A 99,330-nucleotide genomic window follows, 5' to 3' on the forward strand; every position below is an offset into this window, starting at 1 on the left:
GCTCCAGCAGACTATATTGAAGAAGCGATCAATGGGGTAACAGACAATATCATCACTGGTGCAGTTGTTGCTTTAGTCATTTTATTGCTATTTTTACGAAATATTAGAGCGACGATTATCATTGCTTTATCGATCCCGACGTCCGTATTGCTTACTTTTACATCGATGTGGCTGTTGGATTACAGCTTTAATATGCTAAGCTTGATTGCTCTTGGATTAGGCATAGGTATGATGGTGGATTCATCCATCGTTATTCTTGAATCGATTTACAGGAAAAAAGAAGAGGGATTGGCAAATGCAGAAGCTGTTTTAGAAGGAACAAGAGAGGTTGCGACAGCGGTATTTGCCTCGATGCTGACGACCATTATGGTGTTCTTACCAGTTGGCCTGATGGGTGGAGAAATCGGACAATTCATGATTACCTTATCTGTTGTCATAGCAGCCACACTCATCAGTTCGGTGATCATTGCTTTCACGCTCATTCCAACGCTGTCTGAGAACTTTTTACGCTTGAAAAAGAACAAAGCACATCGAAAAGAAAATCCGATGATCAAAAGGTATGGAAAAACGGTCTCATGGATGGCTAAGAAAAAACGAAATCGAGCTAGCATGATAGGATTATTCTTCGTCATTCTGGTGGGATCTGCTTTTCTCATCCCTAAAATACCGACGACGATCATGCCTGATATTTTTAATCGATATTCAGAGGTCATGATTAATCTCGAACCAGGTGTGACTTTAGATGATCGAAGAGAAATTGTTAATGAAATAAATGAACGATTGTTATCAATTGAAGATGTTGACAATCATTACGTCATGGATATTGGGGTCATAGGCAATGAGTACGTCTTAAATACGGCGATTAATATGACAAAAGAGGATGATATTACGCGTGAACAGGATGTTGTGAATGAGGATATCTTACGTTCCCTTCGTGAAATGACTGACACTCATCCGGTCAAAACGGTCATCAGTGCCATGTCCGTAGAAGCTGGTTCTGCAGTACAAATAAACGTCAAAGGGGAAGACTTTGAAGAACTGAGACTGATAACTGAAGATTTAACAAAAGAACTCAACAATGTGGATGGAATTGTTGGGGTCACGAGTACGAATGAACGGTACTCACAAGAACAACAAATCGTGTTGAAGGAAGATGCCCTTGAGGAAGATGGGGTAACACGTCAGCAAATAAAGCAGTCTGTTGAACAGTTATCGATGACTACACCTGTTGGAGAAATGAACAACGATAACGGTGATATGATTCCGATAAAATTAGTACTCGATGAAAAACTAACGACACAAGCTGATTTGTTTGATCTGGAAATTGTTACACCTGCTGGACTTGAAAAGCTGTCAAAATATATTGAGCTTGAGACAGCAGAAGTACCGAACCAAATCTCTCATGTAGATGGTGATCGGTTCATTACGATCCAGGCAGATATTGAAGGTCGTGATCTCGGATCCATCAACCGTGACGTGCAAAAAGTGATCGACTCGTTTGATGCACCGCAGGGATATACGATTTCTGTGGCGGGAGAGTTAGAAGCACAACAAGAATTAATGCAGGAAATGATCATGGTTCTCTTTCTTGCGATTTTCTTAGTGTATGTCGTCATGGCGATCCAGTTTAACAATCTGATCCATCCGCTTGTCATCATGTCGGTGATTCCAATGACAATTGTTGGCGTTATTCTTGGATTGTTCATCACGCAGAGTGAATTAAGTGCGTTGTCCGGTATGGGTGTCATCATGCTCATAGGAATTGTCCTTAACAATGCAATATTGCTAATCGATAGAACGAAACAACTGAGAAACGAGGGCCATACTGCCCAAGAAGCGCTTGTTGAAGCTGGTAAAAATCGTATGCGTCCGATTTTCATGACCACCTTAACGACTGCAGGAGCCATGTTGCCACTTGCTCTGTCATCTGGTGGTGCTTCAGGAAATTATCAATCGCCGCTTGCCATCGTCATCATCTCGGGATTACTGTTTGCGACGATGATCACCTTAGTGTTAATCCCAGCCGTCTACATGTTATTTAGTGATATCGGTCGAGGATTTAAACGAATCTTTACAAGGAAGAGAAAACATAAAAAGGTGTAAAAAAATAACAGAGCAAGTAGGAAAGTTTGAGCTTTAAATCCACATTGGGTAGAAATATCTGATGTGGATTTTCATTTAAATGGAAAAGGGGGCAAAGAGAGAGAGGAAGAAAATGAACGAGATTTCACAAAAAAATGATTGGTTGGAAGCATGCGGAGTAGAAGAGAATCAAATTCCTTTATCATTGATCACTCATGGAGAATGGAAAAACGAAGAAGATTTTAACTTATGGAAGACATCCTTCAAGAAGAGATGTGGTTACCTAAGTGGAGCACTGTAATTGAAAGGTGCAATGGAACAAATATTGGGTTTGCAAATGTATATGGAAGAGGTTGATTATAAACATTGTAATACATTATGGTGGGACAAAAATGGATAAGCGCATTAAATGGGCTTTTATACACTTCGGAATTTTTTTATTTTATTTCTCTGTACATACAGTGGGATTTTGTTAGGACATGTAAATCGAGTAATAATGCTTTGGCTGGTTTTATCTCCAATATTAGGAGCTGTGTCAGAGTTACAGGGTGAAGGGAAGAAACAAAAATGGATCATTTTTTTCTTAAACATCATTAATTGCACTAATTGGTATTATATATATAGATTCTAACGGAGAATATTGAAATATCCTCACGTGCCTTAGGAAGCTAAACACTTTAAACTAAATAAAGATTTTACTTCATTTTTTAAGTTACTAGTTTCGGAAGACCAAAGTTTTACTACTAAGCGGTTTCAAACAAAGCCTTTCCTATAAGTCAGATATCTGACTTACGGGAAAGGCTTTTACTCTACCTCATTTTGAAATTTGGAGTGAGGCGTCTAAGGGTGTTTTACCTTTGTCTCATATCACTAGAGAGGTTCAACGATCACCAAGTTTTCCTTTTTGTCAAAAACGATGATTTTTGGAAGAACTGTCTACCTCGACTCAGAAAGATGAAATTCAGACTTTTAGAAAAGGAGAAAAAGTGGACTCTAGCAGATGGGGACGATTGAACAAAAAACGAAAGATAGGACCCTTTAAAGAATATCATCTGCAAACGTTTCGAATGATTTGATGATAGGCACATTCTTCTGATTCCATGAATCTCCTAGTGGCAACGTCAGCATCTATGACGGTAAACCTCCATAACTACAAAATCTTCTACTGTATTAAAACCTAAGTACCCCAAGTAAAATGAGTAGGATTCCAGGCAGAAATGACAGGCGTTGCATCCATTTTAAATGAGAAAACACATTTCCTATTTTTAATCCACCATATAAAAATACAAAACACAGGACCAGTACTGACGCTGACAATAACAGTGGTGAATATCCTAAAAGTGCTGCACCAATACCAGCACCTAAACCATCTAGTGATAACGCGATACCTAACATAATTGCTTCAATTCCAGTAACCTTTCCAGAACGATCAAAGTCTGCCTCCAGGGGACGCTTCAGAATATTTATGACAAAACCAAGTGATTTGATTTCTAAATTTAATAACACCTTTTCATCATAAGGCACTTCTTCTTTTTCTGGTCGGAAAAATTGATACAGAATAAACCCGCCGAGTCCAACCAAAATGATTCCTCCTATACGCTCTGCCACAGTAGGGGATAAGAAGGATGCAATTGATTGACCAACCACCATGGCTATTAATACTGAACTTGCCGAAAGAATAGAAATAATAAAGATGGATTTGAATGGCATTCCCATTTTACGAAGACCATACGTAAGCCCTGCACAAAAACTGTCAAGGGTTAAAGCGAAAGCGAGTAGCAATACCAAAAGTGATGCAGACATTTTGAAGAACTCCTTCCAATAACTTGGTACGATAGTATATGGAAAGGGCCTATATAATGTTATTACACATTAAACTGTTAATGAATGGGTGCACCTACAAAAAAGGATTTCTGTATTTACACAAAATTATTGACGCTACCCTTGGATCATATAATGTATATATAGTTCTTAAAGTTAATATGATTGCTACTTCTTTACAAATTGAATCGAGTTTTTTTCTATTTCCTGATTGTCAGACCGATAATCCGATTTGAGAATCTTCACAGCATAAAACTGACTCTGTAGTGCAATTGTATAGGAAAACACTTCTTTCGATCCATTTCATCTTGACGAATGCCAACAGCGATGTAAATAAATTCTTTAGAAATGGTGTCTCGCCTAAGCAGGAAAAGTTTTAAATCCTTCTACTTGTTCTTTCATCGCTTTCCTCATGTTTGAAATTGTTTGTGGTGTGTAATGATGCCCATACAACTTTTTAAGTATAACGGAGATTTTCCTCATCGTTACACCTTGTTGAAACATGTGGGTGACAAAGGGCTCAAGATTATGGCGTTTATAAGTAAGCGGCAAATAGTATCAACCTTCTTTTGACTTTTATTTTATAAGAACTTCCTCAAGAATCAACTTAAGAAGGCTATACAATGAAATCAAAAAAATCGATGAAAACTTTAGGAACACTTTGATTACTTCTTTTCAAATAAGTAATCAAAGTGTTCCCAAATAGTGTGCTGCTCATGATGTGAAAGAGTATCAAATATACGATATTGGTTGAAAAAATTCAAAAATGAAAGACAAACTCCTAACGAGATTGCTTCTTCAAAGTGGATGGCTGTTCATTTGGAGAAGAGATTGTACAGAAAGATTAATCCATTCTCATCCATGTAGGAGGAGTCACCCTTGAAGTGAAACCAGAGTTCATTCGAACCCTCCTAGAGAAAGGATCCAAACATTGGGAACATGATGATCCATGCGACAAACTATTTTAAGTTTTTTCGATACTCACACGTCCTGAAAAGAAAGTTGCACCATCTCCCATATCAGACAATCGATCCGGAGTAAGTGCGTTTACCATTCTTTTCGTGCCTTCCGTATCCTCCCAGAGCCCTTGAGTAACGACGACTCCTTGAAGAACGTCTTCTCCCACGCTCACTTTTAGCTCACATTCTCCACGATGATTCCACACCCGAACTTTGTCCCCAGCTTCAATACCCGCAGGTAAAGCATCTTGACTATTCATGTGTAATCGCGGCTCTTTCTGTAGTGCGATATGCTTTTCATTATTTGAAAAAGTCGAGTTTAAGAAATGATGATTAGGACCAGGAATAAACAAAAATGGGAAATCTCCATCATTCACTAAAGGTGTATAGGTTGGTAGCGGTGAATACCCATCCTCCTCCATCTTCTTTGAATACAACTCGATTTTCCCACTAGGTGTCGGGAGTTTACCAGGGAACAACGGTTTAACATGTGCCTTCATATATCCCTGCTCTACTAGTGATTCATAGTTGATTCCTTCCATATAAGAATTATTCGGATTATCAAGTGATTGAGCAATCATTTCTTCTTCTGTCTCTTTAAAGAGTGGATCATCGAAGCCCATCCCTTTTGCCAGTAATTGAAAGACCTCGACATTTGATTTAGACTCTCCATATTGCTCGATCACAGGTTGTTGAAGGTGCACATAATGATGCCAGTATGATGTATAAAAGTCCATATTTTCAAAGGAAGAAGTAGCTGGTAAAACAATATCTGCGTATTTTGCCGATTCGGTCAAAAATAAATCATGAACGACGATAAATAAATCTTCCCTTTCAAGACCTTTTTTAACCTTATTACTCTCTGGAGCCACAACCGCAGGATTACTCCCATATACACATAATGACTTTATAGGAGGATCAGACTTAAGCAAAGCTTCCCCAAGTAAGTTCATGTTAATAACACGTGTATTTTGATCTTGTAATAAACCAGGCATTTGTAAGCGATCCGTGTTATAAGCTAAATAATCTGAATTTCCTTTAATCGCCCCTCCTCCTTTCACAAGCCATTGTCCCGTTAAGGCAGGAAGACAGGAAATCGTTCGAATGCACATGCCTCCATTATCGTGATGCTGAGGTCCGTTGCCAATCCGAATAAAGGAAGGCGTTGTCTTTCCATACATACGTGAAAGCTCATAAATATCTTTAACAGGTACACCCGTTATTCCAGAAACAGTTATAGGGTCATACTGACGTACATGTTCACGAAGTTCTTCATGTCCGACTGTATAGTTTTTCAAAAAAGATGAATCAACCATGTTTTCTGAAAATAATAGATGCATTATCCCAAGAGCTAGGGCGCTGTCGGTTCCTGGTAAGATTGGAATGAACCAGTCAGCCATCTTGCCTGTTTGGTTTTTGTGGACATCGATGACGACGATCTTCGCACCATTCTTACGCGCCTTTAGGGCAATAGCTGTTTGATGCATATTCGTACTGACGGCATTAATACCCCAAAAAATAATCAATTTTGAATGGGTCGTATCTTCCGGATCTATCCCCAAGCTACCTCCCATTGTATAGCGATATCCTACCGAGCCCGCTGATGAACAGATGGATCGATCAAGTTGTGAGGCACCCATATAATGAAAGAAACGTCGATCCATTCCTTCCGCGCTTAGATTTCCCATATTCCCATAAAAACTATATGGTAAAATGCTTTCTGGCCCGTCTGTTTGAATGAACGATTTCCAATGAGACGTGATCGTGTGAATGGCTTCCTTCCAACTTATTCGCTCAAATTCACCTTCTCCTTTTGCTCCTATACGTTTCATTGGGTAGGTCAAACGCTTTGTATCATACACTCTTTCCGGCATATTACGTACTTTGTTACAAATACTTCCCTTCGTTACCGGATGATCCGGATCTCCTTCGATTTTTATTATTTTTCCATCTTCTTTATGTAGAAGTAGTCCGCATTGATCCGGACAATCAAGAGAGCACACGGAAGGAAAAACACCATTTCGTTGATTTACAAAAGAGGGCATATATAAGCTCCTTTATTAAGCATTTACTATTGTAACCGTCTAGTTATTTGAACACTTTTCACTCGTTATAATAAACGATCTAAAATAGCTGTGGTAATGCCTCATCACCCATCAATTACGTCCATTGACCTGGACTTTTATTGTATGTAATTGTTAACATAATAACAGAAAATAGACAACAAATACTATAAACACACTAAATAATCCTTTTTTAAAAAGTAAGACTTTTAAACCTTGTCCTGCCATTTCCATAAGACCTCGCATCTAATAAAACGTAAGGTAATTGAGATCATTAAGGAAAACTTCTCTACAGGAACGCCCAAATTCGTCTAGACTGCGGATTCTTGGTTTCGGATCAAGTACCTAGAAGACACGATTACGGATTTTGTAATTCTTGAAACAAGTTGTTTGAAACAGATTCATGTGAAACGCCATCCTTTCTATTGATCAAAGAAAGGATGGCGTTTTTATGTATTTAGGCATTCGGTTTGATGAGCTTGAGGGTGATGTAGTATGACCGCTGGTTTTTCGTTGATTATTCATGTTGATCATGATCTATCTTCAAATTAATTTGTGATGACTCATCGATAAATACCGGCCCAATATTTTCGTACATGTAAAAAAAGCCAATAAGTAAAATAGCCGTAGCCATTGGACTTTGAATGATCTTCGTAAAATAAGTGGAGGCTTTATTGATTTCATTATGTAATAAATTTACTGTCAGTAACAAAACAATAACTGAAAAGGCAAAAATGATTTTGACGATCGACCCTTGATAATAAATGGGTACCATTACACCAAGCATTGCCCCCATCATTCCACCCATTAATCCAGCTAGCATTCCATCTAATACCGGCTTTAGGCCATGCGTTAGCCCAATAAGACTGCCAGTTAGAAACCCTATACACATTCCTAATACCGTAGATAAAAAGATATTGCCACTCACAACAATCCCTAGAATGACTCCACTTAACAAACCATTTAACATCCCGACTGCCATTGCAATCATCATGCTAGTCATACACATTATTTTTTTTCTATGAGTAACCATTTTTATAGATAGATAAAGGGTACCTAGGAAAGGGATTAACATAGTTACAAGTAAAGCTTTGGTAAAGACCACTTTATAACCTCCTAGTTTCAGCTTGTACATCATTATATGCACGCACTAAACCACTAGTACAGTGGTTTACGGGAGGCGGACACATCGCCATAAGTGAAGGAAAACAAATACCTCCAAAATAACAAAATGCTGATGTTATGTATGTGAACGGGTTCGAAACGGAGGGAGAAAACGAAAAATATTTATTCTCTGCAAACCATCAAGATTCTTTTTTTATTTGAAAATGTTGGTATAACCAATTCACTGCATCGTTTAGATTATCAGCCAAATAATCAATCTTAATATTTTTCAATCTGTCATAGTGCTCAGTAATGGCTGATTGACCAGCACCAGTTTTCACAAGTATTTTCATACTTTTTACTTTGTCTGCTGCTACTATGTCACTCCAGCGATCGCCGATCACTACACACTTCTTTAAATCTAATTCGTGTTTTTCAGCAGCTGCGATTAGCATCCCTGTATTTGGTTTTCTGCAATGGCAACGTTCATTGCGATCGTGAGGGCAAATAAAGGTATCATCAAAGCCAAACTCTTTTAATTCCTCTACAAACTCTTGTTTACTTGCTTTTCCCGCCGAGATTCCTGGTTGATTCGTAAAAGAAACGAAGGGATGATCTATCCCTTAACCCACTTATATATTACTGCCTTTAGAGATATTAGTTGTTCAGCCCACCTGATCTAGATTTTCTTCTTGCTAACAATCAGAGTTCATATTCAGTTCATATTCAACTGCTAGTATTAAGTGGTCAGGAAGAAAAATGGGAGGATCAAAAATGAAATTATTAGAAATAAAGCATGTTAATAAGTCATATAAACTTGCTGGAAAAGAAAAAATAACCGTACTCCGGGATATAAACGTAAGTTTTAAAAGTGGAGAGTTTGTTTCCATCTTGGGAGAGTCCGGTTCGGGAAAATCGACATTAATGAATATTATCGGCGGTATGGACTCTGATTATGAAGGTGACGTGATTGTGCAGGGGAAAGCGCTGAGATCGATGGAAGAAAATGAAATCGATTCCTATAGAAATGATAAAATCGGATTTATTTTTCAAAGCTTTAACTTAATCCCTCATTTAACAGTGCTTGAAAATGTTACGATTGCGATGCAAATGATGGATAGAGGTGAAAAAGAACGAATTAAGCGTGCGACGGAGATTTTGGAGGAAGTAGGCTTGCAGGAACATGTGAAGAAACGGCCTAATCAGCTTTCAGGTGGACAAAAACAGCGTGTAGCGATCGCACGTGCCTTAGCCAATGACCCTGATATTATTTTAGCGGATGAACCAACCGGGTCGCTTGATCAAGAAACAAGTGGACAAATTCTTGAAATTCTTGATTCGATTGCAAAAAATGGCGTTCTCATTATTACAGTGACCCATTCACAAAAAGTAGCGGATTTTGGAAGCCGGATTGTATCGGTAGAAGATGGGCGAATTAAAGAAGATCAATCATTAAAAGAGCGCTACACTTCTGTCAAGGAAACCGAACAAAAGAAAGGAAAAAGTTTAAGTTTGATGGCTTCTTTTAAGCTGGCAATAAAAAATATGCAATTAAAAGCGAAACGAAATATTCTTGTAGCTTTGGGAGGGTCCATCGGAATTTTCAGTGTCCTTCTTATGCTGTCTTTAGGAAATGGTGTAACAGGCTACATGAATGATGAAATAAATTCAACTATGAATCCGCTTCTTGTCGATGTGGTTAAACAGGTTGAAAAAGAGGAAGTACAGGATCAGCATGGACCGCCCAATCAACAAATGGGGGGAGAGCCATTTTCAGAAGAAGATATAACTAAAATCAGTGGATTGGAAAATGTTGAGAGAGTTGAAAAAGCCACTACAATCACAGGAAAAACCAATGTTGTGTACAGGGATAAGAATTATGAACTTTCGGCACTTGGGACTGTAACAGATACTATTAATGAGGATAATATTGAAAAAGGTACACTCCCATCAGAGAATGAAGTATTACTGACGACTTCTTATGCGCAAAGCTTAAGCAGTAATGAGGCATACGAGTCCCTTGTAGGAGAAACCATCAAACTTTTTGTTAATGAAATGGGTGAAAATAACCAGCCGCTCACTGTTGAAAGAGAACTTGTAGTATCGGGTATATATGTCCAGGAAAATATGGGACCAATGGAGGGTGCAGGTGTATACGTTTCGTATTCGACGCTTGAAGATGCATACAGCGAACAAAATTTAACCTTACAGCCTACACAGCTTAATGCGTACGCGGCCAATCAGGGTGATGTAGAAGGAATTAAAATGGATGTGGAAGAAGCTGGATTTGCAAGCTCCCCAATTGCCAGTATGATGGAACAAGTGACAACGTACTTGGATATGGCAACATTGCTGTTATCCGGTATAGCGGGAATCTCTCTGCTTGTATCGGGCATAATGATTTTAGTTGTTCTTTATATCAGCGTTGTGGAACGGACAAGAGAAATTGGTATTTTACGCGCGATAGGTGCAAGAAAGAAAGATATTCGCCGTATTTTCTTTTCAGAGTCTGCGCTTATGGGCCTAATGAGCGGTGTGATTGCTGTTGCTGGGGCATTTATCATTAGCATTATTCTGAACAACTTTTTATCTAATAGCTTTGGTGCCGAACTGATTCAGCTGACTCCGGAATACATGCTGTTCGGGATTGGGGTTAGCACTTTGATTAGTGTGATCGCAGGAATTCTCCCATCATCTAAAGCAGCCAAACTCGATCCAATGGAGTCGCTTCGATACGAATAATGAACAACGACAAAAGCCTTTAATTCCTAGTTTTATAATAAAGGGTATGGGTAGGTGATTGGAGGTTGCTGAATGAATACGATTTTAGTCGTGGATGATGATCCACATATTCGAAAATTAATAAAGCTGTATCTTGAGAATAGCCAATACACAGTTGTTGAGGCAAATGACGGACAGGAAGCACTTGAATATGTTGCACATACAAAAGTAGATTTAATGATCGTTGATGTGATGATGCCCCGTGTAAATGGTATTGAATTAACAGAAGATATTCGAGAATACTTGAATATCCCGATATTAATGGTAACAGCAAAAGGCGAATCAAACGATAAAGTAACAGGGTTTCAAGCTGGAACGGATGATTATTTGGTGAAGCCTTTTGATCCAGTGGAACTTGTTCTTCGGGTAAAGTCTCTTTTTAAGCGGTATAACCTTTCTATAACACATGCAATCCAATTGGGTGAGGTAAACATTAATCTTGAAACATTATCGGTTTCTTCTCATGAAGAAACCGTACTGTTAAAAAAGAAAGAATGTGAACTGCTGTTTATGCTGGCAAGTTCACCCGGTAGGATCTTTACCCGGGCACAATTAATTGAAAGCTTGTGGGGATTGGACTATGACGGTGACGAACGGACAGTGGATGTCCATATTAAACGCCTGCGCCAGCGGATTGAATCGTTCTCATCTTTATCAATCACGACTGTCCGTGGGTTAGGATACCGGTTGGAGGGCAAATAACGTGTTTAGAAAAAGCCTACGTGTTAAAATTGTCACTACTTTTATCATCATCGTGCACATCAGCCTCTTTTTATCATTCGGAATTAGCCTATTGATTACAGAGAGGGAAGTTACAATAGAAAAGCCCTTTTTGGCGATTGCGCAGGACGTTGCTTCTCTTCTTGCAATAACGGAGCCGGAGAGACGTGATCAGGTAATAGACATATTATCAGACTATAATATACATGGTGAAATGATACAGGAAGAAAACGAGCTGCCTTTTTCATTAACAGAAGAGGAGGCTGCACCGCTGTTTCAATCTGGAATATCGGAGCCGTTATTTTTAAATACAGAGGAAGGTCCTGTACGTTTCATAGGGGTGCCGAATATTGATAATACTGGAAACTCAATGATACTGAAGGTTGATTTTACCGGTTTTTTGAAAGTCATGCACCGCATTTTGCTTATTGTTCTTTTTAGCGTGTTAGTTATTGGCAGTCTGCTTATTTTGCTTGTATCGCATTACATTGTTGAACCGGTGAAAAAACTGACAAGCGCAGCAAAAGAAATGGCGAAGGGGAATTTATCCTTTCGACTTAAACATAGAAGGAAAGATGAGATCGGGGAATTGATGGACAGCTTTAATCATATGGCAAGTGAAATTCAGAAAGTTGATAAAATGCGTGAAGACTTTGTCAGTAATGTTTCCCATGAAATTCAGAGTCCCATTACGTCGATTCGTGGTTTTACACGTGCAATTAGGGATGGAGTCATTCCCGTGGAACATCAAAAGGAGCACCTTGATATTATTTATCAGGAAACATTAAGACTTTCAAAGCTCAGTGACCATTTGCTTCGGCTTGCTTCGCTTGATTCAGAAAATCATCCTTTTCATCCGGTTGAGTATCGGTTAGATGAACAGCTGCGTAGAATAATTCTCGTGACTGAACCGTTATGGATTAAAAAAAATCTTGACATTGAACTTGATCTGCTAGCTTGCCGTGTTATGGTCGATCGTGATTTATTTGAACATGTTTGGCAAAATTTGATTACGAATGCTATTAAATACTCAGGTGATAACAATCGGATTGTTGTTCAAATGGAAAACACTGGTCTAGCTGTTCTCGTTCATATAATGGATACCGGAAGAGGAATTCCCAAAGAAGATTTGCCGTATGTATTTGACCGATTTTATATGGTCGATAAAGCAAGAAGCCGTTCAGGTGGAGGAAATGGGCTTGGGCTGTCAATTGTAAAAAAGATTATCGAACTCCATGGCTGCAAAATAGACGTCAAAAGTGAGGAATGGAAAGGGACTTGTTTTACGGTTTCCATTCCTCTATAGATAGAGACTATCAAAAAGAGTAATAATCATTATGACAAAAGGTTACGGTACGGAAGTTTTATGGGGAGAGGTTGGTTAAGAGTGATGCGTCTAATTCGACGGTTAACCATATATTTTCCTGCCAATATTGGACAAAACATTTAATTCAACTTATATACAATATACTATTTGATGAAAAATTTGTTGATAAAAATAAATATAACAATATTTATTCTATATTGTGAATTCTGATTGCAACCAAAACCTATTGTTTCATGCTATTTAGACGAGAAGTTAAATTTTATGCATTTTACACAAGCCGTAAGTTAGAAGGATTTTGGGGGACTTGAAATTAGAAAGAGCCCTCTTGGTTTGATGAGGGTGTCAATACATGAACGAATTGACCCCTATTTTGATATCTAGGAGGACCCCATGATTCTAAATTGAAGGCAAGGCTACCAGTTATACGTCCACTTAATGAACTTGACGGTAAACGCCAATGACTTTACCTAGAATGCTAACGCTTTTTAAGATGATAGGTGCCATCGTTGAGTTCTCAGGCTGTAATCGAACATGGGTATGTTCTTTAAAGAATCGTTTGACTGTTGCTTCATTTTCTTCAGTCATGGCTACAACGATATCTCCATTGTTCGCCGATTGCTGTTGCTTCACAATGACATAATCGCCATTAAGAATTCCAGCTTCAATCATAGAATCACCCATGATCTCTAGCATAAAGACTGTGTCATCAGAAGAAGCTAGGCGTTCTGGAAGTGGAAAATACTCCTCCACATTTTCGATCGCGGTAATCGGTGAACCTGCAGTTACCTTACCAACAATAGGGACGTTTACAACACTTTGTGTAGGAATGCTATCTTCATCCAAGTTTAGAATTTCAATCGCTCTTGGTTTCGTTGGGTCACGGCGAATCAAGCCTTTGCTTTCCAGACGGGCTAGGTGACCATGAACGGTTGAGCTTGAAGCTAGTCCAACTGCCATTCCGATTTCACGAACTGAAGGTGGATAACCCTTATCGCGAACTTCGCGTTTAATGAATTCAAGAATATCAAGTTGCCTATTAGATAATTTTTTCATGGGAGCACCTCTCTTTTTGACTATCGAATTCTTATGTAATTATAGCATGAATTTTTTAAAAATACAAACATAAGTTCGAATTTTTAGCTTGATACAAAACGGATGTTCGGTATATAATATTAGCAATAATTGCGAACGTATATTCGTCATAGTCGTTTCAATATAGCTACTTTATGAAAAGATTCCTATGTTATTCTATTTATTGTTGTACATTTGCTTTTTGACTTTATCTAACTTTTTTTACGGATGATCGTGAGAACAGTTATCTACAAATAGTAGTGTAAGAATGGCACTTTCGATGAATTTATAAATGGATAATCTCTGAGAACAAGTTATTATCTATTCTATCAGTATAAGGAGAAAAGCTTATGTTGCCGACCTCTACTAAAGTTCAATTTATCTAGGATGGGATTCAGCGGGCTTCCGAAAAATAATAGTAGTAGTTTAGAGGTGTTAGAATGAACGTCGTAATCTATTGTCGCGTGAGTACAGATAAAAAATCCCAAGAAACGTCACTCGAACGTCAAGAAGAAGAACTGAGGGCATTAGCCCATCGAAATCAATTTAAGATAGTTGATACAATACGGGAGCAAGGAAGTGGATTTGATTTAGATCGTGATGGGGTTTTCGCATTACTTGAAACAGTACGAAGAGAAGAAGTGAATGGAATACTTATTCAAGATGAAACGCGTATTGGAAGAGGGAATGCTAAAATTGCGCTGATTCACACTTTAATGAAGGAAGATATCCGAATTTTCTCTGTTAGCCACGATGGTGAACTGGAGCTATCAGAATCAGATTCAATGATTCTACAGATTGTTAGTATGGTAGAAGAACACCAACGGAAAATTCATAATTTGAAAATCAAGAGAGGAATGAAACGTGCGGTTGAACGTGGATTTCGTCCCGAGAAAAACTTAAAAGATCGTGGGAACAAAGAAGGACGTGACAAAATCGTCGTGCCAATCGATGAAATTCTCCGATTGCGCAGAAATGGGTTAACCTTTCATGAAATTGCCGCTACGTTACGTGGTTTAGGTCATGATGTTTCCAAAGCAACAGTACATAGACGTTTTCGCGAATACATGGACAGGCAAATCGATACATAAAAAGCACATTTCTTGTCAGAGCAACACATTTTTAGTACGATACAATGTATTATAAACGTTGTAGTAGTTCTAGAAAGGGTGTTTTATATGTTATCAAATAAAAAAATGTCACGTATAAATGAATTATCGGCTAAAGCTAAAAGAGAAGGGTTATCAAAGGAAGAAACCGTTGAACAGCAAACCCTTCGCCAAGAATACTTGTCTGCCTTTCGTGGTTCAATGAAGCAAACTATTGAAAATGTTCGCGTCTTAGATCCAGAAGGTAAGGATGTCACACCAACGAAGCTTAAAGAAGTTCAAAAACGTAATCGCATGCATTAAACCTTTCGTACTTATATCGTGACAAAAATGCCATTCAACTGGCTTTTTTGTCGTGTATGGAAAAAAATTTTAGTTAATTATTTTGTAAGCGTTATCGTGTAGAGATGAATGCGGTTTTTTCCCAAGTGTGATTTATCCCAACAATGTCTAAGAAAAGGAATTTTATCGAGTTGTTTGTACATCTCTGCTTTTTTGCGTACAATAGATACGTATAATGATGATAGAGAGGATGTTTTGTATGTTTACATCAACGGATGATTTAGCGATTAGTACAGTACGCACACTTTCAATTGATGCGATTGACAAAGCCAATTCAGGCCACCCAGGTCTTCCAATGGGGGCTGCGCCATTTGCTTATACACTATGGACTCGTTTTATGAATCATAATCCGAAAAATCCAGATTGGTTTAACCGGGACCGCTTTGTCTTATCAGCTGGTCATGGATCAATGCTATTGTATAGCTTACTACACCTTTCAGGGTATGACTTACCAATGGAAGAAATTAAAAACTTTCGTCAATGGGGATCAAAAACCCCTGGACACCCTGAGTACAAACATACGGTTGGAGTAGAAGCGACAACTGGTCCACTTGGGCAAGGTCTTGGTATGGCTGTAGGGATGGCAATGGCAGAGCGTCATTTGTCAGCGAAATTCAATCGCGGAGAGCATAATGTGGTTGATCACTATACATATACACTATGTGGAGATGGCGACTTGATGGAAGGTGTTTCTTCTGAAGCAGCATCTTTGGCTGGTCACTTGAAATTGGACAAGCTTGTTGTGCTTTATGATTCTAACGACATTTCACTCGATGGTGATCTAGATCGTTCATTTTCAGAAAGTGTTCAAAAGCGTTTTGAGTCTTACAATTGGCAGTACATTCGTGTAAACGATGGCAATGATATTGGCGAAGTAGCTGATGCAATCAAACAGGCAAAAGCGGATTCAACACGTCCAACGATGATTGAAATTAAAACGGTGATTGGATATGGATCGCCAAACCGAGCGGGCACATCAAAGTCTCACGGTGCTCCACTTGGTACTGAAGAAACGACACTTGCCAAAAAAGAATATGAGTGGCTGTTTGAAGAAGCATTCCATGTACCGTCTGAAGTGTATGACCATTTCGAAGAACTTGTTCAACAAAACGGAGACAAGGAAGAAAAAGCGTGGAACGAACGTTTTGAAGCATACAAAAAAGCGTATCCTGAATTAGCAGAGGAGCTTTCAAACGCAATTTCTGGTACACTTCCTGCAGGATGGGAGATGTCACTTCCGTCATATAAAGAAGGAAAGAGTCTTGCAAGTCGTGCATCTTCTGGCGAAGCAGTTAATGCTCTAGCGAAATCTGTACCAACGTTATTCGGAGGGTCTGCTGACCTTGCTGGATCAAATAACACAATGATGAAAGAAGAAGATGATTTTACTCCTGAAACACCTGCTGGCCGTAACATTTGGTTTGGTGTTCGTGAATTTGCGATGGGTACTGCCTTAAACGGTATGGCGCTACATGGTGGAGTAAATGTGTATGGTGGAACGTTCTTTGTATTTAGCGATTACGTTCGTCCAGCTGTGCGTTTATCTGCATTGATGGGTGTGCCTGTCACGTACGTATTCACACATGACAGCATTGCTGTTGGTGAAGATGGTCCAACGCATGAGCCAGTTGAACAATTGACGTCACTACGTGCAATGCCGAATCTTTCTGTTGTACGTCCTGCTGATGGCAATGAAACCGCTGCAGCATGGAGACTTTCACTTGAAGCAACCGATCATCCGACTGCTCTTGTGTTAACACGTCAAAATTTAAACACATTACCTAATACAGACAAAACAGCTTATGAAGGCGTTAAAAAAGGTGCTTACGTCGTGTCACCAGCTAAAGGTGACAAGGCTGATGCTTTGATTTTAGCGACTGGTTCTGAAGTGAACCTTGCCTACGAAGCACAACAAGAGCTACGTAAAGAAAATATAGATGTAGCAGTTGTTTCAATGCCTTCATGGGATCGTTTTGAAAAGCAATCCAAAGAATATAAAGAGTCAGTTATTCCAAAAGATGTAAAGAAACGTCTTGGAATTGAAATGGCTTCTCCTTTAGGTTGGGAACGCTATACTGGCGATGAGGGCGATGTTCTCGGAATTACGACGTTTGGCGCATCTGCACCAGGTGGAACGGTTCTTGAAGAATACGGATTTAGCGTTAGTAATGTTGTTACTCGTGTGAAAGCATTGTTGTAACAAGATGAATAGAAAAGCTGAGGACACGTGTCTTCAGCTTTTTCTATGAAGAGGGGGCAAGAAAATGATTTCTTTGTCTGTAGTGGAAGATCGCTTGAGTCTTATCGATTTACTGTTACTAGCGGATGATGATCGTGTATCCGTTGAAAACTATTTGCAGCTGGGCACTCTTTATGCAATTGAGTGTCATGAAAAAGTGATTGGGGCTGTGTTACTGATTCATCACACAGATGCAATCACAGAGATCAAAAATATTGCTCTGCACCAAGAGCAACAAGGCAAGGGGATTGGCAGTCAAGTCATTGATGAAATTGTCAACATTGCACGTAAAACAGGATCAAAAATTTTAGAAGTGGGCACAGCCAATAGCAGTATCGGTAACTTAACTTTTTATCAAAAATGTGGTTTTCGTATGGTAGACATTAAACGTGATTATTTTGCTCATTACAAGCCAACTGTCGTTGAAAATGGTATTGTTGGGCTTGATCTTGTTCTTTTTCAAATGGATTTGAGACACGAGGACAAAGAATCTTCGTGAAACGCTTGCAATGGAAAGAAAACGTTGTATAATCTACTTTGTTCTTGTACACTTTTATAGAGAGAAATGATAGGAGGAAATGAAAGATGACTACTTGGCTTGCAATAGTGCTAATTGTTGTAGCATTGCTAGCGGGGGTTGCGCTTGGATTCTTCATCGCACGTAAATACATGATGACGTATCTGAAGAAAAACCCACCAATTAACGAGCAAATGCTTCGTATGATGATGATGCAAATGGGAATGAAACCATCCCAAAAGAAAATCAATCAAATGATGAGCGCGATGAATAAACAACAACCTAAATAAATGAGATCAGCACTTCCTTTGTGGAAGTGCTTTTTATTTTGCTTGGGTCATCTAGTTGTTGTATTAGCTGTTATTTTCTAAAATAAAAAATCTTCTCAATTTTCTTTAAAGTTGTTATGATATAGAGATTATCGAATGATTTTTTACATATTGTCAGTCTGATTAAGCAAAATTGTACAGAACGAAGGAAGGGGAGCCATGAGAGTTTTTGGTTATTTGATGTGGTTTTTTAAGCAAGAAAAGAAAGCGTATATCGTGGGGATTGGCTTATTGTTGATAGTTGCTATGTTGCAGCTTATTCCACCTTGGTTAATTGGTGTTGTGGTTGATTCCATTGATATGGGGTCACTCAATGGGCAGGATTTAGCTAAATGGATGGGAATATTGGCGCTATCAGCGCTTGCGATATATGTGCTGCAATATCTTTGGCGCGTGATGATTTTTGGCTCTGCTGTAAAGCTTAGCCGTCAAATGAGGGAGAGGTTGTACGCTCATTTTACACAAATGTCACCACAGTTTTATCAGAAAAGACGTGTGGGTGATTTGATGGCGCATGCTACAAATGATTTGTCGGCCATTCAACAAGCAGCGGGTGCTGGGGTTTTGACACTTGTTGATTCACTGGCAACGGGACTTTTTGTTATAGCAACAATAGCGATTATGATTGATGCAAAATTAACGTTCATCGCTCTTATACCGATGCCTCTTATGGCATTATTGACGAATTATTATGGGACGCTCCTTCATAAAAGATTTGGTGTCGCGCAAGCAGCTTTTTCTGATTTGAATGATAAAACGCAAGAAAGTATCTCAGGGATAAAAGTAATTAAAACGTTTGGTCAAGAAAAGGAAGACGTTGAGTCATTTAGGGAATTGTCGAGTGACGTTGTAGCGAAAAATGTGGCTGTGGCACGAATTGATTCACTTTTTGATCCAACGATATCATTTATTGTTGGGTCATCATTTTTCTTGTCGATTGTATTTGGTGGGCGAATGGTGATTGCAGAAGAGCTTTCAATTGGACAGTTGATTTCATTTACGACGTACCTTGGATTGTTAGTTTGGCCAATGTTAGCGTTTGGCTGGTTATTTAATATTGTCGAACGTGGACGTGCCTCATATGAGCGTGTTTCTCAATTGCTTAATCATCCTGTAGATATAAAGGAGAAAACGGGAGCAGTGGATGCGCAACCATCAGGTGATCTTGAAGTTGACATCATCGATTTTAAATTTCCTAATGATGAAGCCTCAGCTTTGCAAGACGTCTCATTTATATTAAAGCGTGGAGATACGCTTGGCATTGTTGGAAGAACGGGGGCAGGGAAAACAACGATCTTAAAATTATTGATGAGAGAATTTGATGGATATGATGGGCAAATCTTATTTGATCAACGTTCCATCAATGAGTATAAATTAAAAGCATTACGTGGATCTATTGGTTATGTGCCACAAGATCATTTCTTGTTTTCAGCTTCTATTCGCGAAAATGTGGCATTTACTGATCCGAGTGTATCGCAATCTGTCGTTGAATTATCGACAAAATCGGCGCATGTTCAAGAGGATATTTTAGGATTTAGAAATGGTTATGATACGGTCGTTGGAGAGCGTGGTGTATCTCTTTCAGGTGGACAAAAACAACGTATTTCGATTGCTCGAGCTTTATTAATGGACCCAGAAGTATTGTTGCTAGACGATTCGTTGTCTGCCGTTGATGCAAAAACAGAGGAAGCGATTCTTTCTTCATTAAAAGAAACACGAGAAGGCAAAACAACGATCATTACGTCGCACCGATTAAGTGCCGTACAGCATGCGGACTTGATTATTGTTTTAGACGAGGGAAAACTGGTTGAAAAAGGGACTCATGAAGAGTTGATGGAAAAGCAAGATTGGTACTATCGTATGTATGTGAGACAGCAGCTTGAGGTATTAGTGGAGCGAGGGGGGACACGTCATGATTGAAAAAAAACAGCCGTTATTGTCAGGACACGATCAGTGGAAAGCACTTACCCGGCTTTTAACCTATACTTCTCCCTTTAAAAAGCCAATCACCTTTGCCTTTGTCTTACTTCTTTTAATGACGATTGGGGATGTACTTGGACCAATCCTAATTAAAGTATTTATAGATGATTTCTTAACTCCACGATCTTTTCCTTTTGAACCACTTGTTGCTCTCGCTGCAACCTACATTGTCATTCAAGTTGGGAACGTTTTTATCATGTATTTTCAGCAGGTGAAATTTCAAGAAATTGCGCTGAAAATTATTCAACAACTTCGCGTGGATGCATTTTCACGTGTGCAGGCTCTTGGCATGCGTTATTTTGATCAAACGCCAGCTGGTTCCATTGTATCGCGTGTGACAAACGATACGGAAGCGATAAAGGAAATGTTTGTGAGTGTACTTGTTAGCTTTATTCAAAGTGCATTCTTGATTGTCGGGATTTTTATTGCGATGTTCATTTTAAATGCACGTCTAGCCCTCTTCTGTCTTGTTATTTTGCCAATCATTTTTATGATCATGAAAACATACCGTAAATATAGTTCGGTGTTTTATCAAGAGTTGCGCGAACGATTAAGTCAGCTCAATGCCAAGCTCGCTGAGTCCCTTTCGGGGATGGTGATGGTACAGGCATTTCGTCAGGAAAAACGCATGCAGGATGAATTTGGCGTAACGAATCAATATCATTACAATGCAGGCATGCGCAATATTAAAATCGATGGATTATTGTTACGACCTGCCATTAATTTGGTGTATATGTTGGCGTTATTGATTATTTTAAGTTTTTTTGGTATCACATCGTTTGATGCAGCTGGTGGTATTGAAATTGGTGTGCTGTATGCCTTTATCAACTATTTAGATCGATTTTTTGAGCCGATCAATCAAGTCATGCAGCGTTTATCTATTTTCCAACAAGCGATTGTTGCGGCATCGCGTGTGTTTAAATTGCTGGATGAAAAAGAGTTAGAGCCGCATCAACACCCCGAGTCGAGCCGTTCGCTTGAAGAAGGTGAAATTGAATTCCGAAATGTGACATTTTCGTATGATGGAAAGCAAGAGGTCTTGAAGAATATTTCATTTCGGGCAAAGCCTGGTGAAACGGTAGCGCTTGTTGGTCATACAGGGAGTGGGAAAAGTTCGATCATCAATTTGCTCATGCGTTTTTATGAATTTGAAAAGGGTGACATTTTGATTGATGGAGAGTCGATAAAGAAGTTTAAAAAAGAAGATCTTCGTGAAAAAATGGGGCTCGTGTTGCAGGATCCATTCTTGTTTTTTGGAACGGTTGCGAGTAACATTCGTTTGTATAATGAGGCATTAACGGATCAAGATGTACGTGAGGCAGCTGAATTTGTACAGGCTCATACATTTATTGGGAAATCACCTGATCAGTATGAGCAACGAGTCGTTGAACGAGGAGCGACATTGTCAAGCGGTCAACGTCAGCTTATTGCATTCGCGAGAACGATTGTAGCAAATCCTAAGGTGTTGATTTTGGACGAAGCGACAGCAAGTATTGATACCGAAACGGAAGAGGCCATTCAGGTTGCGTTAGAACGGATGCGAAAAGGGCGTACGACAATTGCGATCGCTCACCGTTTATCGACGATTCAAGATGCCGAACAAATATTAGTGCTGCATCACGGGGAAGTAGTCGAGCGTGGGACACACCAGGAGCTATTAACGCAACAAGGACTGTATCATAAAATGTATTTACTACAAAATGGTTTGCCACAAGGGTAAGAATTTGCGTAGGTCAGACTACAGGCACATAAAATAGAACATAATAGGACTTAAAGGACCACTCAAAAAAGACCCACTTTCATTTAGTCGGTCCAGCCACTTTAGCGCTATTCATAGATGTTTGTTGCCGCTTTGTTATTAGAAGGGGGTAAACGTTATGCTTTCATGTAGGTTGAACTTAAGTTTGGTAAGTCTTGTGTATACAAGCGGTCATATCGATTTAGTAAGTCATCAAGTTCTTGAGAATATTGTATAGCTAGTTGAGAGGCTAAACCTTCCTTGGCCACAACATAGATCAGGACTTGTCTTTTTTTTTCAATTTGATTAAGTAGTCCGCACTGGTCAGCCATATGGTTGTCCTTTCGATGAGAACATGATTGGCATCATAACTCATACAGTTTTTGTCATCCCTGTAACTTAGAGTCTAGTATACAAAAAAGTGTGGTAGATATCAAAGTATATATCACTTTTTTGAAATTTTTTTTACCCTAAAAATTTGTCTTTATGAGACATTCTGACATATGATTCCCGAGGCGTCGGGGTCTGTCACAAAAAGTTTGGATCTCATTTGGTGTATATTGCTAAAATGTTTGGTAGAATAATTAAGGCATACAATTGATTCGTACTATACTACGCACTACATAAGGGAGGCATAATAGTGGCCGATTTAAATTTATTTTTGGCATTTGGCGCTGGTTTTTTAAGTTTTATCTCGCCTTGTGTATTACCGCTGTATCCAGCATTTTTATCTTATATTACCGGGATGTCTGTGAAAGAGTTATCTCAAGACAATGCCATGCTTCAACGTAGAAGCTTGTTGCATACGCTCTTTTTCTTACTGGGATTTTCGTTAATCTTTATTGCTTTAGGCTTTTCAACGACATGGATGTATGATTTCTTTTATGGAAATCAAAATCTAATTCGACAAGTAGGAGCGATCCTGATTGTTGTCTTTGGTCTATTGATTGTAGGAATGTTCAAACCAGAATTTATGATGAGAGAACGTCGCTTTGAATTTAAAAACCGACCTTCAGGATATTTGGGATCATCGTTGATTGGACTAGCTTTTGCAGCGGGTTGGACGCCGTGTATGGGACCGATTTTAGCGGCAGTTGTGGCAATGGCAGCAACTAATCCTGGATCTGGTATGATCTACATGATCGCCTATTTCCTTGGATTTGCCCTTCCGTTTTTCGTTTTATCCTTTTTCCTGAGTCGAATGGGCTGGATCAAGCGTTACAGTGCTCAGATGACTAAAATTGGTGGTTGGATTATGATTGGAATGGGAGTATTGTTGTTTTTTGATGGAATGACGCTAATTATCCGTTGGCTTTCACCGATATTCGGAGATTTCCAAGGTTTTTGAGAAATCTACAATGAGTATTGCAGGTCTTTTGGATTAGGTGTATAGTAATTTTATACTCCAAGATAAGGATGAGAACAATGCCGAATTTACTAATTGTGGATGATGCGAAATTTATGAGAATGACATTGAAAAATATGCTGAACAACTCGATTTACAACATCGTTGGAGAAGCTGAAAATGGGGAAGAAGCGATCGAACAATATCGTAGCCTTCAACCAGACCTTGTCACAATGGACATTACTATGCCCGTTATGGACGGATTGAGTGCAGCGAAAGCTATTCTAGGTGAATTTCCAGATGCGAAAATCATTATGTGTTCGGCAATGGGGCAACAACAAATGGTCATTGAAGCTATTGAAGCCGGAGCAAAAGATTTTATCGTCAAACCTTTTGATGGAGGTCGAGTCATTGATTCGATAAATCGTGTTTGTAAAATGTAATAAAGCACGCTAGCCGATTCTTTTAAAGAATCGGTTTTTTAAATGCTCAAATTAATGGGTCAAATCATTCATCAACCTTTTTTACAAACGTGTCGAAGTCCTATATAATAGCTTTATTAAGTTAAAGAGGTGGAGTTCGCATGCCAGTCATTTTGTCCACAATTGCCGCCGTGATTATGGGATTAGTCGTCCTAATGATACGAATGAAAGCTGCAAAACGACCTGTATCAGCTAAAAAAATTATTTTGCCCCCATTGTTTATGAGTACGGGAGCATTAATGTTCATCTTTCCATATTTCCACGTTACTCCACTTGAAGTGGCAGAAGCACTTCTAGTTGGCATGATTTTTTCAGTTTTGTTAATTAAGACAACTAAATTTGAAGTGCGCGATGAAGGAATTTACATGAAAACATCAAAAGCATTTCCATTTATATTAATGGGATTGCTTGTGGTTCGCGTGATTATGAAGCTTATCTTAAGCTCAACGATTGATGTTGGGGCATTGAGCGGGATGTTTTGGATCTTAGCATTTGGCATGATTGTACCTTGGCGAATTGCGATGTATCTTCAATATCGCAAATTGAGCCTAAAAGAATCAAGCGAAAGATCACAGTTCGCATAAGAAAAAGCAATCTCCAAGGATGTGAGATTGCTTTTTCTTATGCGAATAAATCTTCGTAAGGGTTCAAATCAATATTTAAATCGTCCATTTTTTTACGCAAAAATTTATGATCTCGTTTTGGAGTTGCAGTAATGTAACCGCGTATGATAAGGTCTAAATCAATGGAATTCGCTTGTTCTTTCAATGCGAGTTCGCCAATTTTCCCGGCGATTTTTTGTCTAGCGATATCACGGAAAAGTTCTGGAACTGGACTCACTAAATCTTCTAAAAGCGAAAGCTCACGATCCTGCCACAGGTGCCTTGATTCTCTTACATAATGTTCTTCCCAATCCAAATCAGATTTGCCATCTTGCTTTGGCATTCGTTTGAGGAACTTTCGGAACATAAAAAACCCGCCGATCGCAAAAAGTGTGACGAGTACGACAATCCAAACTAAAATAAACCATAAAAACCAACCTTCAAGCATTTTATCCACCTCAAATTTTTGTCCATTATTGATGCTTTCATTATAAAGGACAAGGCGGATATCGGCAAGAAATGGTTAAGGATAAGATGTAAGGCTTTCTACATATAAAAGGGAGGACATAAAAATGTTACTTTTACCCTTAGGTTTAGTCTTTTAAGTTGGAGTCGTTTTGTTCATTATTACATTAATATTGAAGAAGAAAAGCCTTAATTCTTCATATAACAATCTACCAGGAATTACAGGATTAGTTATCGGAATAGCCTTGTTCTTAATCGGATTTTTGATTGTTAGAGGTTTTGAAGGTGCAGCATATGGATTGTTCACAGCTCCTATTTTGATTATTTCTATACAGGCAATTATTTTGGGGAACAGGTCGAGATCGTTATCATGGATATGAGACCGTCCTTCAAGTCAGCTGTTAAATAAGCTCTTAATAACCCGGTCTTTGTGGCTGACCGATTTCATTTCGTTCGTTATATCTATTGGGTATTAGTTCGTGTTCGTAGGCTTATTCAGTCTTCTTGGCATGATTATGATCGTAAGAAAGTTAGAAGAGGCGTTATGTATTCCACAAAGCATCCCACAAATTAACGGAAGAAGATCAGTGGTCTTTGCAGCGTTATCTAGGGTTTTCGGATGAGCTTAAGTAAGCGTATTAAAAGAAACCTTTTCAAACTGGTTTTATAAAGCCAAAGAAAAGGTACTTCACTTGTATTTGCTTTTGCACACTTAATAAGGTCGCAATCGTTCTGACCGAAAATGAGTTCTGCAACATAATATATACCCAAATGAAAAAATAAATAAGCTTGGAGAAATTTCTCCAAGCTTAATCTTGATGTGAAGTGTAAGCGAATTAATTTGTGCATATTTTGTGATTGAATGTGTTTTTTACTGTTATGCACCTAACAAAAGAAGCTGTTATTACTTTGTTAGGTCCCTTAATGGTGTCTTCACCGTGACGAATGTATTACTTGATTTGTTTGTAGCCGAGGGAAACGAGCTGATGTAAATTCTCGCGACGAATGTTATAGAAATGTTTGTCGTCCGCCGTCACCGTTACATAGTCCTCCATCTGCTTTTCCGCTTCGTCAACAAATACACCTTCAACTTCACGCATGCAGCGTCCCTCCTTTCATTGTATCTCTATATTATCAGAAAATTTTTAAAAATGAATCGGTCAAAAGTATGAATTTTCTATACTTTCTATTCTATAATAATTTTTTCTCCACAGGGTGACTATTCGTCCGACTTTTTGCGATATGGAAGTGAGAAATTATTTCTCAACTTTTCATATACAAAGGAGCGAATGAACCATGATGTGGTTAAACAAATTTCAATCATTTAAATCAAAGGAAGAATTAACCTTGCTGTGGAACAACAGTTAAAAGAAAAACACGTATCACAAACTATTCAAGCCAAGCCTCCTCACGCTACTTAATGATGCAGCCTCCATTTATGATTATTACGGGATTTTATTGCGAGCAAAAGTGTCGATTCAATAATCTATGCTAATAGAAAATCGTCCAGAACCATTTAATGAAGTTTGGCATTCAACGATTTTCCAAGCGAAGCAAGGGCAGTTGAAATCGTTAAAGAAGTATTTATACCGTGCGTTTCAACAAGCCACACTCACAGCTGTAAGGCAAGAAAAACCTATTTTTAATTGGCTTGAATCATAAGGGTGGACTTGCGATACAGGAGGTGAAGGGGGAGAATGACCATGTTCCAAAATTTAAGAGGGGTGCTGTGGCCAAATTTATCTCATTGGTATCACCACAACTTAAATGAGAGGCAGGATAGAGGCATTAATTGGCTAAATGTTTGTAATGAAGTAAGGGTTGTCTTTAAATTTGTACTTTCAAAATTAGAAAAGAACCAATGAGACAAATATGCATGCCTTTGTCTCGTTGGTTTTTGATAGGAAAAGGTCGTCACCTATCGATGCAATGTGTTGTGATAATGTAAGACATAATGAGTTAATATCCATCAAAACCATCTTCATCTATCGAGTAATTATTGATTTTTTTTACGTTTCTTATTGTTTTGTTTTTGTGCCTCAGTAAGTGGTTCATTGGCAATTTCTTCGTTATATCCAGCCCCTGTACCTTGAGCACTTGCTGCATTCATTCCAGGAATGATATGTTTTGCTTTTCTTTTTACCATAGGGAACCCTCCATATGTTTAGTGATATCCGTTCTGTCCATTTGCTGAGCTGGAAGTTTTATGTTGTGGTTTTTGTTTACTTTTTTGTTTTGTTCCACCGTCTTTTTTCTGTTTATTCGTGCTCACTACAATCACCTCCCAAGGTTATTTTTATTCTTTCCTTTTACAAAAAAAGCATCCTAGAAAATCTAGGATGCGAATAGTGCAAATGATTTTAATAAAAATTTAGCAAAAAGGATATTATATCTTTACATTCAAACTAAATTTGGACAAATAAATCTAAATTTTTACCTTCATAAGAAAGACAACGAAAAACCTTAAGTTAGAAATAGTTCATACTCATTGCCTCACGTATCTCTTGCATTGTTTCTTTTGCTACAAGTTGTGCTTTTTCTGTACCTGACATAAGAATTTCATAGACCATTTTTGGATTATTTTGATACACTATTCTTCGTTCCCTCATTGGTTCAAGGAAATCGTTGATACTTTGAGCGATTTTTAGCTTGCATTCCATACATCCGATTTGCCCCTTTTTACAGCTTTCATAAATTTCATCGGAGCCTTCTTTACGAAAGGTTTGATGATATGCATAGATTGGACAAATGTCAGGATGACCGATATCCATTTTGTGAACTCGAGCAGGATCAGTTGTCGCTTTTTTAATCTTCTCATTGACCTCTTCTTGGGTGGAATCCAAATGAATGGCATTTCCAAGGCTTTTACTCATTTTATTGTTTCCATCTAATCCGATAAGCCGTGGAACATCCCCGATGAGTGGTTTTGGTTCCAATAACACAGGTTTATAAAGTTGGTTAAATCGACGCACGATTTTCCTTGTTTGTTCAATATGAGGAAGTTGATCCTCACCTATAGGAACCAACGTCGCCTTACAAAAGGTAATATCTGCTGTCTGACTTACAGGATAGCCAAGGAATCCGTAATACATATCTTGAAAGCCACGTTCCTTAGCTTCCGATTTAATCGTGGGATTATGGCGTAATGAATTCACCGTCACAAACATGGAAAAATAAGTGGTTAACTCAGCAATCTCTGGAATCAAAGATTGAACAAAAATCGTTGCCTTATCAGGGTTAATTCCTGCGGATAAATAGTCTAAGGCCACATTGCGTAAGTTTTGCTCGATCAACTCTGGTTTTTCAAAGTGAGTAGTCAGTGCTTGAACGTCTGCTAGTAATAAGTATGTTTCATATTGATTTTGCAACTCCACTCGGTTTTTTAAGCTCCCAACGTAATGTCCAAGGTGAAGTTTTCCTGTAATCCGATCTCCTGTTAATATACGCTCTTTCATTTATGATCCTCCTAATAATTTTTCTTCTATGATTTAAACTTGAGATCCACCAGTCATCATCCATGGACATCACCCCCTTTAAGAAATACAAAAAACCTCGCCCAGTAAAGGACGAGGTTAACGTGGTACCACCTTTTTAAATCGCAACAAGCGATTCGCTCTAAAGTACAGTAAGAGTAGAAAATCCTTACGATACTCCTCTCTTGAAAACGGGAAGAGAATCCCGGCAACGCCTACTCATTGTTCAGCGAGCGATTCAGAAGCCCATTCGATATCAGGTGAGGATCGGTTCACAGCAACCACCGACTCTCTGAACCTCATAACTGATACGTACTTGTTCTTCTTCTACATCGTTAATCCGTTCATGTTTTAATTTATTTTATAATAAACGGAAATGGTCAAAAAATCAAATGACATAACTTGCAAAAGGAGGGAACAGTTTATGGTCCCTTATTATGGTCAAACTTGGATCTTATGCAAGGCAGGACAAGGTCTCAAACTTAAAGAAATCGGAAGCATAGAAAAAACTATATTTATATTGGATTACGTTTTAAATAAATCGCTGCGTCGTCGTGTACAACGAGGAATAAATAAAGGAGAGACCATGAATGTCTTAGAAGCATTCGTTTAATTAGAATCTTCTAATGATCGTGCCATTTCATCACCAAAGTTGTTTAAAACGAATTCCTGCTCTTCAGATTCACTCATTATTTCATAAGCTTCACCAATTGTTCCATCTTGGTAACCCCAGAAGTAGTTATGGTCTTCGACTACGGTGTCAAACTCTTCATTCTTCCATCCTGTAGCAATCTTTAATAAGTCATCTTTCAAGTCAAAATTGCTGTTAAAAATAATATCATAAACCTTTTCAATCGTATCTGGAATCAATGGAATTGCTCCCCATTTTTCTGTTGCTTTCACTTTTTGGTGTACCATTTTGTGCATCACATCAATAACATCCTCTTGGGTTGAATCATTATCAATCCCAATATCATATTGTATTACATCGATCTTCATTGTCTGCTCAGTTTCTTCGGATTCCGCACCTTTCACCACTTCAGATTGGACTTTTGCTTGTTCCTGTTTCTTACTATTCTCGCGAGAAAGGTCTAAGCCTACATACATTCCTATCCCAGCGGCAGCTATTACAGCGACAGTAATTAGAGTTATAATCATTTTTTTCATAAAAGTCCTCCAATTCTAATGTTTTTTATCAGACTGAAATTTCGTGATTGTAACGTTAAAAAAGTGTGTACCATCCTTATTGACTAATTGAATTTTTTAAATTACACTGTTTGCCTTTGTTGGTTTTGTTTTGGTTCTTACTTTCACTTCGACACTGTAGAGATGTATTCCTTTTTTTATGCCTAAAAAACCTTGTCACACAAGGGCTGAGGTGTATAAATTCATTCAATAAATAGATTGCAAAAAACGACCATAAGTTCCATAATGAGTCTGTCGAAAGTCTCATCCATCCATTCCCTCGGTTTACTATATTCTCTTACATTCGAGTTTCATCTTTCTTTTGATATAATAACTAACAATGATCGTAGAAAAGAGGAGTCGTTTCATGAAATTTATTCATACAGCCGATTGGCATTTAGGGAAACTTGTCCATGGTGTATATATGACAGAAGATCAAAAACAAGTCATTAAAGAACTAATTGATATTTTAATAGAAGAGCAACCGGATGCACTTGTTATAGCGGGTGACCTTTATGATCGTTCTGTGCCCCCAACAGATGCTGTTAATCTATTAAATGATACATTGCATACAATAAATGTCGACATGAATATCCCGATTGTAGCAATTTCAGGAAATCATGACAGCTCAGAGCGTCTATCTTTTGGTGCATCTTGGTATCGTAAATCTAATCTTTATATGACTGGTAAATGGTTGCCAAATCAACAACCGGTTGAAATAAAAGGTGTCAGGTTTCATCCTGTTCCATTTTCAGATCCAGGTCCAATTCGCGAGGTATTGCAACAGAAGGATCTTACTTCGCACCATGATGCAATGAAAGCAGTTGTTGAAAAGATCGTCGAAAAGATGGATTTGTCTGTGCCGAATGTGTTTGTAGGACATGCGTTTGTTTTAGGCGGTTCAACTAGTGATTCTGAGCGGACGTTATCAGTTGGAGGATCAGGATGTGTTGGAGGAGAGCTATTCTTACCCTTCACCTACACAGCTCTTGGTCACCTCCATAGTCCTGATGCAATCAAACACGACACCATTCACTATTCAGGGTCTCTGATGAAGTATTCATTTTCCGAAGCAAAGCAGCGAAAAATAGTGAAAGTCGTTGAGATCAATGAAGAGGGTGCTGTAACGGTCACAGAAAAACCATTAAAAGCTGAACGTGACATGCGTGAAATCAAAGGTTATCTACAGGAACTGATGGATGAAGAGTTTTATCGTACGCAAAAACGAGACGATTTTTTAAAAATTACGTTGCTTGATGATGGAGCGCTTATCGATCCAATGAATCAATTGAGACAAATTTATCCGAACGTATTGCATCTAGAGAGAAAATTAGCGCTTCGAGATCAATCTAAACGAACGACAGCCTCATTGGACGCACGTGAAGGAAAAACGGATATTGATCTATTTAAAGAATTTTATGATCAAGTCACGACAAGTGATTGGTCATTACAAAAAGAAAATAAGCTGACGACCGTTTTGCAGCATGTCAGAAATAAGGAGGATCAATCATGAAGCCGATTACGTTAACGATGCAAGCGTTTGGACCTTATGCAAACATTGAACATATTAACTTTCGTATGCTAGAAAACCGTACAATGTTCGTTATTTCTGGAAAAACAGGTTCAGGAAAAACGACCATTTTTGATGGCATTGCTTTTGCTATCTATGGTCGTACGAGCGGGGAAGAACGTACAGGTACAGACTTACGCAGCCAATTTGCGAACGCTTCCGTGTTGACGGAAGTAACACTTCAATTTAGTTTGAAAAATCGCCACTATAAAATCATTCGCTCGCCCCAACAAGAAAAACAAAAAACACGTGGAGATGGATTTACAACCATCAATACAAAAGCAGAACTATATCAACTCGATAATGGTGAAGAACGCCTGCTTGCGGGAAATGTGAGAGAGGTTGACGAAAAAATCCGCTCGTTAATGCAACTTGATTTCCATCAATTCAAGCAAATTCTCATGATTCCACAAGGTGAATTTCGCAAGCTATTAACATCTGATAGTAAAGATAAAGAACAAATTCTTCAAAAGCTTTTTCATACGGAACTATTTAAAAATGTTCAAGACCATTTGAAAGAAAAAGCAGGTCATCTTGAACGACAAGTGGGGCAATCGAGAATGGAACGTTTAAAGTGGATTGGATCGATCGACCCACTCGACCATGAAAAGTTAAAAAACCTTCTAACAGCTGACTCGATTCATGAAGAAATGGTTTTATCACTAGCGAAGAACTTAGTAGCAACTCAAAAAGAAGAAAAAAAACAGCTCAGCAAGGAATTAGCGACTGAACGAACAAAACGAGACCAATTAATGAAAGAAATGGAGAGAGCCATCTATATTGATGAAGCGTTTGTGCAGCTTGCACGATTGAAAGAAGAGGTTCAAGAACTGACACAACAGCAACAACAAATAAATGAACAAAAAGAACGCATTGTCGTTGCTAAGCAAGCAGAAAAACTCTGGCCGGTTAGAAATGAGCTTAACGAGAAAAAGCGAGTTTTAGAAGAGCGAGTTCGAGAGATCAAATCTTTTGAAAAAGCACTGGATAAAGCAACATCAGACCTTGTATCCGCAAATCAAGCGGATCAAAAGCTTGAACAACGAAGAGAAGAGAATGAATTACTTCAACAAGAACTTCATGATGTATTGGCTCTTGAAGACAAAATAACTGAGCGAAAATCATTCGAACAATCTTTAACAAAGATTACCCAACAAGGAATGGTTGAAAAAAAGTCACTCAATCATATGGAAGAACAGCTCAAAACCACGCAGCAAGAAATTTCTATGCTAGATAAAGAACTTTCACAATTAAATGATTCTAAACTGCAATCATATGAAGAAAAAGATCAATTACAGTCCAAACGCTATGTCCTTCAATTAATTGAGCGAGCTCTCCGGATAAACAGTCAACTTAGACAATGGACAGACCGGATTGTCTTACTGAAGGAAGAAAACATTCAAACAGAAAACCAAGTGAAAGAAGCGAATGAAGAGAAAAAAGAGATTGAACGCCAATTTTACTCTTCACAAGCTGTCATACTTTCGCGTCAATTACACCAAGATGAACCTTGCCCCGTTTGTGGATCAAGCCATCATCCAAATAAGGCCACGGGTGACGATCATCATGTGTCGGAACAGGAATTAGCTATCGCTGCTGAGAAGTGGCAACTAGCTTTATCTGACCGTGAAAAAGGACTTGTTGAATTAAACCAAGCAAGCGAGCGTTTGAAAGAAATCAATTTAGAAAAAAGTCAAATGACAGTAGAGCTTGAGTCAATTCTTGGTGAATTCGAATGGACGAGATTGGATCAAATTAAATTGTCAGTGGGCGAAGAAATCGTTCAAAAAGAACAAATCATACGTAAGATGGATCAAGATACAGCAAGAGCGAAGCAATCTCTTGCAAAAAAAGACTCGCTCGTAAAATCACTCGAACAGCTTACGGTCCAGTTTAATAATCAAACGATAAATGTACAACAAAAGCGTGACCAATTTGTCGAGGCACAAACGAATTTAAATCGACTAAGCGGAGAGATCCCTAATGAATATTTGGATGAGGTACATTACCAAAAGAAAATCCAAGAATTAAAAAACCTAATCTCAAGCTTTGAAGCACAAAAGAAACAAGCAGAAGAACAAGCATCTCATTTAAAAGAACACCATCAAACCATTTCAAACCGATTAGACCAAACACGAGAAGAGCGGGACAAGGAACAACACAGACTCGCTGAAATACAAACAAAATGGCATCAATCATTGGAAGAGTCGGCGTTTGAAGACGAACAACACTTAATAGAATCAAGAATTAGCGAACTCGAACTTGCCCAAAATGAACATCATGTTCAGCAATTTGAACAACAATTTTATTCGACGAAGCAACAGATGAACACCAAGGAAAAAGAACTCGAAAACATAGAGAAAGCTGATCGAACGTTGCTCAATGAACAACTGAAGAAAATAGATGAAATATTGCAGAACATAGAGACAAATCATCATAAAGTCACATCGTATATTGAACGCCATGAATCACTGTTAGATCGAATTGAAGAAAATGCTCGTGCAACGGCCACTCTTGAAGAAGAATATTCACTGGTGGGTCACTTAGCTGATATGGCAAACGGTAAAAACCATTTACGGTTAACGTTTGAACGATACGTCTTGGCATTTTATTTAGAAGATATCTTATTCATCGCAAACGACAGGTTAAGCAAAATGACCTCTGGACGTTATCAACTTTTAAGAAAAGAGGACAAGTCTAAAGGCAATGTTCAAGGTGGACTCGAATTACTTATATTTGATCAATACACGGGGCAACAGCGCCATGTCAAGACTTTGTCAGGAGGAGAGGCGTTTAAGGCATCTTTGTCTCTCGCTTTAGGACTTGCTGAGGTTGTTCAATCGCATGCAGGTGGAGTATCGCTTGAAACGATGTTTATCGATGAAGGATTTGGTACACTTGACCCTGAATCACTTGATCAAGCTATCGAGTCACTTATGGATATTCAAAGCAGTGGAAGACTGGTTGGAGTAATCTCACACGTACCTGAACTAAAGGAACGCATTGATGCGAGACTTGAAGTGGAATCCACACAACAAGGCAGTACGACAGCGTTTTATTTCACTTCATAGAGTCGATGTCACAAAATCTACATGTTCCTCCGCTTTGATCCGTTGTGATTATGTCGTCGTTTATGTACAATTAGGTGGCTAGATCAAGAACGAGTATTGAATGGAGGACATACATATGAAAAAACGCATAATTATTGCAATGATGGCAGTTATTACAATAATCTTAGCGGCTTGTTCGAGTGGGTTCGAAGGGAACATGAACCGTGAATTAGGAGACTTTTCTTATACTAATCAACAACATGAAACAGTGACACTAGATGATATCAAAGGAACACCGACGTTAGTTAATTTTATCTTTACAAATTGTGACACGGTTTGCCCACCAATGACCTATAATATGTCTCAAGTTCAAGCTGAAATTGAAAGCGCAGGAATTGAAGACTATCAGATCGTCTCTTTTAGTGTGGACCCTGAAAATGATACGCCAGAAGCATTACAAGAGTTTATGAGTGCCTATGAGATGAATGAAGACAAGTGGAATTTCTTAACAGGTTACAGCCAGAAAGAGATTATAGAAATTGCACTGGATTCATTTCAACAGATCGTTGCTGATGATCCTACAACAGATCAAGTCGTACATCAAACATTCTTTTATTTAATAAACAAAGATGGAACCGTTGTGAAAAGTTACGACGGGATTACTGATGTTCCAACAGATGAAATCGTGTCAGATTTAAAAACTGTGGCTAAAGAATAGTAAATAGTACAGAAATAAGAAGGTCCTACGCTATTGTAGAAATTTGTCGAGATGACAACGACTCCCACTACAAAGGTTTTATAACATTGTAGTGGGAGTCGTTGTGTCGTCAAAGTGAAAAAAGAGGCGAGGGTTGTTGTCTTCTTTCGCTTTATTTATTTTTCAATTGGAACTTATCACCAGTACAAGCCATTTTCAGAAGTTTTTCGTATGAAAGCCAAACGTATCAAGTTGATGATGTTGAATTTTTCAAAGCTCGGTCTTTTGAAGATGTTCATACACTGTCGTTTGGACAACGAGATATTGACGGCGTGCAGACGTTTTTAGGATTCACAACGAATTTCACGCAGAAAGCAATGGAAGGAAAGGTGACGAACACATGCGAAAAAAAGAATGGGTGTTATTATCAACCATGTCTTTTATTATGATGACGAGTGTCACGGTTATTGTAGTCGAGTTTGTATCACCACCTTCTCCTGACATTCAAGAAATTCAAGAAGAAATGGAACCGAGTGAATTTGATCAAGAAGTTCCTCAAGAAGCAGAGCAATCGAGTGAAGGAAATCAAGAAACAGAACAAAATCAGTTAAATGATGAGGAATCAGTTAACGATCATTCCTCTCAAAGTGAACAACCAAAACCTGATACACAAAATCAACAACTAGAAAACGTTGAGGAAGAAACAGAACTAAATGCTGAAACCCGTGTGAATGAAATGTATCAACATCAAGACCACGAAGAACGAGATCAATCAATTGAAGAATTGTACCCACCAAACCTTCCCCAGACTCCTGATAATCCTACAGTTGAGATTGATAAAGAAGAATAAGTAGGTTCACGTGAATGTATAATCAAGTCATTTATGAACACCATATAAAAAACGAAAAAATTTCTTCCTTCAATTGTTGTTTATCGTTGTCGTTCTTTTTCCTAGCAGTTTTTAAACGAGGTAAAGTTTCAATTATTGAATGATCACGTTTCAGTCATCAAGTAAGACTTTAGTCTCGTATTACCCTCATTCGTCTACACTGACTTGATGATTTTTCTTTTCAGGATACGCCCCTTGTTGTTTTCTCGATTGCCAAAATGTTTACGGGTTAATCTTGTATTTTTTGCTCATTTTTGTGTTCCAAAGAGATAATTTACTCACAACATAAGGAGAAAATAATGAAAAAGATTTCGAATGTATTTTGGATTACGATTACCATGTTGCTTGCAGCAACAGTGTATGCGGTTGTAGCACCTAGTAGTTTTGAACAAGTAACGGCAAACATACAAGCATTTATTACATCCTCTTTTGGGTGGTATTACTTAATATTAGTAACAGCTATGGTTATTTTCTGTATCGTTCTTGCTTTGACCCCAATTGGACAAATTCGTCTGGGTAAACCAGATGAACGTCCAGAATATTCAACAGCGTCATGGTTTGCGATGCTATTTAGTGCAGGAATGGGGATTGGACTTGTATTTTGGGGCGCGAGTGAGCCAGTGCTTCACTTTGCATCTAATCCACCGCTTGCCGAAGCAGGTAGTGATCAAGCACTTAGCGACTCGATGCAGTATTCGTTTTTCCATTGGGGCCTTCATGCATGGGCCATTTACGCAGTTGTTGCCTTAGCACTAGCCTATTTTAAATTCCGTAAGGGTGAGCCAGGACTAATCTCAGCTACGCTTGTACCGTTATTTGGTAAAAAAATGCGTGGCGGTTGGGGAGTCGCTGTGGATGTACTAGCTGTATTTGCTACCGTAATAGGGGTGGCAACTACGCTTGGCTTTGGTGCCATTCAAATCAATGGTGGATTGTCATACTTATTTGGTATTGACATTAGTTTTCCATGGCAACTTGGTATCATTGTGGTAGTGACGGTCCTATTTATGATTTCAGCTTGGTCTGGAATTAGTAAAGGGATTCGTTATTTATCAAACACAAATATGGTGCTAGCCCTTATTTTGATGGTGATCATGTTAATTATTGGACCAACCATGTTGATTTTGAATTTATTTACAAATTCTTTAGGTGCTTATGCGCAAAATTTAGTAGAAATGAGTTTCCGAATTGCGCCACTTGATGAAGAAAACCGTTCATGGATTGATGGGTGGACGATCTTCTATTGGGCTTGGTGGATTTCTTGGTCACCATTTGTAGGGATCTTTATTGCACGTGTTTCACGTGGACGAACCATTCGTGAATTTATGGCAGGGGTGCTGTTGCTACCGTCACTTTTAGGCTTTTTCTGGTTCTCTGTATTTGGTTCAAGTGCGATCGATGTGCAAAAATCGGGCATTGATTTAACAGGCCTTTTAACAGAGGAAGTACTATTCGCTGTCTTTAACGAATATCAATTTGGTGTGATTCTATCTGTCCTTGCGATTTTGTTAATCACTACGTTCTTTATCACATCTGCCGATTCGGCAACATATGTCTTAGGAATGCAGACAACGAATGGTTCATTGACACCATCTAATGCAGTGCAATTGACATGGGGGCTAGCATTATCAACGGTTGCTGTGATCTTGCTTTCTGCAAATGGTTTGCAGGCACTTCAAAATGCCTTAATTGTCGCCGCCTTCCCGTTCTCGTTTATCATCTTACTCATGATGATCTCGACCTATAAGTCGTTGAATCAAGAGCGAAAAGATCTCGATCTTTAAGCTAACGCCTAAACGCCGTGATATTTGATACGATATTAAACAAATATTAGAAAAGACTAAATAAGAAAACATCCCTTTCTACATTAGGAAGGGATGTTTCTTTTTTATGATATTTTTTAGGCTGTACGCCTATATTATGGACGTTAGCCTGGTTCTTGTGGTGGACATGGTGAATGAATATAGAGACATCAACAGGAGAAATCCTAAAAATGAATTCCGTTAACCGTGTGAATCTCTAGCCTGCACAATTCATCATCAGCTACAGATGCTTCTACGGTTGATTTAGTGACTTTTTTACCAACGAGTGTAATAGCTTGTTGTAGACCAGTTGTCGAATCGAATTTGATAGTTTCTGTAGTGTTCCCATTCTTAGATTCCAATGTGACTTCAGCCTCGCAAGTGTCAGAACCGGGGAGGAATTCCACATTTATAAAAACAGGTTGAGGTTCTATGTTCTCATAAATGATATTGGTTGAATCATTTGATGTTAGCGCTATCTCGTCAGTGGTGGCGTCGTTAGGTTGCGTTAGGTTCTTAAAACTAAAACCAAAAATTAACGCGGAGGCTATTCCAAGGAGTAACAGTCCTCCAAGCAAGATGACAACAATAACGTTACACCAACATGATTTTTGCTTATGGCATTGACTCAAAATTTACACCCCCAAACCAATCGAATACAGTTAGTGTATTCATAAATATATTAATCGGTCTTTGTTGTGGTTATTCTCTTTTTTTTATACTGTTTGGTTCCATAACTTAAGAGTTATGCAACTGCACACATACCCCGCTCATCTTTATTAAGAATGGTTTCGGTACAAGTGGTACAATCCAGGCTGCACTTACTTAATAACTTCAAATTATGGAAAGTCTAGTGATATTAAAAACATTTATGAACCTCCTAATATTTGTGGTGACATATATGTTTTCTTATTTCTTGACTAAATCACAAAAATTGATGATGAATTAATTTTCCTAATACACCTTATAACTATTTTGCACAAAATCTGTTTTAGGACTAATGGTACTTGACAATGATAATCATTATCAAGTACTATAAAACTCGATCCTGTATAGTGATAATCATTATCATTAAAGAATTGAGTATTGAAAATTCAAGAGTAAAGGATGGGTGGAATTGTGCGAGATACATACAAAAAGGACGAAGATGTTACAAAAATGATACAAGAAGTTTTCGATAATGAAGAATATAAAACTTTAGCATATATCCGTTATGAAAAACCTAAATTGGAAGAGGCATACGTTATGAATTTATATGCAGGAAGAAGAGGCATTTTTCAGCGTTTGTTTCAGTCACTTATACGAGAGAAGATAATCAATGAAGAGAGGGTATCATGGCTAGAAGGAGTTGAGATAAGTATTTGTGTCCAACTTTCTAATGGAAAATGGCTTCAGTCTGTAGTGAAGAAGCGGCATTCACTTGGACGATTTGATTTAGCGGGGGATATAGTGATTTATAGTAACGAGTCTTCTAAGATACTTACACATCCTGTTGAACTGCTAGAGTTGTTAAGACATGAAGGATTGTTAAAGGAAGTAACAGAAAAGCAGTACCATCGATTCAAAATAGAAATTCAAAATGGAGTGGCTAATCTAGCTTTGGCATTAACAGGTGCTGGACTAAGAAAGCATGAGTTAACTAGGCTAGCTCATATAGAGGGAATACAAACATCCTTGGAATGGGTAGTCAAACAGAGGAAGGAACGCAATAGCTTTAGTCCACTTGCATTTTATGAACAATGGGTCGTTGAAGGTCATTCCCTACATCCAGGTGCTAAGACAAAACTTGGTCTTAAGGTGGAAGATGTTGTGCAATATTCACCAGAATGGGGGGCAACACCGCAGGTAGCTATTGTAGCGGTTTCAAAAGACTATTGTCTTACGACTTCTGTTGATACCCACACTGTGACAAGTTGTTTGTTTAAAGAGTATGAAGGATTAAAATCAAAAGTTGAAAAAACCTTGCTAGATGAGGGCGTCAGACCTACTCAGTTCGAGTTGATTCCTGTTCATCCATGGCAGTTTGATCATACTATAGGTACTCTGTACAAAGAAGAAATCGAGCAGAAAAAAATTATACCCATCTCAGATTTTTGTATTCCAACACAGGCATTGGTATCTTTTCGTTCGTTAGCCCCGATTCAAAATTGGGGACAGAAAAAGCATCATATAAAGACAGCGGTAAATGTGCAGACAACTAGCGCTGTGCGTACCGTATCACCCAATTCCGTGGAAAATGGGCCAAGTCTTTCAAAAATATTAGCTCGCATCCAGGTGAAAGAAAATAATTTTGGTGGTCGTTTTGTTGTACTTCAAGAACGGGCAGGTACTTACTTTAACCCAGTAAATCAACAATTGACAGAAGATGAACGGTGGACACAGCAAGCCAATCTAGCTTGCATTTTACGGGAGAATCCGGAGAACTATGTAAATAATGAAAAGGAAATTCCTATGGTTGCTGCAGCACTTTTAGCAGAGTCACCGATTAGTGGGAAAATCATTGTTGTTGAATTAATAGAAGAGTTAGCTAGGCAATATCAAATATCAAATGTAAAAGAGGCTGCATCTTTATTTATTAATAAATATGCTCAAACTTCATTACCGGGATTTTTAACTTTAATGGTGCGGTATGGAATTAGTTTGGAAGGTCATATGCAAAATAGTGTTTCTGTATTCCGTAAGGGAGAGCTAGTAAGGATTATTTTAAGAGATTTCGGAGGTGTGCGCATTCTACCGGAAAGATTGGAGAAGCAAGGATTTCAAGCGGAGTTTTATCCTGGTTCATCTATCGTAACAGACAAAGTAGAACATATGCGAAATATTATCTCATATTCTGTTATGCAAAATCATTTTGCCGAATTAATTACATGCATCGTTCGTGAACTAGGAATTGATGAGAGGCTGCTTTGGAAGCAAGTCGTTTCAGTATGTACATCCGTTTTTGGTGAACTGAAGAAAGACCCTTACATTGCCCAGGTAGCTATTGCAGATGAGAAAGCTCTTTTTCAACCTATGATTAATTTGAAGGAACTCACAACGATGAGACTACGAGGAGATCTTACTTCCAATTCGTTTACGAAAGTTCCAAATCCAATGATGGAATGGAAGGGAGAAATTCATTCATGAGTAAAGGGAGAACACAAGTTTTTGAAAATGATGTTCTGAGTAAGGCGTTTAGGACCTTTAGAAAAGGATATTTACTACAGGATGAAATGGCGACCCTTACTTTTTTGCAAAGCCATTATCCTAATATGGTCCCTTCATATGTGGATTCCCTAACAAAAGGACGTCAAGGGATTTTGAGTCGGTTGGTGGGGTCTATGTTGCGTGAAGATATCATGGGACTTACTTCAAATTCGTACAATCTGTACGCCACAGGTTCTATTCATGCTTTAAATGTTCCTTCTATCAGTGAGGAATGGCAAAGGATCATTGAAATGCTATACACATATGGAATAGAGAGTAATAAAGCCTATAAATTATACCCGCTTTTTGGGAGTGATTATCTTGTTATTCCAGTAAGTCAAACATATGCCTTTAACCGAGTAGAATTAGATGGTAGTGTTTTACACATTTCCGGAGATAGAGTTCGAGTTATAGAACAGGCTGTGGAATTACTCCATTTGATGCGTTGTAAAGAAGAAACTCACTCTAGTAGGAAAAGCACTTGGGTGAAGCTAGCTGAGGAATTAACTAATGGAAGTGCGAATTTAGCACTTTCATATACTTATTGGGATCAGAAGAAAAAAGATATACAGCAAAACGCTGCTATACACGGAATGACAAATACGATCGACTGGGTGCTTTTTCAGAAGAGACAGGATCAAAAATTTAATTCAAGTTTGTTTTTCGAGCAATTATCCATAGAGGGACATAATCTTCACCCTGGTACAAAAACAAAAATAGGTATGAAACCAGAAGATGTGTTTCGTTTTGCGCCTGAATTTGATGGAGTCGCTAATATTCAATTTGTCGGCATTAGGAAAGACTATGCGGAGTGGTGCATAATAGATGAAACCGAAAAAAACGCTAATGCCTTTCTTTTTAAAGAGTATCCAAAATTGGAAGCTGCAGCTGAACAGGAATTTACGCAACAAGGGCTTACCGTTACCGATTATGTATTCGTTCCTGTTCATCCTTGGCAGCTGGAAAAAGCAATACTTAACATTTACAACGAAGAAATCAAGGAAAAGATTGTCGTTCCTGTACGTGGCATAGTAGTACCTTCTGGGGTAACATCTTCTTTTAGAACCGTCGTACCGCTGTCGAATAAGCATGCGATAAAGGTGTCCGTCAACAGTCAGATGACGTCTACAGTTCGCTCCATCTCAGCAAATACAACAAACAATGCTACGGTGTTTACGAGGCTGATTCGTACGATTATGGAACAGGAGAAAGACTTGGGGGAAAAGTTTGTGCCTGTCTGTGAATGCGCAGGATTTAATTTCAAAATTAAAGAAACGGAAGCGCTTATATGTAATCAAAAACTAAAAAGTCGAAATCTATCTGCAGTGTTACGTGAGAATGTAGAAACATTTGTAGCTATTGATGAAGTAGCTATAGTAGGAAGCTCTCTGTTTGCTGAATCACCGATCACAGAAAACCCCATTTTTGTCGAGTTGATAGAAAAATATATGGAAAAAAGAAACGAATCGTCACTTCGTATGTCTGCGTTCCAATTTTTCCTAGAATATGTATCTATCGCACTTCCAGGCTTTCTTACCCTTATGATTAAGTACGGAATTGGATTAGAAGGACACCTGCAAAACAGTGTGATGGTATTTAAAGAGGGACGTCCTGTTCGAATGCTATTCCGTGATTGGGGAGGAGCTAGAGTTTATCGAGATCGACTTCAAAAACAACAAATACAAGTGAATTTTTATCCTGGATCCGTAACAATAACTGATAGTCTTAAGGAAATGCATAATAAGGTATTTTATACTGCCATACAAAACCATTGCGGTGAATTAATTTTGCAAATTTGTAAACATTTTGGATTCCAAGAAGGGGAGCTCTGGAAGGAAATTCATAAGATTTGCGATACAGTTTTCAATCAACTCGAATCTTTATCCCAATATGCCGAAAGCGCTCGTATAGACAGAGAGGCATTATATCAAACGAAAGTAGATCACAAGGCTCTTACAAAAATGCGCTTAGAACCTGAAGAGAAAGATTATACCTACGCAACTGTTCCTAATCCTCTTCATAAATTCAGGCTGAAGGATAAGGAACCATGGCGAAAATAGAAGCTCAGTTACAGCAACCACCACGCTTTGCACTTCGCTCTAAGACGTTTGGCATTTTTATGTCTGGAAGCTTAGTGACACGTATAGGGGATTGGATGGATTTAGTCGTATTGAACTGGGCGGTATTACAATTTACAAACTCACCTCTTCATTTAGGGTTGATAAATGCTTGCCGTTTGGTGCCAACTTTTATATTAAGTGTCCCTGCTGGTATATTAGCTGATCGGTATGATCGTAGAAAACTGTTAATTGTCCTTCAATTTGGTCTGATGTTGTTAACATTTTGTCTTGGTTATATTGTTGATGCAAGACAGTCATATGTTTTTTTCGTGTTCATTATAACAGTAAGGTCTATGTTGGCTGCTATGGAACCGCCTATTCGCAATGCGTTGTTACCAGATCTTGTACCGCAAAGTTCTATGGCTAGTGCAATTGCAATTAATACGACGGTTATTAATCTTTCTCGTATTATTGGCCCGGCTCTTGCAGGAGCGTTGCTTGCAGTCACTGATAATATTGCCAATTTATTTTATTTGAATTCGTTGGGTATGCTCGGTGTAGTAATCTCTTTGATCATGATTCGTTCTTATCATTTTCCAGACTATGGTAAGGGGGTCGGAGAGAAAGTAACGTTGCGTGACTCAGTAGTTTTTTTGAAAAATCACCAATCTGTACAGTCTCTACTAATTTTAGCGATTGTACCAATGGTATTTGGGTTTCCTTATACGACGATGATGCCATTATTTGCTAGGGATCTTTTAAACCTTGGACCAAGTGGATTTGGAGTACTTTTATCTATCTCTTCCATTGGTGCATTAGTTGGGGCTATCTGGCTTTCTCTTGGTAGAGAGATCAAAGCTATAGGGAAGTGGTTGATATATTCCATTCTCGGATTTGGAGTGTCTTTACTTTTATTTATATGTACGTCAAATGTGTACCTAGCGGGTATAGCGATGTTTCTTGTTGGGTTGTCAAGTCAAAGTTATCGGACGATGAGTCGGATTACTATTCAAATGCAAGTCCCAAATCATCTGCGAGGTAGGGTTTTGAGCATAGCCTTAATGGATAGAGGATTTATCCCATTAGGAGCAATACTTATTGGGGCCATTGCGTCTTGGGCAGGTACTACATGGGCAGGTGTAGTGATGGGCTTAGGCTGTATTGTAACAACTTTTCTTGTCGTTAACAGTAGACGACAAATCTGGAAATTATAATGATTTTGTAGGAGTGAATTAATTAATGATAGAAAATACCGTACAATCTCTCAAAATGGAACGAGAGCAGCCTTTTTGTGCCTATGTATATGATTTATCGAAACTTCGTTCCCATGTAAATAAAATAATGACAACCCTCCCATCAACATGTCAATTATTTTATGCTGTTAAGGCTAATTCAGATGAAACGCTACTAAAAACGTTAGCTCCAATTGTTCGTGGGTTTGAAGTAGCTTCTCTAGGAGAGATTGAGAAAGTACGCGCTGTGGATAAAAAAATTCCAATTCTTTTCGGTGGTCCCGGGAAAACAAAAGAAGAGATTGAAGGGGCCATTCACCATGGAGTTTCCTTTCTTCATGTTGAAAGTATCTATGAATTACAGATGGTTAATCACATTGCTAGTGAAAAAGAGACAACCGTATCGATATTGCTACGTGTTAATCTGCGAAGATCCGTTCCAAACGCACAACTGAAAATGGCGGGTGTACCGACACAATTTGGAATTGATGAAGCAGAAATCCCCATTGCGATTGCTTTAGCAAAAAGTTTGCCAAACATAAAGATCCATGGTTTTCATTTTCATGCCATGTCTAACAATGTTGACTCTAAAACTCATGCCGACTTTGTGAACCATTGTTTTGATAGGGCAGAAACATGGGAGGGGAAGTTTGATATAGACATTTCCTACATAAATGTTGGTGGAGGTATGGGAATCAATTACAAGGAATTAGAACATCAGTTTAATTGGGACGATTTTACGAAGCGCTTAAAGAAAATTTTAGATAAACGAAATCATTCTAATTGGCAGGTGTTTTTTGAATGTGGGCGCTATATCACATCATCGTGTGGTTACTATGCAGTAGAGATATTGGATATTAAAAAAAATCATGGTCATTATTTTTGTATCATTCGTGGGGGAAGTCATCACTTTAGACTTCCGGCAGCTTGGAAACAAAATCACCCTTTTACAATAATTCCAATAGAAAATTGGTCGTATCCATTCAAACGTCCTGAAGTAAACGAGACTCTTATTACTGTAGCAGGGGAGTTATGTACCCCCAATGACGTACTAGCGAAGGAAGTATTCGTTTCACGGCTGAGAGTTGGCGATATTCTCCTTTTTAGTTATGCTGGTGCGTATGGATGGTCTATTTCTCATCATGATTTTCTCAGCCATCCTCACCCAGAACAATTATACATACAAATTGAATCTATTAATAGTTCTGAGGGGAAATTGGAAGAGACAAGCGATGATGGTATTCATTCTTTTGTTGATCCGTTGATCCTGAAAGGCTGAAGTTATCTTTCAAAAGAGTTAGAATGAGTCTTTACTATCATTGTCTTGGGGTCTACTAATGATAGGCAGTCAGCCCCCCTATATACACAGTATATAGGGGGGCTTTAAAACAAAGTTTGATAATTTATAAAAAAGTCTGATCGTTTAAAACAAAGTTTGATAATTTATAAAAAAGTCTGATCGTTTATAATAAAGTTTGATAATTTGTAAAAAGTCAGGAACATGATACCAATATACTATCATTTAGATGATATATTTCAGTGTCACTTCCATTCTATTCTATTTAAATTTTCATTCACTACCTCAGTAACAAATACACGCTGTCCAGCTTGACCACGAAATTTAAGAAATTCGCCTCTTGGTTGACGTTAGTCTTGTTTTGTTGACCCTCTAAGTACACTGAGCGGGTTAGATCGTCACGCTCACGCCTCATTTTCATTTCCTGCGTCACTTCTCTACGCCCTCTATAATCGTCTTTAAATGCGTCTGCTCATCTGCTAATAGCAGCCAATTAATAGACATGATCCGACAAAAAATTGGTCAATTTCATAAGTGTAACATTTTTTACTGAAGTGACTATTGCAAAGTCTAGTATTTTATTTAATTTTTGCTATTTTACTGAAATTTTTTTGGTAGAATAGATTCTAGTAAAAGATTTAAGTTGTTGGAGAAAGGAAGTGCTTCATGAAAAAAGTGCGACTGTTTTCAAGTAAGAAAATGAGACCGAAATGGTGGATTACGTTAGCTGTGACCTCCACCATTTTAGTGGGAGCATCACTTGGTACATTGAGTATGTATAATTGGTCCTTTAACCAAGCGATACAAGGATTATTTCACACTACAAAACAGCCATCTGTAGAAGTTGCCGCAGTGGAAGACAAGGAACAACCTGCTCCTTCAGATGAAGGTCCTTTAGCTGATAATGAAAAAGGTCCAAGATTGTCTAAGGTGACAAAAACTGAAACGCCAGACCCTGCTGAAGAAGAACTAGATGATGTGACACCATCAGCAGAAGAGGAAGACGAAGAAACACCAGAAACGATTGTGGAACCAGCTCCTTCAAAGGATAATGAAAAAAATCCAACATCTCCTGAAGAAGATGAAACGCCTGATCCTTCTGAAGATGAACTAGATGATATAACACCACCAACAAAAGAGGAAGACAAAAAAACACCAGAAACGATTGTAGAACCAACCTATGTGCAAGGGGTACTTATTTCGAATAAGCAATACCCTCTTCCTGCTACCTATGCTCCTGGTGAGAGCGCAGAAGCAAGAGGATCATTTGCAGCAATGAGAACAGCAGCAGCTACGGAAGGTTTTGATTTAATCGCATTTAGTACCTATCGATCTTATGACCATCAAGTTGGTTTGTACCAGCGCTATGTGGATCAATACGGTCAATCTGCAGCTGATCGCTTTAGTGCGCAACCAGGCTATTCAGAGCACCAAACTGGCTTAGCCTTTGATATAGGTGAAGTTGGTCAAGAAGCTCATTGGGCGGAAGACAGCTTTAAAGATACAGCAACAGCAAAATGGCTAAATGAAAACGCTCATGATTTTGGTTTTATCTTACGATATCCTCCAGGCAAAGAACACATCACTGGATATCAATATGAATCCTGGCATTTTCGCTATTTAGGGGTAGATCTGGCTACAAAAGTTTATAATAGTGGTTTAACGTTGGAAGAATATTTAAATATATAAGATTCAAAAACCTGCCGAAGACGATGTACTTGGCAGGTTTTTTAGTGAAACTTTTTTCTTTTTCAAATTAAAATGGTATTATGCGAGTTTATGTGGATTTGAAATAAAGTCGTACCGTCTTTAAAAAGATGTACCGTTTTGAATAAAGTTTAACCGATTTAGCAGGGGGATCTTGAAGAAAACGTTGCTGTAGAAAGGTTTATGAAAAGTTCTGATCAAACTTTTTTATAAAAATTATATACTAATTCACAAGAAAAGAATCCATTTTGATCAATCTTTTTTCAAAATGGATTCTTTTTATTAATCATAAATATTTGGTTTTGTGAGGTGTTTTTGATCAAACTTTATTGCAAAGCAACATATAGGGGGGCTGTTAGTATACTGTTTATAAAGTTACAATCTTTCTATTCGTGCGCGCTTATGATTACGAACGATTGGGCATATTTTACAAAAATTATCTTTGTCTCCAACTAAATACGAATAACAACAGGTTGTACGTTTGAGAACTGTTTGATTATTTTGTTCAATGTGTTGTTTTGAATTGTTATATATTAAAAATGGATTTTGATCGTATGAGCCAAATAAAGAGCTTGTCGCCTTTTTCAATATATAGTGGAAATCATTAGCAATCGTGTGGTGAAAGCCGCTAAACTGTGAATCGTCTAAGAGGTTTTGGTACATCCATCGAATGTAAATGTAAAGGTTTTCCCACATGATTTTTTTTGATAACTTAGTAGTCCTATTTATTTGGGTAAATAATAGATCAACATGATCAGCAAAAACTTGCTTTAGTATATCATCTCTCCATTTGAGTCGATTTAAATCAGAAGCTTCTTCTATTACTAAATTATCAAGTTTAAAAGAGGGGAGCCATAAGACATCAGATTCTTCTAATGTTTCAACAGAGATGTTGTTAATTGAAAAATCAACTCGTTTATTAAGTGCACTCATTGAATAAAGAGCAATAAGTATTGCGAAGCTGTATCTTTTCACAAAAAGGGAGGCAGCTACCATAACGTTAGCTGATTTGATTTTTTCTTTTAAGTGAACCAAAAACGTATATAACTGTTGTTCATCTAGTAAGTCTACAGTTGGAATGGACAATACAGATGGTTTGGTTTTCACCGTTAATCGATATTTTTTCTCTAAAACTTTTAGTTCCTCATGAGTAAATGAATTCATGATGTTTTTTCACCTCATTCATAATGTGTCTACCCTTGCCATGAGGAATACACATAGGGGTTCCAAATAGTGGGTCAGCTGTCACGTCACAATTCATATTAAAGACGTCTTTGACTAACTTAGGATTAATCATTTGTTCTGGTTTTCCATAAGCAAACACTTTTTTATCTTTAATAGCGATAAGATGATGAGAATAACGGAAAGCTAAATTTAAATCATGGAGAACCATCACAATCGTTCGACCTTCATTTTCATTGAGTTCAAATAATAGGTCTAAAATTTCAATTTGGTGGGTCAAATCTAGATAAGTAGTGGGCTCATCAAGCAAAATTATATCTGTATCCTGTGCTAAAGTCATAGCGATCCAGGCACGCTGCCTTTGACCACCTGACAATGAGTCTACTAATCGATCGGCAAGTTCTTTCATACCTGTGGCTTGCAGCGCCCGATTTACGAGTTCCTCGTCTTCTTCCGACCATTGACGATACCATGTTTGATACGGATAACGCCCTTGTTTTACTAATTGTAAGACAGTTAGTCCTTCTGGAGCAATCGGACCTTGTGGTAAAATGGCTAAACGCCTGGCAATTTCCTTTGTAGGAAGTTTTGATATCGAGTCTTGTTCAATTAAAATGGAACCGGATTGGGGTTTTAACAAACGGGCTAATGAACGGAGTATCGTCGATTTCCCACAACCATTACTTCCGATAAATACTGTTATTGCTTTCTTTGGAATCGCTATATCCAAGTCATCTATAATAATAGTATCTCCATACGACAATGTTAGTGACTTTGTTTCTAATGCTCTCATTTTGTTCGCTCCTTTTTAACCGTTTCGTTGTTTATATAAGAGATAAATAAAATAAGGCGCTCCAATGATTGCTGTAAATACACCAGCTGGTACTTCAATAGGTAGGAAGAATGTTCGTCCGATTGAATCAGCTATTAGTACTAAAATAGCCCCAATAAGACATGATAACGGAAGTAATGCTCCAAACGAGGAACCAACAAGTTTTCTCGCGATATGTGGGGCCATTAGCCCAACAAATCCAATACCTCCAGCAAATGCAACTGCACTTCCGATAAAAGCAGAACTTATTAGCAATAATAGAAAACGCTGTTTTTGTATGTGTGTACCCACTCCAATTGCAATTTCTTCTCCCAACTCTTGAACATTAATATTTCTTATCATTACAATAGTAATAAGCAGTAGGGTTATTGTAATAGGAGTCAAAACCCAGACATTCGTCCAACTGGAACCGTAAACAGATCCTGTTATCCAAACATTTGCTTGACTTGCTTGATAGATTGGGCCAATCAGCATAAACATTGTAGTCAATGCTTTCGTTAATGCCCACATACTGATACCGATTAAAACAAGACGCATAGGAGATAAGCCATTTTTCCATGCTAATATGTACAACAAAAAAGTTACAACTGAAGCTCCGATAAAAGCACTTAGCGGTAGCCATTGAATGCTAACAGTTAGAGCATTATTTTCATCACTAAAAATCGCTAAAAACAATACAACTGCTACTGAAGCTCCGCCTGTAATACCAATTATATCTGGAGATGCTAAAGGGTTCCTAACAACAGCTTGTAAGATAGCTCCAGATGCAGCAAGGCTCATACCAACTAGGATAGCGATCAAGATTCTAGGCATACGAAATGAATGAACGATTAATTGTTCATAGGCATTCCCTTGTCCGCCCAATATATTAACCACTCGCAATGGTTGTAAAAATTGCTCTCCCATCCCGCAACTTACTAGGAATACCAATAATAATATAAAGAGAAAGATGCTATTCACCCAAATGGCCTTTCGATCAAGTAAAATCGACACATTCTTTTTTTTAAGTCGTAGAGAAAAATATTTATTCATGATTTATATCCTCCTTTACGAGCAATGTAAATAAAAAATGGCGTACCAATAAATGCTGTCATCACTCCAACTGGTACCTCCTCGGGCATAATTATGTAGCGAGCCCCAATATCAGCCAGTAATAGCAATATACCTCCTAAAACACCGCAATAAGGCAAAATCCAGCGAAAATCAGTCCCCACCAATGTGCGGACGATATGAGGAACAATAATTCCTACAAAACCAATTGGACCCGCTACTGCTACAGAACCACCAGCAAGTAAAACGAAGCAAACCGTCATGGTCAAATTGACTGTTCCAGTCTGAAGGCCTAATCCTTTGGCTACATCTTCACCCATCGTTAAAACATTAATTTTTGGTGAGATAGATAAGGCCAAAATTGTGGCAACCAATAGATAAGGAAGAACGGCAAGGAGGATATCCAAATCTCTTCCTTGAACGGAGCCAGCAAGCCAAAATAGTGCTTGATCAAGTGCTGATTCGTCCATTACTAACAGTCCCTGAGTCAAGGAAGAAAACAACGCCGCAATCGCAGCGCCTGCAAGTATTAATTTCATTGGAGTGGAACCTGCATTTCCCATCCCGCTGAAAAAATACACGATACAGGAAGCAAATGCTGCACCTGCAAATGCAATCCAAGTAAACGCCTGCAACGAACTAATTGAATAAAACATTAATGCGACCACAATAAAAAAGCTCGCACCAGCATTGATTCCAATAATATCAGGTGAAGCAAGTGGATTTTTCATTAATACTTGCATAAGTGCACCTGCAATTGCTAGGCTACTTCCGATTGCAACACCAATTAATGCTCTCGGAAGACGAACTTGTTGAATAATAATATGTTCATTGGAACCGTCGAAATGTTGGAACGCTTCAATAGCTGTTTGTATACTTGTATTCGTATATCCAAGGACAATACTAAGTCCCATACATATAAGTAATATACATATACTTCCTATCAATCCAAAAGTTTTTCCCCTATTATTTTTTAGTAGCATCGCTTACTTCTCCCTCAATTTTCCGATTTCTCTATAAATGAAGTGTAGGAGATGAAAAAAAAAATGTCAATGATTTTGATAATCATTTTCAATTAGTCGTTGACAGGGAGATTTAAATTTTATAACATCTAATTGTAAATGAAAATCATTATCAAGGAGAGGGATTATATGATTACATACTTTAAACAAAACCGTTTTTCTTCGTTGTTAGCGAGCCTTATACTTATAGCAATCTTTACACTTGCAGGCTGCGGCAATGACAAAGAAAGTTCTGGAAAAATGGAAGGTTCAAATGAAGCAAAAACGACGGAAAATAAGTACTATCAGGTGGAACACGCAATGGGAACAACCGAAATTAAAGAGACACCTAAACGTGTAGTTATATTAACAAATGAAGGCACAGAAGCCCTGTTTGCATTGGGGGTACAACCGGTAGGTGCAGTTCAATCGTGGACGGGTGACCCTTGGTACGATCATATGAAGAATGAAATGACAGATGTAGTAAGCGTTGGTAAAGAAGGGGAGCCGAGCTTAGAAACAATCGCTTCATTACAACCGGATTTGATCATCGGTAACAAAATGCGTCATGAAAAAATTTATGAACAATTAAATGCAATTGCTCCAACCGTATTTGCTGAAACATTACGTGGTGATTGGAAAGAAAACTTCAAACTTTATGCAGAGGCAGTCCAAAAAGAGGAAGAAGGTAACAAAGTAATCGCCAATTTTGATCAAAGGGTTGAAGATTTGCAAGGTGAACTCGGTGAAAAGTTAAATCAAAAAGTATCCATTGTTCGTTTCATGCCTGGAGATGTTCGGATATATCATAAAGATAATTTTTCTGCTGTAATCCTGGACCAGTTAGGTTTTGCCCGTCCTGAAGGACAAGATCAACCAGACTTTGCAGAAAAAAATGCAACAAAAGAGCGTATCCCTGCAATGGATGGTGACATTTTATTCTACTTCACATATGATCCAGCAGAGAATCAAGGTGAAGCAATGAAATTAGAACAAGAATGGATCAATGACCCATTATTCAATAATTTAAATGTAGCTCAAAACAACAACATCCATAGAGTAGATGATGCTATTTGGAATACGGCTGGTGGTGTTAAAGCAGCTAATTTATTTTTAGATGATATCGAAAAATATTTCTTAGAAGACAAATAAAAGACGCATGTTCATATCACAGATCATCATCACTAATTATTACATATAGTCCATTAATATACTAAAGTAAGCAAATAAAAATGTCTCTTCACCATTCTCTGTGGCATCACGAAACCCCTTCTCTTAACGGAGAGGGGGTTTGTCTTTTCAAGATCTTTTAATCTGGGGGTAACCTCATTCAATCTATGATCGATCGAATAAGGCTACTGAAAATAATGGGGTCTACCACAACAAAACAAATATGAGGAGAAACTCAAGCTTATTTAAGTTCAGCAAACTTAATAAATGTTCTTTCATCTTCAATCAAGCCGCACGCAGCACATTGAACACGATAGTCTGGTCCTTTGTAAGACATGTGAATGGGGGAGAGTTGATCGTTTTTGTACTCTTCTATTATTTCACCCGACTGAGGATCTATTTTAATTGGAAGAGGTTCTTGCTTAATCATATTGAAACGAGTACGATTCGTTTTACAGTTTGGACAACAATATGGTACGGACATTTTATATTCTCCTTTCAAGTATATTCATGGAATTATTTTTTACAGGTTTTGAAGAATTTATGTAAACTTTATTTTTATGGAGGACATCATTATGTCGAGAAAGTGCTAAAATTCACTGACTTCTTCAATCGCGAACATGATGGTATATCAGACTTCTTGAATTGGAAAGTGAAAGCGAGGATTAAAATTTAGTATAGATTCCTCTCTTATGATCAAAAGAACGAAATAAGAGCGCTTTCATTTTCTGTTACTGCTTTTCAACTAAGACTGTGTCAATGGTTTGATATTGAAAAGTAGTTAGAAATTGTAGAAACAATTCGATTGTTCTTGTTTTAAATTTTGATGTATTCATGACGCAGAAATATTGTCTCTCTATCGAATAATTTTTTATTTTAAGTGGAGTAATCGTTTGTGAAAAAATCTCTTTTTGGATGGCCGATTTTGAAATGACAGAAATACCTAAGTATTCCTCTACTGATCGCTTAATCGCTTGAGGTGTACCAAAAGACATCATCTTTTTAGGGGAAAAATTTAAATTAGAAAACATTTCTTCTGTTAATTTCCTTGTGCTTGAACCAATGTTTCTTAAAATCCAACTTTCATTTGCTAATTCTTCTAAGTCTACTTCTCTTGAACGTGCGAGTCGATGGTTTGAAGGAACAATGATCACCAATTCGTCTTTCATTAAAGGGAATACCTCCGTTTTATTCCTATCTATATGGAAATCGTCTAGGATTCCAAGATCAAGATCTCTATTTAATAAATGGGATGTAATGTTCTCTTTATTTTTTATTGTAATGTTCGGTGAAACATTTGGATATTTACAAACGAATTTTGATATGAGTGTCGGCAAAATATATTCACCAAATGAATAATCACTACCAATTGATAGTGGACCATCTGCTTCGTTGATCAAATTATCAATCTCTTTTTGGACTTGTGCGTACTGATCTACAATGTTTTTAGAATGGAAATATAAAATTTCCCCTGCTTTTGTTAGCCGTACGTACTTATTTGAACGCTCAAATAGTTGTATACCATAGTAGTTTTCTAGTTTTTTGATATGGAGAGACACTGCAGATTGGGTAAGATGTAGTACTTCAGCTGCTCTAGTGAAATTTTCTTTTTCAACTACGGTAGTAAATACGATAAAATGGCGGTCCATCTTCAAAAATCTCCTCCTAATCTATGTTTTTTATCTTACCATGATTTTTTTTTATGTCGATCATTAATTTTTTTAATTTTACATCTATTTTCAAATTAAATATGATTATAAATGTACATAATATTTTGAATAGGAGGAATATGGAGTGAATTTAACTTATCCACGTCGTGTATATACGGAATTTGTTACACCTCTACAACACCTAAAAAAACTATCAAGCATGTTAGGTGGTCCTAATATTTTTGTGAAAAGAGATGATTTGCTTGGTTTAACAGGTGGTGGAAATAAAACAAGAAAACTTGAATTTTTAGTGGCTGATGCATTAAAGCAAGGTGCAGACACGTTAATTACTACTGGTGGAGTCCAATCGAACCATTGCCGAATGACCCTTGCTGCTGCTGTTAAAGAAGGGTTAAAGTGCCGTTTGATCATCGAGGAAAGAAATCACAAATACAATCCACAAGATAACGGGAATGTTTTTCTTTTTAATTTGCTTGGTGCAGAACAGATTAAGGTTGTGCCTGATGGTACGGATGTTGCAAAAGAAATGGAAATCGTAAATGAAGAACTAAAAAAAGATGGAAGAAAAGGCTATATCGTTGCTGAGGGTGGTGGGAATGACCTTGGAGCTCTTGGCTATGTAAATGGTGCGCAAGAAATCTTAAAGCAAGCATCTGAAATGGGAATATCACTAGACCATATCGTAACACCAAGTGGTAGTGGAGGGACTCATGCTGGCTTAGTGACGGGATTTTATGCGAGTGGTAGCGGAATTCCTGTCACAGGAATTAATGTTCGAAGGAAGAAAGCTGCTCAAGAAGAAAAAGTTTATAATATTGTGAAGTTAGCTAGGCAGCGTATCGATTTTAATGAAGAAATTCCTAGAGAGGCAGTAAAATGCTTTGATGAATATTTAGGTCCTGGCTATGCGATCCCAACCGATAAAACATTTGAAGCGATACATTTGTTAGCTCAAACAGAAGGTCTCTTACTTGATCCTGTTTATACTGGAAAAACAATGGCAGGAATTATTGGTTTAGTAGAAAAAGGATATTTCGAGGGGCAGAAGAATGTTTTATTTCTTCATACAGGTGGAACCCCATGCATTTACGCGAATACGTCTACTATATTAGAACATAATCACTCATACGTAGAAACACTGGTAGAGAGTAGGTAACTGGTAACCAAAGCCTTTGTACGGTGTTTTGTCAATGAAGAGCTATCCGAAAGGGGCGGTTAGCATCTTCTTCTTTTATGCACCTTACAAGGGGAAATGATGAATATTTTTTTGAAAGCGGATTCATCTAAAAGGGGATGGGGTTTTGAAAAAAGAAGAAGAAAAAAGACTTGAAATGTATGGGGGAGTATTTGGTGGTTTAATTCCTTTACTTATTTTAATTGCTTTTTTAATTACATTATCCATTGCTCAAAGAGGTGGCACACAAGCTTTTTGGGCTGGTGGTTGGGTTGCTTTATCAGTTGGATTACTGCTTGCCAAAAATAAGAATCATTATATTAGTACTTTCATGAAAGGCATGTCTCAAAAAAATGGCATTGTCATTGTCGTGGCATGGATATTTGCAGCAATCTTCGGACAAATTGTACAAGCTGCTGGTTTGGTTGATGGGATCCTATGGTTCGGTTTAACAACAGGTGCTCAAGGCGCTGTATTCACAGTACTTGCATTTTTCTTAGCCATGCTATTTTCTGTTGGTACTGGGACTTCAAACGGAACTTACCTAGCTTTACTTCCTGTTCTTTACCCGGCTGGTGTGTTATTAGGCGCCGATCCAACGATGCTCGCAGTAGCCATCCTAGGTGGTGGAGTTTTTGGTGATAATGTTGCACCCGTATCAGATACAACAATTGCGTCTGCATACTCACAGGGGGCAACATTGAATGGGGTTGTACGAAGTCGCTTCCCGCTTGCGATTTCAGCGAGTATTATAGCGATCATCGTCCTGTTTTTTGCTGGGGGAGGGGGGACAGTAGCTGATGTACCAGAAATGGAAGCTGCTAATTTAGATCCTAAAGGTCTCCTTATGTTAATTAGTTTGGCGGTAGTCATTATTTTTGCATTAGCAAAGAGACATGTCGTTGAATCACTCATTTATGGAAATATTTCCGCGATTATCCTAGGTTTAGTAACTGGAAAATTAAATTTAGGGAGCGTTTTTAGTATTCCGGGAAACCCAGGAGATAGTACCGGATTGATAGAAGTAGGTATTGCTAGTGTGACAGGGACGATTGTATTTGCCTTATTTATTCTAGCCCTTACTCAAGTGATGATCGATAGTGGAGTGATGGACACCTTTCTTAAATGGGTTCAAAAAAGGAATATTAAGTCACACCGTCAAGCAGAGTTTTCGATTATGTCAGTTGCAGGAATTGCATCCGTTGTCATTTCGGCAAGTGCACCTGTCTTATTGGTAATAGGTTCTACGTTTGTTAACCCATTTGGAAAGCGCTTTAATTTATCTCCGGAGCGAAGAGCAAATGTCATGGAGTGCATGGTGGTTGTTGTGTTTTTCATGATCCCTTGGAATCTATCTGTCATCGTATGGTATAATACGTTGACTTCTACTGCTCAAGCTTGGAATGTTGCATACCCGAGTCTACTATCATCTTTCTTAAATCCATATTCATGGGCAATGTTAGCTGTACTGCTTTTCTCGGTCATCACAGGTTGGAACCGTACATTGTCTAATGGTGTCTCAAGGAAAGACGGCGATACTGAATTAAGTGAAGTTAAAGAAGCATAATACCTTCGTAAAGAGAGAGAAAAAATGGAAAATATAATGATTTTGATTATTGTGGTTTTTTTCGCTTCACTGTTACAAGCAAGTACCGGATTTGGTTTTTCAATCGTAGGTACACCTTTTCTTTTATTACTTTTACCCGCTCAATCAGCGATTCAACTGAATATCATCCTTTCACTTTGTCTTTCTATGTTTATGATTTATAGTATTAGAAATGAAGTGAATTTCCCTTTACTTAAAAGATTAATATTGGGAAGTCTAATTGGAATCGTTCCTGGCTTGCTGTTGTATTTGTTTCTAAATATAGACATTTTTAAAATTATAGTTGGCACGATGATTATTCTTTTAACCATTCTACTTATTGCAAAAGTAACAATCAAACAAACAAACAGAAGAGATGCAGTTGCGGGAGGTATAGCTGGATTACTAACGACAAGTATAGGGGTTCCGGGTCCTCCATTACTCCTCTATTTTTCAAGTACAAGTTTGGATAAAACAGCCCTTCGTAGCACGACCTTAGCCTACTATCTATTTATTTACTTGATCAGTTTAGTTATGCAAATTTCATTTGGAGGAACAAATGCGGAGGTTTGGACGTCATCTCTAATCGCTCTCATTCCTCTAGTAGCTGGTATCGTTCTAGGACAGTATTTATTTAAATGGATAAACCAAAGAGTATTCAGAATTATCACTTATGTTATACTTCTATTTACAGGTTGTTATATGTTAATCGGTTCATAAAGCTAAACTGGTAGTGTATGCAAGCTGTGAATCTATTAAATTATACTTAAAATAAGAGAGGGGAAATTAAAAAATGGGCATTATTAACACAAAGAAGGCACCTCAAGCAATTGGACCATACTCACAAGGAGTCGTAGTCAACAATTTATTCTACAGCTCTGGACAAATTCCATTAACACCTAATGGAGAATTAGTTGAAGGCGGAGTGATTGAACAAACACACCAGGTCTTTAATAACTTAGAAGCCGTGTTAGATGAAGCAGGTGCCTCACTTGATACAGTGGTGAAAGCAACGGTTTTCATTAAAGACATGAATGATTTCCCTGTTATAAACGAGGTTTATGCAGAGTATTTTGGAGACCATAAGCCTGCAAGATCATGCGTTGAAGTTGCAAGGTTACCGAAAGATGTTCAAGTTGAAATAGAAGTGATCGCGCTTGTTAAGTAGATACTGAGAAAACGGCAAGAAGCTAAATGGGCTTCTTGCCGTTTTTTTATGTCGATATAAAAGAGTGTGAATATTTATAGGCGAAGATGTGAATGAAAACAATTTATTCCACGTACCGTCAATAATTTAGTGTAAATATGAGGATAGCCGAAGTTGTGGCATTGTAGTAAGGTAGGGATCGTTAAAATAAGTCGAAAAATCAGAAATTTTCATGAAAAAATCCACAGATGTGTTATACTCAGAAATAAGAGGAAGAGAGTATATCCTGATTTTTTCCGAAATAAACCGGTGGTAAAGTATGAACGTACAGAAGAGAAGCTCTTTAAAGAGCTATAGTTGAGCCTAGCATCTTTAAATCTTCCATACTGGAGTGATCGGAGTGAAAACTTTAGACAAAACGTTTGGAGTTAGAGTAAAAGATATCTTGGAAAAACATGAAATTAAGCAAAAAGATCTAGCTGCAGACTGTGGAATCAATATAAGTTCGCTAAACAAGATATTAAATGCAGGTAGAGAAAGTGACTTTCGCAAAATTTTAGCACTCATACAAAAAATAATTTTGATGGATGGCAATTTACAGGAAGAAGAATTCATGTCATATTATATTCGTGAAATTCAGAACCCTATGAATATTAAGCCGGCGATGGAATATTGCGATACTCATGACATGCGAGAAACGTTAGAAATGCTGTGTGAAAGAGCTGATTATAAGGCTGATCACAAGAATAGGCTAAAAGAGTTTTCGACCATGTACAGGCTAAACATGGAGAGAAAAGATCAACAAGACGAAAAATATGTATCGAAAGAATTGTTCAATAAAGTCATTTCGCAGAATAACAAAACGAAAGAAATGAAAATATTCCAATTGATCTTAGAATTAGAGAACTATCATCAAGAAAGAAATTTTTATAAGTTAATAGCTTCTCTTCCGAAGTTAAAAAACCAACTTGATCAAAGTGAAAACAACTTCCAAACACCATCATTTAAAATGCGCTTCAATAAACTGCTACAGACTATCTACTTACGAAATATATGTGATTTTAAGAAAGCAAGAGAATTAGCGAATGAAGCGCTTGATCTTTCAATTGGTAAACGATTTGATGCTGCATCCTATGTCAACCTTGGTGACTCCCATATACACGATGCAGACCCCACTCAAGCTATAAGGTACTTAGAAAAGAGTATAAAACTTTATAACGATATAGGATTAGATTTTGCGGCAAAAATGATGCGCAATAAGATTGAGTTTATCAGTATTTTGAGAGGACGAGAAATTGACTGCATAAAAATCGAACAGAATGTAGCCTTGAAGTACATCATAAACGGTCAAAAAGAAGCAGCTTTAAAAATTCTTGATAAATTAGATATAACGCCTGAGAGGCTGTACATGAAAGGTGTGGCTACGGATGACCCTTCATATTTTTGGAAGTCCTTAGATGGATTTATGAAACGTGGAGATCGACTGTACGGGTTGTTTACCGTCCAAGAATTAAAGAGGTTAGGCGAGCGAGCGGACACGATTGACATGGTGTATAACAACATAGAAGAGGTGAAACACTCATGAAACAACTATTACTAACTTTGGCATTTGTTTGTTCGATTCTCGGACCTTTTGCGGAAGCTGAGCAGATATCAGTGACAGAAAACCATGTAGTTGCTCCAATTCATACATTAAGTGATGTTCCTCCAGGTTAGGCGAGCGAGAGGACGCGATTGACGTGGTGTATAACAACATTGGGGAGGCGAAACACGCATGAAACAACTATTACTAACTTTGGCATTTGTTTGTTCGATTCTCGGACCTTTTGCGGAAGCTGAGCAGATATCAGTGACAGAAAACCATGTAGTTGCTCCAATTCATACATTAAGTGATGTTCCTCCAGGTTAGGCGAGCGAGAGGACGCGATTGACGTGGTGTATAACAACATAGGGAAGATGAGCAGCCTTAAAAACTTTTATTAACTTTAGTATTTGTCTTTTCGATTTTTGAATCTTTTACGGAGGCTTAGCAGATATCAGTGACAGCAAACCCTGTTCGCACTAGTTAAGTAGTTTACTAAGGAAAACGGCAAAAAGCTGAATGGGCTTCTTGCTGTTTTTTTATGTCGATATAAAAGAATGTGAATATTGATAGGCGAAGATGTGAATGAAAACGATTTATTCCACCAAGACTTAAATGCAGGTAGAGAAAGTGACTTTCGCAAAATTTTAGCACTGGTACAAAAAATAATTTTGATGGATAGCAATTTACAGGAAGAGAAATTCATGTCATATTATATTCTTTAAATTCAGAATACTATGAATATTAAGCCGGCGATGGAATATTGCGATACTCATGACATGCGAGAAACGTTAGAAATGCTATGTGAAAGAGCTGAGGATAAGGCTGATCACAAGAATAGGCTAAAAGAGTTTTCGACAATGTACAGGCTAAACCTGGAACGAAAAGATCAACAAGAAGTAAAAAAGATACCAAAAGAATTATTCATAAAGGTTGTTTCTCAGAAAAATAAAAGTAAAGAAATGCAAATTTTTCAGTTGATTGTGGAAATCAATATGTATTATCAAGAAAAGATTTTTTAAAAGATAAATGCTTTAATACCTGAGTTGAAAAACCAACTTGAGAAAAACAGCATACAAAAATCTATGCATATGCGTTTTAACCATGTCCTCCAAATCATATATTTACGAAACTTGTGTGATTTAGAAAAATCAAGAGCGCTGGCATTTGAAGCACTTGAATTTTCGATAGGAAAACGATTTGATGCTGCATCATATGTGAATCTTGGTGACTCTTATATACATGAAGAAGATCCGAGCTATAAGATACTTCGAAAAAAGTATAGAAATTTATAAAGAAATAGGGTTAGATTTTGCGGTAAAGTGGATGAGACAGAAGGTAGATTTTATTAGTATTTTAAGAGGGAAAAAGATTGACTTCATACAAGATGACCACAATATAGCATTGAAATATATTTTAAATGGTCAAAAAGAAATAGGATTGAAAATAATAGACAAGTTAGATCCAACCCCTGAGACGTTATACATGAAAGGAATAGCAACGGATGACTCCAAATATTTATGGGAATCCCTAGAAGGATATATGAAACATGGGGATCGACTGTATGGATTGTATACCATCCAAGAACTAAAACGTTTAGGGGCTGAATCTGAGCAGATATCAATGAAAGAAAAACCTGTAATGGACTCATTGTAACATTCTAGAATGTCCCTCCTACTTAAGGGAAAATACTTAATAGGGAGACGTGACTCGTCAAGGGGTTGCGTCTTTCGTCATTTGAAGAGTCATTCTATGAAAAAGTTTCAATAATTTTATCTAATGTAGCAAGGAATATAAGAAAAGACCGTATATGAATGAATTTCACAAATTTCCCGAGAGAGACAAAAGAGCATTTGGCTTCCGAGGCTTTGAGCGTTTCAGAACGTTGATTGAGTAACTCTAATTCATCATCAAATCTTGTATTTGTCCAATAAAGAATATGCTGTGTTGCTCAAATGTTTAACCGAGTGTGCTGGTGTGGTAGAATAGGGCTGAGTCATAGTTGAAACCCTCCGTTTAATTACGGTTTCACTATGGCTTTTCTATGTTTAGGGTGTCGCATTTGATTTTACAAAGAACGCCTACAGTATGTGAAATAAAAGGAACCAGCTATTCAAAAAGTAGGGATGTTTTCCATGACACCGCATCAAAAAAGCGTCATGCAAACGGTTTTTAAAAGAATGGTTTTGTACGCCTATAAAAGCAGGTTGTCACTAAAAAATTATTAGCTAAAGTGAAAGGATTTTATCATGAAAGAATGGTTCGGCGAATGGCAGTCGGCGCTGCAAGCCGAAATTGCTTCGGTTAAAAAAAGATCAGACCATGGGATTCGTTTGTATGACGGACGCATTCTTTTTAGCCAAAATGGTCAAACGATTGCTCAATTTTCAATTGATCAAAACATGCGCATTCCAGAAGGTTCACCCATCACTCTTCACGTAGAGCCGGCCATCAAAGGGACGTTACTGTCATTTATCGGAACATCCGTTGTGCTTGATTTGGATGCTGAGTTGGAAGAAATGACGGAACGAGCGATTATGACATTGGAGCCGTGGCGTCTGTTAGAAAAGCTCGGTGAAAAACTTGAAGAAGCAGAAGAAGACACACATAAAAAGCAACAAATTTTGTGGGCAATTGCCGCGAATCAACCTGATTTTCACCCTCAAAATAAAGCAAAATCTACTTTGCATGAATTATTTTTACGTGTCATCTATAACCAAGTGACCTACTTGTGGGGACCACCTGGAACAGGCAAAACGTATACACTTGCCCGGCTTGCTGCTGCACTTCATTTAAAAGGGAAGAAGGTACTTGTTTTATCACACAGTAACGCAGCCATCGATGTTCTCATGCTTGAACTTGCCGAGTTTTTACAGGAGCAAGCAAAATGGACAGAGGAAGGAATTATTCGTTATGGGTATGCAGCGGGTGAATCGCTCAAGTCAGTTCCTGGATTGCTTCTTTATGATCAACTCGCCTTGAAATTTCCAGACCTTGCTGAAAAAATGAACAAAGGTACGTCAAAAAGAGCACAGTTAGCTGGACGCCTTGGAAAAGAAGGGCGTGTGAAGGATGTTGGAAGACTGACAGATTTGGAAGAGAAAATGGCATTGTTACAAGTAAAATGGAATGAAAAAGAACGGAAAATGGTGGCTGAATCGAACGTCATTGGTACCACTCTGTCAAAAGCAACACTTGACCAAACGATCCAGGCGTTTGATGCAGATGTTGTGATTGTCGATGAAGCGAGTATGGCACATGTCCCACAAATCGCTTTTGCTGCAACACTTGGGAAACATATGATCGTGTGTGGAGATTTCAAACAGCTTCCTGCTGTGACCACGTCGCATCATCCACTAGTTAAGAAATGGCTGGGAGAAGATGTGTTTCTTCACGCGGGTATCGCACAAAGTGTAGCGTTGAAAAAACCCCATCCTCATCTTGTCGTTTTATCCGAACAACGCCGTATGCACCCCGCAATTTCAGCATTTACAAATGTTTGGATGTATGATTCGTATGTGCGCGATCATGAGTCAGTTCTTGCTCTTCGCCAACCGATCGCTAATGCTCGCCCATTTAAAGGAGAAGCATTGAAGATGATCAATACGAATGGCTTACAAGCTCCTTCGATGAGCACGGCTGGGGGATCTCGTTTTCATTTGCTATCAAGCTTGCTCTCTTTATCGCTGATGCTCACAGCTGCAAATGGTCAGGTGCAGTCTATTGGCTACATTACACCGTACCGAGCGCAGGCAGAATGGATGGTAGGGATGCTTGAGATTTTTTGGGATCGAGAAAGTAAAGTGAGAGCATCGACCATTCACCGTTTTCAAGGGAGTGAAAGTGATGTCCTGATCTTTGATGCAGTAGATCACGATCGAATCCCTGGTCGTATGTTCAAAGGACCAGAGCATAGAAGATTGATCAATGTTGCGATTACAAGAGCTCGAGGAATGCTTATTCATTTACAAAATGAGGAACAATTTAAAAAAGCACTCCCGCCATCAAATGCCATGGTTCAGTTCCAACGACATAGTGCGAAAATGAATGCGATCATTAAACTAAGTGAGTTGCCGCAAGAATTAAATCGCGTACATAAGCAAATTAGCTGGCATGAAACACCTATGCCAGTGCGTTTTGAAAAAGATCTGGCTTCAGCAAAACGTTCAATTGATGTGTACATGTCAACCTCGACAACGCTTCACCCTAAGGTCATTTCAAGTATCCGCAAAGCTGGGATTGAACTCGTTCGGTTGTATGGATCAGCACACGTGACTGGGTTAGCAGGGAGCAAAAGCGTTGCTCCATCTCTTGAAGTCACATTTCCACTCATCGTGATTGACGAGCAAGTGAGCTGGATCAACCTTCCGTTGCAAAACCAACGTGGGGATGACAACTTAAGCGTACGTGTTTTATCAAAAAAATTCACACGTCAACTTTTAAAGCAATTAGAGTGGACATGAGTGTAAGAAGTGGGATGGTACGCTTCCCTTTAGTGTGATAAAGTCACACGCAAACCCAACAACTATCAACTGTTTGGGTTCTTATAACGAATTATGGAGGTAGTCTAGTGAACCTAAATGATTTTTGCTCAAAAGATGCAAGTGAGCTTGCAGAGCTTGTACATAGGAAAGAAATTCTTCCGCATGAGTTAGTTTCCGATGCGATTGATCAAATTGAAGAAAGCAATCCCGCGTTAAATGCAGTCGTTTATAAGCGTTATGAAGCCGCTTTAAAGGAAGCTAGTCAAGTGGATTCATCGCTCCCATTTGCAGGTATTCCAATTCTTTTGAAGGATATTTCTCAAAGTGTAAAAGGGGAAGTGCTAACAGCTGGCTCAAAGCTTCTCGCTAAAAACATCGCTAAGCGCGATAGTCATTTCGTTGCAGCATTAAAAAAAGCTGGCTTCATCGTAGTAGGGTCTACAAATGCACCTGAATTTGGCTTGAAAAACATAACAGAACCGAAGCTCCACGGTCCAAGTCGTAATCCGTGGAATCCCGCTTATTCACCTGGTGGCTCGAGCGGAGGAGCAGCAGCGAGCGTTGCGAGTGGGATGGTTCCAGTGGCTGGTGCAAGTGATGGTGGAGGTTCCATTCGGATCCCAGCATCATTTACTGGGCTTGTTGGTTTAAAACCTACGCGTGGTCGCATGCCGGTCGGACCTGGTGTTGGTAGGCAATGGCAGGGGGCTGCGGTTGATTTTGCTTTAACGAAAACGGTTCGTGACACAGCTGCTCTTTTGGATCAACTTCAAACCATTCAACCTGCTGCAGCATTTCAAGTACCACTGTTCCAACAAGGGTACACAGAGTATCTAACTAACCAATCGACGAAAACGTTCCGCATTGGATTTTCAACGAAATCACCTGTAGGAACACCGGTTAGTGAAGAGGCGGTAAACACCGTACACCAAGTAGCGAATTTTTTGCAACAGCAAGGTCATGTAGTCGAGCAAGCACAACCAAACATCAATGGACGTGCTTTGATGGAACAGTATTTTTTAATGAATGCTGGTGAAATGGCAGGATTCGTTCAAACGATGGAAGCGGATCTTGGAAAATCACTGACTCACCACGATATGGAAATTGAATCGTGGGTACTTGCTGAAGCCGGGAAAAAAGTAACTGCAGGGGAGTTTTCACTCAGTCTTGCTGCGTGGGATCAAGCCGCAGAGCAAATGGCTGCATTTCACGAAAAATATGACCTGTATTTAACACCTGCAACTGCGTTTGACGCTCCTAAGATTGGTGAATTAACACCAACACAACAACAGATTGACAAGCTATTAGGCGTATCATCACTTGAATCATCAGCACAACAAACGCTCATTTATGACATGTTTGAACCGAGTCTAACGTACACACCATTTACTCAACTTGCAAATTTAACAGGACAACCAGGGATTAGTTTACCAACTGGACAATCGTTAAATGGCTTGCCACTGGGCGTTCAGCTAATGGCGCCAAAAGGGAACGAGCACTGGCTTCTGACCGTCGCCAAAGAACTTGAGCAATCACCCTATTGGCACCAAGTAACCATGATTAAATAGACTAAAGGTAAGGCTCTTTTCGTAAATATTGCTGCTTATGATGTGAAAAATAAAAAAAAGAATTTACTTTTTGTATTATGATGATATGGGGGAGCGTATCCAATAAACGGACCATATTCAGGAATAAGTGAAAATGAAGGTGATTTGAAATAATTGTTAGTAAGCTAAAGGGCTATATAATGGAAGAACTCCAGAGTTATCTTTATTAAGTTTATTGATACTATTGTGGAGTGAGTAAATGAGCGGAAATATTAATGATAAGTTCTGGACTGTATGTAACGGTACGCCTTTCTTTCAAAATTTCGTTGTAATGAAGAATCAGTAATCAGATCCTATTATCTGTTTTTTTATTTCCCATTGTTTGTAACCACCTAAAAAATGACGATATTAAAAAGAATCCATTTTGAAAAAGATTGATCAAAGTGGATTCTTTTTGGATAAATTTTAAAAATGAACGAAAACCACTGTTTTAGAATTAATTAGAATAAACGATTTCATTTTCTTCATTTACTATATAGGGCAAAGAGTATGCAGGTGCAAATTTTGATCCTTCAAGTAAGACTGGACGAATGTCTTCATCACTCTGTTCAAGTGTTAATTCTTGTTCTTGAGAGACTTGATAAAGATCAGTAATATAATCTACATAGATCGTCCCATCACCACTTACAACAAGAGGTAATTTCTGATTTGTGAAAGGACTTACTACTGTTGGTTCCTCTTTATATCCTAGTTCTTCATAATTGATCGTAAAAACATTGTCACCAAGTACCTCTTTAAACGGAATGCCTTGATTTACTTTAATTCTAAGATTAAGCGTTCTGATCGTTTCAGCAATTCTCAAATCAACTAATCTAACTGTGGGGTTTTCTTCAACATCAATTAACGTGTATTGATAGATCCCCCCCCCGTTACGATCAAATGAATTTATAGGAATCTGAGACAAATAATCAGGTGTTAGTTTATGAAAATCAATTAAATATTTCTGGTAAATAGGAGTATCATCTTCTATTGTTTTAATAGGTAAAAGACCTCCAGAATCTTCTTGAAACTGATCTACGGCACGTTGTACATTTGCAATTTCATCTGTGTATGGAATTTTATTTTCCTCTGTTAGTGGAGATAGGTACGCACATCCAGTTAGTAATAATATAGTGCATAATCCCATTGGTATTTTAAAATATGACATTTTCTTCCCTGCTACTAAAACATAAACAAATGTCATCATTAATTCATGCTATGCGATTTCCTGTTTCTCTGTGCTCCGCCTTGCTACTTACTAGCTACTACGGTTTGTATAGCACTCCACAGGCGTATATTCGGATGTATCCGTATCCCACCCTACATGTATAAATTACCGTAATAATCATTGTTTTTCAATGTTCCTAGTGCAGGTTTCACCTACCTTTAATTAGTATATTAGATTACTTATGAATACGTTTGAACAAAATTATAGCATGACCACTCAGTCCAAAAATTTTTTTAATAATCGTTCGTAAAACGTTCATAATTTATTGTATAAATTTATCAATATTAGTTACTTCATTTACTCATATACTAATTCTTAAGTTTCCAAATAAGTTATTTGGTTGGTGGTAAAGAAACCGATACAATCATAGAACATAAACAGTTATGTAAGTCTAAAAACGGTTGATTTAGGGGGTTCTGGTGCAAAAGGTCAATGGATTTAGCCTAAGTGAATCAAGAGATAAAGAAACAGACAAACTCTTGTTGAGGAACTTGTGCACACAATAGGTCAAAAAGTTCCTCAACACACCAAATATTTTTTATTTTTCTAAATTAGTAGGTTTTGAAAAGCGTCCAAATCGACAAATCCAAAGGCCTAAAGTTGTGATCGGATAAATGAACCTTGAAAATAACTTGATCACGCAGCCTGAAAGAACACCAATGATGATTCCCGTTATTACATCAGTCGGCCAATGAACCCCAACATACACTCGAGCAACAACTTCGATGATCGCAACGATCGTAAAACTATATGCAATCCAATTTTTCCCCCACACTCCTGTTGCTATTGCCACACTTGCTGCTGAATGATCACTTGGAAAAGAAGTATTAGGTGCGTGTGGGATCAATTGTGTAACCTCACCACTTGGAAGAGTTACAAATGGACGTGATCGGAACCAAAAGAGAGCAATAACAGAATTAAGGAACACAGCTAAAACACCGGCAAGAACACCAAGTACGAGAAGATGTCTTATATTCTCCTCTCTTCTAGGGAGAGTAAACCAGGCAATTAAAAATAAACAGGCGTACATTGGAACCGCATGCTCTGCAAAAAACATCATCACATGATCGATCCATAAGACCTTGTTACTTAATCCATTCAGGAACTGAAAAACTGTTTCATCAAATGTTTTCATAATATCTCCTTTAATAGAGTGAATTTGTGAGTGTTAAAGACTAAAAAGTTTAGTTGCTATAGTGAAATATATGAGATTGCTAGAAATATTTGTTGAAAACGTAAACGTAATGACGATCGCCAGCTGTTGAGCGGCAATCTTCAACTTACTTAAAATAATTAGGAGTGTAGTTTCCCAGCAAAATAAAAAACACCCTCCAACGAAAAGAGGGTGTAATCATATATAATCATACATAAAAAAGCCTCAAATCGTTGAGTTTTAGCACTATACGGCGTAGAACTAGACATTGTTCAGCTACATTAAAAATCACCTTATGTCGATGATTCCTGTTGACCCATTGGTGTCTTTCGACATTGCTGGGCAGCAGCGTATTTCCAGTATAGGAGCCTCACCTAACGAGGAATAATATTTATATTTTCTATAATGTACAAGAATACTATTAAATAGTCAATAGTATTGCGAAGATACATCATTTTCTAATAAATTATCGACCAAGAAAAATATTGGGTTAGAAAACAGTATACAAAACTTTGAAAGAAATGTCGCATAATCCTGCGTTTTCAAAGATATTTATATCGCTTTTGGGAAATGCCATAAGAATTTCTTATCACTCTATATAACTTTATTGATATTTACTTATAATGACCGTTGTATTAAGATAGTCTTGTGCCGAAAATAGATTACATACATTACTTACAAAATTTAATTTTATTATTAAGGGGGAACACAGATGGCTAACCAAGGAACAAAGACGGCTATCCAAGACATCTTTCAAGCAAAAAAATCGTTTGAACTTGAAGGTAAGCGTTATCATTATTATGAATTAAAAGCCCTAGAGGAAAAGGGACTTACTAAAATTTCAAAACTGCCATACTCGATTCGAGTGTTGCTTGAATCTGTTCTTCGTCAATATGACGGACGTGTAATCAAAGAAGATCACATTAAAAACCTGGCAAAATGGGGTTCAAAAGATGTACAAGATGCAGAAGTTCCATTTAAACCATCTCGAGTCATTTTACAAGATTTCACGGGTGTACCGGCCGTTGTAGATTTAGGTTCATTGCGTGATGCGATGTCGAAAATGGGTGGATCACCTGATAAAATCAACCCAGAAATTCCAGTTGACCTTGTGATTGACCACTCTGTACAAGTTGACAAATATGGTACAGCTGATGCACTTCAAGTGAACATGGACTTGGAGTTTGAGCGCAATGCTGAGCGTTACCAGTTCCTATCTTGGGCACAAAAAGCATTTGACAACTACCGTGCCGTTCCACCTGCAACAGGTATCGTGCACCAAGTGAACCTAGAATATTTGGCTAGCGTAGTCATGCAAGGGACAAATGGAGAAGGTGAAACGGTTACTTTCCCAGATTCACTTGTAGGAACTGACTCACACACAACTATGATCAATGGTATCGGTGTACTTGGCTGGGGCGTTGGTGGAATTGAAGCAGAAGCTGGCATGCTTGGCCAACCTTCTTACTTCCCAATTCCAGAAGTAATCGGTGTTCGTTTAATAAATGCACTTCCACAAGGTGCTACAGCAACTGACCTCGCGCTAAAAGTAACGCAAGTACTGCGTAAAAAAGGCGTTGTAGGTAAATTTGTTGAGTTCTTCGGCGAAGGGGTTGCACAACTTCCACTTGCTGACCGTGCAACAATTGCGAACATGGCTCCTGAATACGGTGCGACATGTGGCTTTTTCCCAGTAGACAAAGAAGCGCTTGATTACATGCGTCTAACCGGTCGTATTGAATCAGATATTAACCTAGTAGAAGAATATTTAACGAAAAATGATATGTTCTTCACTACAGATAAAGAAGATCCAACTTACACAGATGTTGTGGAACTTGATCTTTCTAAAATTGAACCAAACCTTTCTGGACCAAAACGCCCGCAAGATTTGATTCCTTTATCTGAGATGAAAAATGAATTCCATAAAGCACTAACAGCGCAAGAAGGTGTTCAAGGTTTTGGTCTTGATGCTGCTGAAGTGAATAAAGAAGCGGTTATCGAATTTGACAATGGCGATAAAGTTCCAATGAAAACAGGTGCGATCGGTATTGCTGCGATCACAAGCTGTACGAATACATCAAACCCTTACGTCATGCTTGGTGCTGGACTTGTTGCGCAAAAAGCAGTGGAGCTTGGAATGAAAGTTCCTGCGTACGTAAAAACATCCCTTGCTCCAGGTTCAAAAGTTGTATCTGGTTACTTGCGTGATGCAAACCTATTAGATCCTCTAGCTAACCTTGGATTTGATCTTGTAGGATACGGATGTACGACATGTATCGGTAATTCAGGTCCACTACTTCCAGAAATCGAAAAGACTATTTCTGAAAATGATCTTTTGGTTACATCTGTACTTTCTGGTAACCGTAATTTTGAAGGACGTATTCATCCACTTGTACGTGCAAACTACTTGGCTTCACCACCACTAGTGGTTGCCTATGCACTTGCAGGAACGGTCGATCTTGACCTTCAAAAGGACTCACTTGGAAAAGACAAAGATGGAAACGATGTGTTCCTAAAAGACATCTGGCCAACAACAGAAGAAGTCAATTCAATTGTGAAAAGCACAGTAACGCCGGAGCTTTTCCGTGAAGAGTATAAGCGCGTATTTGACAACAACGAACGTTGGAATGAAATCAAAACAAACGACGATGCACTTTATGCATTCTCAGACGATTCAACATACATTCAAAATCCTCCATTCTTTGAAGGATTAACAGAAAAACCATCTGACATTGAAGCACTTAATGGACTTCGTGTTGTCGGTAAATTCGGTGATTCTGTCACAACGGATCACATTTCACCAGCAGGCGCAATTGGCAAAGATACTCCAGCCGGACTGTACCTACGTGAAAATGGTGTTGCAATTCGTGACTTTAATTCGTATGGATCTCGCCGTGGTAACCACGAAGTCATGATGCGTGGAACGTTTGCGAACATTCGTATTCGTAATCAAGTCGCACCAGGTACGGAAGGTGGATATACAACGTATTGGCCAACCAATGAAACAATGGCGATCTATGATGCTTGTATGAAATATCAACAAGATGGCACAGGATTAGCTGTTCTTGCTGGTAAAGATTATGGCATGGGCTCTTCACGTGACTGGGCAGCGAAAGGAACGAACCTTCTAGGCATTAAAACAGTTATCGCTGAAAGCTACGAGCGTATTCACCGCTCAAACCTTGTATTCATGGGTGTGTTGCCACTGCAATTCAAACAAGGTGACAATGCTGAATCTCTTGGTTTAACAGGTCGTGAATCAATCGCTGTGAATATTACAGACAACGTAAGACCTCGTGAAATTCTGACAGTTACTGCAACGGCTGAAGATGGTACGGTGAAAAAATTTGACGTACTTGCTCGCTTTGACTCTGAGGTTGAAGTTGATTACTACCGCCACGGTGGAATCCTTCGCATGGTATTGCGTGACAAACTAACAGTATAATCATCAACCAATCCCGAGTTCGCATTATGGCGAACTCGGGATTTTCTAGTTTAAAAATCGATTAGAGTCGTGCGGAAAGTCATATGATTAAAACCGACAAATTACATCTATCTTTTAATTATCGAAATATTTATTCTTTCATTTGTTTAAAAATTCAGATGCTGTGAGATACTAGTTCTATGGAGGTGACGATGATGAGAGTAAAGGGCAAATCCCTTCAAGAACTCGTGGCTGAAAATCGTATGGAAATTCAAAAAGATCCAATTAAAATGGATCGAATTGAAGACCGACTAGAGAAAAAATGGATGACGTGGCAAGATCGGAAATAACGAAAACGCATTCTGTCCAACCGGATAGAGTGCTTTTTAACGGTCTCAGTTGTTTTCGTTTTTTATTGATTCTATGATAAAATAGGAGAAAAGGATGAAAGGGCTGAGCGCGTAACATGATGATCGCAGAAAAGATCGTCGAGATCCGTTATGCAGAAACTGATCAAATGGGTGTCGTATATCACGCAAATTATCTAGTTTGGATGGAAATAGGGCGTACTTCTTTAATGGAAAAGCTTGGTTTTCGCTATGCTGAAATGGAAGAGCAGGGGATATTAGCGCCTGTCATGGACATTCAAGTTTCCTATAAAATAGCCGTACGTTACGGAGAAAAAGCGACGATACGTACATGGATTGAGCATTATGATGGACTTCGTACACATTATGCCTATGAAATCCTCAATGAGAAAGGTCAACTGGCTGCATCGGGCATTTCGAAACACGCCTGCGTAAAGAAAGACACTTTCCGGCCGATTTCAGTGCGTAAACAATTTCCTGCATGGCATGAAGCATGTGAATTACATAAGAAAGACGGCGTAAATGTAGTTCAAGGGTAATGGGGGACAGATATGGCCTTCGGAATCAAAAAAGAAGAAGTTAAACAGTGGAAACAATCGATTGATAACGGCGAGATTGCTTTTTTAACACATTATTGGCTGGATGATCGATTTAAAGCGTGTAATACGGTCACAAAAGTTGGTGCACTGAACCTTGATCAACTCGCTGAGTGGGGCGCACAGTACGAGTTGAAGAAAGAGTGGATTCACCATCGACAAGATGGTTATTCACACTTTGATTTACTGGGAGAAAGACAGCTCAAAATCTTACAGAAAGAAGGCCTAGAAGACCACATTAATCGTTTTAATTTACAAGAAAAGTGACAGCCTACGCTGCCACTTTTTTTAGGTTTTTTACTGTTCATTCTTAGAATAGTCATACGTTGGACCATCAGCCTTATCGCTATAATCTACATGTAAGTCGTGGCCATCAAAATACCAAAGGTCTCTTTCTTCTATATAAAAAATAATCCCTTCTATTTCTTGAGTGACTACAGCTTCGATTGGTTCATCCTTACTAACTCCAAGTGAAAAGCCATCTTGAATAGGACTTGATCCGCCGTAGCGAACGAAAAAGCGAACGTGGTCCCCTTTTTTCATCATCATTTCATATTGAAACCACTTTTGTGCCTCTTTTGAGATATGAATGTTCATATCGCTCTCTCCTTCCTTTAACAAACAAGCTTTATCTATTATAATTGAAAAGAACAAAATAAAGTATTAAGAGGGGTTACAAATTTGGAAAAACGATTATTTTTATGGATTGGACTATTCATTTTTGGCGGGATGTTGCTTCAAACGGTAATCCAATTGGACAAATTTTCTTATCAATTAGAAGCAGTAATTGCCATCACTATAGCATCTGTTATTTATGCAGGATTAGTGATCGTTAAAAAGAAAAGTTTCTCATTTTACGTTGGTGCAACAAGTGTTCTTGCTATAGCAGCAGTGGTCCTAATCTTTGCTGCGCCTCTTCTTTTACCAACTCATTGATTTCAAATGTAGATTTAAAATAATCTTCAACAAAGTGGCGCCTTTCTTGACTCAAGAGGGCGCCACTTTCATAAAAGTCCAGTTTGTGTAGGGACGTCTGCTTTTTTACTAAAGGTATGTAATTTAAACTTATATATGTGTTTTCAATGATGGATAGTAAATCCTTTAAGATCTATCAAAAGTACTGCATACCTTACGCCATATAGCGGATGTACTTTTTATTGTAATCATTTACTCTTCATATATAGGGGGTAATGTAATGTTAATAAAATGGATTGTTTGTGATGTGCCTGAAGATAAAAAACAACAGTTTTCTGATGCACAGGAGAAATGGAAACCGATAAATAAGATAAACGGTTTTTTAGGACAAATTGGGGGATGGGACATAGATACACCAACTAAAGCTTGTGTTATCTCTTTTTGGAAGGATCATTCCTCTTATCAGTTTTTCATGGAACATAAGCATGATGATATTTTTAAAGAAAATGAACAACAAAATACGTATGAGAATATTACTGTAGAGATTTTCGAAAAAAATTTAAATTTAAGTGACACCAACATTACGCAGATTTTAAAAAAACCAGAAATTCTGCGAATTGCACATTGTATTGTCAAGGAGGAGAAACAAAACCATTTTGAAGATATGCAAAAGGTTATATGGAACGATGGAATGTCTAAAGTTCAAGGTATGTTAGCAGGGGCGTTTTGTAAAAATAACCACACTACATATTTAGTGGTTTCTTTATGGAGAAATAGAGATTCCCATCAAAAATATGTGAGTAATACGTTTCCATTATTAGTCGAACAATCAAAAGTAAAAGATGACTTGGTTCAATTTGAAGGGACTTTAGTAGAGTTAGATAGGGATTGGTCTGTGATTTGATAATTTTTTATTTTAGTCTTCAATAATATGGCGCGATTGTTGAACAATGACCCGACATTCAGATTAAATCCCCGCACCAGTACAAATGCGGGGATTTTCGTGTTACATCCATTTTATTTTTGGTTCCGTTCCATTTCTTATTCGAGTGATGTTACTTCGGTGGCGAATAATGACGAATCCAGACATTAAACTAACGATGATTATCAGCGGTAAATCTTTCAAAATGATGCTGTAAGAAATAGCAAATAAACCAGCGATAATTGATGACAGAGACACGTATTTGGAAATATAAAGTACAATAATAAAACATAAGACGACCAATACAAACATCAGAGGTGCATAGCCTAGCAGAACACCAGCTGAAGTAGCGACTGCTTTTCCGCCTCTAAATCCAGCGAAAATTGGAAATATATGTCCAACAACCGCGATAATCCCTGCTAAAAGCACTGGAAAACTAGGGTCAAATGCAAGTGGTAATAAAGTTGCAGCAGTCCCTTTTAAAATATCCATTATTGTCACGAGCGACCCAGCTTTTACACCAAGCACACGAAATGTATTGGTGGCGCCTAAATTGCCACTGCCAAAATTACGAATATCTTTGTTGTAAAAACCTTTTCCAATCCATAACCCCGATGGAATCGAGCCAATTAGATAAGCTAAAATCACAATAAGTGCAAAAATCATTTAAAGGCTCCTTTAATCTATGTTTATATGAATATCTATGCGCTAACGCTATTTTACCATGAAAACGAACGAGACGACGTATTTTTTTGTCTTGTTCTTTTATACAGGTGAGATTGATTATTTATTTAAGTTGTAGGGTGAATTCTATGCTACACTACTGACATACATACAAAGGAGCACGATTGGATGAAAACGGTTTTCAGTTCTATTCAATGGTTGATATTTTTGGTGGCCACGTCCATTGCCGCTCCCATCGCCATTGCCGCAGTTTTTCAATTAGATATTATAGAGACTCAAGGGTTCGTTCAAAGAACCATGCTTGTCCTCGGAGTAGCAGGGATGGTTCAAGTTCTTTTTGGTCATAAATTGCCGATCAATGAAGGGCCTGCTGGGTTATGGTGGGGCGTATTCTCGATTTACGCAACGTTTGTAGGGGTACTTTACAGCACAGCCCAAGAAACTCTCCAAGTACTGCAATCTGGCCTTTTAATGAGTGGTGTGATGTTTATAGTTCTTGCGGTAACGGGGCTGATCAACAAAATCACCAAGCTGTTTACACCTGTTGTAACGTTTACGTATTTAATGCTGCTTATTTTTCAATTAAGCGGCTCATTTCTGAACGGAATGGTTGGGTTGACAAGTGAAGGTGGTAAGGTTCAACTTTCTGTTATGCTCGGTTCGTTTGTGACAATTGTCGTTATGTTCTGGTTTAGCAATCACCGTATTGCATGGGTGCAACGCTATTCAATTGTGCTCGCGATTGTTATTGGATGGGCCGTTTTTTCTGTCATGGGAAAAGCACCTTTTGATGTACCTAATGCAGATTCTCTCGTTACATTGCCAACATTTTTTGCGTTTGGACCTCCTTTATTTGACAGTGGCGTGTTTGTTACGGCAATTTTTATTACGTTTTTGTTAACCACTAACCTGGTTGCCTCCATACGCGTGATGGAATCTGCCATGTATGAGCACTTTAATGAGGAGCCAAAGGGTAGATACCGCCAAGCTGGGCTTGCAGCGGGAGTTAATACGTTATTTAGTGGAGCAGCTTCAGCGATAGGGCCTGTGCCCATTTCAGGTGCTGCTGGCTATGTTGTGTCAACTAAATCCCCTTCGAGGCGACCATTTTTCATCGGTAGTTTGATGGTAGCGGTGGTTAGTTTATTGCCGATAGTCATGAACACACTCGCTCAAATACCAGCAGCTGTCGCGTTCGCTGTTACTTTTGTCATTTTCACAAAAATGATCCGTCTTGCTTTTGTAGAATGGCAAAAAGAAAACAATAAGGAGCGAGGTCTTACGGTTGTTGGGATCGCGTGGTTAGTTGGTGTTGGGCTAATGTTTGTGCCATCAACGGCCTACAGTGACTTACCTGTTGCACTCAGCTCGATTTTATCAAATGGGTTGATCACGGGAACGGTGATTGCCGTCATTATAGAACAAACGTTAACTTACAAAGCTAAATAAATTTAAATGACGCTACGGTTATTTCAGACTTCTTTTATAGATTTTTTCTTCTTCAAGAACAGCAATAACTTTTTACAGAATGACGACAAAATGGGTTTTTTTTCGTTATATTGGGGATATAGTATTAAATTGATTGAGGCGGTGAATGGATGATTACGTTTAAAAACGTAACAAAGACCTTTGAGAATGGGACAGAAGCGATCAAAGGCATCGATTTACATATTAAAAAAGGCAAGCTTGTCGTGATTATTGGTCCAAGTGGTTGCGGGAAAACGACAACGATGAAAATGATCAATAAGCTTATCCATCCAACATCAGGAGTTATCGCTATTGATGGCAAGGACATATCAGGTCAAAAAGAGGTTGAACTGCGTCGTAGTATAGGATATGTCATCCAACGAATTGGTTTATTTCCTCATATGACAATTGAAGAAAACGTAGCACTTATCCCTAAATTAAAAGGTTTTAAGAAAGAAGCGTACAAGGAAAAGGTAGATGAATTGTTGAAACTCGTCGGTCTGGAACCGTCTCTTTATAAAAATCGTTATCCGCTTGAACTCAGCGGGGGACAACAGCAGCGAGTAGGTGTTGTACGGGCTCTAGCTGGCGAACCACCGATTATTTTAATGGATGAGCCATTCAGTGCGCTCGATCCCATTAGTCGCGAACAGCTTCAAGACGAACTTAAACTACTTCAAGAAACGATTCACAAAACAATTGTCTTTGTCACACATGATATGGATGAAGCGTTAAAAATTGCAGACGAAATTGTTGTGATGAAAGATGGTTTGATCGAACAAATCGCCACACCTCAAGAACTTGTACAAGGACCTGTTAATGAATTTGTTCGATCATTTATTGGAAAAGAACGAATCCACGCAGCCATTAACCTCCAAAACCCAGCGGAAAAAGAGATTTCAATGATTATGGAACCTGTGAAACAGCATGCAACTGGAGAGCTCCCTTCGATTGAATCAACGACTTTAATCAAAGATGTTGCACAACAGATGATTATTCAAAGCACCCATTCTATGTATGTTGTGCAAAATGGAGAACGTGTAGGCATTGTGCATAAAGATGGGTTGCTTCGTGAACTTGCTGGAATTGTTGTGGAGGGGGCATGATTCGTGGACGTTATTCAAGCGTTTTGGGAAACCGTTGTGCAACGGCAAGATCTCATCATTGAACGAACGATTGAGCATTTATACTTATCTTTTGTGGCAATATGTAGCGCCATCCTCATCTCACTTCCACTTGGCATTTTTATTTCACGCAAACAAAAAGTGGCGGAGTTATATATTGGGATTACAGCTGTTTTTCAAACGATCCCAAGTTTAGCTCTATTTGGTTTTTTGGTACCGATTGTCGGAATTGGATTTAAAACAGCACTTATTGCACTTATTATTTATGCGCTTTTGCCGATTTTACGCAATACATATACAGGCATTACGAGTGTCGATCAAGCCATTATTGAAGCGGGTAGAGGAATGGGAATGACGAGTTCTCAAATTTTATTGAAAATTGAGTTGCCACTGTCATTGCCATTTTTAATGGCGGGAATCAGAACAGCAACCGTGTTAACTGTAGGAGTGGCAACACTTGCTACCTTTGTAGGCGCGGGTGGACTTGGCGATGTAATATGGAGAGGCTTGCAGTCATACAACAATTATTTAGTGCTGGCCGGTGCAATCCCTGTTGCATTACTAGCGTTGTCATTTGATTTTATTTTAAAAATACTTGAAAAAAAGACAACACCAAAAGGATTATAAAGCTATTTACCATAAATGGGTGAGGGTATACTGACTAGTAACACCTTTAATAGAAAATAAAAGCCTATACATATGTGTATAAAAAACACTAATTAATAACGAAATGAGGTTGGATATGAAAATTTCAAAAGGTATTTTCATGGGAACGATTACGGCATCACTTTTATTGACAGCATGTAATTCAGCTAGTCGGGATGAATCAGATCCAATTATCGTTTCAGGAAAAGCATTTACAGAACAATATATTTTGCCACATATTTATCAACAATATATTGAGCATCATTCTGAATATGAAGTAGAACTAAATGAAGGATTAGGTGAAGTTGCTGTCCTCACACCTGCAATGGAAAACGGCGAGATTGATATGTATGTGGAGTACACGGGTACAGGACTCGCGGCAGTATTAAAAGAGGAAATAGAATTTGGTGAGTCAAGTGATAGTATTCTTGAACGGGTGAGAACGGGATATGAAGAAGAATACGATATGACATGGCTAGAACCTCTTGGCTTTGCGAATAATTACACGATGGCATTTGCAGAAGACACTGATTTTGAAGCAAGCACCTATTCTGGTCTAGCACAAATTTCTGATCAACTGTCATTTGGAGCACCACATGCTTTTTATGAACGACAAGGGGATGGCTATGAAGCACTAGTTGCGGCATATGGGTTTGATTTTGCGGCAACAGAAAGCTTTGATTCAAACATCTTGTATAACGCGGTACAGTCCGGTGAGGTAGATGTCATTACTGCTTTTACGACAGACGGACGAATTGAGCGATTTAATTTACAGACGACAGAAGATGATTTAGGATTCTTCCCGAATTATGATGCTGCACCAGTCATACGACAAGAAGTTCTTGACATTTACCCGAAGCTAGAGGAACTTATCAATGGTCTAGCTGGTCAAATATCAGAACAAGAAATGCAAGAAATGAATGCGAAAGTAGATATTGATGGAGAGACTTATGCGGCAGTTGCACAGGAATTTCTTGAGTCAAAAGGCTTACTAGAAGAATAATAGACAAAAATTCTTTAAAGAAGGAAGTGTAAATAGTGATACAAAATCCATCACGACATGAAATCGGTACGATTTTAAAAAAATCAAAGCGCATTGCAGTCATTGGCTTAAGTGATAATCCTACACGTACGTCATACGGCGTTTCTAAAGCGATGCAAAACGCAGGGTACGACATAATCCCTGTTAATCCAATGATCGATGAAGTACTTGGTGTAAAGGCAGTTTCGTCACTAAGCGAAATTGAGGGTAAGATCGACATCGTAAACATATTCAGACGTTCAGAATTTCTCCCTGAGATAGCGGCAGATTTCTTAGCGACAGATGTGGATGTTTTCTGGTCTCAGTTGGGTGTGATGGATGAAAGTGTGTTTGAAGAACTGACAAAGCAAGGAAGAACAGTGATCATGGACCGTTGTATAAAGGTAGAGCATGCGCTAAACCCTATTAAATAGAGAGGCAGCATTTAGCCTTTACGCAATGGAGGCTGCAATTACAGAAAGAACAAGGGTTAGATCGTTCAAACTTGCCGGTGGGTTAGTGTTTTGAGGTATTATACAGTAGAGTTTAGACAAACTCTACTTTGTAAACCACAATCATGGAACGTTTGTATAAGTAGTAAAAGGTTGATACAAATGTATCAACCTTTTTTATGACTTTAGCTCGTTTTAATAACAGACTGTTTTGATCTAAAGTAAAATAATAAAGCAGCTACTAAACATACTATTCCGCCAACCAACAAAATAATATTAAAGATTCCCCCCCAGAAGTTGAGAATTAGATGCTAAACTGCTTAACAGTAATAACAATACTCCTATGTACATATAAAAAGGAAAATTTTTTATACTTTTGTTTTAGTAAAATATACCCTATAAGAATGATTAATTACATAAAACTCATCATCATTAAAATTGGATACGTCGTTTTAAATTCCCCTGCGTAAATAAAAAAGTCAAGCTGTGAAATATCACTTGGTTGTCCCACTACACCGTTAAACATTTGTGAAAAATTCGCTGAGCATTTCCATTCACAAGGATTATCTAGTATTTCTGCCTTCATACCACGTAGCGCCTGTAGATAATACAAGAAACATAATGACTAAACATAGTTGAATCACATATCTTTTAGACATTTTCATCATCTCAAACTCAATAAAAAAGTCTCCTGTGCTAAGGAGTAATAGGTTTCGTTCTATATTTTAGCATAAATGATTGATATTGGAACTCTTGTAATTTCCTTTCATCATTGATATAGATCGTCCAACAATATCTTCCGTGAATTCAAGAAAATGAATGAGGATAGTCGAAGCTTTTATGAATATTGAGTGGCACAGCACATCTAAATGCGTATGATACTCGATTTTTACTTAGGGCCACACTAAATTTGAACTTGTCGTGATGAAGTGATAAAAAAATGAAAGCTTGGCCATCACGTACCAGGTTTTCTCTTTGTCGAACTCGAAAAAATGGGGTCAAAGAGTAGTTCATTATTTGATGATTTTTATAATAAACATAGATTTTTTAGCGATAAATGCTATGATCGTAGTAGTGGGATTTAAATGTGAACGTGACATGTATCTTTTATAAATGTTAATCAATCCATTGAAATAAGTGGTTCAGTCAGTATAGAATATGGTTTGGTTACCTGCATTTTATGGTACAATGAAAAAACGAACGAGTGTTTGTGTAGCTGGAAGGGGAATGTCCGTGTCAAAAAAAGAAACGATGGAATACAACGACGACGCCATTCAGGTGCTCGAAGGACTAGAGGCGGTAAGAAAGCGCCCTGGGATGTATATTGGATCAACCGATGCACGTGGCTTGCATCATTTAGTTTATGAGATTGTTGATAATTCTGTGGATGAAGCGCTTGGCGGCTTTGGAGATGCAATTAAAATTACTCTTCACAAAGACGGTAGCATATCCATACGGGACTTTGGTCGAGGTATGCCAACGGGTATTCACCGTTCAGGTAAGCCAACACCAGAAGTTATTTTAACCGTACTTCACGCGGGTGGAAAGTTTGGACAAGGTGGCTATAAAACAAGTGGTGGACTTCACGGAGTAGGTGCATCTGTTGTTAATGCCCTTTCAGAAGAACTTACCGTGACCATCTATCGCGATGGAGTCATTCATGAACAACGCTTCGAAAATGGTGGAAAACCTTCCACAACACTTGAGAAAAAAGGAAAAACAAAACAAACGGGAACAAATATTCATTTTAAACCTGACACAACGATTTTTAGCACTACGCATTTCAACTATGACACGCTTTGCGAACGTCTAAGAGAGAGCGCATTTTTGTTAAAAGGTTTTAAAATCGAAATTATTGACGAACGTGATGATAAGCGTGATTCCTTTCAATATGAAACTGGAATCGAAGCGTTTGTTTCGTATTTAAACGAAGGAAAAGATGTTCTTCACCAAGTTGTGTCATTTGAAGGTGCTCAAGATGGAATTGAAGTGGAGTTTGCGTTTCAATTTAATGATGCATACTCAGAAACAATCTTGTCATTTGTAAATAATGTACGGACAAAAGACGGTGGAACACATGAAACTGGTGCAAAATCAGCAATCACTCGTGTATTTAATGAATACGCAAAAAAAGTGAACTTGCTGAAAGAAAAAGATAAGAACTTAGAAGGATCGGATATTCGTGAAGGGTTTGCGAGTATTATATCGGTCCGTATTCCTGAAGGTATCTTGCAATTTGAAGGTCAAACAAAAGGCAAACTTGGGACAGGAGAAGCACGATCAGCCGTTGATGGAGTAGTCGCAAGTCAGTTGTTTTACTTCTTAGAAGAAAACCCTGAAACGAGCACACTTCTCATAAAAAAAGCGATTCGTGCTCAACAAGCAAGAGAAGCGGCTCGTCGGGCAAGAGAAGATGCACGTAATGGCAAAAAGCGTAAAAAGAGCGATACGATTTTATCGGGTAAGCTAACGCCAGCTCAATCAAAAAATGCTGCGCGAAATGAATTGTATTTAGTGGAGGGGGACTCTGCTGGAGGGTCTGCAAAGCAAGGACGCGATCGTAAGTTCCAAGCAATCCTGCCACTCCGAGGAAAAGTCATCAATACAGAAAAAGCTAAGCTAGCAGATATTTTTAAAAATGAAGAAATCAATACGATTATTCACGCGATTGGTGCAGGGGTTGGTGCTGACTTTGAAGTGGATGATATTCAATACGACAAAATCGTTATCATGACCGATGCGGATACAGATGGCGCGCATATTCAAGTCTTACTTCTAACGTTCTTATACCGTTACATGAAGCCGATGATTGAAGCGGGCCGAGTGTATATTGCCCTACCGCCTCTATATAAAGTAAGCAAAGGCACAGGCAAAAAAGAAGTGATTGAATATGCTTGGACAGATGATGAGCTTGAAACCGTCATAAAAAAAGTAGGAAAAGGATATATCTTACAACGCTACAAAGGTCTTGGTGAAATGAATCCATCTCAGCTTTGGGAAACGACGATGGACCCTGAAACGAGAACGCTGATTCGCGTACGTATTGATGATGGCGCACGAGCAGAACGCCGTGTGACCACGCTAATGGGCGATAAAGTTGAGCCACGGAGAAAATGGATAGAGTCGAATGTGGCATTTGGCTTAGAGGACAACGTCAATATTTTAGACAACGATCAGATTATGGCTTCAGAGGAGGGCTAATATGACTTCAACCGAACGTTTTCAAGACCTCCCGCTTGAGGAAGTGCTAGGAGATCGATTTGGACGATATAGTAAATACATTATCCAAGAACGTGCACTACCTGATGCGCGTGACGGACTAAAACCAGTACAGCGCAGAATTCTTTATGCGATGCATTCTGAAGGCAATACGCAGGAAAAAGGATTTAGAAAGTCTGCTAAAACAGTCGGTAACGTCATTGGTAACTACCATCCACATGGTGATTCATCCGTTTATGACGCGATGGTACGCATGAGTCAAAGTTGGAAAGTGCGCTACATGCCTGTTGAAATGCACGGCAACAATGGTAGTGTCGATGGTGACCCTGCTGCTGCGATGCGTTACACAGAAGCGCGACTTTCAGCCATTTCAGGTGAACTACTTCGCGATATTGAGAAAGATACCGTTGAGCACATTTCTAATTTTGATGATACGTCTGAAGAGCCAACAGTTCTACCAGCACGTTATCCGAACTTACTTGTCAACGGTTCAACTGGAATTTCTGCTGGATATGCAACGGAAATTCCTCCTCACCACCTTGGAGAAGTGATTGACGCGACGGTTATGCGTATGGATAACCCTACATGCACAGTTGACGAACTCATGACTGTAATAAAAGGTCCTGATTTTCCTACGGGTGGTACGATTCAAGGAGTAGATGGCATTCGTAACGCTTACAAACAAGGAAAAGGCAAGATCGTCATTCGTAGTAAGGTGGCGATTGAGGACCTTCGTGGTGGACGCCAGCAACTTGTTATCACGGAAATTCCATATGAAGTAAATAAAGCCAACCTCGTAAGGAGAATGGATGAAGCAAGAGCAGATCGTAAAGTAGAAGGTATATCAGAGGTGCGTGACGAAACCGATCGCACAGGTCTTCGTGTGGTTGTGGAGTTGAAAAAAGAGGCAGATGCAACGGGCATACTGAACTTTTTGTATAAAAACACTGATTTACAGGTACATTATAATTTCAACATGGTTGCGATTCATAACAAGCGTCCTGTATTGATGGGACTTGCTGAACTTCTTGACGCATATATCGAGCATCAAAAAGAAGTTGTCACACGACGGACAAACTATGATTTAAAGCGGGCAAAAGATCGTGAACACATCGTTGACGGATTGATGAAAGCACTATCCGTTTTAGATGAAGTGATTGCAACGATCCGTGAATCGAAAGATAAAAAAGATGCAAAAAACAACATACAATCACGTTTTGGCTTTACAGAGCCACAATCAGAAGCGATTGTGTCGTTACAACTTTACCGTTTAACGAACACAGATATTACAGCACTTCAAAAAGAAGCGGATGAATTAGCACGCCAAATTACCGAGCTTGAAGCAATCCTTGCAAGCGAGAAAAAACTTGTAGCAGTTATTAAAAAAGAGCTTCGCAGTGTGAGAAAGCAATACATTGATGAACGCAGATCCATTATTGAAGATAAAATCGAAGAAATTAAAATCAACATGGAAGTGCTCGTTGCTAGTGAAGATGTGATCGTGACTGTCACAAAAGATGGTTACGTGAAACGTACGTCTCAACGCTCATACGGAGCATCGAATGGTCAAGATTTTGCCATGAAAGAGTCGGACCGTCTTCTTGCTAAGCTCGATGTGAATACAACAGAGGTACTTCTTTTGTTTACAAACAAAGGAAACTACATTTACATGCCGATTCATCAGCTGCCAGACATTCGGTGGAAAGATCTCGGACAACACATCGCGAGTATCGTTTCGCTTGATAAAGATGAACAACTCATCAAAGCGATGCACGTGAAAGATTTTACTGACCACCAGTATCTTGTGTTCATAACAAAAAACGGAATGGTCAAAAAATCCGAATTTAATTTATATAAAGCTCAACGCTTTTCACGTGCACTGGTCGCAGTCAATGTGAAAAAAGAAGATGAATTGATTGATGTATTTTGGACTGATGGATCACAAGAACTTTTACTAGCGACTTCATACGGTTATGGTTTACGATTTAACGAAGAAGACGTAAGTATTGTTGGTCAACGTGCTGCTGGTGTAAAAGGAATCAATTTAAAAGAAGGTGACCATGTTGTCAGTGGTCTTGTTGTCAAACCAGCTGATCAGCTCTTGATGGTAACGCATCGAGGGGCAGTCAAAAAAATGCCTGTGAGCGAGTTCGATTTAAGTACCCGAGCAAAACGAGGGCTCATTATGCTACGTGAGTTAAAGAAAAATCCACATCGAGTGGTTAAAGTGTTGGCTATTTCAACGGATCATCACCGATTTATTTTGCAGAGCGAAAAAGGAAATAGGACAGCGATTCTCGCATCAAGCTATCGAGTGAATGACCGCTACTCAAATGGGTCTTTTGCCGCTGACGAAACAGAAACTGGAACGATTACTCATGTGTGGAGAGAAACTGAATAAATAGAGACATAATTTATCATGTCATATAAATGGCGTATGGAAAAAGGACTAGTATTTCTCCATTTTTCATTTTAGTGCTATATTTGTCTTAGGAGGGTTTCAAGTGGATTTTGGACTTTTATCATTTGTAAGTGGGTTGGATAAAGTTGCCACAACATTAAATGGCTTTCTGTGGGATTACATATTGATCATCGTGCTTTTAGGCTGTGGACTGTATTTTACGTTTCGGAGTGGATTCTTACAATTTCGATCAATTGGTGACATGTTTAAGCTACTTGGCGATAAGTCGACGATTTCGTCAAAAGATAAAAGAGGAATTTCATCCTTCAAAGCTTTCACGATTTCAGCAGCTTCACGTATTGGAACAGGGAACTTAGCAGGGGTTGCAACGGCGGTTTCGCTCGGTGGACCAGGTGCTGTTTTTTGGATGTGGATGATTGCTCTAGTTGGTTCGGCATCAGCATTTGTTGAGTCAACACTTGCACAAGTATATAAAGTCAAAGATAAAAATGGGTTCCGTGGTGGACCTGCTTATTACATGGAAAAAGGCTTGAATGCTCGTTGGCTAGGAATCCTTTTTGCAATCATTATCTCGGTTACGTTTGGACTTGTTTTCAACTCCGTTCAATCAAATACGATTTCACTTGCTCTTGAAGGCTCATTTGGTTGGGACCGGTCCATTGTCGGACTCGTTCTTGTTGTGTTAACAGGACTTGTTATTTTTGGTGGTACGCATCGAGTTGCTGCTGTCACTGGTATCATTGTGCCGGTTATGGCTATTTTGTATATTTTACTTGCACTATTTGTTTTAGTGACGAATATAGATTTAATTATTCCTATGATCCAAGTGATCTTCAGTAATGCCTTTGGCTTAACAGAAGTTGTATCAGGTGGTATTGGTGCTGCAATTATGCATGGTATCAAACGTGGACTTTTCTCGAATGAAGCTGGTATGGGTAGTGCACCAAACGCTGCAGCAGCAGCGGACGTTTCGCACCCTGCTAAACAAGGGTTGATTCAAACGCTAGGTGTATTCGTTGATACATTGATTATTTGTACAGCAACTGCACTTATCATCATCATGTCAGGTGAATACTTAAACGGAAGCGATGGAATTCAGCTTACACAAGATGCCTTAGCATTCCATGTGGGTGACTGGGCAGGAACATTTGTCAGCGTCGCGATCTTCCTATTTGCTTTTAGCTCGATTGTAGGTAACTACTACTACGGTCAGACGAATATCGAATTTATTAAAAACAGCCCAGTAGGCCTAAACATTTACCGTCTAATTGTAATGGGTATGGTATACTTTGGAGCGGTTCAAAGTTTCGGGCTTGTGTGGAACCTTGCCGATGTATCAATGGCTATAATGGCACTGTTTAACTTAATCGCGATTAGCTTATTATCGCCAATCGCATTTAAAGTACTACAAGATTATCAACGTCAAAAAAGTCAAGGCCTTGATCCAGTCTTTTATAAAAACAGCGTTCCAGGGCTTAAAAATACGGAGTGTTGGGATGACGCTCCGAAAGAAAAATAAGAGAACAAAAAAACCGCGGCTTGGGACTCTAAGCCGCGGTTTTTTCTGTTGAAGTTAGCTTCTGTAACCAAGTCAAGCTAAAAAGAAATATAATGGCTTCTTTTAAATATTTGAAAGAAGATAACAGATTGAACACGTGGGAATGGGTGCTAATTTTGCTCCATCCACTTGATCCATTTCATCAACTTAAAAAGACTGCATGAGTTCTTCTAAGAATGGTGACATGCCAGGGTTTGGTGGGATATGTTCAAGTGTGACGTCAAATCGTGGATCAGTGACATCAAAAAATGACTTGGCGATTGAGACATAGCCTGCTTGGTTAGGGTGAACATCGGTAGAATTCGGTAAAAAATCAATTCCGTTTTCATCAAAACCCCAAGCAACATCGATAAACGTTACATCACGTGCAGCTGCTTCATTCTCGATGATCGTATTAACCGTTTCTAGCATTTTTCTCACACCTTGTTGTTGTGTTTCAAGCACATGTGGGTAAGGGAAGTAGTAGCCAATCGCGTAAATAGTGGCTGTTGGGTTAATTGCTTTTATTTCATCTAAAAGCTTTCCGTATTGAATGCGCATTTGATTAAGAGCGAAATTTGCTGTTAGTTGGTTGTAGATAATGGTTTGACCTAAAGCATCTTGTTGGACAAGACCAAGTACGTTATTTGCGCCAGCAGACAAGGTAATCATCGTTGCTTGCTCGAGACCTTGACGAACTTCATCGTTTTCTAAAAGCTCTAAAATATGCGCAGTTGTAAAGCCAGGTACAGCAAAATCTTTTGAAAAGCCAGCGAGTAAACCGTTTTGAGCAAGTACATTTGCGATGATGTCGCTGTATCCCGCATCAAGTGATCCATTGGGGGTCGTACCTGCTGCAACTGAATCACCAAGAGCTACATACACTTCAGGTGAAGCGAATGCTGCTTCTGCTTTTAAGTTTGACAATGGAAAAGCGAATAGAATTAAAGCAATACCCGCAATGACAACTTTTTTATACACGTTCATTGTTCAATATTCAACTCCAATTCTGTTTGAAATTTATGTTGCCATCTTCCTAAAGTTTCCTTACTGTTAATGTATAGGAATAAACAGGTTTTGTCACGAACGAGTACTTCGTCTTTTCTTTGTGAAAAAGAGTATTCACTGCCTAGAGAAAAGTATTTATCCTCCAATGGTGAGTAAACGGTGGACCACCCCACACATCAACCACAAAACGGTTAATGAAAGGAGTAAAATAATGAAGAATTTTGTCTTTGTTTATGGAACCCTGAGGAAACATGCTAAAAACCATTCGCTTATTCAAAATGAGGAATTAATTGCTTCGCAAGCTTGGGCTACAGGAGAGCTTTATGACTCCGAAAAAGGCTATCCTTTTTTTATACATGAAAGCACGTCTCGCGTTTATGGCGAAGTATATGAAATTTACTCAGATAAATTTTCAAAAATTGATGAGTTAGCATCTGAACAAAATCATTACACTCGGATGAAAATTGCGGTTTACACCGACCACTTAGGCGACATTGAAGTGTATACATACGTTAATAAAAAAGAACAAGTAACTGGTTTATCACCATTACGATATGGAGATTGGCTCGTTCATTTAGAGCTAGATCGCGATTGGCATACGTATTATGCATACGGCTCCTGCATGGACAGTGCTCGTTTCAAACTTGCACAAGTCGATCATCTTTTTCTAGATCGAATTGGTGGAGGAACAGTTGATCGCCTCGAAATGAACTACTCATTATCTGTCCACGACGGAGGGCGAGCAAATATTATTGAAACGGGTAACCAAGGAGAAGGTGTTCTCTATAAAGTTGGTAGAAAAGCCACTCAGTACTTATTCAAACGTGAAGGTGTAGATAACGGCTTGTACCGTCCGGCGATCATCGACGTAACAGTTAATGGCAGGATCTATGAAAAATCACTTACCTTCATTGTCCTCGATCCAAGCGATGAATGCGCACCACCTATGCATTACGCAACCGAGATTGTTCGTGGTTCTAGGGGCGTTGTGTCTGAAATGTATCATCAAAAACTAATGAAAGATTTAAAAGTGAAATATAATATGGATGTTGCAGGAGACGGATAAAATCGTCTTCTTTTTAATTGTTTAGGAAATTAGTTTTTAGCTAGCTTCATTGTGAAATCCCAGCCCCTCTTACAAATATATCTAAATCAGATTTCTCCATATCTCATGATCTCATGCTCTATTAGAGAGAAATTCGGCATTTACCCCAAATTACCCGTGTATGTTAGCGCTTTCACTCTTGATTCCCCACTATAACTCACTCACTTTCTGTTTACCCTTGAAGTCAATTGAGTGCATGGTACGATTATAAACATGATAGAAATTAAACGAACAAAAACCGAACACGAATCAAAAGGAGCTGGAAAAACGATGTCAACGAATTTACGAGTAGCTTTTATCGGTGCAGGAAATATGGCAGAGGCAATGATTTCAGGAATTGTCCAAACAGGGATGTTAGCGCCTCACCAAATCGTTGCAACAAATAGAAACAATGAGGACAGGTTACTAGAACTGCACAATCGATATGGTATCCAAGGAATTGAACGAGACAAAGTCCAGCTATCTTCTTATGACGTGATCATTTTGGCGATGAAGCCAAAAGATGCTGAAAATGGTTTTCTATCCATTAAAGATGAGATAGTTCCTGAACAAGTCGTCATGAGCGTGCTTGCTGGGATTTCTACAGAATATATGGAAGAGATTTTACAAGATAGACAACAAGTGATTCGCGTCATGCCAAATACTTCAAGTATGCTTCGTCAATCAGCAACAGCCATATCACCAGGCCAACACGTGACAATGAAAAACGTAAATGTGGCTAAAAGCTTACTTGCTTGTATTGGGGAAGTCTATATGATCGAAGAAGATCAAATGGACTTGTTCACAGGTATCGCCGGTAGTGGTCCCGCTTACTTTTATTATTTGATGGAACACATTGAAAAAACAGCTCTTGCAAATGGCATGAGTGCGATTCAAGCAAGAGAAATTGGGGCTCAAACGATTTTAGGTGCAGCAAAAATGATGATTGAACGAGAAGAATCACCAACACAACTTCGCCAAAACGTAACGTCGCCAAACGGTACAACAGCAGCGGGACTTGAAGCACTTGCACAGAACGGTGGCGGCAAAGCGATTAAAGCAGCTATTGAAGGTGCTATGAATCGTTCAAAAGAAATAACAAGTAAATTACAAAAAATCACAATTTGAATTTAAAGGACGACATACGAAGGAATATTTATCAGAAATATTTGAAATCAGGAGCGGGAGTGGTAGCATGACATCGGAAGATCAAAAGAGAGTGGTTATTAAAATAGGAAGCAGCTCACTAACGAGCCTCTCAGGTGATATTAGTAGAAGGAAGATGGAACGTTTAACAGATCAAGTCGTCCAGTTAAAAGATCAGGGACACGAAGTTGTACTTGTATCATCAGGAGCTGTCGCAGCTGGTTACCGTACACTTGGCTTTGTTTCTCGTCCAAGTTCATTACCCGAAAAACAAGCAGCAGCGGCAGTTGGGCAAGGACGCTTGATCGAATCATACGCTGAGCTATTTTCATCGCATGGCTATGCGGCTTCCCAAATTTTAATCACGCGTAGTGATTTTTCCGATGAAACACGTTACAACAATGTGAGAAATACAATTAATGTCTTGCTAGAGCGCGGTATTGTGCCAATCGTTAACGAAAATGATACGGTAACAACCGATCGCTTACGCTTTGGTGATAATGATACACTTTCAGCCAAAGTTGCCGGTCTTGTCGCATCTGATCAGCTAATCATTTTATCGGACATAGACGGCCTCTATAATGCAGATCCTCGTAAAGACCCATCTGCTGAACTTTTAAAAGAAGTAACGGAAATTACAGAGGATATTGAAGACATGGCGGGAGAACCAGGTTCAGCTGTAGGAACAGGTGGCATGCGTTCTAAAATTGATGCATTTAAAATATCGATGGCTTCTGGCATTCCCTCATTCCTCGGACGTTCGGGTGTTCACAATATCTTAATAGACGCTGTAAATGAAGAAGCTCGTGGAACGTATTTTGAAGTAAAAGAACCAGAATTAAATTTAAATCATAAACGTCAATGGATCGCATTTAACTCAGGTCCTGAAGGTGAAATACTTATTCAAGATGATGCGAAAACAGCGATCATTGATGATAAGGAAAACCTTCATCCAAGTCAGATTTATCAAGTTAACGGCTACTTTAAAAAAGGATCAGTCGTGCGAATTCTTGACTTAAATAAAAATAAACTTGGTCTTGGTATGGTGAATTACTCTTCTACTGATTTGAAGAATTTTCAGCGAGAAAACGAAGAGCAAAGCGATTCAACCGTTGCAGTGGTGCACAGCGAATCATTTGTCTGTGAGCTCGAGGTTGCTATACCGATTGGAGTTTGATCAAGAAAACACAAAAACTACAAGGAGTGATTAGGTGACGACAGTAGTTGAACCAGTACATATAAAAGAACAGGCAAGACTAGCACAAATAGCTTCAAAAGAACTTGGACTTTTATCAACAGAAGATAAAAACGCAGCGCTTCATACAATTGCAGACCATTTAGATGCGAATGTAAGTAACATTATGGAAGGTAACAACCAGGATTTAGCGAATGGACGTAAAGCTTTGTATGACGAGGCGTATATGGACCGTCTAGCTCTAAACGAAGCACGCATCAAAGAGTTTGCTGAAGGTCTTCGGCAAGTAGCGAAACTGGACGATCCAACTGGAGAAATCGTGTCACAATGGACACTTGATAACGGCTTGGATGTTCAAACGGTTCGTGTTCCGCTTGGTGTGATCGGCATGATCTATGAAGCACGCCCGAACGTAACAGCAGATGCAACCGGACTTGCACTTAAATCAGGGAATGCGATTGTACTAAAAGGTGGTTCGTCAGCGATTCACTCAAACCGTGCTATTGTAAAAGTGATGAAAGAGGCACTCATTTCAACGAAGATTTCTCAAGATGCCGTTCAATTTATCGATAGTACGGATCGCGTTGCCACTGAACAGCTTTTTACAATGAAAGAGCACATTGACGTGTTGATTCCAAGAGGTGGTGGCAAGCTGATCCAAGCAGTCGTTAACCATGCGACCGTGCCTGTACTTGAAACAGGTGTTGGGAATTGCCACATCTATATCGACAAAGGTGCAGACGTTGACAAAGCGATTAACATCTTTATCAATGCAAAAACAGATCGTCCGGCCGTATGCAATGCAGCAGAAACATTAATCGTACATGAAGCATTTTTAGCTGCTCATCAAGAGACGTTAATTGAAGCTTTCAATAAATATAACATTGGTGTATATGGTGACGACAAAGTATTGTCAGCGGTTCCAAACGCCACTCGTGCTACAGAACAGCACTGGGCAGAAGAATTCTTGAGCTTAGACGTTGCTATGAAAGTTGTTTCAACTGTAGATGAAGCCATTGCACATATTGACGAGTATGGTACAAAACACTCAGAAGCCATTGTGACTGAAGATAAAGAAACAGCTAAACGCTTTAAGGGACTTGTCGATGCAGCAGCAATTTATCATAATGCATCTACTCGTTTTACAGACGGAAGCGCGCTTGGCTTTGGTGCTGAAATTGGCATCTCAACACAAAAGCTACATGCAAGAGGTCCAATGGGCTTACAAGCACTAACAACAATTAAGTATGTAATGAGTGGAAATGGTCAAATCCGCTAAGGTAGATTTTCATAAAAAGAGGCAGCCATCATAGGCTGCCTCTTTTTATACGTCTTTTTTAGAAAAAGTAACTGGTGCTTTACCAGAAGATGTATGGTGTTTTTTTTCGGTAAGATTATATTTAATATCAAAAAATTTCTTTGCAAGTTTTGGTAGAGATCCGTCAAACAGTTTCTCTCTCCAATATCCATCAGCCGCACGTTGCAAAGCACCCGCTTTTGTTGGATACGGGTAGACCATGCGTGACAGACTGCCGATTTTTTTCTTGTTTTTCATTGCAAACACAACCAATTGCATCCACTCACCGGCTTCTTTGCCTGCTGCATGTGCTCCTAAAATTGTACCTCGTTTGTCCGTAATAACTTTAACAAAACCTCTTGTTTCATGTGATGTAATAAATCGATCGACCTCGTTTAAATGAGCACGGTAAACCCGGTAGTTAATACCGGCTTCTTTTGTTTCTTGTTCAGTCTTACCTACGTGAAACACTTCAGGTGAGGTGAAGGTTACCCACGGTGTTTTATCGTGATTCAGCGAGTTTCTAAGCCCAAACAACACATTTGAAACGACAGTTTTTGCTTCTTCACCAGCCGCATGTGTGAAAGGGAGGGTGTTGATCGTATCTCCAACAGCAAAAATATGAGATTGAGAAGTTCTGAACGAACGATCCACGTCGATAAAGCCTTTCACTGTTTGGACTCCTGCAATCGCTAATTCTAGAGAAGAAATGTTCGGTTTGCGTCCTGTGGCCACTAAAAGAGTATCCACTTGAACAGATTTTTCTGTAGCTCTACGATTTTCAACCGTTACGGAAATCTCGTCACCGCTCGCTGAAACTGTCTTCACAGTCGAATTCAATTCAATCGTCATCTCTTCTTTTAACACGTTATACATAAACTTTGATATATCTTCATCGTCTTTGGCGAAGATCTTGTCGCCGCCTTCAAACACCGTCACATAGGATCCGAGCCTAGCAAAAGCTTGTGCCAGTTCTAACCCAATTGTACCGCCACCAATGACGCCCAAACGCTTAGGCAATTCAGGCAGATCAAAGATCGTTTCATTTGTCACATACGACACACCACCCAGTCCATCAATAGGTGGAATAACAGGAGAAGAGCCTGTAGCGATAACTACTTTTTCAGCAAAAATGACTTCATTTGATCCAATTCGTATTTCGTGAGGAGATTGAAAGCTAGCACCACCGAAATAAAGATCCACACCTAAGTCTGTAAAACGTTTGTTGCTATCATGCTCTTGTATGACCGCTTGGGGTGATTTAACATGTTCTTTCACACGATCAAAATTAAGCTCACCTGATAAAGTAAAACCGAATGATGAAGCTGTATTTTGCATTGTATGTACGCGGTTTGCAGCATCAATAAGCGCCTTTGATGGTACACAACCATAGTGAAGACAATCGCCTCCAAGTGAATCTTGTTTTTCAATAAGTGCTGTTTTCGCTCCAAGACTAGCAGCACCTGCAGCAACTGTCATGCCAGCTGCACCACCACCAATAACAACAATTTGGTAACGTTCCATATGAACTACCTCCATATAAAGAGCTGAGATTTTTTTCATTTATCAACTATATGTAAAAAATTATTCGTTCCTGTTTTGATTACTATTCGCTCCGTCAATTCGTGTTAATAACGGCAATGGATCCGATTTTTTAACCCACTTAAAACAGCTCTCGTACGTTTGGTTTAACTTTATCAGAAAATAATCGCTTTGCAACAATTCAGCTTCAGTAAGTAGTATTCCAGGTGTAAACACGCTCCTTGGAGAGTGGCGTGGAACCGATACATATGATAAAAAAGGACAACATCATCGACAGGTAAAGTCTGTCCAAAATGAAGTTGGCTTCATTCATCAGTTGTTTGGAATTACAGCATAAACGGTCATCAGAATCGGTTATATGGCTCTATGTCCCTGCCAGAACGATTCTTGCACCAACACGTTTTGTTAATGCTATCGTATATCTAACATTGCTCTCTTCACATAATTTCTAAATACGACAATATTACTTTACTAAAATTATGTGTTTCATTTTAACCGATAATCATATACAATATAATCTAAATCAAATAGACATAACTAGGGGAGTCCAATAAGTTGGGCTGAGAATGAAACGCGTTGAAGTTTCTTGACTCTTGGGACCTGATCTGGCTCATACCAGCGTGGGGAAGTTAGCACAATCTTCAATGCAATACTACTTCTGCATACATATTAGCCGGTCTCACCATTTATGGGGCCGGCTTTTTCATATAGTTTTGCAAGCTTTTCCACTTGTTATGTTCTGAATCTCGTCCATTATGTTCAAAAAAAGGAGAGATTTATGATGTCAAAGACTTCATTACACGAACAAAAAATTTCCATCATGTCTAGTTTTCCAGGTAGTAAAAAAGTATATGTAAAAGGTTCGAGATCTGACATTAACGTACCAATGCGTGAAATTGAGTTAAGCCCGACAACTGGTACTTTTGGCGAAGAGGAAAACCTTCCGGTACGCGTTTATGATACAAGCGGTCCTTATACGGATCTAAATTATTCAGTTGATATTACAAAAGGTCTTCCTGCCATTCGAAGCCCATGGATTCATGAACGAGCAGATGTCGAGGAATATGAAGCTCGAGAAATAAAGCCTGAAGATAATGGTTATAAAGATGAAAATGATCCACGTGCACATCATAATATATTTCCTGGTTTAAAGCGCAAACCATTACGTGCAAAAAAAGGGGAAAATGTTACACAGCTTCATTATGCACGTAAGGGGATTATCACTCCTGAAATGGAATTTATCGCTTTAAGGGAAAATATGAAACCTGAATTTGTGCGTGATGAAGTTGCAAAAGGTCGGGCGATTATTCCTAATAACATCAATCATCCAGAGTCAGAGCCTATGATTATAGGACGTAATTTCCATGTTAAAATTAATGCCAATATTGGCAACTCTGCTGTTTCATCTTCCATCGAAGAAGAGGTTGAAAAAATGACATGGGCGACACGTTGGGGTACTGATAATATTATGGACCTATCAACAGGTAAAAGCATTCATACAACACGGGAATGGATTATTCGAAACTCACCTGTACCTGTCGGCACCGTCCCCATTTATCAAGCACTTGAAAAAGTAAATGGTGTTGCTGAAGATCTGACATGGGAGGTCTACCGTGATACTTTGATTGAACAAGCAGAGCAAGGTGTTGATTACTTCACGATTCATGCGGGTGTTCTTTTGCGATATGTTCCTTTAACAGCAAAACGTTTAACAGGCATTGTATCCCGTGGAGGATCTATTATGGCACAATGGTGCCTACACCACCATAAAGAAAGCTTTTTATATACTCACTTTGAAGATATCTGCGAAATAATGAAATCTTATGATGTTTCATTTTCTTTAGGAGATGGTTTACGGCCTGGATCTATTGCAGATGCGAATGATGAAGCACAGTTTGCAGAATTAGAGACTCTTGGAGAGCTAACAAAAATTGCTTGGGAGCATGATGTACAAGTGATGGTTGAAGGACCAGGGCACGTACCAATGCACCTAATTAAAGAAAATATGGATAAGCAATTAGAAGTGTGTAAGGAAGCACCATTCTACACACTTGGACCCCTTACGACTGATATAGCTCCTGGTTATGATCACATTACATCTGCTATTGGAGCTGCAATGATTGGTTGGTATGGTACGGCTATGCTTTGTTATGTAACCCCAAAAGAGCATTTAGGTCTACCAAATAGAGATGATGTTCGTGAAGGGGTTATTACTTATAAAATTGCCGCTCATGCTGCTGATTTGGCAAAAGGACATCCAGGTTCTCAAAAAAGAGATGATGCCCTTTCAAAAGCTCGTTTTGAATTCCGTTGGAAAGATCAGTTTAATTTATCTTTAGATCCTGAACGTGCAATAGAATATCATGATGAAACTTTGCCTGCGGAAGGTGCAAAAACAGCACATTTCTGTTCAATGTGTGGACCGAATTTTTGTAGCATGAGAATCTCTCAAGATATTCGTAATTATGCGAAAGAAAATAATCTTGATACGAAGGAAGCTATTGAAAAAGGTATGAGAGAAAAGGCTCAGGAGTTTAAGAAATCTGGGGGGAACATATATCAGTAATTTTCTTAGGAGGTTATGCGGATGAATGTCCAAAAAATTGAAGAAGAAATTACTCGAATGAAAACGAACCTTTCTTTTTTGGAAAAGAGTTTAGAAGAGATCCAACGAAATTGTGATCATCATTTTAAAGGCGATCAATATTATGAAAAATGTTTAAAGTGTAACAAAGTAAAAATATTATATTATTAGAGCAAAAAATCTATCAAAAAGGTAGCCAAATAACCTTACCTCTTAATAATTGTGGTAAGGTTATTTAATTTTTCTGTAATTCCCCATAGAAAATTATTTGCTATGATCTCTCAAAAAAACCTTCTTTATCTTTATTATTGAAATATTTTGTTAATTTTCCAAAAGATTGCGAAAAAATAAACAAAACCCCTCTACCATTCAGTTGGCGAAGGGGTTGTTTTTTGCATCAAGAACATATAAAGAGGTCTTCATCATAAAGTAGGAGTGAACAAAAAATAAAAACAAGAGGTGAAAAACATGACTCTTCCAGAAGAAAAAGACTGTTGTGCATGTATCGGAGTAGGCAAGGCACTTTGTTGCTTGGCACTATCGAACGCCATCATCATCTCCATAGCCTTGATCGTGATAGGTTTCGGTGAAATATGGTCGACCGTCGTTGTCGTCTCTGCGATTATCGTCCTGATTATCGGGATCATTTTTGCGGTGATTACCCTCTTTCTTATTGCGAAGTTTGTCTTCCACTGTTTGAAAGATAAAAAGCATCACTACTGAAACAACGTTTAGAAAGAAGTGTATGGAGGTGAGGGATTGAAAAATGATAACTTATTACTGAAGGCTATTCTATTTGTTAATGTTTTGAGACTGATTTTTTCAAGTGTTATCGCCTTAGTTATCATCATCGGGTTAGGGGTCTTTTTCTTTAACGAAAAAACACTCGTGGTGCCGGATGAATTTCCTACGATTCAGGATGCAGTCGATGCAGCCGTTCCAGGAGATACCATATTAGTAAAAGCGTCTGGTGGGCCTTATGAGGAAAGCGTCTTAATTACTACAGAAGATATTAATCTGATTGGGATAGGGAAAGAGAAGCCTGTAATAGATGGAGATACTGTGGTGGGGGGAGGCAATGGGATAACGATTGATAACACTTCCGGTGTGCTGGTGAAGAATTTTATTGTTCAAAACTTTGATTCTGTCAGAGGTATTTTCTTAGACAGTTCAAATAACAACATGATTAAAGAGAATATCGTTAATAATAATGAGCTGGGTATTCGATTATCTGATTCAAATAGCAACATGATTAAAGGCAATACCGCTAATGATAATAGCGGCTTTGATGGGATTTTCTTAAGCGGTTCAGATAACAACATGATTAAAGGGAATAACTTTAATGGGAATAATCGTTTTGGTATTTTCTTAAACTTTGGGACTAGTTCATCTAGCAACCTAATTAAAGGCAATACCGCTAATAATAATGGGAATGATGGTATTTTCTTAGATGCTGCTGCTAACAACAATAATGTGTTCTTTAATCGTGCGTTCGGTAATGGTAATGGGATGACTACTTTCGATATCAACGATCAAGATGCCAACAATTTCAAAGGGAATAAATGTGGAACATCGTTTGGTGCTAATGTGGACTGTGGGAATTAAGAGCCGAATGCGGCTCTTTTTCTGTAAAAGCGAAGTCGATTGCTTTGATCTATGAACAAGTATTAATAAGAATTACATATATTATATGGTTCTGGTGCAAAAACTTCAAAAACGCTGCAAGTAAGCTCTAAATCTTGGACATACTGATACTATTATTCTAAAAAGGGTGCGTGATCAGTATGGAAAATCAACATTTGTTCAAGTGGAAGCACTATCAACCTGAAATGATTTTATTAACGGTTAGATGGTACCTACGGTACAACTTAAGTTTTCGTAACCTAGTGGAAATGATGGAAGAACGAGGTTTGTCTATCGCACACACCACCATTATGCGCTGGGTCCATCAATATGGTCCTGAATTAGATGAAAGAGTACGACGTCACTTAAAACAACCAATGACTCTTGGAGAGTGGATCAAACATATGTGAAAGTAAAAGGTCAATGGATGTATCTCTATCGAGCAGTGGATTCAGAAGGGAATACGATTGATTTTTACCTAAGTGAATCAAAAGATAAAGAAGCAGCCAAGCGCTTTTTCAAGAAAGCCTTGGCTGCTTCTCATAATCGTACCCCTCGTGTGATTACAGTAGACAAGAATCCAGCCTATCCTGTAGCCATTCAAGAATTAAAAGACGAGGAAAGTTTGCCTGAAGACATACCAATTAGACAAGTGAAATATCTCAATAATATCGTGGAACAGGATTATTAAAAAACGAGTACGTTATATGTTGGGATTCAAGTCGTTTGAAACAGACACCTCTATATTAAGCGGCGTAGAGGCTTTGCATATGGTGAAAAAAAGACAACATCACCGACAGGTGGAGTCTGTCCGAAATGAAGTTAAATTCATACATCAATTGTTTGGAATTGCATCATAAATGGTCAATAGAACTAAAATAGTAGCCTATGTCTCTATCAAAATGTGTTTGCACCAAAACCCTTAATAGTTGTTAACGTAAATATTATTAGTACAGATTAGTTTGGCCCCACACACCATGTGTTAGG

At 38.5% G+C, this 99,330-nt stretch carries 86 protein-coding genes, 5 pseudogenes, 2 riboswitches and 1 other annotated feature; of the genes and pseudogenes, 65 read left to right on the forward strand and 26 right to left on the reverse strand.

What is annotated here, in order from left to right; all coding sequences use genetic code 11:
- On the forward strand, positions 1 to 2,103 hold a 2,103-nt coding region (locus AB1471_RS11820), incomplete at its 5' end, for an efflux RND transporter permease subunit (protein WP_367779974.1).
- Between the two features lie 112 nt (positions 2,104 to 2,215).
- Positions 2,216 to 2,383: a hypothetical protein gene (locus AB1471_RS11825; protein ID WP_367779975.1), complete on the forward strand. Its 168-nt coding sequence runs from the start codon at positions 2,216 to 2,218 to the stop codon at positions 2,381 to 2,383.
- A gap of 869 nt (positions 2,384 to 3,252) precedes the next feature.
- On the opposite strand, the gene ytaF is transcribed toward AB1471_RS11825, so the two are convergent.
- The 5 genes and pseudogenes from ytaF to AB1471_RS11850 all read right to left on the reverse strand — a co-directional run bounded on the left by ytaF (position 3,253) and on the right by AB1471_RS11850 (position 8,649).
- Positions 3,253 to 3,885 (reverse strand): sporulation membrane protein YtaF, encoded by a 633-nt coding sequence (gene ytaF / locus AB1471_RS11830; RefSeq protein ID WP_367779976.1) that lies wholly within the window; start codon positions 3,883 to 3,885, stop codon positions 3,253 to 3,255.
- Between the two features lie 285 nt (positions 3,886 to 4,170).
- Positions 4,171 to 4,443 (reverse strand): annotated as a pseudogene (locus AB1471_RS11835) (transposase); the annotation flags it as partial.
- A 424-nt stretch (positions 4,444 to 4,867) separates the two neighbouring features.
- Entirely contained in the window at positions 4,868 to 6,907 is a 2,040-nt protein-coding gene (locus tag AB1471_RS11840; protein WP_367779977.1) for a molybdopterin-containing oxidoreductase family protein, read from the reverse strand.
- Between the two features lie 535 nt (positions 6,908 to 7,442).
- Positions 7,443 to 8,030: a hypothetical protein gene (locus tag AB1471_RS11845; protein ID WP_367779978.1), complete on the reverse strand. Its 588-nt coding sequence runs from the start codon at positions 8,028 to 8,030 to the stop codon at positions 7,443 to 7,445.
- A 199-nt stretch (positions 8,031 to 8,229) separates the two neighbouring features.
- A complete protein-coding gene (locus AB1471_RS11850; RefSeq protein ID WP_367780052.1) occupies positions 8,230 to 8,649 on the reverse strand; it encodes an HAD-IIIA family hydrolase in 420 nt (139 codons plus the stop codon).
- 154 nt (positions 8,650 to 8,803) lie between these two features.
- Here AB1471_RS11850 and AB1471_RS11855 point away from each other — a divergent pair, with 154 nt between their 5' ends.
- The 3 genes from AB1471_RS11855 to AB1471_RS11865 all read left to right on the forward strand — a co-directional run bounded on the left by AB1471_RS11855 (position 8,804) and on the right by AB1471_RS11865 (position 12,836).
- Positions 8,804 to 10,771: an ABC transporter ATP-binding protein/permease gene (locus tag AB1471_RS11855; RefSeq protein ID WP_367779979.1), complete on the forward strand. Its 1,968-nt coding sequence runs from the start codon at positions 8,804 to 8,806 to the stop codon at positions 10,769 to 10,771.
- 72 nt (positions 10,772 to 10,843) lie between these two features.
- Entirely contained in the window at positions 10,844 to 11,512 is a 669-nt protein-coding gene (locus AB1471_RS11860) for a response regulator transcription factor (RefSeq protein WP_367779980.1), read from the forward strand.
- Position 11,513: 1 nt separating this feature from the next.
- Complete coding sequence (locus AB1471_RS11865) at positions 11,514 to 12,836, forward strand: sensor histidine kinase (RefSeq protein ID WP_367779981.1); 1,323 nt, start codon at positions 11,514 to 11,516, stop codon at positions 12,834 to 12,836.
- Between the two features lie 453 nt (positions 12,837 to 13,289).
- On the opposite strand, the gene lexA is transcribed toward AB1471_RS11865, so the two are convergent.
- Positions 13,290 to 13,910 carry a transcriptional repressor LexA gene (gene lexA, locus AB1471_RS11870; protein ID WP_367779982.1) on the reverse strand — a complete coding sequence of 207 codons (621 nt, stop codon included), beginning with the start codon at positions 13,908 to 13,910 and terminating at the stop codon, positions 13,290 to 13,292.
- A gap of 458 nt (positions 13,911 to 14,368) precedes the next feature.
- Between lexA and AB1471_RS11875 the strand changes: the two genes are divergently transcribed.
- The 7 genes from AB1471_RS11875 (at position 14,369) to AB1471_RS11905 (ending at position 22,164) form a co-directional block, all read left to right on the forward strand.
- A complete protein-coding gene (locus AB1471_RS11875; RefSeq protein ID WP_367779983.1) occupies positions 14,369 to 15,019 on the forward strand; it encodes a YneB family resolvase-like protein in 651 nt (216 codons plus the stop codon).
- An 87-nt stretch (positions 15,020 to 15,106) separates the two neighbouring features.
- Positions 15,107 to 15,340 carry a DUF896 domain-containing protein gene (locus AB1471_RS11880; protein ID WP_367779984.1) on the forward strand — a complete coding sequence of 78 codons (234 nt, stop codon included), beginning with the start codon at positions 15,107 to 15,109 and terminating at the stop codon, positions 15,338 to 15,340.
- A 238-nt stretch (positions 15,341 to 15,578) separates the two neighbouring features.
- Positions 15,579 to 17,579 carry a transketolase gene (gene tkt / locus AB1471_RS11885; RefSeq protein WP_367779985.1) on the forward strand — a complete coding sequence of 667 codons (2,001 nt, stop codon included), beginning with the start codon at positions 15,579 to 15,581 and terminating at the stop codon, positions 17,577 to 17,579.
- 64 nt (positions 17,580 to 17,643) lie between these two features.
- Complete coding sequence (locus AB1471_RS11890; protein ID WP_367779986.1) at positions 17,644 to 18,117, forward strand: GNAT family N-acetyltransferase; 474 nt, start codon at positions 17,644 to 17,646, stop codon at positions 18,115 to 18,117.
- 86 nt (positions 18,118 to 18,203) lie between these two features.
- The gene (locus tag AB1471_RS11895) at positions 18,204 to 18,425 is read left to right on the forward strand and encodes a YneF family protein (protein ID WP_367779987.1); all 222 of its coding nucleotides are present in this window, start codon (positions 18,204 to 18,206) and stop codon (positions 18,423 to 18,425) included.
- Positions 18,426 to 18,623: 198 nt separating this feature from the next.
- The gene (locus AB1471_RS11900; RefSeq protein WP_367779988.1) at positions 18,624 to 20,384 is read left to right on the forward strand and encodes an ABC transporter transmembrane domain-containing protein; all 1,761 of its coding nucleotides are present in this window, start codon (positions 18,624 to 18,626) and stop codon (positions 20,382 to 20,384) included.
- Positions 20,377 to 22,164 (forward strand): ABC transporter ATP-binding protein, encoded by a 1,788-nt coding sequence (locus tag AB1471_RS11905; RefSeq protein WP_367779989.1) that lies wholly within the window; start codon positions 20,377 to 20,379, stop codon positions 22,162 to 22,164. The genes AB1471_RS11900 and AB1471_RS11905 overlap by 8 nt, the downstream gene beginning before the upstream one ends.
- A 155-nt stretch (positions 22,165 to 22,319) precedes the next feature.
- On the opposite strand, the gene AB1471_RS11910 is transcribed toward AB1471_RS11905, so the two are convergent.
- Positions 22,320 to 22,514 carry a Spo0E family sporulation regulatory protein-aspartic acid phosphatase gene (locus tag AB1471_RS11910; RefSeq protein ID WP_367779990.1) on the reverse strand — a complete coding sequence of 65 codons (195 nt, stop codon included), beginning with the start codon at positions 22,512 to 22,514 and terminating at the stop codon, positions 22,320 to 22,322.
- Positions 22,515 to 22,819: 305 nt separating this feature from the next.
- Here AB1471_RS11910 and AB1471_RS11915 point away from each other — a divergent pair, with 305 nt between their 5' ends.
- From AB1471_RS11915 to AB1471_RS11925, 3 genes are all read left to right on the forward strand, one after another.
- Positions 22,820 to 23,530: a cytochrome c biogenesis CcdA family protein gene (locus AB1471_RS11915; RefSeq protein WP_367780053.1), complete on the forward strand. Its 711-nt coding sequence runs from the start codon at positions 22,820 to 22,822 to the stop codon at positions 23,528 to 23,530.
- Between the two features lie 77 nt (positions 23,531 to 23,607).
- Positions 23,608 to 23,970, forward strand: a complete 363-nt coding sequence (locus AB1471_RS11920; protein ID WP_367779991.1) for a response regulator — start codon at positions 23,608 to 23,610, stop codon at positions 23,968 to 23,970.
- A 140-nt stretch (positions 23,971 to 24,110) separates the two neighbouring features.
- Positions 24,111 to 24,593: a CcdC family protein gene (locus AB1471_RS11925; RefSeq protein WP_367779992.1), complete on the forward strand. Its 483-nt coding sequence runs from the start codon at positions 24,111 to 24,113 to the stop codon at positions 24,591 to 24,593.
- 37 nt (positions 24,594 to 24,630) lie between these two features.
- Here AB1471_RS11925 and AB1471_RS11930 read toward each other — a convergent pair whose 3' ends face one another.
- Entirely contained in the window at positions 24,631 to 25,059 is a 429-nt protein-coding gene (locus tag AB1471_RS11930; RefSeq protein WP_367779993.1) for a DUF2621 domain-containing protein, read from the reverse strand.
- Positions 25,060 to 25,249: 190 nt separating this feature from the next.
- On the opposite strand from AB1471_RS11930, the gene AB1471_RS11935 reads away from it, so the two are divergent.
- Entirely contained in the window at positions 25,250 to 25,456 is a 207-nt protein-coding gene (locus AB1471_RS11935) for a YesK family protein (RefSeq protein ID WP_437342367.1), read from the forward strand.
- 50 nt (positions 25,457 to 25,506) lie between these two features.
- The gene (locus tag AB1471_RS11940) at positions 25,507 to 25,650 is read left to right on the forward strand and encodes a transposase (protein WP_437342366.1); all 144 of its coding nucleotides are present in this window, start codon (positions 25,507 to 25,509) and stop codon (positions 25,648 to 25,650) included.
- Positions 25,651 to 26,026: 376 nt separating this feature from the next.
- Here AB1471_RS11940 and AB1471_RS11945 read toward each other — a convergent pair whose 3' ends face one another.
- Positions 26,027 to 26,176: a hypothetical protein gene (locus tag AB1471_RS11945; RefSeq protein WP_367779995.1), complete on the reverse strand. Its 150-nt coding sequence runs from the start codon at positions 26,174 to 26,176 to the stop codon at positions 26,027 to 26,029.
- Positions 26,177 to 26,564: 388 nt separating this feature from the next.
- Here AB1471_RS11945 and AB1471_RS11950 point away from each other — a divergent pair, with 388 nt between their 5' ends.
- A complete protein-coding gene (locus AB1471_RS11950; RefSeq protein WP_367779996.1) occupies positions 26,565 to 26,738 on the forward strand; it encodes a hypothetical protein in 174 nt (57 codons plus the stop codon).
- A 334-nt stretch (positions 26,739 to 27,072) separates the two neighbouring features.
- Here AB1471_RS11950 and sspO read toward each other — a convergent pair whose 3' ends face one another.
- Together sspO and trpS are read right to left on the reverse strand one after the other, a co-directional pair.
- Positions 27,073 to 27,222, reverse strand: a complete 150-nt coding sequence (gene sspO / locus AB1471_RS11955) for a small acid-soluble spore protein SspO (RefSeq protein ID WP_367779997.1) — start codon at positions 27,220 to 27,222, stop codon at positions 27,073 to 27,075.
- A gap of 322 nt (positions 27,223 to 27,544) precedes the next feature.
- The gene (gene trpS / locus AB1471_RS11960; protein ID WP_367779998.1) at positions 27,545 to 28,531 is read right to left on the reverse strand and encodes a tryptophan--tRNA ligase; all 987 of its coding nucleotides are present in this window, start codon (positions 28,529 to 28,531) and stop codon (positions 27,545 to 27,547) included.
- Positions 28,532 to 28,635: 104 nt separating this feature from the next.
- Positions 28,636 to 28,888 (reverse strand) — a binding site (T-box leader).
- An 89-nt stretch (positions 28,889 to 28,977) separates the two neighbouring features.
- Here trpS and AB1471_RS11965 point away from each other — a divergent pair.
- Positions 28,978 to 29,147 (forward strand): annotated as a pseudogene (locus AB1471_RS11965) (Tn3 family transposase); the annotation flags it as partial.
- Between the two features lie 11 nt (positions 29,148 to 29,158).
- On the opposite strand, the gene AB1471_RS11970 reads toward AB1471_RS11965, so the two are convergent.
- Positions 29,159 to 29,716, reverse strand: a complete 558-nt coding sequence (locus AB1471_RS11970) for a DUF6241 domain-containing protein (protein WP_367779999.1) — start codon at positions 29,714 to 29,716, stop codon at positions 29,159 to 29,161.
- A 385-nt stretch (positions 29,717 to 30,101) separates the two neighbouring features.
- On the opposite strand from AB1471_RS11970, the gene AB1471_RS11975 reads away from it, so the two are divergent.
- The 5 genes from AB1471_RS11975 (at position 30,102) to AB1471_RS11995 (ending at position 37,724) form a co-directional block, all read left to right on the forward strand.
- Positions 30,102 to 31,247, forward strand: a complete 1,146-nt coding sequence (locus AB1471_RS11975; RefSeq protein ID WP_367780000.1) for an exonuclease SbcCD subunit D — start codon at positions 30,102 to 30,104, stop codon at positions 31,245 to 31,247.
- On the forward strand, positions 31,244 to 34,375 hold the full coding sequence (locus tag AB1471_RS11980; RefSeq protein ID WP_367780001.1) for an AAA family ATPase: 3,132 nt from the start codon (positions 31,244 to 31,246) through the stop codon (positions 34,373 to 34,375). Before AB1471_RS11975 ends, AB1471_RS11980 begins: the two co-directional genes overlap by 4 nt.
- 115 nt (positions 34,376 to 34,490) lie before the next feature.
- A complete protein-coding gene (locus AB1471_RS11985; protein WP_367780002.1) occupies positions 34,491 to 35,072 on the forward strand; it encodes an SCO family protein in 582 nt (193 codons plus the stop codon).
- A 379-nt stretch (positions 35,073 to 35,451) separates the two neighbouring features.
- Positions 35,452 to 35,901, forward strand: coding sequence for a hypothetical protein (locus AB1471_RS11990; RefSeq protein WP_367780003.1), 450 nt, complete (start codon positions 35,452 to 35,454; stop codon positions 35,899 to 35,901).
- A 338-nt stretch (positions 35,902 to 36,239) separates the two neighbouring features.
- The gene (locus tag AB1471_RS11995; RefSeq protein WP_367780004.1) at positions 36,240 to 37,724 is read left to right on the forward strand and encodes a glycine betaine uptake BCCT transporter; all 1,485 of its coding nucleotides are present in this window, start codon (positions 36,240 to 36,242) and stop codon (positions 37,722 to 37,724) included.
- 203 nt (positions 37,725 to 37,927) lie between these two features.
- Here AB1471_RS11995 and AB1471_RS12000 read toward each other — a convergent pair whose 3' ends face one another.
- Positions 37,928 to 38,374 carry a hypothetical protein gene (locus AB1471_RS12000; RefSeq protein WP_367780005.1) on the reverse strand — a complete coding sequence of 149 codons (447 nt, stop codon included), beginning with the start codon at positions 38,372 to 38,374 and terminating at the stop codon, positions 37,928 to 37,930.
- A 487-nt stretch (positions 38,375 to 38,861) separates the two neighbouring features.
- Between AB1471_RS12000 and AB1471_RS12005 the strand changes: the two genes are divergently transcribed.
- The 5 genes from AB1471_RS12005 to AB1471_RS12025 all read left to right on the forward strand — a co-directional run bounded on the left by AB1471_RS12005 (position 38,862) and on the right by AB1471_RS12025 (position 47,206).
- Positions 38,862 to 40,868, forward strand: coding sequence for an IucA/IucC family protein (locus AB1471_RS12005; protein WP_367780006.1), 2,007 nt, complete (start codon positions 38,862 to 38,864; stop codon positions 40,866 to 40,868).
- Between the two features lie 194 nt (positions 40,869 to 41,062).
- Complete coding sequence (locus AB1471_RS12010) at positions 41,063 to 42,988, forward strand: IucA/IucC family protein (RefSeq protein ID WP_367780007.1); 1,926 nt, start codon at positions 41,063 to 41,065, stop codon at positions 42,986 to 42,988.
- Positions 42,976 to 44,202: an MFS transporter gene (locus AB1471_RS12015; RefSeq protein WP_367780008.1), complete on the forward strand. Its 1,227-nt coding sequence runs from the start codon at positions 42,976 to 42,978 to the stop codon at positions 44,200 to 44,202. Before AB1471_RS12010 ends, AB1471_RS12015 begins: the two co-directional genes overlap by 13 nt.
- Positions 44,203 to 44,227: 25 nt before the next feature.
- A complete protein-coding gene (locus AB1471_RS12020) occupies positions 44,228 to 45,499 on the forward strand; it encodes a type III PLP-dependent enzyme (RefSeq protein ID WP_367780009.1) in 1,272 nt (423 codons plus the stop codon).
- 684 nt (positions 45,500 to 46,183) lie between these two features.
- Positions 46,184 to 47,206, forward strand: coding sequence for a M15 family metallopeptidase (locus AB1471_RS12025; RefSeq protein ID WP_367780010.1), 1,023 nt, complete (start codon positions 46,184 to 46,186; stop codon positions 47,204 to 47,206).
- A gap of 393 nt (positions 47,207 to 47,599) precedes the next feature.
- Here AB1471_RS12025 and AB1471_RS12030 read toward each other — a convergent pair whose 3' ends face one another.
- From AB1471_RS12030 to AB1471_RS12045, 4 genes are read right to left on the reverse strand one after another with little or no spacing between them, the layout of a single operon-like run.
- Entirely contained in the window at positions 47,600 to 48,388 is a 789-nt protein-coding gene (locus tag AB1471_RS12030; protein ID WP_367780011.1) for an iron reductase, read from the reverse strand.
- On the reverse strand, positions 48,369 to 49,199 hold the full coding sequence (locus AB1471_RS12035) for an ABC transporter ATP-binding protein (RefSeq protein ID WP_367780012.1): 831 nt from the start codon (positions 49,197 to 49,199) through the stop codon (positions 48,369 to 48,371). Before AB1471_RS12035 ends, AB1471_RS12030 begins: the two co-directional genes overlap by 20 nt.
- Before the next feature lie 15 nt (positions 49,200 to 49,214).
- Complete coding sequence (locus tag AB1471_RS12040) at positions 49,215 to 50,270, reverse strand: FecCD family ABC transporter permease (RefSeq protein WP_367780013.1); 1,056 nt, start codon at positions 50,268 to 50,270, stop codon at positions 49,215 to 49,217.
- Complete coding sequence (locus AB1471_RS12045) at positions 50,267 to 51,271, reverse strand: FecCD family ABC transporter permease (RefSeq protein WP_367780014.1); 1,005 nt, start codon at positions 51,269 to 51,271, stop codon at positions 50,267 to 50,269. Before AB1471_RS12045 ends, AB1471_RS12040 begins: the two co-directional genes overlap by 4 nt.
- Before the next feature lie 168 nt (positions 51,272 to 51,439).
- On the opposite strand from AB1471_RS12045, the gene AB1471_RS12050 reads away from it, so the two are divergent.
- Positions 51,440 to 52,441: an ABC transporter substrate-binding protein gene (locus tag AB1471_RS12050; protein WP_367780015.1), complete on the forward strand. Its 1,002-nt coding sequence runs from the start codon at positions 51,440 to 51,442 to the stop codon at positions 52,439 to 52,441.
- A gap of 259 nt (positions 52,442 to 52,700) precedes the next feature.
- On the opposite strand, the gene AB1471_RS12055 is transcribed toward AB1471_RS12050, so the two are convergent.
- Both AB1471_RS12055 and AB1471_RS12060 read right to left on the reverse strand, forming a co-directional pair.
- Positions 52,701 to 52,943, reverse strand: coding sequence for a DNA alkylation repair protein (locus tag AB1471_RS12055; RefSeq protein WP_367780016.1), 243 nt, complete (start codon positions 52,941 to 52,943; stop codon positions 52,701 to 52,703).
- Positions 52,944 to 53,190: 247 nt separating this feature from the next.
- On the reverse strand, positions 53,191 to 54,108 hold the full coding sequence (locus tag AB1471_RS12060) for a LysR substrate-binding domain-containing protein (protein ID WP_367780054.1): 918 nt from the start codon (positions 54,106 to 54,108) through the stop codon (positions 53,191 to 53,193).
- 145 nt (positions 54,109 to 54,253) lie between these two features.
- Between AB1471_RS12060 and cuyA the strand changes: the two genes are divergently transcribed.
- The 11 genes and pseudogenes from cuyA (at position 54,254) to AB1471_RS12115 (ending at position 65,669) form a co-directional block, all read left to right on the forward strand.
- Entirely contained in the window at positions 54,254 to 55,285 is a 1,032-nt protein-coding gene (gene cuyA / locus AB1471_RS12065) for a D-cysteate sulfo-lyase (protein ID WP_367780017.1), read from the forward strand.
- Positions 55,286 to 55,430: 145 nt separating this feature from the next.
- Entirely contained in the window at positions 55,431 to 56,870 is a 1,440-nt protein-coding gene (locus AB1471_RS12070) for a Na+/H+ antiporter NhaC family protein (RefSeq protein ID WP_367780018.1), read from the forward strand.
- Positions 56,871 to 56,894: 24 nt separating this feature from the next.
- Positions 56,895 to 57,608 (forward strand): sulfite exporter TauE/SafE family protein, encoded by a 714-nt coding sequence (locus AB1471_RS12075; RefSeq protein ID WP_367780019.1) that lies wholly within the window; start codon positions 56,895 to 56,897, stop codon positions 57,606 to 57,608.
- Between the two features lie 73 nt (positions 57,609 to 57,681).
- Positions 57,682 to 58,056, forward strand: coding sequence for a RidA family protein (locus AB1471_RS12080; protein ID WP_367780020.1), 375 nt, complete (start codon positions 57,682 to 57,684; stop codon positions 58,054 to 58,056).
- A 379-nt stretch (positions 58,057 to 58,435) separates the two neighbouring features.
- Positions 58,436 to 59,620 (forward strand): AimR family lysis-lysogeny pheromone receptor, encoded by a 1,185-nt coding sequence (locus AB1471_RS12085; protein WP_367780021.1) that lies wholly within the window; start codon positions 58,436 to 58,438, stop codon positions 59,618 to 59,620.
- Complete coding sequence (locus AB1471_RS12090) at positions 59,617 to 59,751, forward strand: hypothetical protein (protein ID WP_367780022.1); 135 nt, start codon at positions 59,617 to 59,619, stop codon at positions 59,749 to 59,751. The genes AB1471_RS12085 and AB1471_RS12090 overlap by 4 nt, the downstream gene beginning before the upstream one ends.
- A 58-nt stretch (positions 59,752 to 59,809) precedes the next feature.
- Entirely contained in the window at positions 59,810 to 59,944 is a 135-nt protein-coding gene (locus AB1471_RS12095) for a hypothetical protein (RefSeq protein ID WP_367780022.1), read from the forward strand.
- A gap of 452 nt (positions 59,945 to 60,396) precedes the next feature.
- Positions 60,397 to 60,912 (forward strand): annotated as a pseudogene (locus AB1471_RS18355) (hypothetical protein).
- Complete coding sequence (locus AB1471_RS12105; protein ID WP_367780024.1) at positions 60,860 to 61,273, forward strand: hypothetical protein; 414 nt, start codon at positions 60,860 to 60,862, stop codon at positions 61,271 to 61,273. Before AB1471_RS18355 ends, AB1471_RS12105 begins: the two are co-directional and overlap by 53 nt.
- Before the next feature lie 593 nt (positions 61,274 to 61,866).
- Positions 61,867 to 64,080, forward strand: coding sequence for a DEAD/DEAH box helicase (locus AB1471_RS12110; RefSeq protein ID WP_367780025.1), 2,214 nt, complete (start codon positions 61,867 to 61,869; stop codon positions 64,078 to 64,080).
- A 107-nt stretch (positions 64,081 to 64,187) separates the two neighbouring features.
- Positions 64,188 to 65,669, forward strand: a complete 1,482-nt coding sequence (locus AB1471_RS12115) for an amidase (RefSeq protein ID WP_367780026.1) — start codon at positions 64,188 to 64,190, stop codon at positions 65,667 to 65,669.
- A 475-nt stretch (positions 65,670 to 66,144) separates the two neighbouring features.
- On the opposite strand, the gene AB1471_RS12120 is transcribed toward AB1471_RS12115, so the two are convergent.
- Positions 66,145 to 66,855, reverse strand: a complete 711-nt coding sequence (locus AB1471_RS12120) for a YphF family lipoprotein (RefSeq protein ID WP_367780027.1) — start codon at positions 66,853 to 66,855, stop codon at positions 66,145 to 66,147.
- A 598-nt stretch (positions 66,856 to 67,453) separates the two neighbouring features.
- Positions 67,454 to 68,050: a phosphatase PAP2 family protein gene (locus AB1471_RS12125; protein ID WP_367780028.1), complete on the reverse strand. Its 597-nt coding sequence runs from the start codon at positions 68,048 to 68,050 to the stop codon at positions 67,454 to 67,456.
- 235 nt (positions 68,051 to 68,285) lie between these two features.
- Positions 68,286 to 68,457: riboswitch (M-box (ykoK) riboswitch) on the reverse strand.
- Between the two features lie 323 nt (positions 68,458 to 68,780).
- Here AB1471_RS12125 and acnA point away from each other — a divergent pair.
- The 4 genes from acnA to AB1471_RS12145 all read left to right on the forward strand — a co-directional run bounded on the left by acnA (position 68,781) and on the right by AB1471_RS12145 (position 72,723).
- Entirely contained in the window at positions 68,781 to 71,513 is a 2,733-nt protein-coding gene (gene acnA, locus AB1471_RS12130; protein ID WP_367780029.1) for an aconitate hydratase AcnA, read from the forward strand.
- A gap of 191 nt (positions 71,514 to 71,704) precedes the next feature.
- The gene (locus tag AB1471_RS12135) at positions 71,705 to 71,842 is read left to right on the forward strand and encodes an FbpB family small basic protein (RefSeq protein WP_367780030.1); all 138 of its coding nucleotides are present in this window, start codon (positions 71,705 to 71,707) and stop codon (positions 71,840 to 71,842) included.
- Between the two features lie 116 nt (positions 71,843 to 71,958).
- Positions 71,959 to 72,399: an acyl-CoA thioesterase gene (locus AB1471_RS12140; protein ID WP_367780031.1), complete on the forward strand. Its 441-nt coding sequence runs from the start codon at positions 71,959 to 71,961 to the stop codon at positions 72,397 to 72,399.
- Between the two features lie 12 nt (positions 72,400 to 72,411).
- Positions 72,412 to 72,723 (forward strand): hypothetical protein, encoded by a 312-nt coding sequence (locus tag AB1471_RS12145; RefSeq protein WP_367780032.1) that lies wholly within the window; start codon positions 72,412 to 72,414, stop codon positions 72,721 to 72,723.
- Between the two features lie 30 nt (positions 72,724 to 72,753).
- Here the strand turns inward: AB1471_RS12145 and AB1471_RS12150 are convergent, their stop codons facing one another.
- Entirely contained in the window at positions 72,754 to 73,053 is a 300-nt protein-coding gene (locus AB1471_RS12150) for a HesB/YadR/YfhF family protein (RefSeq protein ID WP_367780033.1), read from the reverse strand.
- Positions 73,054 to 73,137: 84 nt separating this feature from the next.
- Here AB1471_RS12150 and AB1471_RS12155 point away from each other — a divergent pair, with 84 nt between their 5' ends.
- Positions 73,138 to 73,392, forward strand: a complete 255-nt coding sequence (locus AB1471_RS12155; protein ID WP_367780034.1) for a hypothetical protein — start codon at positions 73,138 to 73,140, stop codon at positions 73,390 to 73,392.
- Positions 73,393 to 73,651: 259 nt separating this feature from the next.
- Positions 73,652 to 74,275, forward strand: a complete 624-nt coding sequence (locus AB1471_RS12160; RefSeq protein ID WP_367780035.1) for a YdbC family protein — start codon at positions 73,652 to 73,654, stop codon at positions 74,273 to 74,275.
- A gap of 102 nt (positions 74,276 to 74,377) precedes the next feature.
- Here the strand turns inward: AB1471_RS12160 and plsY are convergent, their stop codons facing one another.
- Complete coding sequence (gene plsY / locus AB1471_RS12165; protein WP_367780036.1) at positions 74,378 to 74,959, reverse strand: glycerol-3-phosphate 1-O-acyltransferase PlsY; 582 nt, start codon at positions 74,957 to 74,959, stop codon at positions 74,378 to 74,380.
- 186 nt (positions 74,960 to 75,145) lie between these two features.
- Here plsY and AB1471_RS12170 point away from each other — a divergent pair, with 186 nt between their 5' ends.
- From AB1471_RS12170 to AB1471_RS12190, 5 genes are all read left to right on the forward strand, one after another.
- A complete protein-coding gene (locus AB1471_RS12170) occupies positions 75,146 to 76,426 on the forward strand; it encodes a purine/pyrimidine permease (RefSeq protein WP_367780037.1) in 1,281 nt (426 codons plus the stop codon).
- A gap of 149 nt (positions 76,427 to 76,575) precedes the next feature.
- The gene (locus AB1471_RS12175) at positions 76,576 to 77,550 is read left to right on the forward strand and encodes an ABC transporter ATP-binding protein (RefSeq protein ID WP_367780038.1); all 975 of its coding nucleotides are present in this window, start codon (positions 76,576 to 76,578) and stop codon (positions 77,548 to 77,550) included.
- A 12-nt stretch (positions 77,551 to 77,562) separates the two neighbouring features.
- Positions 77,563 to 78,195 carry an ABC transporter permease gene (locus AB1471_RS12180; protein ID WP_367780055.1) on the forward strand — a complete coding sequence of 211 codons (633 nt, stop codon included), beginning with the start codon at positions 77,563 to 77,565 and terminating at the stop codon, positions 78,193 to 78,195.
- 121 nt (positions 78,196 to 78,316) lie between these two features.
- Positions 78,317 to 79,216, forward strand: a complete 900-nt coding sequence (locus tag AB1471_RS12185) for an ABC transporter substrate-binding protein (RefSeq protein ID WP_496350333.1) — start codon at positions 78,317 to 78,319, stop codon at positions 79,214 to 79,216.
- Positions 79,217 to 79,248: 32 nt separating this feature from the next.
- Positions 79,249 to 79,668 (forward strand): CoA-binding protein, encoded by a 420-nt coding sequence (locus tag AB1471_RS12190; RefSeq protein ID WP_367780056.1) that lies wholly within the window; start codon positions 79,249 to 79,251, stop codon positions 79,666 to 79,668.
- A 430-nt stretch (positions 79,669 to 80,098) separates the two neighbouring features.
- Here the strand turns inward: AB1471_RS12190 and AB1471_RS12195 are convergent, their stop codons facing one another.
- On the reverse strand, positions 80,099 to 80,272 hold the full coding sequence (locus tag AB1471_RS12195; protein ID WP_496350332.1) for a DUF4306 domain-containing protein: 174 nt from the start codon (positions 80,270 to 80,272) through the stop codon (positions 80,099 to 80,101).
- 665 nt (positions 80,273 to 80,937) lie between these two features.
- On the opposite strand from AB1471_RS12195, the gene parE reads away from it, so the two are divergent.
- The 3 genes from parE to AB1471_RS12210 all read left to right on the forward strand — a co-directional run bounded on the left by parE (position 80,938) and on the right by AB1471_RS12210 (position 86,846).
- Positions 80,938 to 82,887 (forward strand): DNA topoisomerase IV subunit B, encoded by a 1,950-nt coding sequence (gene parE / locus AB1471_RS12200; protein WP_367780057.1) that lies wholly within the window; start codon positions 80,938 to 80,940, stop codon positions 82,885 to 82,887.
- 1 nt (position 82,888) lies between these two features.
- Positions 82,889 to 85,306 carry a DNA topoisomerase IV subunit A gene (parC, locus tag AB1471_RS12205; protein WP_367780041.1) on the forward strand — a complete coding sequence of 806 codons (2,418 nt, stop codon included), beginning with the start codon at positions 82,889 to 82,891 and terminating at the stop codon, positions 85,304 to 85,306.
- A gap of 103 nt (positions 85,307 to 85,409) precedes the next feature.
- A complete protein-coding gene (locus AB1471_RS12210; protein WP_367780042.1) occupies positions 85,410 to 86,846 on the forward strand; it encodes an alanine/glycine:cation symporter family protein in 1,437 nt (478 codons plus the stop codon).
- Positions 86,847 to 87,032: 186 nt separating this feature from the next.
- Here AB1471_RS12210 and AB1471_RS12215 read toward each other — a convergent pair whose 3' ends face one another.
- On the reverse strand, positions 87,033 to 87,851 hold the full coding sequence (locus AB1471_RS12215; protein ID WP_367780043.1) for an SGNH/GDSL hydrolase family protein: 819 nt from the start codon (positions 87,849 to 87,851) through the stop codon (positions 87,033 to 87,035).
- A gap of 232 nt (positions 87,852 to 88,083) precedes the next feature.
- Between AB1471_RS12215 and AB1471_RS12220 the strand changes: the two genes are divergently transcribed.
- From AB1471_RS12220 to AB1471_RS12235, 4 genes are all read left to right on the forward strand, one after another.
- Positions 88,084 to 88,938, forward strand: coding sequence for a gamma-glutamylcyclotransferase (locus AB1471_RS12220; RefSeq protein WP_367780044.1), 855 nt, complete (start codon positions 88,084 to 88,086; stop codon positions 88,936 to 88,938).
- Between the two features lie 309 nt (positions 88,939 to 89,247).
- A complete protein-coding gene (proC, locus tag AB1471_RS12225) occupies positions 89,248 to 90,084 on the forward strand; it encodes a pyrroline-5-carboxylate reductase (protein ID WP_367780058.1) in 837 nt (278 codons plus the stop codon).
- Positions 90,085 to 90,151: 67 nt separating this feature from the next.
- Positions 90,152 to 91,279, forward strand: a complete 1,128-nt coding sequence (gene proB, locus AB1471_RS12230) for a glutamate 5-kinase (RefSeq protein ID WP_367780045.1) — start codon at positions 90,152 to 90,154, stop codon at positions 91,277 to 91,279.
- Positions 91,280 to 91,313: 34 nt separating this feature from the next.
- The gene (locus tag AB1471_RS12235; protein WP_367780046.1) at positions 91,314 to 92,576 is read left to right on the forward strand and encodes a glutamate-5-semialdehyde dehydrogenase; all 1,263 of its coding nucleotides are present in this window, start codon (positions 91,314 to 91,316) and stop codon (positions 92,574 to 92,576) included.
- Between the two features lie 45 nt (positions 92,577 to 92,621).
- On the opposite strand, the gene AB1471_RS12240 is transcribed toward AB1471_RS12235, so the two are convergent.
- Positions 92,622 to 94,118: a dihydrolipoyl dehydrogenase family protein gene (locus AB1471_RS12240; RefSeq protein ID WP_367780047.1), complete on the reverse strand. Its 1,497-nt coding sequence runs from the start codon at positions 94,116 to 94,118 to the stop codon at positions 92,622 to 92,624.
- A gap of 236 nt (positions 94,119 to 94,354) precedes the next feature.
- On the opposite strand from AB1471_RS12240, the pseudogene AB1471_RS18360 reads away from it, so the two are divergent.
- From AB1471_RS18360 to AB1471_RS12265, 6 genes and pseudogenes are all read left to right on the forward strand, one after another.
- Positions 94,355 to 94,473, forward strand: a pseudogene (locus AB1471_RS18360) (IS6 family transposase); the annotation flags it as partial.
- A 192-nt stretch (positions 94,474 to 94,665) separates the two neighbouring features.
- A riboswitch (TPP riboswitch) is annotated at positions 94,666 to 94,780 on the forward strand.
- A 137-nt stretch (positions 94,781 to 94,917) separates the two neighbouring features.
- The gene (gene thiC, locus AB1471_RS12245) at positions 94,918 to 96,702 is read left to right on the forward strand and encodes a phosphomethylpyrimidine synthase ThiC (protein ID WP_367780048.1); all 1,785 of its coding nucleotides are present in this window, start codon (positions 94,918 to 94,920) and stop codon (positions 96,700 to 96,702) included.
- A gap of 21 nt (positions 96,703 to 96,723) precedes the next feature.
- Positions 96,724 to 96,891 carry a serine protease gene (locus AB1471_RS12250; protein ID WP_367780049.1) on the forward strand — a complete coding sequence of 56 codons (168 nt, stop codon included), beginning with the start codon at positions 96,724 to 96,726 and terminating at the stop codon, positions 96,889 to 96,891.
- 297 nt (positions 96,892 to 97,188) lie between these two features.
- A complete protein-coding gene (locus tag AB1471_RS12255) occupies positions 97,189 to 97,443 on the forward strand; it encodes a hypothetical protein (RefSeq protein ID WP_367780050.1) in 255 nt (84 codons plus the stop codon).
- 36 nt (positions 97,444 to 97,479) lie between these two features.
- The gene (locus AB1471_RS12260) at positions 97,480 to 98,325 is read left to right on the forward strand and encodes a right-handed parallel beta-helix repeat-containing protein (protein ID WP_367780051.1); all 846 of its coding nucleotides are present in this window, start codon (positions 97,480 to 97,482) and stop codon (positions 98,323 to 98,325) included.
- Positions 98,326 to 98,504: 179 nt separating this feature from the next.
- A pseudogene (locus tag AB1471_RS12265) lies at positions 98,505 to 99,203 on the forward strand (IS6 family transposase).
- Positions 99,204 to 99,330 lie beyond the last annotated feature (127 nt).

This window comes from Jeotgalibacillus marinus, from assembly GCF_040801915.1.
Lineage (GTDB): Bacteria > Bacillota > Bacilli > Bacillales > Jeotgalibacillaceae > Jeotgalibacillus > Jeotgalibacillus marinus.

Bases quoted from the DNA above. Each gene is read 5' to 3' on its own strand.
- AB1471_RS11825 (WP_367779975.1), top strand. From the start codon at position 2,216: ATGAACGAGATTTCACAAAAAAATGATTGGTTGGAAGCATGCGGAGTA.
- ytaF (WP_367779976.1), bottom strand. From the start codon at position 3,885: ATGTCTGCATCACTTTTGGTATTGCTACTCGCTTTCGCTTTAACCCTT.
- AB1471_RS11840 (WP_367779977.1), bottom strand. From the start codon at position 6,907: ATGCCCTCTTTTGTAAATCAACGAAATGGTGTTTTTCCTTCCGTGTGC.
- AB1471_RS11855 (WP_367779979.1), top strand. From the start codon at position 8,804: ATGAAATTATTAGAAATAAAGCATGTTAATAAGTCATATAAACTTGCT.
- AB1471_RS11860 (WP_367779980.1), top strand. From the start codon at position 10,844: ATGAATACGATTTTAGTCGTGGATGATGATCCACATATTCGAAAATTA.
- lexA (WP_367779982.1), bottom strand. From the start codon at position 13,910: ATGAAAAAATTATCTAATAGGCAACTTGATATTCTTGAATTCATTAAA.
- AB1471_RS11875 (WP_367779983.1), top strand. From the start codon at position 14,369: ATGAACGTCGTAATCTATTGTCGCGTGAGTACAGATAAAAAATCCCAA.
- AB1471_RS11880 (WP_367779984.1), top strand. From the start codon at position 15,107: ATGTTATCAAATAAAAAAATGTCACGTATAAATGAATTATCGGCTAAA.
- tkt (WP_367779985.1), top strand. From the start codon at position 15,579: ATGTTTACATCAACGGATGATTTAGCGATTAGTACAGTACGCACACTT.
- AB1471_RS11890 (WP_367779986.1), top strand. From the start codon at position 17,644: ATGATTTCTTTGTCTGTAGTGGAAGATCGCTTGAGTCTTATCGATTTA.
- AB1471_RS11895 (WP_367779987.1), top strand. From the start codon at position 18,204: ATGACTACTTGGCTTGCAATAGTGCTAATTGTTGTAGCATTGCTAGCG.
- AB1471_RS11900 (WP_367779988.1), top strand. From the start codon at position 18,624: ATGAGAGTTTTTGGTTATTTGATGTGGTTTTTTAAGCAAGAAAAGAAA.
- AB1471_RS11905 (WP_367779989.1), top strand. From the start codon at position 20,377: ATGATTGAAAAAAAACAGCCGTTATTGTCAGGACACGATCAGTGGAAA.
- AB1471_RS11910 (WP_367779990.1), bottom strand. From the start codon at position 22,514: ATGGCTGACCAGTGCGGACTACTTAATCAAATTGAAAAAAAAAGACAA.
- AB1471_RS11920 (WP_367779991.1), top strand. From the start codon at position 23,608: ATGCCGAATTTACTAATTGTGGATGATGCGAAATTTATGAGAATGACA.
- AB1471_RS11925 (WP_367779992.1), top strand. From the start codon at position 24,111: ATGCCAGTCATTTTGTCCACAATTGCCGCCGTGATTATGGGATTAGTC.
- AB1471_RS11930 (WP_367779993.1), bottom strand. From the start codon at position 25,059: ATGCTTGAAGGTTGGTTTTTATGGTTTATTTTAGTTTGGATTGTCGTA.
- AB1471_RS11945 (WP_367779995.1), bottom strand. From the start codon at position 26,176: ATGCGTGAAGTTGAAGGTGTATTTGTTGACGAAGCGGAAAAGCAGATG.
- AB1471_RS11950 (WP_367779996.1), top strand. From the start codon at position 26,565: ATGCTAATAGAAAATCGTCCAGAACCATTTAATGAAGTTTGGCATTCA.
- sspO (WP_367779997.1), bottom strand. From the start codon at position 27,222: ATGGTAAAAAGAAAAGCAAAACATATCATTCCTGGAATGAATGCAGCA.
- trpS (WP_367779998.1), bottom strand. From the start codon at position 28,531: ATGAAAGAGCGTATATTAACAGGAGATCGGATTACAGGAAAACTTCAC.
- AB1471_RS11970 (WP_367779999.1), bottom strand. From the start codon at position 29,716: ATGAAAAAAATGATTATAACTCTAATTACTGTCGCTGTAATAGCTGCC.
- AB1471_RS11975 (WP_367780000.1), top strand. From the start codon at position 30,102: ATGAAATTTATTCATACAGCCGATTGGCATTTAGGGAAACTTGTCCAT.
- AB1471_RS11980 (WP_367780001.1), top strand. From the start codon at position 31,244: ATGAAGCCGATTACGTTAACGATGCAAGCGTTTGGACCTTATGCAAAC.
- AB1471_RS11985 (WP_367780002.1), top strand. From the start codon at position 34,491: ATGAAAAAACGCATAATTATTGCAATGATGGCAGTTATTACAATAATC.
- AB1471_RS11990 (WP_367780003.1), top strand. From the start codon at position 35,452: ATGCGAAAAAAAGAATGGGTGTTATTATCAACCATGTCTTTTATTATG.
- AB1471_RS11995 (WP_367780004.1), top strand. From the start codon at position 36,240: ATGAAAAAGATTTCGAATGTATTTTGGATTACGATTACCATGTTGCTT.
- AB1471_RS12010 (WP_367780007.1), top strand. From the start codon at position 41,063: ATGTTGCGTGAAGATATCATGGGACTTACTTCAAATTCGTACAATCTG.
- AB1471_RS12015 (WP_367780008.1), top strand. From the start codon at position 42,976: ATGGCGAAAATAGAAGCTCAGTTACAGCAACCACCACGCTTTGCACTT.
- AB1471_RS12020 (WP_367780009.1), top strand. From the start codon at position 44,228: ATGATAGAAAATACCGTACAATCTCTCAAAATGGAACGAGAGCAGCCT.
- AB1471_RS12025 (WP_367780010.1), top strand. From the start codon at position 46,184: ATGAAAAAAGTGCGACTGTTTTCAAGTAAGAAAATGAGACCGAAATGG.
- AB1471_RS12030 (WP_367780011.1), bottom strand. From the start codon at position 48,388: ATGAATTCATTTACTCATGAGGAACTAAAAGTTTTAGAGAAAAAATAT.
- AB1471_RS12035 (WP_367780012.1), bottom strand. From the start codon at position 49,199: ATGAGAGCATTAGAAACAAAGTCACTAACATTGTCGTATGGAGATACT.
- AB1471_RS12040 (WP_367780013.1), bottom strand. From the start codon at position 50,270: ATGAATAAATATTTTTCTCTACGACTTAAAAAAAAGAATGTGTCGATT.
- AB1471_RS12045 (WP_367780014.1), bottom strand. From the start codon at position 51,271: ATGCTACTAAAAAATAATAGGGGAAAAACTTTTGGATTGATAGGAAGT.
- AB1471_RS12050 (WP_367780015.1), top strand. From the start codon at position 51,440: ATGATTACATACTTTAAACAAAACCGTTTTTCTTCGTTGTTAGCGAGC.
- AB1471_RS12055 (WP_367780016.1), bottom strand. From the start codon at position 52,943: ATGTCCGTACCATATTGTTGTCCAAACTGTAAAACGAATCGTACTCGT.
- AB1471_RS12060 (WP_367780054.1), bottom strand. From the start codon at position 54,108: ATGGACCGCCATTTTATCGTATTTACTACCGTAGTTGAAAAAGAAAAT.
- AB1471_RS12075 (WP_367780019.1), top strand. From the start codon at position 56,895: ATGGAAAATATAATGATTTTGATTATTGTGGTTTTTTTCGCTTCACTG.
- AB1471_RS12080 (WP_367780020.1), top strand. From the start codon at position 57,682: ATGGGCATTATTAACACAAAGAAGGCACCTCAAGCAATTGGACCATAC.
- AB1471_RS12090 (WP_367780022.1), top strand. From the start codon at position 59,617: ATGAAACAACTATTACTAACTTTGGCATTTGTTTGTTCGATTCTCGGA.
- AB1471_RS12095 (WP_367780022.1), top strand. From the start codon at position 59,810: ATGAAACAACTATTACTAACTTTGGCATTTGTTTGTTCGATTCTCGGA.
- AB1471_RS12105 (WP_367780024.1), top strand. From the start codon at position 60,860: ATGAAGAAGATCCGAGCTATAAGATACTTCGAAAAAAGTATAGAAATT.
- AB1471_RS12110 (WP_367780025.1), top strand. From the start codon at position 61,867: ATGAAAGAATGGTTCGGCGAATGGCAGTCGGCGCTGCAAGCCGAAATT.
- AB1471_RS12120 (WP_367780027.1), bottom strand. From the start codon at position 66,855: ATGTCATATTTTAAAATACCAATGGGATTATGCACTATATTATTACTA.
- AB1471_RS12125 (WP_367780028.1), bottom strand. From the start codon at position 68,050: ATGAAAACATTTGATGAAACAGTTTTTCAGTTCCTGAATGGATTAAGT.
- acnA (WP_367780029.1), top strand. From the start codon at position 68,781: ATGGCTAACCAAGGAACAAAGACGGCTATCCAAGACATCTTTCAAGCA.
- AB1471_RS12135 (WP_367780030.1), top strand. From the start codon at position 71,705: ATGATGAGAGTAAAGGGCAAATCCCTTCAAGAACTCGTGGCTGAAAAT.
- AB1471_RS12140 (WP_367780031.1), top strand. From the start codon at position 71,959: ATGATGATCGCAGAAAAGATCGTCGAGATCCGTTATGCAGAAACTGAT.
- AB1471_RS12145 (WP_367780032.1), top strand. From the start codon at position 72,412: ATGGCCTTCGGAATCAAAAAAGAAGAAGTTAAACAGTGGAAACAATCG.
- AB1471_RS12150 (WP_367780033.1), bottom strand. From the start codon at position 73,053: ATGAACATTCATATCTCAAAAGAGGCACAAAAGTGGTTTCAATATGAA.
- AB1471_RS12160 (WP_367780035.1), top strand. From the start codon at position 73,652: ATGTTAATAAAATGGATTGTTTGTGATGTGCCTGAAGATAAAAAACAA.
- plsY (WP_367780036.1), bottom strand. From the start codon at position 74,959: ATGATTTTTGCACTTATTGTGATTTTAGCTTATCTAATTGGCTCGATT.
- AB1471_RS12170 (WP_367780037.1), top strand. From the start codon at position 75,146: ATGAAAACGGTTTTCAGTTCTATTCAATGGTTGATATTTTTGGTGGCC.
- AB1471_RS12175 (WP_367780038.1), top strand. From the start codon at position 76,576: ATGATTACGTTTAAAAACGTAACAAAGACCTTTGAGAATGGGACAGAA.
- AB1471_RS12195 (WP_496350332.1), bottom strand. From the start codon at position 80,272: ATGAAGGCAGAAATACTAGATAATCCTTGTGAATGGAAATGCTCAGCG.
- parE (WP_367780057.1), top strand. From the start codon at position 80,938: ATGGAATACAACGACGACGCCATTCAGGTGCTCGAAGGACTAGAGGCG.
- parC (WP_367780041.1), top strand. From the start codon at position 82,889: ATGACTTCAACCGAACGTTTTCAAGACCTCCCGCTTGAGGAAGTGCTA.
- AB1471_RS12215 (WP_367780043.1), bottom strand. From the start codon at position 87,851: ATGAACGTGTATAAAAAAGTTGTCATTGCGGGTATTGCTTTAATTCTA.
- AB1471_RS12220 (WP_367780044.1), top strand. From the start codon at position 88,084: ATGAAGAATTTTGTCTTTGTTTATGGAACCCTGAGGAAACATGCTAAA.
- proC (WP_367780058.1), top strand. From the start codon at position 89,248: ATGTCAACGAATTTACGAGTAGCTTTTATCGGTGCAGGAAATATGGCA.
- proB (WP_367780045.1), top strand. From the start codon at position 90,152: ATGACATCGGAAGATCAAAAGAGAGTGGTTATTAAAATAGGAAGCAGC.
- AB1471_RS12240 (WP_367780047.1), bottom strand. From the start codon at position 94,118: ATGGAACGTTACCAAATTGTTGTTATTGGTGGTGGTGCAGCTGGCATG.
- thiC (WP_367780048.1), top strand. From the start codon at position 94,918: ATGTCAAAGACTTCATTACACGAACAAAAAATTTCCATCATGTCTAGT.
- AB1471_RS12250 (WP_367780049.1), top strand. From the start codon at position 96,724: ATGAATGTCCAAAAAATTGAAGAAGAAATTACTCGAATGAAAACGAAC.
- AB1471_RS12255 (WP_367780050.1), top strand. From the start codon at position 97,189: ATGACTCTTCCAGAAGAAAAAGACTGTTGTGCATGTATCGGAGTAGGC.